A 115343-nucleotide genomic window follows, 5' to 3' on the forward strand; every position below is an offset into this window, starting at 1 on the left:
GGGCCTGATCGACAAATCCGGTGCCTGGTACGCCTACCAGGGCGATAAGATCGGCCAGGGCAAGAAAAATGTGGCCATTTATCTTGAGGAGAACCCCACGCTTGCCAAGGACCTTGAAGAGCAGATTCGTTCTCAGTTACTGGGCGGCGCCGCGGCTGATGGTGCCGGTTCGACTGAAGATACCACCAGTACGGCTGATGTGGATTAAGTGGCGGCCGCGACAGGAAACACAGAGTTATTGTGAAAAACGAAGATCAGCTCAGCGAAAAAGAACTGATCACGGCGTTGCGACGACGTGCCATGGATTACCTGGCACGTCGCGAACACAGTCGGTATGAGTTGCAATGCAAGTTGCGCGAAAAGTTTGAGATTCCCGACGATGCCATGATCAGTGCGGTGCTTGATAAACTCGAGACCGACAACCTGTTAAGCGATACCCGGTTTGCAGAGTCATACGTACGCTCGCGCATCAGTCGCGGCTACGGTCCACTGTATATTCGTCATCAGCTACGGCAACGGCACGTGGATACTGCGCTGATTGATCAGGTGGCAGAGTTTGATGAACAGGAATGGGCGGATGTGTTAGTGGATGCGCTAGCAAGAAAGGTGTCAGCGGTGCCCGAGCGCGGCAGCAAGCAGTGGTTTAAGCTGCAGCGCTTCAGTCAGTCGCGGGGTTTTACCTTGTCGCAATTTGTCGAAGCGACCGGGCGTGGTCTGCAGTCTGGCTAGTGGAAGGGGCCAACAGCGGAGGTGTCATAAGAAACTAGATTTCGATTATCTCCGGGCGCAACCCCGCCAGTCTTTCCAGTAAACGGTTCTGGGCACTGAGCGGAGTGCCAGCTTTGTCCATGGCTTCCATCATATTTTCAACCACAGCGTTAAATTCCGCTGAATTAATGTCCATGCCGCGGTGCACCAGCACCATGCTGTCGCCGGTATATTCGCAGGGGCCGTCCGATACCATACACAAATGTTCAATCATTTTTTCGCGGAATCGCTGAACATTTGAATCCGCGAAGCGATCAAAAATGCGCTCGTCGTAAGCAATTTCCATAATGAAATTTTCAGCGATCTGCTCAATACCCTGTTCCGCGCCGAGCGCCTGATAGAGACTGTCGTCAGCGTCGGTAGCCGGCTGAGTGGCGCATGCGCCCAGGCTCAGAACCAGAGCGGCGCCGAAAAAGAGAGAGGTCCTTAACGTGTTTGCTGCCATGTTATGTATCTCACTGATCACAGGTTTGCCTGCAGGGAAAAATAGACGCCACGTTGATCAGGGGCACCGGCGATTTCGCCGAGATCGACCCATGCCGCGGTGAATGACAGGCGTTTGTTGGGGAAATAGGCGACAAACAGATCATGCGCATTTTCCTCTTTCAGCGCCGACAGGTTGTCCGGTTTTTGCCGCCATTCAAAACCGACGGCTACGCTGCGGTTGAGGAACATGGCGCCAGCCACTTCAACGTTGACGCGGGTGTCGGCATCGTCTCCGCCGTAACCCAGAATGCCAAACTGATTGGAGTCGCCGTAACGCAGGTTTACGTTAAGCAGGGTAGTGCGATGGCCAATGCCATTGATCCAGGCCCGGGCCATGCTGATGGTGTAGTCAGTCCCGCGTGTCTCGCGTGCGCCTACTGACAGGGCAACGGCTTCATCCCGCAGCTCTCCGTGTTCAACACCAACGGTAATTTGCGGCAGTCGGTCGTATATGACGTCGCCGGCAACTTTGTAGCGAAGTCCGATTTTGTCCTGGCGAATGTTCAGGTCAGCGGCTTCGATAAGAAAATCCTGCCTGACGTAAGACACTTCCACTTTGTCGTGAAAATTGAATGAGCCGCCGTATATGTCGAGCTGGTAATCGTCGACACGCGCCTGACTGGCAAAAACAGTGCCGCCCAACTGTCCTGCTTCGGCATATGAGCTGAGTGTTGCCCAGGGTGTAAGTCCTCCTCCACCGACGCCGCTGATGCTGGATACACCGCCGGTGCCTTTGATTTTACCAAAGCGAGGATTTTGCTCTTCATCTGCCACCGTCAGACCCGGCAGCGCAGTCATCATTGCGACCGCCATACACAGTGAGACTGTTTTTGTGTCGATCCGGAACCCTGCTGCGCTCAAGGTCTGTTTCATTGTGTACCTCCCGGCAGCAGCGCACGGAAGCCGAATTGCTGATCGGGGTTAACAATAGGCAAGGTCAGCTCGATACGTTCCCCGGAGGTATTGTTGCTGACATCCAGCTCGTAGAAATTATCGGGACTCTGTAGCCAGGGATGCCAGATATGCAGCGTCTGTGGCTGCTGTTCCAAACCGGTCAGCGCAACGTCGCCATTGCTATCGCTTAGCGCTGTGTCCTGCCAGGCGCTGACATAAACATAGGCCACCATGCTGTCGTGAATATTGCAGCCAAGCACGGCGATGCCGGGTGTTTCAAAGCGTATCGGTTCGACATTTTCATCGGCGTATAGCGGTGTCGAAAACTGTTTGATATCAGAGAAGGAATACACATGATGGCGCACATTGTCGCTGTTGGGGAATGAGACCTGCTGTCCGGGCACAACCAGTTGCACCATGGGTACAAATCTGCGATCGACCTGGTCGATTGCCACCACGGGTGCGTTGTTTTGTGTTTCCATTGCTGTGAGCCGGGCTTCAACAACGGCCATTGTCACTGCATTACCATCTTCGTCCTGCAGGCTCAGAGTTAGCTCGGCAGCGCTCAGCGGCATGGCAAACAAAGCTGCAATGGCGCAGGCAAGTACCCGATTGAGGCCGTTGGTCCGGCGTGGTGAGCCGGGTTCGCTGATGCCAGGGATGTGGCTATCACTGACGGATGACGGATTGCTGGGATGATTCAGAGCAGGATTTTTAGCGTCAGAATAATTCATTAAAAACATCGCTAGTTGTTGTCATTGTTGAGGATTGTGCCTATCTTAGCGTCTGCGCACAAGCCTTCAGCTGCTGTTGCCATGGGGTAATGACTGTCAGCTCGAAAAAACGGTTTCCGGACGTTTATGACCGCAAAATCTTCAAAATTCAAATCCTCGAGCATCCGCGCACGGCTGATTGTGTTTCTGCTGCTGATGCTAGTGCCGGTGCTGGGTGCCATCTACTGGTTTGTTGATAGTGAGAATACGCGCTATACCGACGAAACGATCAACTCGTATCTTAATATCGGCGCAGATGTTTTTGACTTTAGCCGTGAGGAGCACAAGGACACGCTCCTGACCATCAGTAATGCATTGACCCGGGACTGGGGATTTCGCAATGCTTTTGGCGCGGCCGACGCACAAACCATTACTGATGCCACCCAAACGCTGCTAATGCGGTCTTTTGGCGCCGCTGACAGCATGATTATCACAGACATGTCGGGGAAGATTATTGTCGATTCCACTGACCCGGGGCTGGAATCGCTGCCGCCATCGTGGATAGACATGATCAACACCGCGGCGGGTACCGGTGACGGTGTTGCCGACGACATTCTCATGCTCAATGATGTTCCCTACCAGATGACAGTGATACCCCTGTTTTTGCCGACGCCTGTGGCATGGATCATTGCCGGGTTTGCGCTGGATGACAGTTTTGCCAGAGATATTAAATCCAGCACTGCCTCGGAAGTATCCATCGTGCGGTATATGCATCAGGGGGTGGGTCAGCCGACGCAGAAGCAGGTGATTGCGTCGACGCTGCCAGCGGCCGATCATGCCTTGCTGGCTTATCGCCTTGACGCCAGTATCTATAGTGAGACCCAGCGGATAGCGATGAGTGACGCTGACTATGGCACGCTGGTGCGCTCACTGACTGGCAGAACGAACGAAGGTGAGGAAATTGTCGCCGTTATCCAGCGCTCCTACCGGGAGAACCAGGCCAATCTGGCCGCGCTTCGCGATCGCCTGTTTGATTTCTCGCTGGTGGTGATTGTGCTGAGTCTGTTGGCTGTTGTTATTCTGGCGCGGGGCTTCACCCGGCCTGTATTGCAACTGGCGAGCCGGGTACAGCGCATTGAACGTGGCGATTACAGCGCCGCGAAACCGCATGAACGGGTTGCGGGGCGCGACGAAGTGGCCGGGCTGGCAGAGTCGATTGACAATATGGCGACCGGGCTGGCGGAGAAGGAAAAGGTCCGTGATCTACTGGGCAAAGTGGTCTCCCGGGAGATCGCCGATGAATTGCTGAATAACCGCATTGAACTGGGCGGTGAAGAGAAAGTGGTGTCGGTGCTCTTCGCTGACATTCGCGGATTTACTGCGCTTAGTGAGCAGCAGTCGCCGTCGCAGACCCTGGCCATGCTCAACGCCTGCCTGGAACTTATCTGCTCGGCAATCGAGGCTCATGGTGGTGTTGTCGACAAATTTACCGGCGATGCAGTGATGGCGCTGTTCGGCGCGCCAGTCGGGCACCCGGATGATGCGCTGAGGGCATCACGGGCGTTGCTGGCGGTACAGCAGGCGATGATCGAAGTGAACCGGGAGTTTATGACGATTGCGGATAATAAGGGCCCGAAGCTGCAATTGCGGCTCGGCGCCGGTCTGCATACCGGTCTGGTCGTGGCCGGGAACATGGGTTCGCGCAATCGCATGAACTATACCGTAATCGGCGATGCCGTTAATCTGGCGTCTCGTCTGGAAGGGCTGACCCGTTATTACGATGTCGATAATGTCATCAGCGAGGCCAGTCGTGAGGCGCTGGGTGAACAGGCGCAGGCGTTTGCCTGGCGCGAGCTTGACCTGGTCCGGGTTAAAGGCAAGCAGGCACCGGTGCGAATCTATGAGCTGGTGGGATTGCGTTCGGAACTTGATGCGCAGACTGAAGCGGAACTGGCGCAGTTTGCCCAGGCGCTGTCTTATTATCGGGATCAGCAATGGGACGCGGCGCTTGATATACTGCGCGCTTTGTCGAATGCCAATGGTCTGACGCTGTACCAGCTTTACAGCGACCGGATTGTCGAGCTTAGAAATGCCGACTGCACAGAGTGGGATGGGGTGTATGCCTTCAGCACCAAGTAAACCTGAATCCGCATTGCCCAAACGTATCGCACTGATCAACCCAACCAAATTTCTGGGCAATCTACTGCTCGCCGGTGGCCTGATGCAGGCCTTGTGCCAGGCCTGTCAGCAACAGGGCGTGGCGCTGCTGGTGGTCTTGGATGCTTCATTTAAGGAGTTATTGGCTGATGCCTTGCCGGGGGCGCAGATAGTGTATTATCCGCGCCGAGAACTGAGTCGTGGCGTCACTTTCAACAGCGCACGCCTGTGGCTGGACTGTGTACGGCAGATTCGTGCGTTTGCACCCGAACTGGCGTTTACCATAGAAGAAGATTCGGTATGTCATCGGTTGACGCACTTTTCGGGCGCAAAGCACAAGGTCAGCAGCACCGTGCACCGGTATCAATGGGGTTTTGATCAGGTGTTGGATATTCCGCGCAGCGGTCGCCAGATGGGTGAGGAAGGCATCTGGTACAGCTTTCGGGATGTCTTCAGCGCCCTGGATCTGCCAGTAGCCCCGTCTCTGAAGCCTGACGGGCATGTGGTGCCGGCCTATGTCAGATTGACACCGCCGCCCCCGGGGCCAGTGCTGACGGAGCGCCTGACGGCAGCGGGGGTTGAGCTGAATGCACCGATTGCTGTGCTGCATGCTGGTGCCAGTAAGCATTACAAGCAGTGGCCTGTGAATCTGTTTGCAGAACTGGCGACGCAATTGGTCGGGCAGGGCTACCAACTGCTGCTGATTGGCGCGGGTAAACGCGATGCGGCGGTGAATGAGGCAATAACACAGGCATTGTCGGCGGTGGCAGTGTCGGGTATTAATCTGTGCAATGAATTGTCACTGGCCGAACTTGCGTCATTGTTGACCTGTGTTGATGTGATGGTTGGCAATGACAGCGGCCCCTCTCATCTGGCGTCGGCTCTGGGTGTTCGCGGCGTAGTGATTTTCGGGCCCACTGACCTCGCTATCTGGCGCCCGCTGGGCGGCCAGACGACGGCACTCCAGCAAAAACAGGTATGCGCACACAATTGCACGCGTCACCGCTGTGACCAACAGTATGCCTGTCTGCAGGCGATTACCCCTGATCAGGTAATGACAGTACTGACAACGAATTCGCTCTAACATGAAGGCAGAAGCAAATGCAGAACAAAAGGACACGAACATGAATGCAGATACGGCCGCGGCCGCAGGTGGCGCAAAGCTGACGCAGGACAGCATTCGCATTCTGGTGACAGGTGGTGCCGGGTTTATCGGCTCCGCTGTGGTGCGTCATATTATCCAGCATACCGGCGATAGCGTGCTTAATCTGGATAAACTGACTTACGCTGGCAATCTGGACTCGCTGGCTGATGTTAGTGAAGATGCCCGCTACGAGTTTGCACAGGTCGACATCTGCGACCGCGCAGCGCTGGATGCGCTGTTGGCGCGCTACCAGCCGGCAGCGGTCATGCATTTGGCGGCTGAAAGTCATGTAGATCGCTCCATTGACGGTCCGGCAGCATTCATCGAAACCAATATTGTGGGTACGTATACCTTGCTGGAGGCTGTTCGCGCCTACTGGTCAGCGCTGCCCGCAGTCGATCGCTCGGCGTTTCGCTTTCATCATATTTCCACTGACGAAGTATATGGCGACCTGGATGGCCCGGAAGACCTGTTTACCGAGACTACGGCCTATGCTCCGAGTTCACCGTATTCAGCCAGCAAGGCCAGCTCGGATCATCTGGTGCGGGCATGGCGGCGAACTTACGGTCTGCCGGTACTGGTGACCAACTGCTCCAATAACTACGGCCCCTATCATTTTCCGGAGAAGCTGATTCCTCATGTCATTCTGAAAGCGATGCAGGGCGAGCCATTGCCGGTTTACGGCGACGGCTCCCAGGTGCGCGACTGGCTGCACGTGGAGGACCATGCCCGTGCACTGCATACCGTGCTGAGGCGGGGCGAGGTTGGCGAGACCTACAATATTGGTGGCCATAACGAGAAACGCAATATCGACGTGGTCAAGGCAATCTGCACGCTTCTTGATGAACTGCACCCGCAGTCGCCGGTGACGCCGCATGAGCAATTGATCACCTTCGTCAAGGACAGACCGGGCCATGACCTGCGTTATGCCATCGACGCCGGCAAGATTGCCCGTGAGCTGGGCTGGACGCCAGACGAGACCTTTGACACTGGCTTGCGTAAAACGGTGCAATGGTATCTGGAGAATCCGCGCTGGTGGCAGCGGGTACTGAGTGGCGACTATCAATTGCAGCGCCTGGGTTCCTGAGCCAGCCCGACAAGCAAGCAACGTAGAAGTGACGTATAATTCGCGTCTTCGAACGAATCAATATCTGACAACCAACCTGTGTTCACACGCGGGACCGCGGCAAGGCCCCGGCTTTAAACGATGTGATGGGAGAAACCATGAGTATGATATATCAAGGCAAGGCAATTACCGTGGAACAACTGGCGTCCGGCATAGCCCGCCTTTGTTTCGATATGCCCCAGTCTCCCGTCAATGTGTTTAATCGTCTGATGCTGGATGATCTGCGCGATGCCATCTCGGCGGTGGCCGCCAGTGAGGCGAGGGGGCTGTTGTGTTGCAGTGCCAAACAGACTTTTCTGGTCGGTGCCGATATCAAGGAGTTCACTGAATATTTTAAGCAGAGCGAGGCGGAGCTGCTGGACTGGTGCGAGCGAACCAACGCAGTGTTCAACGCGGTCGAGGACCTGTCGATTCCCAGCGTGACCGCCATCAATGGCATGGCGTTGGGCGGTGGTCTGGAGATGTGTCTGGCCACGGATTTCCGGGTGGCTGCCGAGTCGGCTGTACTGGGTTTCCCTGAAGTCAATCTGGGCATATGCCCTGGCTTTGGCGGCACCGTGCGGGCGCCGCGCCTGATGGACGCAGATACTGCCATTGACTGGGTACGCAGCGGCAAACCGGTGAAGGCACACCAGGCGTTGACGGATGGCGCCGTCGACTCAGTGGTCAGCGATGACATGCTGGAGGATGCTGCGCTGGAAATGCTGGAACAGGCCATCAGCGGTGAACTGGATGTGGCTGATCGACGCGCCCAGAAAACAGGCGAACTGCCGTTGACTGCCGGAGAGATCAAAAAAGTCTTTACCGAAGGTCTGGCGCGAACCAGAAAAGATGCCGGAGACAACTATCCAGCCGCCGCCACCGCGGTTGAAGCGATGTGGAAAGCCGCTGACAAAAACCGCGCTCTCGCATTGATGCATGAGCACCAGGCGTTTGTGACGCTGGCTCGTGGCACTGTTGCCGGGAACCTGGTGCAGCTTTTCCTGAATGAGCAATTTCTCAAGGGGCGTGCCAAAAAACAGGCGGCCAGCGCACAACCGGTCAGACAGGCAGCCGTCATGGGTGCGGGCATTATGGGGGGTGGCATTGCCTATCAGTCGGCCTTGCGTGGCACGCCCATTATCATGAAAGACATCGCCCAGGAAGGGCTTGATCTGGGGTTGGGGGAAGCCGACAAACTGTTGAACAAACAGGTTGAGCGTGGGCGCATGCAGCGCAGCAAAGCAGACAAGGTGATGAGTGCGATCACGCCTGCGCTTGATTACAGTGGTTTTGACAAAGTCGATATCATCGTGGAAGCGGTCGTAGAAAACCCAAAGGTCAAAAAAATGGTGCTGGCCGAGGTTGAACAACTTGTGCCGGAATCAACGGTACTGACCTCCAATACGTCCACGATCTCGATCAGTCTGCTGGCGCAGGCACTGGCGCGGCCAGAAAATTTCTGTGGCATGCACTTTTTTAACCCTGTGCCGCTGATGCCGTTAGTGGAAGTCATACGCGGCGAAAAAACCGGTGACCTGGCGGTGGCACAGACAGTCGCTTATGCCCTGTCGCTGGGTAAATCGCCGATTGTGGTTAATGACTGCCCCGGGTTCCTGGTCAATCGAATCCTGTTTCCCTATTTTGGCGCGTTTTGTCAATTGCTTCATGATGGTGTTGATTTCCGCATTATCGACAAGGTCATGGAAAACTTCGGTTGGCCCATGGGGCCTGCCTATCTGCTGGATGTGGTGGGGATCGATACCGCATCACATTGTATGGCAGTGATGGCGGAAGGTTTCCCCGATCGCATGACATATGATTTCACCACTGCCATTGATCATCTGTATGAGGCGGGCAGTTATGGTCAGAAAAATGGTAAAGGCTTCTATCAGTATGAGCAGAGCAGCAGCGGACGGCCGGTCAAAGTATTTGATGAGGCCATCCTGACCACGCTTAAGCCATTGCAGCGTGAGAATGCTGGCGCGGTCAGTGAGCAGGCCATCTGTGAACGCATGATGGTTGCTCTGTGCCTGGAGGCGGTGCGTTGCCTTGAGGATGGCATTGTCAGCTCTGCTGCCGAAGTCGACATGGGGCTGCTAATGGGGCTGGGTTATCCGCGCTTCCGTGGCGGTGCCTTGCGCTATATCGATAACATGGGCGTCGCAGCGTTCTGCGAGATGGCGGATCAATATGCCGACCTGGGCCCGCTGTATCAACCGACCCCTGCGCTGCGCGAAATGGCGTCACAGAACAAAACGTTTTACTGATTTTTTATTGCCTGGAGTTGTTACGTTGTTAAGTCAAATAGAGCAAGAGCAAGTGGTGCAGGCGCGCACGGACGAACAGCGGCTGAATCGCAGTCGCAAAAATCTTCGCCGTGATGTGGGTCGGGCCATTGCCGATTTCAACATGATTGAGGACGGTGATCTGGTCATGGTTTGTCTGTCTGGTGGCAAGGACTCCTACACCATGCTCGATATTCTGTTGCACCTGCAGAAACATGCACCGATTCATTTTGACATAAAGGCCGTCAACCTCGACCAGAAGCAGCCTGATTTTCCCGAGCATGTGCTGCCAGAGTACCTGGATAAGCTCGGTGTTGATTACCATATTCTGGAGCAGGACACGTTTTCGATTGTTAAGGAAAAAACGCCGGAAGGAAAAACCTTCTGCGGTTTGTGTTCACGTCTGCGACGAGGCAGTCTTTATACCTATGCGCGCCAGATAGGCGCCAACAAGATTGCTCTGGGGCACCACCGTGATGACATCGTGGAAACCCTGTTTCTGAATATGTTTTTTGGTGGCAAGCTTAAGGCCATGCCGCCCAAGCTGCTGAGTGATGACAAGCAGAATGTGGTGATCAGGCCGCTCGCGTACTGCAGCGAAAAGGAAGTGGCAAAATACGCCCGGTTGAGCGGGTTTCCAATTATTCCGTGTAATCTGTGCGGTACTCAGGACAACATGCAACGGCAGGAAATGAAAGCAATGCTGCAGACCTGGGAGAAACAGTACCCGGGTCGCATTGATAATATTTTTCGCAGCATTGCTCACATTGAGCCGTCACAGTTGGCTGACACGCGCCTGTTTCCGTTTCGTGACCTGCGCCGCGATGACGACACCTTGCAGCGTATCAATGCTGTGAACGTGGCTTGAACGAGTCGCTGAGGATTTCATGGAAATACCCTGGCAGCGATTGTCGGATGACGTACTTGACAGTGTGATTGAAGAGTTTGTCAGCCGTGAAGGCACCGAGTACGGCGCCGAAGACTATACACTGGCAGAGAAGGTTGCGCAGGTGCGTCTGCAATTGCGACGCGGCGAGGCAGTGATTGATTTTGATCCGGATACCGAGACCTGCCACCTGATCGCACGCCCCTGAGCATTTGTATTGATCATCAATACTCCAGACCGGGGGCATTGAGTTATGAATAATGTGAGTTTTATGAGTAACAACGATTCTGACAGCCACACGTTCGATAACACGCATGCGGATATCAGCGTTGATGCCTGTGGCCTGTTTTGCCCCGAACCCGTCATGCTGCTGCACAATAAATTTCGTGATATGCAGGCCGGTGATACCTTGTTGATGACGGCGACCGACCCTTCAACAACGCGAGACGTGCCAAAATTCTGCCTGTTTCTGGGCCACGATCTGGTTGCCAGGGACGAGCAGGATGGCGTTTATCGTTATCTGCTGCGCAAGAGCTGACCTTGACGGCGCCGGTCTATCTGGTGGATGCGTCCATCTATATTTTTCAGGCGCATTTCTCGCCACACCAGCAGGTCTGGTCCCGACGGTCTGAGGATCGCAGTGCCTTTACCGGGTTTGCCCGCTTCCTGTTGCGCTTTCTACAGACCACAAAACCGGAAAAACTGGCGCTGGCATTTGATGAGAGCCTGTTCACCGGTTTTCGTCACCAGCTTTATGCCGACTACAAATCAAACCGGGTGCTGCCGGACGAAAATCTGGCGTTGCAACTGTCAGCCTGTGCCCGTTTATGCGGGGTATTGGGACTTGCTGCTTATGGCAGTCACCACTATGAAGCCGACGATATTATTGGCACCTTGAGCACCTGTGTCGCGCGGGAGCAAAACGCGCCCGTGGTCATCGTGACGCGCGACAAAGACCTGTCGCAATTACTGCAGCGTGACGAGGATTACCTGTGGGACTTTACCGGTGGGCTTCGCCGTTATCGCCAGGACATTTTTCAGCAGTACGGAATCTGGCCGGAACAGTTTCCGTGCTTTCTTGGTTTGACCGGCGACAGCATTGACTGCATCCCCGGTGTCCCGGGCATTGGCCCGGTGGCAGCACGGCATCTGTTGCAGCATTTTAATGATCTGGATGGTCTGTTTCCGCAACTTGACGCTGTGCCTGCACTGGGTTTTCGCGGTGCCAGACGCTGCCGTGATCTGTTGGCATTACATCAGGAGCAGGCGCTGCTGAGCCGGAAGCTCGCGACCATCGTCAGTTGCGATGATGCGTCTGAACGCTTTGTTGTCGCTGACAGTGATGCCTTGCGTGCAGGTAGCATTGACGGGTCAGCGTTTGCCGCGTTGCTGGATGAGATGGCACTGGCTGACGGCGACGTGCAGCGTCTGCAGACCATGCTGCATGCATTGTTGAAAAAGCAGGCCGCATAGAACAGCAGGCCGTAGAAAATAGCAGGCTGCATGCAAAAAACAGGTGGCCCTTATGACAAAGGAGGCTGCATGAAAATTGTTGCCGATGAAAATATTCTGGCGCTGGACGGCTGGTTTGGCAAAAAGGTGACCCTGCAGTTAGTGCCGGGCCGTGAGATCAACGCTGACCACGTCAAAGATGCTGATGCCTTGCTGGTGCGCTCCATCACCCGGGTTAATGCTGCCTTGCTGGAAGGGTCGGCAGTGCAGTTTGTGGGCACGGCGACCAGTGGTACCGACCACCTTGATCTGGACTGGCTGGCACAACAGGGCATCAGTGTCGCCGATGCCGCCGGTGCCAACGCCAATGCCGTCGTTGAGTATGTGCTTGCGTCGCTGGCAACACTGATCAGGGACGACGCGTTTGATCCGTGGCAATGCCGTGTGGCTGTCATCGGGGTCGGTCATGTCGGTGGTGCGCTTATCCGGCGCCTGCAGGGTCTGGGTATCGACTGTGTGGCATGTGACCCGCTACAGCAGATTGTTGTCAATGTGGATTACGTACCCCTGGACGAAGCGCTGCAGGCTGATGTGGTCTGCCTACATACGCCGCTGACCCATGATGGCAAGCATGCGACCTGGCACATGCTGGATAGGGAGCGTCTGTCAGCATTGCGACCGGAAACCGTGCTGATCAATGCCGGGCGCGGCGAAGTGATAGCCACTGATGCCTTGCTTGAGTTGCTGCAGCGAGTGCCCGAACAAAACGTGTTTCTGGATGTCTGGGAAAATGAACCGTCGCCGTCGTTGGCGCTGTTACGACAGGTCACCGCGGGTACGCCACATATCGCCGGTTACAGCGTGGAAGCAAAGCTGGCCGCCAGTCGTTGTGTGTTGACAGGTCTCTGTCGGCATTTCAACAAAAAGATACCGGCGGTGATGCCGCCTGTGAATTTACCGTTGATCGTGCACGACGAGCGTTTCAGCATTGAACCACGCGTTGCAGGCGACGCTGGCAGGACTGACCAGCAACTGTTTGCCGACATGGTGCTGGCATCGTTTTCACCGGCCCGAGTGTCGCAGCGCTTTACCGGTCTTTACCAGCGGGCCGCTGCTGATAATAATGGCGCCCAGGTATTCGACAGCTTGCGCCGTGAGCTGGCCGAACGTCGGGAGTTTTCCGCCTGTCATTTACATGCGGCCGCGTACAGTCCGCAATTGGCGGGATGGTTGCACGCGGCCGGCTTCGTCCTGCAGGCATGACCGCGCTCAGAGTACGGACTGTGCCCACTTGCCAAGGAAGCGTTCCACTTTGCTGATGGCCTGCTGCAGCACGTCGGTGGAGGGCAGGAAAACAATACGCAAGTGCTGTGTGTCAGTAATGTTAAACGCGCTGCCCTGAACCAGCAGGATTTTTTCGCGCTCAAGCAGGTCCTGAATAAAACGTTGATCATCGGCGATGGGGTAGATGTCCGGATCAAGCCGGGGGAACATGTAGATGGCACCTTTGGGTTTGACACAACTGACGCCGGGAATCTGGCTCAGCATTTCCCAGGCGGTGTCGCGTTGCTCGCGCAGCCGGCCACCCGGCAAAATCAGTTCATTGATACTTTGATAGCCGCCCAGTGCTGTCTGCACGGCGAACTGGGCCGGCACATTGGCACACAGGCGCATATTGGACAGTATTTCCAGACCTTCGATGTAGTTGGTGGCTTTTTCCCGGGCGCCGCTAAGAATCATCCAGCCGGCACGGAACCCCGCCAGCCGATAGGATTTAGACAATCCATTGAAGGTCACTATAAACAGGTCGTCGCACAGGGAAGCAATCGGCGTGTGCACGGCGCCATCGTAGAGAATCTTGCTGTAGATCTCATCGGCAAATACAATCAGGTTGTGATTGCGGGCTACCCGAATAATGTCCAGCAGCAGTTCCGGGCTGTAGACCGAACCGGTTGGATTGTTGGGGTTGATGATGACAATGGCACGCGTTTTGGGCGTGATTTTGCTTTCAATATCGTTGATGTCAGGAAACCAGTCGGCCTGCTCATCACAGACATAATGGATTGGGTTGCCGCCGCCGAGACTGACAGCGGCGGTCCACAGGGGGTAGTCGGGCGCCGGCACCAGTACTTCATCGCCATTGTTGAGCAACGCCTGCATGGCCATGACAATCAGTTCACTGACGCCGTTGCCCAGATAAATATCATCAATATCGACGCCATCAATGCCAATTTGCTGGCACTCCTGCATAATGGCCTTACGCGCGGAAAACAGCCCCTTGGAGTCGCTGTAGCCCTGCGCATTGGGCAGGTTGCGAATCACGTCCTGGATGATTTCTTCAGGCGCTTCAAAACCGAATGCAGCGGGGTTGCCAATATTAAGCTTGAGAATGCGATTGCCTTCTTCTTCAAGACGTTTGGCTTCCTCCAGCACAGGGCCACGTATGTCGTAACAGACTTTTGCCAGTTTGTCCGACTGCCTGATTTTTTTCATAGTGCGAGTTCCGAGATGTGCGCGTTGGGGCGATATTGTAAACTGACGACAGAAAAATGATAGAGGAGAGGACTGTGGTAGACGACAGTAAAAATCAATGCAGCGTGCCTTCGGGCAATACTCACAAGATCAGTGAAGAGGATCGTAACCGCTTGCGCGCGGAACTGGATCCGGAGACCTATCATATTGTCTGTGAAGCCGGCACCGAGCGGGCATTCAGCGGTAAATACTGGGACTGCAAGGTGCCTGGAATGTACCTGTGTGTTGTATGCAGGGAGCCGCTGTTTGATTCGGAGACCAAATATGATTCCGGGTCCGGCTGGCCCAGTTATTATCAACCAGTGGCCGACGATGCGGTCATCGAGGTCAAGGACACCAGTCACGGCATGGTGCGTACAGAAGTGGTGTGTGGCAATTGCGATGCCCATCTGGGGCATGTGTTTGAAGACGGGCCGCCCCCGACGGGCCTGCGTTACTGTATCAATTCAGCCTCTGTCGACCTGCTTGAGAGGTGAATGATGCCAGCGTTACAGCTGGGATGAATCCGGCCCTGACGCGGCGCGCGCGAATGGCTGCATTGGGACTCCTGTGTCTGGCCAGTGCCAACAATGCGATCGCGCAGAACCCTCCTGCGTCAGCGCCCGCGACAACAGCACATACCAGCGCACTGGGGTTTTATTACAGTCGTGGCAGTTACGGTGAAAGCCGTGACACCCGTATCCGTTATATGCCGGTATCACATGAAATTGCCAGGGGTAGCTGGCGTTACAAGGCAACGGTGCCGGTGCTGGAAATTACCGGGCCGGCCAATGTGCTGGTCAATGTGGGCAGTGTCGGTGGGGTTGCAGACGAGCGCTCCGGGCAGGTGTCTGCGGGCGGGGCAGGTGATGTCAGCTTCAACCTGACCTATGAAGTGCCGGCATGGTCTGCCAATGCACCGTTCATTGACATCAGCGCTGAGCTCAAGCTGCCGACAGCCGACGCGCAGCGCAGCCTGGGGACCGGGCGCATGGATGCCGGGGTACAGGTCGACCTGTACCAGCTTGCAGGTCCGGTGACGCTGTTTGCCACAGCCGGCTTTCGATATCGGCGGCAATCACCTTTTTATCCCGGTCTGCAGAATTCGGTGTATGCGTCACTGGGGGGCAGTGCAAACCTGACCGAAGTCCTGCAATACGGCCTGATTTACGATTTCCGTCAGGCAGCCTCGGTATTTACCGGTGAAACGCATGAGTTGCTGCCCTATTTGTCCTGGACCGTTTCGCCGGCGTGGAGTGTCATGTTGTACACCGTGACCGGCTTTACTGAAGACAGTGCCGATTTTGCCGCCGGCATGCAGCTGAGTCGGCGCTGGTAACGCGCCGGTCAGGGAAGGGAGCTACTTCGACACGTGCTACCCGGGCAGACTCAGGAGCTCCGGGTCCGTACGTTTAGATCTGCATCGGGCGCGGGCGTGGCGCGACGATGGACGCTCGGTCCACAGCCGGGCGCATGCGCTGGAAAGGTGGCAGTTCAGGGCGCTGAATGCGCTCCGGAATCAAGGACCGGTCGGAGTCAAAGTCGCTGTTCTCCGGCAACGGTTCATCCAGTTCAGCATCGTTATCAGCAATCTCTTCTGATTTAAGTTGCTGCAGAATAAAGAGTGAGTCGTCAGATTCACTGGCGGTGGCTGGTTCAGGCTCTACGTCAGGCGTAGTCTGTGCTGGCACTACAGGTTCCGCCACCTCCAGTCGAAAGCGTTCAATGTCATCCGTGCTCGTGGCTTCGGGTATCTGAAGTTGAATCTCCAGAGCTGGCTGTTCCACCATGTCATTAGCGCTGGCATCTGCCATATCCAGCAGGCGCCGTGCGTGAGGTGGCAGTTCCTGGCTATCGTCGTCCAGCATATCGAGAGACGGCGTGTCGTTCTGGAATGTCGGCGTCGCGGGCGTGCTGCGCTGCAGCTCGATCAGGGGACGCATGACTTCAGGAATACGGGCAGTTTCAGTTTGCTGTTGCTGCAGGAAGGGTTCGATCAGGCTGTCCGCAGGACCCTCGCCAGGGCTGTTTTGCTGTTCGGTATCGGACTCGTTACTGCCCAGAAAGGGTGATGGACCGCCGGTGCCGCCAAAGCCGCTGTCTCCGTTCAGGCCGCCGGTGCGGCCGGTGCCGCCCATGCCACTGCCCTGATCGTCACCGCCGCCACTTCCGATCGTCCCGATGCTGCTGGTGGCGATGATAAAGCTGCACACAAACAGCACCAGAGCCATCAAAATGGCCAGCGGATAGCTGCGAAGTGCAAGTATGGCTTTAGGCATTATCCTGATCCTGCTGCGTCTGGGCGCCGTCCTGGGTGTTTGCCTGCGTTTCGTGTCCACTATTGTAATGGAATATACCGAAATTCATACGAAAACGATTGGGGTTTATTGACGTTTTTGTCGAATTTGTGACGGCAGCCGCAGCAGACTCGTCCGCTCGCTGCAGCGCCAACGCTTCATTGTTGAGTGCGCGTAACGCCTGCATGCCCAATTCTTCCGCCATGTCATTCAATTTCAGGATTGAATTTTCGCTCAACCGGTCATAGTACACGCTGCGATCAAAGAACGCGGGCTTGTTGCCCAGCAGGTTATGCGTGCCCGCGCTGATATGGTCGTGCAGGTTTTTGCCAAAAAAGAACACCTTTTCATCAAAGCCCTGATCGGGTGTGAAAGCGCCGGTGTTGAGCACGACACGTCCCTGATCATCCTGATGTGCCACGCCGAGGTGTATCCATTCGTCGAGAATCACTCTGGGGCGGATATCCTGCCGGCAGACCATTTCCACCAGGTCGTCAAAACTCGCCAACTGGTCGTTTGCGTTACTGGACTGGGCTGAGCGTAGTGGCAGTGGCAAGGGTTCGCCGGCCTCGTTTTTGAACTGCGTCGAACCCAGCCAGTTGGCGATAAGCTGGGCGCCAACGGAGATATTGTTCGGCAGCGTGGCGGCGTCAATGTGTTCGTCGCGGAGACGTTTGACGTCCTTGCGGTGCACGCCTGTCAACAGGGTAATGCGGCTATCGGACTGCCGCTTGCCATCAACGGAAAACTCCTGATCGGCGACATCCACATAAATAGACTTGAGCAGCGTGCTCAGAAAGGGGTAACTGACCTGAAATGACAATAGTAAACGCACCAGCGGGCGCAGGAGCTTGCGCAGCGCTGTGACCAGGGTGGCGGGGGGCTGCCCCGGAGTTTGGCTGACGTTATTGTCACTCATATGTGAGCAGTATAACGACAGGTGGGAAATAATCCCACAAATAATTTGTTACATGTATTGACGTGGGAATAATTCCCACCTACTATTCACTCTACATAATCAATGGCATACCGCGTCTGTTAACGATTGCGTGTTAAAGCGTGTTAACGAAAGGCCGGATATAAGGATGCCGCAAGGCGAGCTATGTTTGCACGTTTTAGGGATGACAGTTTTTATTCGCCCGGGTCGGTGGTAACGCCTGGTGTTGATGCGCCCCTGAATCAGTCCCCCTCCCGCACTCTGACGTTGAGCGATGGCCGGCTGCTGAGCTGGTGTGAAACGGGTCATCGACACGGTTTTCCCCTGATCTATTTTCATAGCCAGACGGGCTCCCGACTGGAAGCGGAATTGCTGCATGATGCGGCGCTTGCCGCTGACATTCGTGTGATTGCCGTGGATCGTCCCGGCATAGGGGCTTCCAGTTTCAAAAAAATGCGCGGCCACAGTGATTTTGCGCCGGACATTGTCGAGTTGCTGGGCTTTCTGGATATTGACCGTGCCGGCCTGATGGGGTGGGACGGCGGTGCTGCGTTTGCACTGGCGTTCAGTCATGCTCACCCTCAACAGGTCGCTTTTGTCACCTTGCTGGCCCCGGTCGCGGGGCGTCAACGCAAGAACAGACGCTCGGGCCTGGGGGTGTTGGCGGCTGCGGTGAAATTGTTTGTGCAGGCGCGGCACCGGTTACGTGGGGCGCGCATCGAACAATGCATGTCGCGTCTGCGCGAAAGTCTGTGTTACGCAGACCGCAAACAGTTCGACAACCCGTTGGTGTATCGGTTGCTGGTCAGAGATGCAGCCGAGGCCGTCCGGCAGGGTGGCCGCGGCGTGGCGCAGGACAGCATGCTGAGTCTGGATGACTGGGACTTTGATGCGGCCAGCATAACTGTGCCGGTTGATGTCTGGCGGGGCGGCGCTGATACCCTGAGTGCAGTCTGTCATGCGCGGTTGCTGCAGAACACATTACCCAATGTTGCGTTGCATTCCATTGCGGGGCAGGGACATTTCTTTTTTGCCGGTTCGTCTGCGGGATCCTGTCATGGTTCAGGGGCGGACATCTTTCGTCATGCGCGCAGTGCACTCAGAGCATTCTGAACGCACTGCTGGCAAGTCGCGACATTAGCTTGCCTGTCGGCTGCCAATAACACCGCATGTGCGAAAATGCAGTTTGTGCGGCATCATGCTGCTTTGCAATTGACGGCTGGTTTCATCGATAAAGCGGGACAACATGGACTCCGCTTCGCAACGATAGCGGAAAGGCCCAACGTCTTTGCCTTCACGAGTCCGGAAATACCATAACCCGGACAGGCTGAACAGTCGATCAGAACGCTCGTGGCTATGCATGCTGGCGTCGGTCAGGCGAGTATCAGTGGTGCGGTTTACCTCAGGGCGGGTGCTGGTGCTGGCATTTTGCATGGCAGGAGTCTCGGCTAAGGGTTGTTTTTATTTTGATTGCTACTATTAGGGTCAGGCTTTTTTAACAACTGCTTCAATACTAGACCACTCTTCATGGGAATAATATCCCTGCGTCAGAGAAAATTGTGATCTGTCACAAAATCCGCGATAAAACGGGCGTTGCGATTAATTATTGAATAAAACCGGTGCCTGTGGGACAATCGCGCTCTTCAAAATACCCTGATTTCCACTTAACTTGTTGAAATGGTTGATGGAAATTATTTTGGCTGACTTATAATAACTGTTTACACTGACCGTGCGTGATGGGCACGCCGGTTCGCGAGGAATTTTCATGCAAGTTTCGATTGAAACCACCACTGGATTAGAGCGCCGTATGACTATTGGCGTGCCTGCTGCAGAAGTAGAAAATGCTGTTGCCGCCCGTCTTAACGAAGCCGCCAAAACCGTCAAGATAAACGGTTTCCGTAAAGGCAAGATTCCTCTGAAAGTCATCAAGAACCGATTTGGTAAAGGCGTCCGCCAGGAAGTGCTTGGCGAGATCATGAGCCGCAGCTACTACGCGGCCGTAACTGAGCAGAAGCTCAAGCCCGCCGGCCAGCCAAAAATTGAACCCAAGTCGCTGGACGAAGGCAAGGACATCGAGTTTATTGCCACCTTTGAGGTTTACCCAGAGGTCAGCCTGTCGGATTTCTCCAACGTGAAGGCGGAGAAGCTGGTTGCGGAAGTGACGGACAAAGACATCGACACCATGATCGAGAATCTGCGTCAGCAACGCCAGGAATGGGAGCCGGTTAAACGTCAGGCAAAAAATGACGATATGGTTAATATCGATTACGAAGGCACCATAGAGGGTGAGGCTTTTGCCGGTGGCAGTGGCAGCGACACCAATCTGGTGCTGGGTTCCGGACGTATGATAGAAGGCTTTGAAGCCGGCCTGGTGAAATCCAAGGCGGGTGACGAGGTTACTCTGGAGCTGACGTTCCCGGAAGAGTATCGCAATAAGGACCTGGCCGGTAAACCGGTCGTGTTCAACATCAAGGTTAATTCGGTGTCGGCACCTAAATTGCCAGCGCTGGATGATGAGTTTTTTGCAGCCTTTGGTGTGACTGAAGGTGGCGAGGCAGGCTTCCGTAAGGAAGTGGCAGCCAACATGGAACGCGAGTTGAAAAAGGCGAGCAAGAACCGCCTGAGGACCAACGTGATGGATGTGCTGCTGGAACAGAATGAAGTGGACGTGCCGTCAGCGCTGGTAGCAGCAGAAATCGACGTGCTGCGACAGCAGGCGCTGCAACAGTTTGGCGCAGGTGCACAAAATCTGGATCCGAGCCTGTTGCCTGATGATCTGTTCCGGGAGCAGGCAGAAAAACGCGTCAAGCTGGGCCTGATTCTGGGCGAAGTGATCAAGCAGAAAGGTCTGCGCGCCGATGCGGCCAAGGTACGAGAGGCGATTGAAGACATCGCTGCTACCTATGAAACGCCGGAAGAGGTGATCAATTATTATTACAGCAACAAAGATCAGCTTGATACAGTTGAGTCTGCCGTGCTGGAGGATCAGGTGTTTGACCTGATCGCGGAAGAGGCCCAGATCAAGGAGCGTAAAGTCAGTTACCAGGAGCTGACCAATCCGAAGCAGGCCGCTGAGGAAGACGCCGACAAAGAAGCCGGCAAGAGCAAAACCAGCAAGACTGCAGCCAAAAAGCCAGCCGCAAAAAAACCGGCAGCAAAAAAGGCCGCTGACGCCGAGAAAGCGCCTGCAGCCAAGAAACCCGCGGCAAAGAAACCAGCCGCCAAGAAGCCGGCTAAAAAAGCTGATTGAGATAGTACACAAAGACTGACTATCAAAACTGGTAAAGAGACAGATAAAAAGGCCTGATCATATGTCGAGTGAATCGATGCTTTCGATGATAGAAGCCAACCTGGTCCCGATGGTTGTTGAGCAGAATGCCCGCGGTGAGCGTGCTTATGACATTTATTCGCGTCTGCTCAAAGAACGAGTCATTTTCCTGATTGGCCCGGTCGAAGACCATATGGCAAATCTGGTGGTGGCACAGCTGCTGTTCCTTGAATCGGAGAACCCGGACAAGGATATCCATCTGTACATCAACTCGCCGGGTGGCGCGGTGACTGCAGGGCTGTCAATTTACGACACCATGCAGTTCATCAAGCCGGATGTCAGCACCATGTGTATTGGCCAGGCCGCCAGCATGGGAGCGTTTCTGCTGACCGGTGGTGCCAAAGGCAAACGCCACGCATTGCCGAATTCGCGGATGATGATCCATCAGCCCAGTGGTGGTGCCCAGGGTCAGGCGTCGGATATTGAGATTCAGGCAACTGAGATTCTCAAGATGCGGCGCCAGCTCAATGAAATCATGGCGCACCATACGGGGCGTTCGATAGAAGAGATTGAGCGCGAAACCGAACGCGACCATTTCATGAATGCCGAAGAGGCAGTATCATACGGTCTGATTGATAAGGTTATTTCACGCAGAGCCGTGTAATGCCGGACAACAAGGCACTGGCAACAGGGTGGTTGCCGGCTTCGGATGCCAGACCGGCTGCGGTTACACGTTAGAGGAAATTGAATGTCAGATGATGGCTACAACAAGGGTGATGACAACGGCAAACTGCTGTACTGCTCGTTTTGCGGTAAAAGCCAGCACGAAGTCCGTAAGCTGATCGCAGGCCCTTCTGTATTTGTTTGCGATGAATGTGTGGATCTTTGCAACGATATCATCCGCGAAGAAATTCAGGAAAAGGAAGCGGAGTCCGGCAGCAAGAAATTGCCAACGCCCGCTGAAATCAAGCAGACACTGGATGACTACGTCATCGGCCAGGAAAATGCCAAGAAGGTGTTGGCAGTAGCGGTTTATAACCATTACAAGCGACTGGGCTATGAGCGCAGAAACGACGATGTCGAGCTTGGTAAAAGCAATATTCTGATGATCGGTCCAACCGGTACCGGTAAAACCCTGCTCGCGGAAACACTGGCCAGGTTGCTTGATGTGCCGTTCACCATCGCTGATGCCACCACCCTGACTGAAGCAGGGTATGTTGGTGAAGATGTCGAGAACATCATCCAGAAGTTGTTGCAGAAATGCGACTATGATGTTGAAAAGGCTCAGATTGGCATTGTTTATATCGATGAAATCGACAAGATTTCGCGCAAGTCCGACAATCCGTCCATCACTCGCGATGTGTCAGGCGAGGGTGTGCAGCAGGCGCTATTGAAGCTGATCGAAGGCACCGTGGCGTCGGTTCCGCCACAGGGCGGGCGCAAGCATCCGCAGCAGGAGTTTTTGCAGGTCGATACCGCCAATATCCTGTTTATCTGTGGCGGCGCCTTTGCCGGCCTCGACAAGATCATCCGGGACCGTTCCGAGAAAAGTGGTATCGGTTTCAGTGCCGAAGTGCGCAGCAAGGATGTTGACAAAATGATCGGCGAATCTCTGCGCAATGTTGAACCTGAGGATCTGGTCAAGTTTGGGCTGATTCCCGAGTTTGTTGGTCGTCTGCCGATGGTGGCAACACTGGAAGAGCTGGACCTTGATGCGCTGGTACGCATTCTGAAGGAACCCCGGAATTCCCTGGTCAGGCAGTATCAGAAGCTGTTTGAAATGGAAGAAGTGGAGATTCAGTTCCGCGACGATGCCTTGCAGGCAGTGGCCAGTAAGGCCAAAGAGCGCAAAACCGGTGCCCGGGGCCTGCGTTCTATCATGGAAAATGTGCTGCTCGAGAGTATGTACAAGATCCCGTCAATGAAAAATGTCTCAAAAGTTGTGATTGATGCGGCCGTTATCAATGGTGAATCCGAACCACTGTTGATGTACGAGAACGAGCAGCAAGCCTCCAAAACCGCTGAGTAATCTCTACCCCGGCGGGCCTTCGGCCCGCCGGTGATTTCACGTCATTCAGCACGTGCATGTCAGGTTCCCCTTGAAATCCCTCGCGACAGGCCTCACATTAAGAGGCAATAGCCACTACGACTACGATGAGTATTATTATGGGCGATGCTTCTGATACCCCGACCGACGTCAGGTCAAGTCTTCCTTTATTGCCGCTGCGTGATGTTGTTGTTTACCCGCAGATTGTGCAGCCGCTGTTTGTAGGTCGTCCTCGGTCCATCAGGGCGCTAGAGCTTGCCATGCAAAGTCACAAACAGGTGCTGCTGGTGGCTCAGAAAAATGCCTCAGAAGATGACCCGGGCCTGAAAGACATTTTTTCTGTTGGCACCATCGCCACCATTCTGCAGCTGATCCGTCTGCCTGACGGCACCGTCAAAGTGCTGGTCGAAGGCGTTACGCGGGCGCGTATCCAGTCTGTCGAGCTTGAGGAAGATTACTTTCAGAGCCAGGTTATGCCTTTGCATTCTGACCCGCTGCCAGACAAACAATCGCAGTTATTGTTACGTTCGCTGTTGTCGCAGTTTGATCAGTATGTGCAGCTGAGCCGTAAAATTCCGCCTGAAGTGATGAGTTCGATATCGGGTATTGATGAACCGGGTCGTATGGTCGATACCATTGCCTCGCACATGTCGCTGCAGTTGCAGGAAAAACAGAATCTGCTCGAACTGGTTGGACTGCAGGCGCGAATTGAGCACCTGATGGGGCTTATTGAAGCGGAAATCGACCTGTTTCAGGTGGAGAAACGCATCCGTGGTCGTGTCAAAAAGCAGATGGAAAAGAGCCAGCGCGAGTACTATCTGAATGAGCAGATGAAAGCCATCCAGAAAGAAATGGGCGAGATGGAAGACGGTCCCAATGAGGCCGAAGAGCTCAAGAATAAAATTGAAAAAGCCGGCATGACCAAGGAAGCCAAGGACAAGTCACTGGCTGAGTGGAACAAGCTCAAAATGATGTCGCCGATGTCTTCCGAAGCATCGGTGGTGCGCACCTACCTTGACTGGATGGTGAGTATCCCCTGGAAAAAGCGCAGCAAGGTCAGCCTGGAGCTGAACAAGGCTGAAGATATTCTGAACGCCGATCATTACGGTCTGGAAGAGGTGAAGGAGCGCATTCTAGAGTACCTGGCGGTGCAGAAGCGGGTGAAAAAATTGAAAGGGCCAATTCTGTGCCTGGTCGGACCTCCCGGTGTTGGTAAAACCTCGCTGGGCGAATCCATTGCCCGATCGACCAATCGAAAATTCATTCGCATGGCGGTCGGTGGTGTCCGGGACGAGGCCGAGATACGCGGTCACCGTCGCACCTATATTGGCTCATTACCCGGCAAACTGATGCAGAAGCTGTCTAAATCCGGTGTCAAAAATCCACTGTTCCTGCTTGATGAAATCGACAAAATGGGTATGGATCATCGCGGCGATCCGGCATCAGCATTGCTGGAGGTGCTGGACCCGGAGCAGAACAAGGCGTTCAGCGATCACTATCTGGAAGTCGACTATGATCTGTCTGAAGTGATGTTTGTGTGTACCTCCAATACCATGAACATCCCGGGCCCGTTACTGGACCGGATGGAGGTTATTCGCCTGCCGGGTTACACCGAAGCCGAAAAAACCAATATCGCAGCCAAGTATCTGCTGCCTAAGCAGCTGAAGGCCAATGGGCTTGAAAAGGATGAGTTGGAAGTACCGGAAGAAAGCATTCGCGACCTTATTCGTTACTACACCCGTGAAGCGGGTGTGCGCGGACTGGAACGTGAAATCGCCAAACTGTGCCGTAAAGTGGTCAAGGAAGCAGCCCTGCGTGACGACAAGGTGAAAGGCAAAGCCAAGGCAGCGATTCAGGAGGTCAAACTGACGCCGGACCTGCTCGAGCATTATTCCGGTGTACGCAAGTTTGACTATGGTCGTGCCGAAGAAAGCAACCGGGTAGGGCAAGTCAACGGTCTGGCCTGGACTCAGGTGGGCGGCGAATTACTGACCATCGAGTCGGTTGCTGTTGAGGGCAAAGGCAAAACAGTCAAAACCGGGTCGCTGGGCGATGTCATGCAGGAATCCATTCAGGCCGCGCTGACGGTTGTGCGCAGCCGGGCTGCGATGTTGGGTCTGAAGTCCAGTTTCCATGAAAATATTGACCTGCATATTCACGTGCCTGAGGGTGCCACACCCAAAGACGGTCCCAGTGCGGGCGTTGGTATGTGCACGGCCATTGTTTCGGTATTGACCAACATTCCGGTCAAAGCGGATGTTGCGATGACGGGTGAAATTACCCTGCGCGGACAGGTTCTTCGCATAGGGGGACTGAAAGAAAAACTGCTGGCTGCGCACCGGGGTAATATCAAAACGGTGATCATTCCGGCTGACAATGAACGCGACCTGAAAGAAATTCCGGACAACATCAAGGCGGACCTGGACATTCATCCGGTCAAGTGGATTGATCAGGTGTTGGAGCTGGCACTTGAGCGTATGCCGCAACCATTGCCTGAGGGTGACGGCCCGATTGGCAAAAAAGAGCCTACAAAAGACGAAAATGCTGTCAGCACCCACTGATTACGGCGGTTTGTGTTGACATCGCTTTCAGGCGCTTGGTATAAAGTCACGGTTGTTTTTGGCTTAATGCCGCGCGCTGTCTGGATCCTGGCGACGTAGTATTAGGCGCCATCTGGTGGGAAGTAAACCAGATTGAAACCTACACTCGGATACACCATTAACAGGTATAGAAAAACAAGGGGATACTGTGAATAAATCAGAATTGATCGAAGCCGTTGCCGCCAGTGCCGATTTACCTAAAGCAGCTGCTGCGCGCGTAATCGATGCCATGATCGACACGATTACAGACTCGCTGCAGAAAAGTGAGCCGGTTGTACTCGTTGGCTTTGGTACGTTTGGCACAAAAGACCGTGCAGCGCGCACTGGCCGTAACCCGCAAACGGGTGCCACGATTGAAATCAAAGCGGCCAAAGTGCCCAATTTCAAGCCCGGCAAAGCACTGAAAGATGCGGTAAACAGCTAAGACAGTCTGATAGCGCCGGCGCAGTCTGTGCCGGGTTGCTGTCGGAACCGGAATCTGACGGGCTTGTTTATTGCTAATGATCACACGATCAATTCTGTAGATAGCAGGCAGCCAGGGCCGGGAAAAGGGCGCATCATTGATGCGCCCTTTTAGTTTCGGCTCAGATTTTTAAAAATTCCAGGTTTCAGGTTTTCAGGTTTTCAGGTTTTTACGTTTTTAGGAAATAGTATGCTGCAGACGATTAGAGACAACTCTCAGGGTGTCATCGCCAAAGTCATCATCGGTTTTATCATCGGTGTGTTCGCCCTGTTTGGCGCGGAGTCCATTATTGGCGGTTTTCTCGGTGGTAATAACGTTGCCAGTGTTAATGGCGAGGAAATCACCGAGCAGGAGCTGGCGCAGAGTCTGCAGAGCGTGATGACACAAATGGGCGCCAATGTGCAGGATTTTGATGAAGAATTGCTACGCGAGATAGCGCTGGGGCAATTGATTGAGGATCGTTTGCTGATGCAGGCCGCCCAGGACACAGGCATGACGATCTCGGCGGATTCGCTGGATCGACAGATTGTGCGGACTCCCCAGTTTCAGGTGGGTGGCAGGTTTGACTCCGAAATGGCGCGCCGCACCATGGCTGCGCAGGGCATGACGCCACAGACCTACCGCGCATCATTGGCCCAGCAGATGATGATGAGTCAGCTGGCCAACGCCTATGCCAGCAGTGGTTTTGTCACCAATCAGGAGATACAGCGTCTGGCGGCCCTGGAGCTGCAGTCGCGTGATTTTCGTTATCTGTCTGTCCCCCTGGCCAACCGAAGCCTGGGCGAAGCCATACCAGCCGAAGATATTCGCGCCTATTATGATAACAATCCGGCAGAATTTACCGCACCCGAGCAGGTGTCAGTAAATTACGTGGTGCTGGACAAAAATCAGATTTTTAACGAAGTCGACGTTGATGAAACCCGGGTTCGTGAGCAATATGAAGAAGAACGCGACGCTGCGGTTGCCAACATTGAGCGCCGGGCATCCCATATTCTGTGGGAGCTCGGCGGCGACGCATCCGAGCAGGAACTGTTGACGGTGGCCGCTGATGTCAAGGCACGACTTGACGCTGGCGAAGACTTTGGTGAACTGGCGCGCGAATTTTCCGATGACGTTGTGTCAGCGGAAGATGACGGCGATATCGGTTATACCGATGGCAGTGTGTTTCCGGCGGCACTGGAACAGGCGCTGCTGAATCTTGAAGTGGACCAGGTGTCAGAGCCGGTGGTATCCGAGTTCGGTGTCCACCTGGTGAAACTGACCGAATATGATGCGCAGACCTATCCCGAATTTGAAGAAGTGGCTGAGCGGATTGAACGAGACCTGAATTCGACGGAAGTTGACGAGCTTTATTTCAGTCGTCTGGAAACGCTGGCCAACCTGGCGTTTGAGAATTTTGATCTGCAGGGAATCAACGACGAGTTGGGACTTGAAATTCAGCAAAGTGAATTTTTTGGACGATCCGGTGGCAGCACCAACATCACTTCGGACGAACGTGTTGCTGACGCCGCATTTTCTGATGATGTCCTGATGGAGGAGTTGAACAGCGAGCTCATCGAATTGAGTGACACCCGCGCCGTTGTGGTGCATTTGCGTGAACACCGACCGGAGTCCATGATTCCGTTTGAAGAGGTTCGTGCCGAAATTGCTGTCACCTTGCGGGGCCAGCGCGAGCGCGAAATGGCGCGGGAATTGGGCGAAGAACTGCTGGCGGCACTGGAGGCGGGCGATGATATCAGTGCCCGGCTGCAGAGCGAATCGCTGAGCTGGATTGAGCGAGAAGACGTGCGTCGCAACCAGGCTGACGTGAATACCGAGATAGTGCGCAATGTCTTCCAGATGCCGGCGCCAGAGGGAGCGGAGCCGCTGCGCCAGGGGTTCAGTCTGAACAACGGTGCCTACGTGCTTGTCGAGCTGCAGGCGGTCGAAGACGGCGATGCTGCGAATATGCCTGAGCAACAACGTCAACAGCTGACAGCGGCGCTGATAGAGAATCAGGGGCGCATGAGTTTTGATGCGCTGCTGCGAAATCTTCAGGCCGAAGCTGATATCAGTGGCCTGGCAATGGGTGCGAACGCGCCGTAGGGGCTTTGCCTTTGAGGCCTGCAATGGCCTGAGTGGCTGAGCGCAAACGTGCGAATGGGAGCCGGAGGAAACCTGTGTTTTCTCCGGCTTTTTTATGGGCAATGTAAACGTAAAGCCATTCTGGCAGGTCGGTTTCGGCTTTCACGGGTGCGGATTTTCTTGCCAATATTGCCCCGTTTTGCTAGTTTTCACCTTCGATATTTCTGGCTGTCGCACCCTGATTATAAAAAATTGACAGCATGCTGACATTTTTGTCACAAACGTGCTCTGCCGTCACAAGTTGATGCAAATTGACACGAAAACCGGCGTTTACGCCCCGGGGCTATCCCCCGGAATAACAATCAGTCGACGCTGACAGGATCCGACATCTGTCGTCAGCATTGAGGCAAAACAAAAAATGAAACACATGACAGGTCTGTTGTTTTTTCTCGCCCTCCTTTGGTGGGTGCTGTCGGGATACACCAAACCACTGCTGATCTCCCTGGGTATTGTTTCGGTTCTGTTTACTGCATTCGTTGCGCATCGCATGAATGTCGTGGATGACGAGAGTCATCCCTTGCATCTGAGTCTGAAATTGATTCGCTACTGGTTGTATCTGTTATGGCAGATCGTGCTTTCCAACGTCAAGATGGTGCAGATTATTCTCAGCCCCAGGCCCGATATCGATCCCCGTATTATCAATGTTCAAATCAACCAGCGTAGTCAGCTTGGCAAGGTTGTTTTGGGCAACTCGATTACCCTGACGCCTGGCACAGTGACGCTTCAGGTTGAAGGCAGCATGATGGAAGTACATGCTCTGAATGCTGCCAGCGCGGAAGATGTGGAACAAGGCACCTTTGATGAACGGGTGCCGGTTGGTATCGAGGAGCAATCATGATTCTGACGGCAGCCGCTCTGGCTATACTGGTAACCATGACGCTCGCCATTACGCGCGCATTGCTGGGCCCCACAATCTATGACCGCATCCTCGCGGTTAATATGTTTGGCACCAAGACTGTGTTGCTTATCGCTGTCATCGCGGCCATTGCGGGTCGTGGAGACTATCTTGATATTGCTCTGGTTTACGCCATGATCAACTTCATTGCCATTATTGCGGTCATGAAATATTTTGAATACGGCAGCCTGGGGAGCTCAGGTGACGAGGTTGCGCCCGACTCCGCAGGCAACCGTCGGGAGGGTAAATGACCATGGATATCCTACAAATTCTGTCTGCTGTCCTGCTCGCTCTTGGCGCGATACTGGGCGTCGTCGGTGCCATTGGCATTCTGCGTTTTCCCGATTTTTACACGCGCATGCATGCGGCCGGGATAACCGACACGCTGTGTACCGGTTTTTTTATTGGTGGACTGATGTTGCAGTTCGGCATGACGCTGGCCAGCGTCAAGCTACTGCTGATCTTCATGTTCATGCTGTTTACCTGTCCTACCGCAACACACGCACTGGCCAAGGCAGCCCGGCATGGTGGCCTGAAGCCCTGGGTCAAGACTGACGCAAGCGCGGCACTGAATAAAGAAGGACGGGCTACCTGATGTTCGAACAACTCATTGATGTATTCCTGCTGGTGTTTCTCGCGATCATCTCAATCGCGATTGTACGTATCCGCAATGTCTTTACGGCAGTTATGCTGTTTGGCATTTACAGTCTGGTGTCGGCCTCACTGTTCATGGTGCTGGCTGCTGCCGATGTAGCGTTTACCGAAGCCGCTGTGGGTGCCGGCATTTCCACCATTCTGATGCTGGCGACCTTGAGTCAGGTTGGCCGTGATAAGGAAAAGCCGCTGGTGAAAAAGAAAATCAGTTTTCTGCCACTGATCATCGTACTGGTGACCGGAGCAACGCTGGTGTACGGCATTGTCGATCTGCCGCCGTTCGGCGCGGCCGACAATCCGGTGCATACGCATGTGGCGCCACGATACATTTTTCAGTCCATGTCGGAAATTGACGTGCCCAACCTGGTAACAGCAGTTCTGGCCAGCTACCGTGGCTTCGATACGCTGGGCGAAGTGGTGGTGATCTTTACCGCTGGCATCGGGGTGTTGCTGTTGATTGGTGGTCGTCGACGCAGGGAGGAAGGCGCTGATGAATGATCATGTGATTTTGCGGGTTGTTGGTAAATTTCTGATCCCCTACATCATGCTGTTTGGACTTTATGTTCAATTTCACGGTGATTTCGGGCCCGGTGGCGGCTTTCAGGCAGGCGTTATTTTTGCGTCGGCATTCGTTATTCATACTTTGTTATTTGGTGTGCATGCGAGCCAGAAAATTGCACCTGAATGGATTCTTCGACTGGTGGCCTCTGCTGGTGTGCTGGTTTACGCCGGTGTCGGTGTTGTCACCTTGCTGCTGGGCGCCAACTTTCTTGATTACGACGTACTGGGAGCCTACCCGGTGGCGGGCCAGCATCTGGGCATTATTCTGGTTGAAGCAGGCGTCGGCTTAACGGTAGCGTCGGTGATCATGTTGATGTTCTTCACCTTTGCCGCCCGTGGCGAACCAGAAGGAGATGCACAATGAGCGGATTAGGCGTCTGGAATTACCTGATCATCGTTTTCCTGATGATGACCGGATTGTATATGGTTATCTCCAGCAGCAATCTGGTGAAAAAACTGATTGGCCTGAACGTTTTTCAGACCTCCGTGTTTTTTATGTATATCAGTTTTGGTTACGTTACCGGCGGCGATGGCCCGTTGTTCAATGAAACCACGGAACTGTATTCAAACCCCTTGCCACATGTGCTGATCCTGACCGCGATTGTGGTCGGTGTTGCAACCACAGCTGTAGGGCTGGCACTGTCTATCCGAATCAAAGAGTCGTTTGGCACCATTGAAGAAGACGACCTGCACAAAATGGACTCCTCACTCTAATGTTAATGCATCTTCCTGTTCTTGTAGTGCTTGCGCCCTTGTTGGCGGCACCTGTTGTGGCGCTCATGCGAGGTGCCACGTGGCCCTGGCTGCTGTCGACTCTGGTCTCCTGGTTCTCGCTGCTGTGTACAGTATTGTTGCTGGTACAGGTGCAGGCGCAGGGAGAAATTATTTACACCATGGGAGGCTGGGAAGCGCCGTGGGGTATCGAGTACCGGATAGATTTTGCCAATGCTTTGCTGCTGGTACTGATTACCGGTCTGGCCAGTGTGGTCATGCCATACGCACGCCTGAGCGTTGAGCAGGAAGTTGGTGCTGAGCGCGCGCCCATGTTTTATGCAGCGCTGTTGTTGCTTAGCCTTGGCCTGTGCGGCATGGCCGCGACCGGTGATGCGTTTAACGTGTTTGTGTTTCTGGAAATTTCCTCGCTGGCAACCTATACCCTGATTGCCATGGGGCGCGACCGGCGAGCATTAACTGCCTCTTTCTCCTATCTGGTGATGGGCACCATTGGTGGTACATTTTATCTGATAGGCGTTGGTCTTTTGTATGTGATGACCGGCACACTGAACATGGCTGACCTGGCGGAGCGTCTGCCGGCGATCAGTGACAGCAGCACAGTGCGCACCGGCTTTGCCTTTATTGTTACCGGTATCTGCCTGAAGCTGGCACTGTTTCCGCTGCACCTCTGGTTGCCGAATGCTTACACCTACTCACCGTCAGCAGTGACGGCGTTGTTGGGGGCGACAGCGACCAAGGTAGCTGTTTATATCCTGATCCGGTTTGTATTTACCATCTTTGGACCTGAATTCAGCTTTGGCGCAGAGCCGTTGGCAGAAGTGTTGATTCCGCTGGCGGTAATCGGCTTGTTGAGTGCATCCACGGTGAGTATCGGGCAGCCCAATATCAAGCGTATGCTGGCGTACTCCAGTGTCGCCCAGATTGGATATATTGTGCTGGGCATCGCCATGGGCACAGCGATGGGGCTGACGGCCGCATTGCTGCATGTGTTCAACCATGGCCTGATGAAAGGTGCTCTGTTCATGACCCTGGGTGCAGTCATGTACCGAATGGGCGGCACCTCTCTGTCAGACATGCAGGGCCTGGCCAAAACCATGCCGTTAACATTCTGGGCCTTTGTCATTGGTGGACTGAGCCTGATCGGGGTGCCGTTGACGGTCGGTTTTGTCAGCAAGTGGCACCTGATACTGGCTGCAGTTGAGCTAGGCTGGTGGCCTATCGTGGTGGTCATTCTGGCGGGCTCTATGCTGGCGGTAGTCTATGTCGGCCGCGTCGTGGAGGCGGGCTATTTTGGCGAAGCCAAAGATCCGACCCGCCGCGAAGCCCCTGCAAGTTTGTTGATTCCGGTGTGGATACTGATTTTTGCCAATATCTATTTTGGCATTGATACCCGTTTGACTGTTGATATCGCCGAAGCGGCTGCTGCGCAGTTGATGGCAGGAGGTGTTTCCCTGTGACTGCAAATACCGCTTTGATACTGACTTTGCTGACCCCGTTGTTCGGGTCGATCCTGATCGGGTTGACCGGCCGCTGGCCCAACCTGCGCGAAACCATCACCATGGTCACAGCATTAAGCCTGTTCGGCCTGGTTATTCGCGTGCTGATTGGCCTGAATGCAGGCGAACAGATTGGTATAGAACTGTTTACTGTGATGTCAGGCGTTGGCATTGCCTTTAATACCGAACCGCTGTCGATTCTGTTTGCCATGATTGCCAGTGGGCTGTGGGTGGTGACGTCAATTTATGCCTTCGGCTACATGCGTGGCACCAACGAAATCAACCAGACCCGGTTCTATGTCTGTTTTGCCATCGCGTTGTTTGGTGCCATGGGTGTGGCGTTCTCGGCAAACCTGCTAACCTTGTTTATCTTTTATGAAGTGCTGACAATTTCCACCTATCCGCTGGTCACCCACAAAGGTGATGCCAAGGCAAAGGCGGGCGGTCGTGTTTATCTCGGCATCCTGATGACCACGTCGATTGTCTTCCTGTTGCCAGCCGTGATCTGGGTGTATGCCGCTGCCGGCACGCTGGACTTTGTGCCCGGCGGTATTCTTGACGGCAATCTGGCAGCCGGCTCGGCAACGCTATTGCTGATGCTGTTCCTGTTTGGTGTAGCCAAAGCCGCTGTCATGCCGGTACATAAATGGTTGCCGGCAGCCATGGTGGCACCGACACCGGTGTCAGCCTTGCTGCACGCGGTGGCGGTAGTAAAAGCGGGTGTGTTTACCCTGATTAAGGTGGTCATCTACATTTTTGGCACTGACTACCTGGCAGAGGTTCCCTACGAAAGTATCGCGGTCTATCTGGCCGGTTTCACGGTGGTGGCAGCCTCCTGCGTTGCGTTACGGCAGACCAATATCAAACGGCTGCTGGCGTATTCCACCATTGGCCAGCTCAGTTATATTGTCATGGCGACCATGGCGCTGGCACCGTTTTCGGAAATTGGTGCTGCCATTCATATTGCCGCGCACGCCTTTGCCAAGATCACACTGTTCTTCACCGCGGGCGCGATCTATGTCGCCTCAAAGAAAACCGAGATCAACCAGTTGAACGGTATCGGCTGGCGAATGCCCTTTACCATGGGGGCCTTTGCCATCGGCGCGTTATCGATGATCGGGGTGCCACCCACGGCGGGTTTTGTATCCAAGTGGTTCATCATCGCCGGTGCCTTCCAGCTTGATAACTATTTTGTGCTGGTGGTGCTGATTCTGTCGACGGCGCTGAATGCCGGCTACTTCCTGCCCATCATCTTTAATGCATTCTTCAAACCGGAAGATGTGAAGCTGAAAGACCATGGTGAGGCACCTTTCAGCATGGTTGTGGCGCTGTGCGTAACGGCGTCGCTGACGCTGCTGTTCTTCTTCTTTAATGGTCCGGTTCTGGATCTTGAAACCCAGCTGGTAGGAGGTATGCCGTAATGAGCGAGCAACCTTATGACAAGACACTTGCCGACAATCCGCTGTATGCCGGACTTAAGCCTGTCACCTATGGTGAGGACTGTCCCCGGGTGGATGTGCCTGATCTCAAGGATGGGGAGCCACACTGGCTGGTAAGGCCGAAGACCATACGCCTGTTATGGATTGGTTTTATCGCCATTCTGGCGTTGACGGTGGTGGCTCAGCTGTTTATCGAAGTGCATGACTATTTTGGTGTGGATGGCTGGTTTGCCTTTTACGCGATTTTTGGATTTGTTAGCTGCCTGGGCATGGTGATCTTCGCCAAGCTGCTGGGTTTGTTCCTGAAGCGTCCGGATACGTATTATGACGATCTCTGATTTAATGTTCCCACCCGCGTTCATCATGATTCTGGGCGCGTTGCTGATTCCGCTGGTGCGGCCCGGCATTCGGCCGCTGGTGTTGATATTGGTGCCGCTGCTGACGCTGTTGATGATCTGGAATCTGGATGATGGCGTGCTGATGACAGCACGGTTCCTGGGTTATGAGGTGGAACTGGTCGAAGCCAGTAATGTTCGACGACTGTTCGCTACAATCTTTGCATTAATGGCCATGATCGGCGGCTTGTTTGCTTTTCAGCACGCCCGTGTGGTGGAGATGTCGGCCTCGATGGCCTACGCCGCCGGGGCTGTCGGGGTGTCGTTTGCCGGTGACCTGATCACGCTGTTCCTGTTCTGGGAATTCATGGCGCTGTTTTCCACGGTGGTGGTCTGGTGTGGCGGTACTGAAGCGGCTCGTCGTGCCGGTATTCGTTACGGCATCATGCACCTGATTGGTGGTATTTTGTTAAAAATTGGCATCGAAGGTGTTGCTGTGCAAACCGGTTCGATTGCCATTCAACCGCTGATGCTGGATAGCTTTGCGACCTGGATGATGTTGATCGGTGTGCTGATCAATGCCGCTGCACCACCGGTCAGTGCCTGGCTCTCTGATGCTTACCCGGAGGCCAGCCCGACCGGTTCGGTGATTCTGTCAGCATTTACCACCAAAACCGCAGTACTGACTCTGTTATTGTTGTTTCCGGGACAGCAGGTATTGATCTGGGTCGGCCTGTACATGATTTTCTACGGCATCATCTATGCCTTGATGGAGAACGACATGCGCCGGATTCTGGCGTACTCGATCGTTAACCAGGTGGGTTTCATGGTGGTGGGTGTGGGTATCGGCACCGAACTCGCGCTGAATGGCGTGGCAGCGCACGCGTTTGCTCACATCATCTACAAGGCACTGTTGCTGATGAGTGCCGGCGCCGTGATTGTGCAGACTGGCAAGCGTAAATGTACTGATCTGGGCGGGCTGTATCGTACCATGCCGGTGACGACGATCTGCGGCACCATCGGCGCCCTGGCGATTTCCTCGTTCCCGTATACCTCAGGCTTCATTTCCAAATCCATGATCAGCCAGAGTGCGGCCTATGGTGACCTTGCCTTTGTCTGGTACGGGCTGGTCGCGGCATCAGCCGGTGTTTTCCTGCATGCGGGTATCAAGTTTCCATGGTTTGTGTTTTTCCAGAAAGATTCCGGCCTGAGGCCCAAGGATCCTTCCTGGAATATGCAGGCGGCGATGATCATTTTTGCCGTGGCCTGTGTACTGCTGGGTGTGTTCCCGTCACTGCTGTATCAGTTCCTGCCTTACGAAGTGAGCTATGTACCCTATACGGCAGAACACCTGGTGACACAATTGCAGTTGTTGCTGTTCGCCGGACTGGCATTTTTTGTCACGTTGCCGCTGATGAAGCGCACGCTGACCATCAGCCTGGATGTGGATTTCTTCTACCGTCGTGTCGGCCCGATGATCTGGCGCAGTTTTATGCACCTGCTGGTGGTGCTCAATGGCCTGTTTCAGTCGCTGGTGGTAGAGAAGGGTAAGCGATTGCCACAACTGTGGATCCGTTATCACGGTCCGGAAGGTCCGCTGGCGAGAACCTGGCCGACTGGCAGCATGCTGTTGTGGGTTGCCGTTATGCTGGTGGTGATCCTGATCGGTGCCCGGTTGCTGTAACCGGACCTCGATCAGGCGGACGCGTCCACTCAGTCGATATACAACACCAATTCCTGGCCCGGATGGATCAGGCTGCGGCGACCAATCTGATTCCAGCGGGTAATATCTTCAATGCTGACGCCATGCTCTCTGGCGATGCGCGCCAGAGAGTCTCCCTGTCTGACTTCGTATTGCAACGCCGAAGGGTTGTTGCTGGTGCCATTGGCATCAGCGGTGGCCAGGGTGTCAGGTTCCAGCCGCAGGCGCTGACCGGGCCGCAACACTGAATCGGTGGCGATATCATTCCATGTCGCAATCTCGTTAACTGTCAGCTGATACCGGTTGGCAATACGCCACAGGCTGTCACCGGAGCGCACGGTATATTGACCTGCCGGTACGGTAGGTGTGTTGGCGACAGCCAAAAGCCCTGATGCCGACAAAGGTGTTTCTCCGGGGTGGTATGCACGCGGAATCAGCAGCGAGTCACCGGCGACAATGCGCGAGCCAGTCAGGTTGTTGGTTTGCTGGAGCACGTTTATCTGAGTTCCAAAGCGGGCGGCAATACCGCTGAGCGTATCCCCGGACTGAATGGTATAACGGTCCCAGGTAATGTGACTGTCTCCGAGTTCTGCCAGATTCTGCTCAAAGGCGGGAACACTGCCGACCGGCAACAGAACTGTGTGAGGACCATCGGGATGAGTTGCCCACTGCAGGTAGCCGGGGTTAAGTTGATAAATGAGTTCAGGTTCCAGCTCTGCCAGGGTTGCCACCAGGCCCAGATCGATCTGGGCACCCACATCATAAGCATGCACGTAAGGTTGGTCCGGCACCACGCTCAGCGTTAATTCAAAATGATCAGGATCCGCCATGACATGCGCCAGTCCCAGCAGTCTCGGCACGTGACGGACGGTTTCTGCCGGCAGCGGCAGTGACCAGAAGTCAGTGGCCAGACCGTCATCCCGGTTGCTGCGAATTGCGCGTTGCAGGTTGCCCTGGCCGGCGTTGTAAGCGGCCAGAGCCAGCAGCCAGTCTTCATCAAACTGCGCGTGCAGTGCCTGCAGATAATCCAGGGCAGCAGACGTTGCCGCCATGGGGTCGTGTCTGCCATCGTACCACCAGTCCCGTTTCAGACCCAGGCTGGCAGCCGTTGGCGCCATAAATTGCCACAGACCCGCCGCACTCTGGCTTGAGCGTGCCATCGGATTGAACGCGCTTTCAACGATAGGTAGCAGTGCCAGTTCCAGTGGCAATCCGCGCCGTTCCACTTCCTGTACAATTTCGTAAATAAACGGGGTGGCGCGCTCGGTCACTTCAGCAATGTAGCCGGGGTTGTCGCGGAACCATTCAATCTCGTCTTCAATCTGTTCGTTATGGTAGTCAAGCGCAAACTGAAGGCCGTTGCTGACGCGATACCAGACCGTGTCAGCGTGACTGGGCAGGGCTTCGGGCTGCGGAGACAGCTCGACCGTGCCAGGATTGATAACAACACCGCGTTGGCGGTTGTTACGGGTGTTGCCCGCTGTGCGTTCGATTCGGTTGCCAGTGCTGGCGTTGTCTTCATCCACCTGTGTCGATGACGGCAGACTGCTGCAAGCCTGTAAAAAAATGCCCGATGCGATCAACAGGCTTAGTGGTTTAAGGCGAAATCTGGTGCCGGGCGTTGTTGTTCTGCGCGAGATGTCGGGGGGTCGCGTGGCCGGAGTTAAACGTGGATCTGCATTCATGTTTTTGAAAATTCCATTAGCGAACATCCTGCAATCAATGTGGACAGATACAAGGATAAAGGTACTGTCTGTTGTCAGGCCTGGTCTTTGAGACGACGCAGCGCGGTAAAAAGTTCTAATCCTGACGTCAGTTTGTGTGACACCTGTTGTTCGACAGTTGCTTGTAAACTGGGACTGTGACAACGCAAAAAAGGATTGGTTCGTTGCTCCAGACAAATAGTCGACGGTAAGGTCGGGTGTTGTTTGTCGCGTTTGTTGCGTTCATCCACCTGTCGCTGCTTCAGGTCACCGTTGTCAGGGTCGGCACTGGCGGCAAATGCCAGATTGGCCAGTGTGTATTCATGCGCGCAGTATACCTGTGTTGCCGCGGGTAGTGATGCCAGTTTCTGTAGCGACCCGTACATCATCGCCGGGTTGCCCTCAAAAATACGACCACAGCCTCCTGCGAACAGGGTGTCGCCACAGAACAGCCAGGGCGGGTTGCCCAGGTCCGCAGTATCGCCATCATCAGGGGCGCTTGTGTCTGACGCACCGGGATGAAAATACACAATATGGTCCAGGGTGTGTCCTGGCGTTTCCAGTACCTCAAAGTCGTGGTCCAGAATGCTGAGCTGGTCGCCTTCCTTTACTGTGTGGTTAATTTGTCGAATGTGGCCACCGGCAGGGCCGTATACCGGTACCGGCGACGTCATCGCCAGCAGCGCGTCCAGGCCGCCGGTGTGATCAGGGTGGTGATGGGTGATCAGAATGCCAGCCAGGGTCGCTCCGTTGGCGCTCAGCCAGGCTTTAACGGGCTCCGCATCGCCCGGGTCGACTACAACGGTCTGACCGTCGGCCTGATGCAGGGCCCAGATATAGTTGTCATTAAAGGCGGGTATGGGTGTTATGGTTAACGCCATTGGCAAACTCCGCGAGTGTGGCAGTGTGTGTACGTCATGCTGGTCAACAATGATAGCAGATCCTGTTTGTTGCGTTTGCGTGGCAGGTGCTAGAATCTGCTCAGGGGTAACTTATATGGTTAAGCTGTTCGCTCGACGTCGTGCCATACCGGATCCGGTATCACTGGCGCCGGTGCTTGATAACTGGATGCAAAGTCCGCTGGGCAACGCGCTGCTGGAGGCGGAAAGGGCACAACTGGCGCCCGTGCTCAGTCGCGTGTTTGGTTATCACATGTTGCAGCTGTCGTGTTCTCCGGGGATTTCCATGGTGGATGATTGTCCGGTCGGACATAAATTCCGCTTTGCGCCGGGCTGGGATGCAGAGCGCCAGGTCCCGGTAGCCAATAATGAGGCGCTGCCACTGGGCACGGACAGTATTGATGCCGTACTTTTGCACCACGCTCTGGACTTCACCCCGGACAGTCATCGCTTGCTGCGGGAGGCGACCCGCGTATTGATGCCTGGTGGCCGGCTATTGATTGTGGGGTTTAATCCGGTCAGTTTGTGGGGCGCCAGCGGGTTGCTACGCTGGCGTCGATCGACGCCCTGGAATGCCCGTTTCATCTCGCGCAGACGCCTGACAGACTGGTTAAGTCTGCTGGACTTTCATGTCGAGCGGGTTACTTATGGCGGCTTTCTGCCACCCATCAGGCATCCACGCATTCTGTCGCATGCGGACAGGTTTGAGCATTGGTTCGATCGGCTGGGCAATCCAACAGGTGCCTTTTACCTGATTGTTGCCAGTAAACAGCGCATGCCTCTGACACCGGTGGTGTCACGCTGGCCGAAGCTGAGGGCGCCGGCGCTGGGTTCACCACTGGCTGAAACCGGGCGTGTGGCATCGGGACGGGGTACCGTGATACCGATGCCGCCGCGCAAGAACCTGCATCGTAAAAAAACAGATGATTAAGCAGTTTAGCTTTTAGTAAAGGATTAATAATTTGCAGGATGTAGTTGAAATATATACAGATGGGGCTTGCAAAGGTAACCCCGGTAAAGGCGGTTGGGGGGTTGTTCTCAGCTTCCGGGGTACAGAAAAGACGCTACATGGCGGCGAGATCATGACCACCAATAATCGTATGGAGCTGACAGCCGTGATCAGGGCACTGGAAGCCCTGAAAAAGCCGGGCTGCAAGGTGGTATTACACAGCGACTCAAAATATGTGCTAAACGGGATAGAGCAGTGGCTTGCCGGCTGGAAGCAGCGAGGCTGGAAAACCTCGGCGAAAAAGCCGGTGTTGAATCAGGACTTGTGGCAACAACTGGACATTCTGAGCCAGGCTCATGACATCGACTGGCGCTGGGTCAAAGGACACAGCGGCGATGTCGGTAACGAGCGCGCCGATGAGCTGGCCAATCTGGGAATAACAGAGCTATAGCCGCAGCGCTTGGTGGAGAATTATGCGTCAGATAGTACTGGATACTGAAACCACCGGCCTGGATCCGGTCAGTCACCGAATCATTGAAATCGGCTGTGTCGAGCTGGAGCGACGGCGCCTCACCGGCCGCCACTACCATCAATATACCAACCCCATGCGGGACGTCGACGAGGCCGCGCAGGAAGTGCATGGCATCAGCAATGAGTTTCTGCAGGACAAGCCGGAATTTTCCGCGGTCGTGGATGAGTTCCTGGCGTTTGTCACCGGTGCTGAACTGCTGATTCATAATGCTCCTTTTGACATTGGTTTTCTTGACGCGGAGCTGGCTCGCCTGGGCGACACCTATGGGCGTATGGCTGATTACTGCACGGTAACCGATACACTGGGCATGGCCCGTCGTAAACACCCGGGGCAACGCAATAGTCTGGACGCGCTGTGCAAGCGCTACGGTGTTGATAATTCACAACGTGATCTGCACGGCGCCTTGCTGGATGCTGAAATTCTGGCAGACGTTTATCTGATGCTCAGTGGTGGTCAGACCGACCTGTCGCTGGCGGCAGAGGAGTCGGCCGGGAGTGACGAACATAAGCCCGGACACGGGCGCGTGCGTGAAGACCTGGTGTTGGCAGTGGTTCAGCCCACCTCCGAAGAGCTGGGTGCACATGATGCGTTTCTGACGCATATCAACAAAATCAGTGGTGAGCGATGCCTGTGGTTGCAGAGTGATCGCGAGGTACCAGCACCCGAGAGTGTTGCTGTCAGCACGGTGGCACTGGCTGAAGGTCTTGATGACGACGACCTGGATGATGATCAGGAAGATGAGCTGGCCGGGGAGCACGTTTGACCGCTGACGACCATCAGAACCATACACAGCATGACCTGATTCTGTTCTATCAAGGCAGACTCCTGTTAAACGGAGATAGTCCGGTGTGGCCGTCTGCCCGCTTTACAGGCTTGGAGGCGTTTGTCATGTGTCGCGTGCATGTGACAGCGCTGGCGTCAGACCAGCTTCCTTATGATGCCCTGCAGCTGTCCCACTTGCCACCAGAGCTCGACGATATCGAACCCACGCCGGTGCGCGAATTTCTCGTGCATCAGGGCTTTGATGCCTTCATTCTGGCGGGGCGTGCCAGTCAGCTGCTGAACTGGTTTGACAGCCATCGTTATTGTGGCCGCTGTGGTTCGCCTACCCACCTGGTTAACCCGCAGCGCGTATTAAGTTGTCCGCAATGCGAGGTGGATTATTACCCAAGAATCAACCCCTGCGTCATTGTCCTGATTACCCGGGGTGATCAGATCCTGCTGGCCAGGAGTGTCAGGCCAGGAGCCACTTTTTTCAGTTGCCTGGCTGGTTTCATAGAGCCGGGTGAAAGTGCGGAACAGGCGGTAGCGCGTGAAGTATTGGAAGAGGTCGGTGTCGAAGTAGACAATATTCGTTATGTCAAAAGCCAGCCCTGGCCGTTTCCTTCGCAGTTGATGTTGGGGTTTTATGCGGACTATGTCAGTGGTGACATCGTGCCGGAAGCGGCCGAAATCGCTGAAGCGCACTGGTATGACGTCGATAAGCTGCCGCAGATACCATCACCGGCGATCAGTGTCGCCGGGCAACTGATACAGGAATATTGTGATGCTGTGATAGCATCGACAGATTGATAAAGGAGTAGGACTTTGGAATACGTTATTGAGTATGTGGTTTTTCTGGCCAAGACGGCAACAATTGTTATTGCCGTGTTTGCCATTCTCAGCATGATGATTGCTGCTGGTCAGCGTAACCGGCGGCATCTGCAGCGCGGGCATCTGAGTGTGACTCACGTCAACAAGGAACTGGAGTCGATGCAGCAGGGTCTGCAACGCTCTGTTCTGGACAAGTTTTCCCTCAAACGCTTCCATAAAGCGGAAAAAAAGCGTCTGAAAGATGAAGAGAAAAAGCTGAAAACCGACAGTGGTGAAACACGTCGGCGGCGTGTTTACATTCTGGGGTTTGACGGTGACATGGAAGCCTCCGGGCTGGAATCATTGCGTCAGGAAATCACGGCCGTATTGACCATGGCAGAGCCGCAGGATGAAGTCATGCTGCGCCTGGAGAGCCCGGGCGGTATGGTTCACGCCTACGGCCTGGCGTCTTCGCAATTGCTGCGCTTTCGCCAACAGAAGATACCGTTAACAATCTGTGTGGACAAAGTCGCGGCCAGTGGTGGTTATATGATGGCCTGCGTGGCAGACCGCATTATTGCCGCGCCGTTTGCCATTCTTGGCTCCATCGGGGTGTTGGTACAACTGCCTAATATACACAGGCTGTTGAAAAAAAATGACGTTGACTTCGAAATGATTACTGCCGGTGAGTACAAACGCACACTGACACCGTTCAGCGAAATCACCGAGAAAGGGCGGGAAAAAACCAAACAGGATGTTGAAGAAATGCATGTCCTGTTCAAACAGTGGGTCAAGCAATACCGCCCGGTGGTGGACATTGATGTTATTTCCACAGGCGAAACCTGGGTCGGCACACAGGCGCAGGAGCGTAAAATGGTGGACACGATCAGCACCAGCGACGACTACATTGTTGATGCCTGTAAAGAGTCGGATGTCTACGAAGTCAATTATGAAATCCGTGTGCCGCTGGGTGAAAAACTGGGCGGTGTTCTGCAGAAGGCGATGGACAAAACGTTGTTGACCTGGTGGCAGCGGCTGCGAGAGCAACGCCAGTTCTGACATCGGGCCGGTCGTGTTAGCGGTACTGACGCCAGTGTCATATCCAGTACCAGAGCAACGGCCAGAAAGCCCAGCCGTCACTGCTACGGCACAGATTGTCATTCACTAAACCACAGGAAATTTTATGAAACTGGATCAGGAAACCTTTAACGCTTTCGTCGTGCAGGAGCAGGTACAGGAGGGCGCCAAACCTGTGTATCAGGGCGCCGTCACGCAGCGCAAAGTCGCCGATTTGCCGGCAGGCGATGTGCTGATTCGTGTTGCCTACTCCTCGCTAAACTTCAAGGATGCGCTGTCGTCTGTTGGCAACAAGGGCGTGACTCGGCAATACCCGCATACGCCGGGCATTGATGCTGCCGGTGTTGTCGCGGAATCCAGCAGTGACGAGTTTATCGAAGGTGACGACGTCATTGTCATTGGCTACGATCTGGGCATGAATACGGCTGGCGGTTTCGGTCAGTATATTCGGGTACCGGCAGGCTGGGTCGTGAAACGGCCGGCGGGACTGAGCCTGCAAGAGAGTATGATCATCGGTACTGCCGGGTTCACGGCGGCACTGTGTGTCGATAAGCTGTTGCAGAACGGACTGCAGCCCGAGCAGGGGCCGGTGCTGGTGACCGGGGCCAGTGGTGGCGTTGGCAGTTTCGCTGTGGCCTTGCTGGCACAGTTGGGGTACCAGGTTACTGCCATGACGGGTTCGACCGGATCGCATGATTTCCTGCGCAGTCTGGGCGCCAGTGACATAATCGGGCGTGATGATTATATGGAAGTATCCGCCAAACCAATGAGCAAAGAATTGTGGGCGGGTGCTGTTGATGTGGTGGGCGGCGATATTCTGTTTAACGTGGTTAAATCGTTGCAGTACGGTGGCAGTGTTGCCTGTTGTGGATTGGTGGCGTCGCCGCAGTTTCAGGCCAGTGTGTTTCCTTTTATTCTGCGCGGGGTCAATTTGCTTGGCGTGGATTCAGTGAACCTGCCGCTGACGCACAAGCGCCAGGTGTGGCAGAAACTGGCCGAGCAATGGAAGTTGCAGCATCTGGCTGAGCTGGAAACACGGGTGGGTATGGATGGGTTGGGCGATGCCCTGACCAGCGTACTGCGTGGTGACAGCACCGGTCGGCTGGTGCTGGACCTTTCGTCCTGAACTGACCTGTCCGCCTGTCCGGGCCTGCCGACTTCAGGCCCGGACGCATGCGGATCAGGCCCGGCGGCGAAACAGTGGTTCAGGCCGGTCGACGCTGGCCTGGTAGGCGTCCCTGAAATCAGTCAGGGCGCCCAGCGCGGCGTCGGCGTTCTGGTCGTCGCGCAAGGCAAAGGCATTAAATCCACAGCGTGCCATGTAGAACAGTTGATCACGCAGGACATCCCCGATGGCGCGCAGTTCCCCGGTATAACCCATATTCTGGCGTAATTCGCGCGCACTGCTATAGGCTCGGCCGTCACTGAATGCAGGGAAATTGAGTGCAATCAATGGCAGGCGCGATAGATCCTCGGCCAGCGCAAGCGGAGTTTCATTGCTTTGCAGCCAGACCCCGGTTTTTCCCGGGCGTGCCAGCAGTTGCTCCCGTATCTCCAGCCAGCAGTTCAACGGCACAATAATATCGTCGCCGTCATGCTGCGCCAGTTTATCCGCCTGTGTATCGCCCAGTGTATCGGCTGCGAGCAGGACCCAGTTGTCAGTGCTGATGCTGCCGTCTTTGATCAATGTCTGGCTCATGAGGCGGCTCCCTGTGCGCTGCGCGATTTGTCTTTGCTGCCGTAGAGCGCATCCTTGAAGGGCTCCATGCCGATACGGTTATAGGTGTTCAGAAAAGCCTCTTGTGGCTCGCGGCTTTTTTTGTAGACTGCCACGATTTTTTCTATCACCACCGGGATTTCATCCTGGGAGAATGCCGGGCCAACGATTTTACCGAGCGCGGTGTTGTTGTCGGCAGAACCGCCCAGTGACACCTGATAATACTCTTCGCCTTTCTTGTCGACGCCCAGAATGCCGATGTTGCCGACATGGTGGTGGCCGCAGGCGTTCATGCAGCCGGAAATGTTCAGCGACACGCTGCCGATATCACGTAGCTCTTCATGACTGAAGCGACGCTGTATGGATTCGGCAATGGGAATTGATTTGGCATTTGCAAGCGCGCAGAAATCGCCGCCAGGGCAGCAGATCATGTCGTTAAGCAGACCCAGGTTGTCAGCTTCCAGACTCTGGGTTTTCAGGTTTTGCCACAGTTGATAAAGCTGATCCTGCTCGACATCAGCGAATACGATGTTCTGGGTGTGGGCAATACGCATTTCCCCGAAGCTGTAGGTGTCCGCCATATCAGCAACAAAACGCATCTGAGCCGAATCCAGGTCACCCGGGGCAAACCCGGTTTTTTTGACGCAGATGGTGACAATGGCATAACCCTGTTTTTTGTGTGCCGCAACGTTCTGCTGGTACCAGGCGGCAAACATGACGTCGCTGCTCAGCGCCTGCTTCAGGGTGTCGCTCTGCGCCGGCAGGTCTTTGTAGGCGGGGTCATGGAAAAAAGCACGGCAGCGCTCGACTTCATCCTGGGTCAGCGTCATCGGGCCATCCTTGATGGCTTGCCATTCTGCCTCGACCTTGTCTCGGAAGTTGTCGACGCCGCTTTCCTTGACCAGAATCTTGATGCGCGCCTTGTATTTGTTGTCGCGCCGGCCTTCGCGGTTGTAGACCCGCAAGATGGCATCCAGATAAGACAGCAGGTGTTGTTGCGGCAGAAACTCGCAAATCTCACTGCCAATGACTGGCGTCCGACCCAGACCGCCACCGACCAGCACACGAAAACCTATGTCGCCGGCGTCATTGCGCACAATATACAGGCCGATATCGTGTACCTGAGTGGCAGCCTGGTCGCGGCGAGTACCACAGACAGCAATCTTGAATTTGCGGGGCAGGTAGGCAAATTCGGGGTGGAAGGTTGACCACTGGCGGATGATTTCGCAATAGGCACGGGCGTCTTCGACCTCGTCCGCGGACACGCCGGCAAACTGATCGGTGGTGGTATTGCGGATGCAGTTTCCGCTGGTCTGAATGGCGTGCATTTCCACTTCTGCCAGATGCGCAAGAATGTCAGGCACTTCGGCCAGTGCAGGCCAGTTGAACTGAATGTTTTGCCGCGTGGTCAGGTGGGCATAACCCTTGTCGTAGTAATCTGCAATGTGCGCCAGTTTGCGCAATTGCGTCGAGGAGAGCATGCCGTAGGGGATGGCAATGCGCAGCATGGGTGCGAGCCGCTGGACATAAAGACCATTTTGCAGACGTAGCGGAAGAAACTCAGAATCGCTGAGCTGGCCAGCCAGGTAGCGACTGGTCTGGTCCCGGAATTGTGCGACACGATCCGCCAGCATCTGGTGGTCGTAATTATCATATCGATACATAGTTTTGCCTTGCTGCCTGCTGATTTTGTCAAATGTATTTAGCTGATTTTCTTGATTCTGTGCCGGAAGTCATTAAAATGCGCCTCCGAAAGTCCTGGTATCTGGTGCCGTTAGACACTGTTGGCATCCAATTTAGTAACCGTCTTGAGAGAGAAACTATGAGCGATCACAGCGCAGAGAGCAGCTACACCGAAGAAGAAATTCAGGCCAATAGCCGGGCCGATGCCCTGGCCATTTTCTCCCTGGTGGTCATTGCCGTGGGAATGCTGGTGTTTTACGTCGCTAGCTGAGGGTTGCCTGATCAGCCCAGCACCACGTTGACAACAACAACCAGCACCAGCACAAAAACGACCGTGAATATCAGTGCGGCGGCGACAAAGCCCTTGATAGAGCCTTGTTCAAAGTCGCGCTCTTTGTTCTTCTTGTTCTGCACGCCAAAACTGGCCTGACCAACACTGGCCAGTGTCTGCCAGAAGGACAGCTTGCCAGATTCGGCATTCCGCTCCTTTTTCTGATCCTGCTTCTGATCTTCCTGCCGTGGCGTTTCTGACTCGTACATACTGCCAACCTCCCGGCCTTTGGCGCGCAATAGCTTGCGTCCGCCAAAGGCTTTGATTAACCTATTGTATCAATAAGTTTAACTAGTTTTAACTCAATATATCGATAAGCTAATCCAGCAGATTGGGTCGGAGCAGACGCCGGGCGTCCTCATCACTCAATTGCCTGCGTGCTGCAAAATCGTCAACCTGGTCATCGTTGATTTTGCCTACTGAAAAGTAGCGTGATTCAGGGTGGGCGAAGTAAAAACCGCTGACGGCGGCCGCCGGCAACATGGCAAAACTTTCCGTCAACTCCATGTCAATGGCGTTCTCCACGTCCAGCAAGTCAAAAATGGCGACTTTATCTGAATGTTCAGGGCATGCAGGATATCCGGGCGCAGGACGGATGCCCCGGTACTTTTCTTTGATCAGCGCTTCACCATCCAGTTTTTCAGCGGGCGCATAGCCCCAGTATTCGGTGCGCACACGCTCGTGCAGGTGCTCGGCGAAAGCCTCGGCGAGTCGGTCCGCCAGCGCCTTGACCATTAATGAGTTGTAATCATTGTTTTCAGCCGCGTAGCGTTCTGCCAGCTCCTGAGCACCGATGCCTGCAGTGACGGCGAACGCCCCAATGTAGTCGCTGTCCTTGTGCTCTGCCGGGGCAACAAAATCAGCCAGTGACAGATTGGGAATGTTGTCAGCTTTGGCGGCCTGTTGACGCAGGAAACTGAAGGTGTGCAGCTTGTTCTGGTGGTCTTTGTCAGCATACAGAGTGACATCATTAAGCCCGGTTCGTGCAGCCGGCCAGAAGCCAAAAACGCCCTGTGCACGCAGCAGTTTTTCGTCAATCAGTTTTTTCAGCATGGCCTGGGCATCAGCAAACAGGTCGCGGGCTGCCTGCCCAACTACGTCGTCCTGCAGAATCGCCGGATACTTGCCAGCCAGGCTCCAGGTGATAAAGAACGGTGTCCAGTCGATGTAGGGCACCAGTTTTTCCAGAGGGTAATCGTCCAGCACCCGGGCGCCGGTGAAGGAGGGCGGTGTGATACTTTGTTCGTTCCAGCTGAAATCACCTGCGTTAGCATTGGCTTCGTCAAAGGGCAGCAGACTCTTGCGCTGATCACGACCGGCGGTTCGTGCTCGCACGGTATCGTACTCGGCTTTGACACCGGCGACGAAACTGTCGCGGCTTTCATCGCTCAGCAGGTTGCTGACCACGGTGACACTGCGTGACGCGTCGGGCACGTAGACGGTTGCGTTGTTGGTGTAGTTCTGCTCGATCTTGACGGCGGTGTGGGCTTTTGAAGTGGTTGCGCCGCCAATCAGTAAAGGCACATTGAAATCAAGGCGCTGCATCTCTCTTGCAACGTGAACCATTTCATCCAGCGACGGTGTAATGAGGCCGCTAAGGCCAATGATGTCGACCTTGTGCTCTTTGGCAGCCTGCAGGATTTTTTCGCACGGTACCATGACGCCCAGATCAATAATGTCGTAGTTGTTGCAGCCCAGCACGACACCCACAATATTCTTGCCGATGTCATGGACATCGCCTTTGACAGTGGCCAGCAACACTTTGCCCTTGGCTTTGCTCTCGCCACCGGCCTGTTCATGTTTGAGTTTTTCCGCTTCAATAAAGGGCAACAGAAACGCTACTGCCTGTTTCATGACACGGGCACTCTTGACCACCTGGGGCAGGAACATTTTGCCACTGCCAAACAGGTCGCCGACAACATTCATGCCGTCCATCAGTGGCCCTTCGATGACCTGTATTGGTCGCTCGAATTGCTGGCGTGCCTCCTCGGTATCGTCATCGATATACCGGGTGATGCCTTTCACCAGTGCATGCGTGATGCGTTCACCAACCGGCGCATCGCGCCAGGCAATATCTTCGCTGGACTCATTGCTACTGGTGCCACTGTACTTGGCGGCAATTTCCATCAACCGATCAGTGCCGTCGGCGCGGCGGTTGAGCACGATATCTTCGACGCGTTCTTTCAGCTCGGCCGGAATCTCATCGTAAACCGTGAGCTGACCGGCATTGACGATACCCATGTTGAGGCCGGCTTTGATGGCGTAAAACAGAAATACCGAGTGAATGGCTTCGCGCACCGGATCATTGCCACGGAAGGAGAAGGAAACATTGCTGACGCCACCTGAAATGAGGGCGTGAGGCAGGTTCTGACGAATGTATTTGCAGCTTTCGATAAAGTCGACGGCGTAGTTGTTATGCTCGTCGATACCCGTGGCAATGGCAAAAATGTTGGGGTCGAAAATGATGTCTTCAGGCGGAAAATCGACCGCGCTGACCAATAACTCGTAGCTGCGTTTACAGATGGCGCATTTTTTCTCGAGCGTATCCGCCTGGCCATTCTCATCAAACGCCATGACTACGACGGCGGCGCCATAGCGACGGCACAGGCGCGCTTTGGCGAGGAAGTCTTCCTCACCTTCCTTGAGGCTGATGGAATTGACAATACCTTTGCCCTGAATATTTTTCAGACCGGTTTCAATTACTTCCCACTTGGATGAATCGATCATCACCGGAACCCGACTGATATCGGGTTCGGCAGCGATCAGGCGCAGGAATTTTTCCATTGCTGCGCGTGAATCCAGCATGCCTTCGTCCATGTTGATATCGATCACCTGGGCGCCAGACTCTACCTGTTGCAGCGCCACATCAAGGGCCTCGTCATACAGTCCTTCCAGGATGAGGCGGGCAAACTTGCGTGAGCCGGTGATATTGGTGCGTTCCCCCACGTTTACGAACAGGCTGTCGGAGGAAATGTTGAATGCTTCCAGGCCGCTGAGTCGGCATTTGACTTCGATTTTCGGTAGGGCGCGGGGTGGATATTTGGCGACCGCGTCAGCGATGGCACGGATATGCTGGGGTGACGACCCGCAGCACCCGCCGATAATATTAAGGAATCCGCTGGCGGCAAATTCTTCAACAATAACAGCCATTTCGCGTGCACTTTGATCGTATTCTCCGAACTCGTTAGGCAGGCCGGCATTGGGGTGGGCAGAGACGTAGGTGTCGGCCAGACGCGAGATTTCCTCGATGTGAGGGCGCAGCTGCTCGGCGCCCAGCGCACAGTTAAATCCGATTGACAGCGGGCGGGCATGGGACAGCGCATTCCAGAAGGCTTCAACCGTTTGCCCGGACAGGGTGCGGCCGCTGGCATCGGTGATGGTACCGGAGATCATGATGGGCAATTCAATACCCAGTTTTTCCATGGTCAGGTGCGCGGCAAACGCAGCCGCCTTGGCATTCAAGGTATCAAAAATGGTTTCGATCAGAAGCAGGTCAGCGCCACCGGCGATCAGGCCCTCAACTGCCACTTCATAGTCGGCAACCAGCGCATCGAAGTCTGTCGCACGATAGCCGGGGTCGTTGACATCGGGCGACAGTGACGCGGTGCGGCTGGTGGGGCCGACCACACCCGCTACAAAGCGTGGTCGTGACGGATCCTGTTTCGTGACCTCGTCGCAGCACTCGCGCGCGAGCCGGGCGGCCTCAACGTTGAGTTCACGCACGATGGCCTGCAGGCCGTAATCAGATTGCGATACCGCCGTTGAGTTGAAGGTGTTGGTTTCAACGATGTCGGCGCCCGCATCAAGATAGGCGTGATGAATTTTTCGGATCACATCCGGTCGGGTTAGCGTCAGCAGATCATTGTTGCCGGCCAGGTCGCTGGGGTGGTCGAGGAAACGTTCACCCCGGAAATCCTTTTCCTGTAGCTTCTCCGCCTGAATCATGGTTCCCGTCGCGCCGTCCAGAACCAGGATGCGTTGACTGAGGGCCTGACGAAGGGTGGCGAAAGCGGGATGCTGTTTCATGATCTGTTCCATGGTTCCAGTAATCAGCCATTCTGTATTATCGACGGCTGGTTTGACTGTTTTGGCGAATTTCAGAGAGGCGCAATTCTACCAGAAGCCGAGCCTTACCGGATAAATTTGTGCCTTTTCGGTGGCGGGAGCTGCAAAATCCATAATAACCTAGTAAAATAGTCGAGTATTCGATGGCTGACGAATGTGCAGCCCGATTCATGATGTCGACGTGCATGATGTCGACGTGATGGTTAGACAAGTTAGTTAGACAAGTTAATTGAACAAGTTAATCAAGAGGCGCACCGTACTTATGGTCACGATCACAGAGCCCGCACAGGAATACCTGGCAGAACTGTTGAAAAAGCAGGATTGCGAGGGCATTGGTATCCGCGTGTTCATTCTGGATCCGGGCACGCCAAAGGCAGAAACCTGTATTTCTTTTTGCCGGCCTGGTGAAGAGAAGGAAGAGGACGAGCAAAAAGCTTACGAGCACTTCGACGCCTGGGTGGAAAAGCGAAGCATCCCGTTTCTGGAAGATGCAGTGGTGGATTACGCCAAAGACAGCATGGGTGGGCAATTGACCATCAAGGCGCCGAATTCGCGCTTGCCCAAGATTCGTGACGACAGCCCGCTGGAAGATCGTATCAATTACGTTTTATATAACGAAATAAACCCGTCTCTGGCTTCGCATGGTGGTGTCGTGAGCCTGGAAGAAATCGTTGATGACTCCATCGCCGTGCTCAAATTTGGCGGTGGTTGCCAGGGCTGTGGCATGGTTGACGTAACCCTGAAAGAGGGTGTGGAGAAAACGCTGGTGGAAAACGTTCCCGGCCTGACCGGTGTGCGAGATGTGACTGATCACAGCAATCGAGAGAACGCGTACTTCCAATAACGCCTGGCGCGCGCACTGTTCGCCCGAACCGTGCGCGACCGGTCAAACCGTATCAGGCAGGATAGCGTTGCTTCAGCGCCTGGTACAATTCGGTTGGGTAAGTCTCAGATGTCGCTGACAGTGTTGCCATGACTTCCACCAGGTGTTCGTTATCTTCCTTGCCGTGCCAGACCTTCTGGTAACTGCCGTCTTTATAGCCATGATCCTGGCGGAAGAAATTTAATACATTCTTGCTGACATACTGGGCAAACAGCTCATCCCAGCTCATGTCACAATCTTTCATGATGCTGGCAAATACGCTGATTTCGATGCGGCGTGCGGCAGCCAGGGCGGTCAGCAGTTCGAGTTTGTCCAGTAAGGTCATGGCCGCCATGCTGTAGGGTCTGTTATCAAAATCTATGGCGCCGCCACTGATGTCGCCGCAGTCTGCCAACAGCTTGACGCAGGCCGCTGTTTCATCACCTTTCTGGCGCAGCAGCACTTCGGACAGAATGAAGTGCCAGATGTCGATCACTTCCATCTGCAGTTGAGCCAGATCCAGTTCCTGTTTTTTCCACCACTTCCAGCCGTGGTGCTCTATGGCTTCAGCTGCCTCCACCACAACAGCGCGCAAATAAGGATAGGCGGCCGCGATCCAGTCCGGATCAACTTTGCGGTTCATGGCAGATTGCAGGGACAGCATGGTGTTGAGCTGCTGCTGCGTGGGCATCAGTGGTGAGGAGTCGGTCATGGTGGGGTCCTGATTGATCGAAACGCATTGTCTGGCAGTACCGGGAGTACTCAGATCTATGCGGTGGGCGTCTGCTTCGATGGTGGTGTCAGTTCTGCTTTTTGCATTTCAAGAGCGCGAAGCATCTCCTTGCGGCTTTGTAACATATCCTTGTACGAGATTTGCTGTTCCGCTTCGCTGTTATCGAGGTTGCGCAGCCAGTCACTCAGGATCTGAATTTCCATTTTAAGCTGGGCGATGCCCTGATCCAACAGGTCCGGCTCTATGGCGGGCTCCCTTGACCGTTTGCGCTTGTCAGTAAAGGTCATTCCGGTGGTCCTTGATCTTGGTGCCAGCGATTAAGTCCTATATACGAATATCGACCCCTGCTCTGATTGCATTAGGCAATCCGAGTAGCGGCGTACGACGCTGGCATTCGGGACACGGATCACCTGAATATCAAGTGATAATCGCTTAGGTTCTCATATAGGGCGCAAACAGGTCAAGAGCTGGATGTCAACCATTGATTGGCGTGGAAATGTCGGGCGCTTTGATGCGTGTCGGGTTCGCCCCACAATTGCACCAGTTGTTTTCGATCTGACTTGGTCAGCAGTCGCAGCTGCTCATAACCCAGCTCTGCCCATGGCATGTCAAGTACATCGATCTGTACGGGTGTAAATCGTTTTGCCAGGCTGTGGCGACTCGGGTCGGGTAGGCCGGCGACCTTGTCATGCAGAAAGCTGGCCTGCGCTGCGAGCCGATAGAGTTGCTGGAGCCAATGATTTCGCTGTGCTGCGTCGCCGGAATGACGGCGAATGGCGGCCCGCATGACCCGAGCGGCCTGGTCAAAGCTCTGCCATTGTGGCCAGGCCTGTTGACAGGCCAGCAATGCTTCATCGAATCGCCCCTGATCTCGCAGTGTCTGGCAGCTCTGGCGCCAGTCGGTGGTCTGGCAGCTGACAGCATCTGGCAGGTTGTTGTTCGATATAATGCTCTCGCCTGGTGCTTCGGCAGCCGGGGTTGCACCTGCCTGCGGTGGGCTGTTGTCGTCAGCCGGAGGGGCGCTGGCTGCTGGTGCCGTGTTGTTCGCCAGAGGTGGTAATGGTTGTTCGCGTGCTATTGCATTTTCCCGGGTGCGTTCGTTGTGAGTGCGCAGGGCATAGATAATGCCCACCAGTAGCACCAGTGCCAAAATGAGGCTGAAGATGACCGTCATGCGTAGCGTCTCCGTTTTCAGCGGTCCAGACAACCGAGTGTGGCGAAAAATACATTAATGAGAAAACCAATGAGGAAGCTACTATAACATTTAGCCGAAGTCTGTCGGCAAAAGTAGCTGCACAAAAAGCTATCACCCCTCAGATAGATTTGTTATTATGCGCGCGCTGTCCGATTACTGCATTCGCCCTGGACGGCAGTACTGCAAAAAATCGCAGATGGGCAAAAAATATCTTGACTGCGATGTCGAAGCTAACTAAAATTCGCGCCGCTTTCTGCAATAAGGCAGGAAAATTTTTTCTGTCCCCTTCGTCTAGAGGCCTAGGACACCGGGTTTTCATCCCGGCAACAGGGGTTCGAAACCCCTAGGGGACGCCATTTTTTAAGCCTGGCTTTTGCCAGGCTTTTTTTTTGGAATTTGAGAAGCGACCATGTCACATGCCGATTCACAAAATGCCATCTCCATTCGTAATCTCCGCAAGACTTATGCTAACGGCCACGTTGCCCTGAAAGGCGTTGATCTGGATGTCAAAGAAAATGACTTCTTTGCCTTGCTGGGTCCCAATGGCGCTGGTAAATCCACCATCATTGGCATTATCTCAACGCTGGTTAACGCCAGCGACGGCAGCATAAAAATATTTGGCAAAGACGCCGCCAGTCACCTCCATGAAGCCAAGCAGTCTTTAGGTGTTGTGCCACAGGAAATCAATTTCAGTCAATTTGAAAAAGTCGCCGATATCGTCATGACCCAGGCGGGTTATTATGGTCTGAAAGGGTCACTGGCACGCGAGCGTACCGAGAAATATCTGAAGAAGCTGGACCTGTGGGATAAACGCGACAATCGCTCGCGTATGTTGTCGGGCGGCATGAAACGTCGTCTGATGATTGCCAGGGCGCTTGTGCATGAGCCACGCCTGCTGATTCTGGATGAGCCCACTGCGGGCGTAGACATCGAGTTGCGCCGATCAATGTGGGAGTTCCTGCAGGAAATCAATCGTAATGGCACCACCATCGTTCTGACCACGCATTATCTGGAAGAGGCAGAAAGCCTGTGCCGTAATATCGCCATCATTGATCACGGTCAGATTGTGGAAAATACCAGCATGCGAGCGTTGCTCGGGAAGCTGGCGATGCAGACGCTGGTGTTTGATACGGTCAATGAAATTTCCGCGGCGCCCGCGTTCGGTGATCCGGGCGTGACGTGTCAATGGATCGACTCGCACAGCTTTGAAGTTACCATGAGCACGGACAGAGATATCAATGCATTGTTCACACGTCTGAACGAACAGGGCGTGTTGATTAAAAGTATGAGAAACAAGACCAATCGGCTGGAAGAGTTATTCCTGTCCCGTCTTGTAAATAAGTAACTGTTGTCACTAGACCATTTGCCATAATCACATCTGTCGGAAGTACATCCATCAACAGAACGATACGGGTATGCGCATGTTTGCCAATCAGAAATACATCGCCTTTGAAACCATTGTTGTAAAAGAGGTTCGCCGTTTCACTCGTATCTGGTTGCAGACGCTGGTGCCACCGGCAATAACAATTGGTCTGTATTACCTGATCTTTGGCAATCTGATCGGTCGTCGCATTGGTGATATGGGCGGGTACAATTATATTGATTTTATTGTGCCTGGCCTGATCATGATGGCTGTCATTCAAAATGCTTACTCGAATGTTTCTTCATCTTTTTTCAGTAACAAATTTCAGCGTTGTATCGAGGAAATTCTGGTGTCACCGGTCCCGAATTACATCATTCTGATGGGGTTTGTCGCCGGCGGTATGGTGCGTGGCCTTGCCGTGGGTGTGATCGTGACATTGATGTCGTTTATGTTTACATCGCTGAGTATTGAGCATGTCTGGTTAACGGTTCTGGTGGTTCTGTTAACCGCGCTGGTGTTTTCCCTGGCAGGTTTCATCAATGCGCTGTTCGCCAATACCTTTGATGATATTTCGATTATTCCCACCTTTGTACTGACACCGCTTATCTATCTGGGCGGTGTGTTTTATTCAATCGAGCTGCTACCGACAGCCGGGCAGTGGATCTCTGCACTCAACCCGGTGCTGTATATGGTCAATACGTTTCGCTTTGGTATTCTGGGCAGTAGTGATGTCAATATTTACTGGGCCTTGTTCATGCTGGTTGCATTCAGCACAGTCCTGTTTGCGGTAGCACTGTACTTGCTGCGCCGCGGCACCGGCTTGCGGCATTGATTGCAGGGTTTGCTGATGTGCCGGTGACTGGCTCAAGGCTGTTGCTTAGCTCAAGGCTGCTTTAAATTTACAGAAAATGGATGAAGGTTAACGCTACCATGGCTGACAATCCGCTAGGCAAACAGACTGCCTATCCAACGGCTTATGATCCAGGTTTGTTGTTCCCGGTCGCGCGCGCGAACAATCGCAGTCAGCTGGGGGTGAAAGAGGGCAGTGAGCTGCCTTTTGGCGGATTTGATCACTGGCGTGCGTATGAACTTTCCTGGTTGTTGCCCACGGGCCAGCCGGTGGTGGCGCTTGCCGATATTCTGGTGCCGTGTGATTCACCCTGTCTGATTGAATCGAAGTCGATGAAGCTCTATTTTAATTCCCTGAATCAGGCCGTGTTCAGTGAGCCGGAAGTGGCGCGGGTGCAGATTGAGCAGGATCTGTCGCAGGCGGCAGGGGCGCCCGTGCAGGTCGCGCTGCACAATCATGAGTCGGCGGTGATGCACAGCGTTGATGTTTCCAACGGGCTTCTGCTCGACAATCTGCTGGTAACAACAACAAGCTATCAGCCGGCACCGGATTTTCTGGTGTCTCATACGGGAGCGCAGGTTACTGAAACGCTCTACAGTCATCTGTTTCGATCCAATTGCCCGATAACAGCTCAACCAGACTGGGGCAGCGTGGTGATTCAATACCAGGGCGAGCAGATTGATCATGAGGGCCTGTTGTCCTATCTGATCTCCTATCGTTCACACGAAGGCTTTCACGAACATTGTGTGGAACAGATATTCCATGACCTGTCGGTTAAGTGTAAACCTCAAAAACTTCAGGTGAGCATCAACTTTCTGCGACGCGGGGGACTGGAAATCAATCCGCTTCGCAGCAGTGATTTGACGATCGCCGCCTATCCGTTGCCCAGGCTTTTGCGCCAATAGGGTAGCGGTGACACGCTGTCGCTGCATTGACCGAGCGCCAGCAGGCCAGCTGGGGTGGAATGGCCTGTCAACGCCTGACAAAAGCCGATCAATTTGCCTTGGCACCGCTTATCTGCTTGTATTTGCCATGACCCTGATATAAAGTTACGCGCCTTGAAACGGTGAGGTGTCCGAGAGGCTGAAGGAGCACGCCTGGAAAGTGTGTATACGGAAACGTATCGAGGGTTCGAATCCCTCCCTCACCGCCAAATTTAATAACGCAGGTGCACAATCGGCCTGCTGTCCCCGCAAAGAATGATCCAGCCAGCCCGGGAGGGAGGCGAACCCGATAGAGGGTCGAAAAGTTGCGCAGCAACTTAAAACGAGCGCGTGAGCGCGAAGCCCAACGGGTCAAACAGCCCCGAAGGCTGTTTGATTAATCCCTCCCTCACCGCCAAATTTAATAACGCAGGTGCACAATCGGCCTGCTGTCCCCGCAAAGAATGATCCAGCCAGCCCGGGAGGGAGGCGAACCCGATAGAGGGTCGAAAAGTTGCGCAGCAACTTAAAACGAGCGCGTGAGCGCGAAGCCCAACGGGTCAAACAGCCCCGAAGGCTGTTTGATTAATCCCTCCCTCACCGCCAAATTTAATAACGCAGGTGCACAAGCGGCCTTTGGCAATTTGCCGATATTGGTCTCTTCAGTGAGTGCTGCTTCCCTCTCAGTGGTCAAAAAGTATCCCCTCCGTCCCCATAAAATACCCACACAAGCGACAATTCCTATATGGCTGATGTTGTTGTAGTATCGGCTGGTCCGTCAATTAAAATTATAAAGAGAACAGACCATGTATTTACCCAAGACCCTGACCCTGGCAGTGTCCGCGCTGGCGCTTGGTTTTAGCGTTAACAGCGGCGCTCAGGACTGGACCCATTACGGATCCGACCTGTCTTCCACTAAATATGCCCCTTTTGATCAGATTGATCACAACAATGTCGCCGACCTTGAGTTGGCCTGGCAGTGGCAGTCTCCCGACAACGCGACCGTAACCGCCAATCATGCGGCCGAGAATTACGCGGCGACACCGGGTGCTTTTAAGGCCACCCCCATTGCTGTGAACGGAGTACTTTATATCAATACCTCCTTCGGCCGGGTGTCTGCTATTGATGGCGTCACTGGGGAAGAGCTGTGGATGTTTGATACCCGCGGGTGGGAGATGGGGCGTCCAGCCAATCTCGGCTACAACAGCCGGGGGGTGGGGTATTGGAGCGAGGGCGATGAGGAGCGAATCCTGGTTTATTCCAATGATGCCTATATGTGGTCCCTGGACGCCGAAACCGGGGAGCTTGACCGGGAATTTGGTGATCAGGGCAAAGTGGATCTGGCCGTTGGCCTGGGTCGGGAGATTGATAGAGTTGCCTATACCATGATGGGCGTACCGCTGATATTTCACGACCTGGTTGTCGTCGGTTCGTCGATTCATGACGGGCCCGCATTCCAGTCGGCACCGCCGGGCCACGTGCGTGCCTACAATATCAAAACCGGGGAGCAGGAGTGGATTTTCCACACCATTCCCCAGACCGGTGAGTTTGGCAATGAAACCTGGGAAAACCAGTCCTGGGAAGTGGTCGGCAATACCAATGTCTGGACACAGATGAGCGCAGATCTGGAGCTGGACCTGGTCTACCTGCCCGTGGGTACACCCACCAATGACTGGTATGGCGGTCACCGGCTGGGCGACAACCTGTTTTCCGAGTCACTGGTTGCGGTCAATGGCTACACAGGCGAGCGTGTCTGGCATTTTCAGGCGGTTGAGCACGGCTTGTGGGACTATGACCTGCCGGCGGCGCCAACGCTGATTGACATCACTGTCGATGGCGAGGACATCAAGGCGCTCGCGCAGATCTCCAAGCAGGGGTTTGTGTATGTGCTGGACCGGGAAACCGGCGAGCCGGTCTGGCCGATAGAACACCGCCCGGTGCCTGCATCGACAGTGCCCGGCGAACGTGCCGCGCCCACACAACCGCATCCAACGCGGCCGGCGCCATTTGAATTGCAGGGTATTTCTGACGCAACCCTGATCGATTTCACCCCGGAGCTGCGAGCGGAAGCGTTGGCCAATATTGAAAGTTTTGACTACGGTCCTTTGTTTACGCCTCCGTCGCAGCGAGGCACCATCAATCTGCCGGGTTGGGCCGGCGGTGGCGGCTGGCAGGGATCTGCAGTCGATCCTGAGACCGGCATGCTTTACATTCCATCGGGAACGGCGCCCATTGTGGTGCAACTGGTAGAGCCGGAAGCAGGGCAATCGGATTTCGATTTCGCTCGTGGTGGCGTTACTTCCGTCAATGGCCCGCAGGGCTTGCCGCTGACCAAACCACCTTACGGCCGTATCACGGCAATCGACCTGAATACGGGCGACCACGTCTGGATGGTGCCGCACGGAGAAGGCCCCCGGCAACGCATCATTGATCTGGGCATTGTTGACCCGGGTCCGGTCGGTTCGAATTCGCGGACAGGACCCGTGTTGACCAAAACCCTGCTGTTTATAGCGCAGCAGGACGGTGGTCGATCAGTGCTGCGAGCGTTCGATAAAGCCACAGGCGACGTGGTGCATGAACTCGACCTGCCTTCCGTACCCAGCGCTACCCCGATGACCTACATGGTCGATGGCAAGCAATACATCAGTATTGCCCTGGGCGGCGGCACCGAGGCATCGGTGGTGAGTTATGCCGTGCCCTGAGCGATGCCGACCGGGTCTGTACGCTGTCCTGTTGGGCGCTGTGATATGTTCCTGGGCCAATGCGCAGGGCATGCCAGAGCGCCAGCAGGACTGGCGCTTTTATGGCAGCGATGCGGCGTCCAGCAAATACGTGCCGTTAGCTCAGATCAACGCTGGCAATGTTTCTGAACTGGAGATCGCGTGGCAATGGGATACACCCGATAATGCTATTTTTGCGCAAGATGACCGTGCCAGTGCCGGCGAATACAAGTCCACGCCCATCATGGTTAACGGTACGCTGTATGTCAGTACCTCGCTGGGGCAGGTAGCTGCCGTTGATGCGGTGTCGGGTGATCAGCGCTGGGTGTTTGACACCGGCTCCTGGCAACGGGGCCGGCATCCCAATTTCAACAATAATCATCGCGGTGTGTCCTGGTGGGATGATGGCGATGATGGCCGAATCTTTATGGCGGCCAATGATGGGCTGCTGTGGTCGTTGAATGCGCGCACCGGGCAGCCGGATGCGGATTTTGGCGACGACGGTGTTGTTGATCTGAAACAGGGGCTGGGGCGAGAAACCCGAATCGGTCAGTATGGCTCGATTTCACCGCCCATCGTGATAAACAATACTGTTGTTGTGGGTTCGTCGATAAACGACGTGCCGCTGTTCAAGACGCAATTGCCGCCGGGACATGTGCGCGGCTTTGATGCAGGCACGGGTGAACAGCGCTGGATTTTCCATACCATTCCGCAAGCCGGGGAGGTCGGCAACGACACCTGGGAAAACGACGCATGGCGCACCGCTGGTGCCACCAATGTATGGACAACCATGAGTGCGGACCCTGACACCGGTTACGTGTATCTGCCTACCAGTACACCCAATAACGACTGGTACGGCGGCCATCGTCTGGGCGATAACCAGCACGCGGAAAGCCTGATCGCAGTGGATTCGGCGACGGGAGACATGGTCTGGCAGTTCCAGGCAGTCAGACATGGTCTGTGGGATTATGATCTGCCTGCTGCCCCCAATCTGATCGATATCAATGTTGATGGCCGCGACATTAAAGCCGTGGCGCAGGTCACCAAACAGGGGTTTGTGTTTGTGCTGGATCGATTGACCGGCGAACCGGTGTGGCCCATCGAGGAGCGACCGGTACCACAATCGCGTGTCCCGGGTGAGCGTACCTCACCGACGCAGCCTTTCCCCAGCAAACCGGCGCCGTTCGAACCGCAGGGTATCTCTGATGCCACCTTGATCGACTTCACGCCCGAGCTGCGCTCGCAGGCCGTGGATCTGATTGCCGACGTCGACTATGGGCCACTTTATACGCCCCCCAGCGAACGCGGCGTCATCATTTTTCCTGGCTACAGTGGCGGCGCCACCTGGACGGGAGCAGCCACGGATCCCGAAACGGGAATGATGTATATCCCTTCGTTATCGGCGCCGCGCTTTGTCAGGCTGCGCAAACCCGAACCGGGGGAATCGGATTTTGCCTATATTCGCGATCGCAGCTTCAGTATTGAAGGGCCGCAGGGCCTGCCTCTGGTCAAGCCGCCCTATGCGCGCATCACCGCCATTGATCTGAATACCGGTGAGCATCGCTGGATGGTGCCTCATGGAGAAGGTATTCGGCAGCGGATCATCGATATGGGTATCGAAGATCCCGGTCCGGTGGGCAGTTTTGGGCGCCATGGCCCGCTGCTGACGCGCTCGCTGCTGTTCGTCGCTCAATTGGACGGCAGTCGTCCAGTGCTGCGCAGCTATGACAAGGCGACCGGTGAGGTTCTCAGCGAGCTGGATCTGCCCTTACCACCCATGGGCACGCCCATGAGCTACATGGCAGACGGCAAACAGTATATTGTGCTGGCGGTGGGGGCAGGGCCTGTGACCCGCCTGATGGCCATCAGCCTGCCCTGAGTCTGGCAGCGATTGTTTTGTCGCGGGCTGCATGGTGCACTTGAGTTGCGGGCTGCACTTGATTAGTCGGCGCAATTTATTGATAATGCCGCCCCTGATTTGATGATTCCTCATTGCATCAGGCTTTATGGTATCTCTTGTCGGTCCCCGCGCAATGATACGCTGTAAACCCCGCCAGGCCCGGAAGGGAGCAACGGTAGCAGCAGACTCATGTGCCGTGGTGTGGCTGACAGGAGGTGCCACCTTAAAGTGGCTCTGGAAAGTGGTTCTGCCAAGGGCCTCCCGCGTCCAGTCGCAAAACCCGATTTCACGCCCCGGCCGCCTGTCACTCCCGCTCTGTTTGCAATACAATAGCTCTCCATCAGTCACCAGACATTGACCGCGACACATGAGCTACCAGGTACTTGCCAGAAAATGGCGCCCCCAGAACTTCTCTGAAATGGCCGGACAGGTGCATGTTCTGCAAACGCTGACGCATGCGCTTGAGCAGCAGCGTCTGCATCATGCCTATCTGTTTACAGGCACGCGGGGCGTTGGAAAAACCACAGTGGCGCGTATACTGGCCCGCTGCCTGAATTGTGAGCAGGGCATTACCGCGACACCCTGTGGGGAGTGCAACGCCTGCCGTGAAATCAGTGAGGGCCGGTTCATCGATCTGATTGAGGTTGATGCTGCGTCGCGCACCAGAGTCGAGGACACCCGTGACCTGTTGGACAATGTGCAATATGCGCCAGCGCGCGGGCGATTCAAAGTCTACCTGATCGACGAAGTTCACATGTTGTCCAGCCACAGTTTTAACGCCTTGCTTAAAACGCTGGAAGAGCCGCCCGAGCACGTGAAATTTCTGCTGGCGACAACGGATCCGCAGAAATTGCCGGTTACGGTGCTGTCACGTTGCCTCCAGTTTCATCTGAAAAACCTGGCCCCGGCGCAGATCGTCAATTACCTGCAGTCGGTGTTGGCGGCAGAGCAGATCGATTATGAAGAAGATGCCCTGTGGCAACTGGGTCGCGCCGCGGCTGGCAGTATGCGTGATGCGTTAACGCTGCTCGACCAGAGTATTTCATTTGGCGGTGGCAGTGTGCAGGTGGCATCGGTGACCTCATTGTTGGGTACGCCTGACCATGCCGCTGTGTTTGCTTTTCTGGAGGCGCTGGCGCAACGTGACGCAAACAGCCTGATGTCTGCGGTCGCTGCCTGCGCCGAAAATAACCCGGATTACAGCCGCCTGCTGGAACAACTGCTAAGCGTGTGCCATCGTCTGGCAATGGCACAGGTCATGCCGGATGCCATCGATAACAGCGAAGGAGACCGGGAACAGATACGAGCGCTTGCCGGCGCTTTCGCAGCGGAAGATGTGCAATTGTATTATCAGGTATGCATGCAGACCTTGCAGGATATGCCACATTCGCCGGATGCCAGAATCTGTTTTGAAATGGGCCTGCTGCGAATGCTGGCGTTCAGTCCTGATGTGTTTGCGGGTGCACAATCGTTGTCAGGTCACGAAAAAAAAAAGCCTGAACCCGCCGCAACAATCACTCAGCCCAGCGCCGGCCTGAGTCCGGAGCCGGCGGCAGACACCGATGAAACGCCAGCAGCCCGACCGGAAGCCGAGCGACAGCCGGCAAGAGAGCCTCAGTCTCCACAAGAGCCTCAGCCCCCACAAGAGCCTCAGCGTGACAAAGAGCCTCAGCTTGAAAAAGGGCCTCAGCGCGAAGTACCGCCTCAACCAAACACGAACCTTCAGCCGAAAGAAGAACCCCGGCAGGAAGAAGAGCCTCAGCGCAAACAAGAGCCTCAGCCCAAACAAGAGCCTCAGCCCAAACAAGCGCCTCAGCCGGTAGCAGAGTCTCAACCGGTAGCAGAGTCTCAACCGGCAGAAAAGCCTAACACACAAGAAAAGCCTGTCTCCGCCGAGCCGGCATCGCCGACGTTGGCGGCCGGGGCAGACTGGTTCACCCTGGTGCAGCGATGTCAGTTGTCCGGTATCAGCGGCAATATCCTGGCCAATTGTGTTCCGGAATCTGTTGTGGGTGACGCCTACGCGCTGATACTGGATGAGCAGCAGAGCGCCTTGTATTCAGAAGACCAACAACCCAAAATTGCGCAGGCGCTGAGTGAATTGTTGCAGCGTCCGGTCACAGTAATGATTCAGGTAGGCAGTTTGCCTTCGGAATCTCCGGCTCAACGGCGACGGCGGGAAAAGCAGCAGGCCATAGACGAGCTGCATCATCGATTTAATACTGATCCGGGCGTGCTGGCGCTGATTAGCGAATTTGATGCCAGAGTGGACCAGGAATCATTGCAGATCACCGGCACTACAACCTGAGCGAAGATATGAAACAGCCTGAACGCCAGGACTGAATTACCCTGAACCCTAAACGACGAGGTTACTGTATGACTGACATGAACCAATTGCTCAAACAGGCAAAACAAATGCAGGAGCAGATGCAAAAGGCACAGGAAGAGGCCGCCAAAAAAATCGTCATCGGTGAGTCCGGCGCCGGCCTGGTCAAAGTGCACCTTGGCGGACACTACGATGCTCGTAATGTAGAGCTGAGTGCCGAGCTGATGCAGGAAGACAAAGAAATTATAGAAGACCTGATCGCGGCAGCCATTAACGATGCGGTCAAAAAGCTGGAAGACGACAAGCGCGAAACCATGGGCGCAATGACGTCCGGCATGAATCTTCCTGAAGGCTTCAAGTTCCCCTTCTGAATGTTTTCTCCACCAGGTGTGTGTGAATTATGCATAGCCCGTTATTAGAGCAGTTGATTCAATCCCTGCGGTGTCTGCCGGGTGTGGGTCCGAAGTCAGCTCAACGCATGGCGATTTACCTGCTTGAGCGGAATCGCTCGGGCGCCGCCAGGCTGAGCGATACGCTGGCGCTGGCGCTGGATAACATTGGCCGCTGCGAGCAGTGTCGGGCGTTGACCGAAGAAGTGCGTTGCCGTATCTGCAGCAACCCGGCACGTAACAAATCCATCCTGTGTGTGGTGGGTTCACCCGCCGACCTGTATGCCATTGAGCAGGCGGGTAGCTACCAGGGGCTGTACTTTGTGTTATCGGGACACCTGTCGCCGATAGACGGCATCGGTCCGGACGACATTGGCATTAATGAGCTGATGACATTGCTGCAGCAAAATCCGGTTGAAGAGGTGATTCTTGCCAATAACCCAAATGTCGAGGGCGATGCCACCGCCTATTACATCGCAGGCTTGCTGAAGGATCAGAACCTGGTGATCAGCCGCATTGCTCATGGTGTGCCGGTGGGCGGGGAACTGGAATACGTTGACGGAGGCACATTAAGCCATGCCTTTAATGGACGTCAATTGCTACGTTGAAGCCAGGTGATCGCGAATGCTAAAAAATGAGAGCTGTTTATGATTGACTTCCCCGCGCCGGAACTCGTGGTTGACGACGCCCGACTGGCACAATTGTGTCAGCACTGGCGGACATTACCCATGCTCGCGCTGGACACCGAATTTATCCGTGTCAGTACATTTTATCCTCGCGCAGGTTTGATTCAGGTTGGCGACGGGCAGAGCAGTTATCTGCTGGATCCCCTCTTTATCAAGGTCTGGCAGCCTTTCATGGAAATTCTGACGGAGCCTGGCATTACCAAAGTCATGCATTCCTGCTCGGAAGACCTGGTGGTGTTCAATTATCTGTATGGTTGTATGCCTGGTCCATTGTTTGATACGCAGAAAGCAGCCGGCTTTCTGGGGCACGGTTACAGCATCAGCTATCTTAATCTGGTTCTGCATATAACCGGCGTTGAACTCAGCAAAGGTGAGACCCGTTCCGACTGGCTGAAACGACCGCTGTCGGATAACCAGGTCAAATACGCAGCATTGGACGTAGCGTATCTTCCCCGATTGCACCAGGAACTTGAGAGCGCATTGGCACAGGATTGCAAACTGGACTACCTGCGGGAAGAATGCGAGCGTATGCGGCAGATTTCACTGGCGAGCGAAGACCAGGACAGATGGGCGGATCTGTACCTGTCAATGGGCGCGGCCTGGCGTTTGAACGCCAGACAGTTGGGTGCATTAAAGGAACTCTGCATCTGGCGCGAGCAGGTGTCACGGCAGCGCGACAAACCGCGAGCCTGGATTGCTCGCGACGCTGACCTGATCGCGCTGGCTCAGGCCATGCCCTCGGATCAACAGGGGCTGAACCAGTTATCGGACCTGAATCGGAATATTTATCAGCAGGACGCGGAGACGTTGCTGGCGCTTATTGCCGAGAGTGAGGCGGTAGCACCGGCAATCGCTGATAACCTGGAAGGTGCCCCCATGTCGCAAACCCAGCGCGCGACATTAAAACGCTGCCAGCAGGCGGTGCGTGCAGTGGCGGCAGAGACTGGCATAGCGGAAGAACTGCTGGCGCGCAAGAAACAGCTGATCACATTGATGCACATGAACCGACGGGCAGCCATGGGCAATGATGGCAAACTGGCGTGGCCCGAGGATCTGTCCGGCTGGCAGCAGTCATTGCTGGTCGAGCCACTGACCCGTATTCTTGGCGGCAGCGGCAGCGGTGGAGAGGCAGACGCGAGATGACTGATCAGCCTGTGCGTGATCGCTTCTGGGAGTTACCTCTGGCTGATTTGAATCGCCGTGAGTGGGAACTGCTATGTGATGGCTGCGCGCGCTGCTGCCTGAAGAAATTACAGGATGACGATACGAGCGGGAAAGGCGCTCCCAGTCTGGCCTATACCCGGGTTGTATGTCGGTATCTGGATCAGCAGAAGTGCAGTTGCCAGGCTTATGGACGACGCAATGAACTGGTTCCCGATTGCCTGGTGCTTGATATGTCTGTGCTGCAGGCATCAGTTGACTGGATTCCGGACACCTGCGCCTATAAACTCAGGTATCAGAACAGGCCGTTGCCAGACTGGCATCCGTTGCTGACCGGTTCACGCGAACAAATGCAGACACAGGGCATTGCTGTTACCGGCCGGGTAATCTCTGAGGAATATGTCCATGATGACGGGCTGGAAGAGCACGTTATCCGCTGGGTTCGTGCCTGATAACGGGATCAGGATGATGCTGACATGACGATGGAGCGCTGAATGCTGGGTATATATGGTTACATTACAAGTTGGGCGGTTTATCTGACCGCTGGCACCCTGTGTTACATCCTGTTTTACAAAGCGACCGGGGCTATCGGTTTTAAGCCACTGGCCAATGTACTGCGCGGTATCATGATAGCGCTGATCTATACACCCTGGTATGTGGCCGCTGATCAGGACCTGATGGCGCCAGCTGTCATCGTTATATTGCTGGATATGATAACCATTGGCGGCGACGCCTTTATCAGGGCGCTGGTGCCACTGGTGCTGGCGCTGATTGCGTGCATTGTCATCGCCCTGATGGCAGGGCTGCTGCGCTCGCTGTTGACACGCTCAGCCAGACGTTAAGGCAGTAAACTAATTCCAATAAAAGGCAAGAGGACACTATGCAATTTAAGGGTACCAAGGCATACGTTGCAACGGACGAGTTGCAAATGGCGGTCAATGCGGCAATCAGTCTGCAAAAACCGCTGCTGATCAAGGGTGAGCCAGGCACAGGCAAAACCATGCTGGCTGAACAGATTGCAGAATCACTTGGACTGGAGCTGATCCAGTGGCATATCAAATCAACAACTCGTGCCCAACAGGGGTTGTACGAATACGACGCGGTGTCACGCCTGCGTGATTCCCAGTTGGGCGATCCCAAAGTGCACGACATTGCCAATTACATCGTGAAAGGCAAACTCTGGAAGGCGTTTGATTCCGAGAAACAGGTGGTGCTGCTGATTGATGAAATCGACAAAGCAGATATTGAGTTCCCCAACGACCTGTTGTTAGAGCTGGACAAGATGGAGTTTCATGTTTACGAAACCCAGCAGCGTGTGCAGGCGCGACACCGCCCAATTGTCATCATTACCAGCAATAATGAAAAAGAATTGCCGGATGCGTTTTTGCGCCGATGTTTTTTCCACTTCATCAAATTTCCTGATGCCGTAACCATGGAAAAAATCGTCGCGGTACATTACCCGAACATCAAGAAAGATCTGCTGGCTCAGGCAATGGACATTTTCTTTGATATCAGGAAAGTGCCGGGGCTGAAGAAAAAACCTTCCACATCGGAGCTGATTGACTGGCTGAAACTGTTGCTGGCAGATGATATTCCGGAAGAAATCCTGAAGAACCAGGATATGAAAAGTGCGATCCCGCCGTTGTACGGTGCATTGCTGAAAAATGAACAGGATGTTCATCTGTTGGAGAAGATCGCGTTCATGCATCGGGCAAAGCGGTAACGGCGGCGCTATGTTGATACGATTCTTTAATGCCTTGCGTCGGGAGAAAATTCCGGTCAGCCTGGACGAATTGTTTACTCTGCTTGAGTGTCTGAAACAGAATTTTGCTTTTGCCGACATGGAGCAGTTCTATTTGCTGGCACGGTTGTGCATGGTCAAGGATGAGAAATATTACGATCGCTTTGACCGCGCATTCTCGCGCTATTTTAAGGAATTGTCGGTGCTGGATGACCTGCTTCGCGACGCAATTCCGGATGAATGGTTGCGTCGCCAGTTTGAAGCCAGCTTGAGCGAAGAGGAGCGAGCCATGGTTGAAGCCATGGGTGGACTTGACAAGCTGATGGAGGAATTCCGCAAGCGGCTGGAAGAACAGAAAGAGCGCCATGAAGGTGGCAACAAATGGATCGGTACAGGCGGCACATCCCCCTACGGTGCTTATGGTTTTAATCCGCAGGGTATTCGAATTGGCCAGAACGAGGGTCGTGAAGGCCGGGCTGCGAAAGTGTGGGATCGGCGTGACTACAGAGATCTGGATGACACCCTGGAAATCGGTACGCGCAACATCAAGATGGCCTTGCGCCGCCTGCGCAAATTTGCCCGGGTCGGGGCGCAGGATGAGCTCGACATCGATGACACGATTTCGTCAACGGCGAGAAAGGGTGGGCTGCTGGATATCAAGATGGTGCCGGAACGGCATAACTCGGTCAAAGTGCTGCTTTTCTTTGACGTGGGTGGCTCCATGGACCCTTATGTCCAGCTTTGTGAGGAGCTGTTTTCCGCGGCAAGGACCGAGTTCAAGCACCTGGAATATTTTTATTTCCATAACTTTGTTTATGAGTCGGTCTGGAAACAGAGTCGACGCCGGCAGGCAGAAACCACGTCGTTGTTCGACATACTGCACAAATATGGCAAGGATTATAAAGTCATTTTTGTTGGTGATGCGACCATGGCACCTTACGAGATTACCCATGCCGGTGGCAGTATCGAGCATTACAATGAAGAGGCCGGTGCAGTCTGGATGCAGCGGCTGACGGAGAATTTTGACCACGTTGCCTGGATAAACCCCGTGCCCAGACAACACTGGGAGCATGGTTACTCCATTGCCGTGGTGCGCGAGTTACTGGAAGACAGAATGTACCCGTTGTCAGTAAAAGGACTGGAAGAGGCGATGTCGTCTCTCAGCAAATAATACAATAATCAGCGCAGTGTCCGAGGAGACCCGCATTATGTTTGCAGCAACCCAGATGTCAACTGAGCCGGATCTTGATCCTGGTCAGTTCAGCAAGATAGTCGATATCTTTGAATACGCTTTCAAAAACTATGCTGACATGCCTGCTTTCAGTTGTCTGAGTCACACCATCAGCTACGCCGAGCTTGATGAGCACAGTGCACGCTTTGCCAACTGGTTACGCGAAAGCAGCGGCCTCAAGCCTGGTGATCGTATCGCCATACAGTTGCCTAATTTGTTGCAGTTTCCGGTTGCCGTGGTGGCCGCAGCGCGCGCCGGTCTGGTGATGGTTAATACCAACCCGTTGTATACCGCGCGGGAAATGAAGCATCAGTTCCGCGACTCCGGCGTCAAGGGTGTGGTTATTCTGGAGAATTTCTGCGACAAACTTGAATCCATCATCAAAGAAACAGATATTGAATGTGTGGTGGTGACTCAACTCGCTGACATGTTACCGCAGCCAAAACGCCTGCTGATGAATCTGGCGGTTAAATACCTGAAGCGCATGGTGCCGTCATGGTCCATTGCCGGCGCCGTCAACTGGTCTGATGCATTGAGTAGTTCTCCGGCACGGCAACCAGCACCGGACAGCGGCACCGATGTCGCCATTGTACTGTATACCGGAGGCACCACCGGGCTGGCAAAAGGCGCAATGCTGACGCACAGTAATCTTGTGCACAACATGATGCAGCTGCGCGAAGTGAGCAAGCCCCTGATCCGCGATGGTAGCGATATCATTGTTGCGCCGTTGCCGCTCTACCATACCTATGCCTTCATGTTTCATTGCCTGGCGGCTGTTTACGCGGGCAACCATAGTGTATTGATTCCGAATCCACGCGACCTTGATGGTTTGTTAAAAACCTTGAAGTCATTGCCCCGGATAAACGGTTTTGTTGGTATCAATACCCTGTTTCTGGCCATGAGTCGCCACAAGGATATCGGCCAGATTGATTTCAGCCAGATGCGCTTTACCGGCGCCGGTGGTATGGCCCTGACCATCAGTGTGGCCGAGGAATGGCAGCGCGTGACCGGGTGTCAGGTATACGAGGGATATGGTCTGACTGAATGCTCACCTGTGGTCAGTGTTAATCCCCACCACAAAGTCAAGATAGGCACGGTGGGCCCCCCCGTGCCGGGCACCGAGGTCAAAACGGTCGATGATGACGGCAAGGACCTCGGCCTGAATGAGAAGGGCGAGTTATGGGTTCGTGGGCCACAGGTGATGAAAGGCTACTGGCTTAATGAATCGGCGACTGCAGACTCCATTACCGAAGATGGCTGGTTCAAGACCGGTGACTTCGCCATGATCGACGAAGAAGGTTTCATCAAGATTGTTGATCGCAAAAAGGATCTCATCATCGTTTCCGGCTTCAATGTTTATCCCAGCGAAGTGGAAGAGGTGGTCAATTCCCATCCGGGTGTTGCTGAAAGTGCCGCGATCGGCGTGCCCAGTGAGAAGAGTGGCGAGGGCATCAAGCTGTTTGTTGTGCGCCGTGACAATGTGCTGACCATTGCTGATGTCACAGCTCACTGCCGGGAAAATCTGACCGCGTATAAAGTACCCAAGGAGATCGTTTTTGTTGACGACCTGCCCAAGTCCAACGTTGGCAAGATCCTGCGGCGTGAAATTCGGGAGCAGGAGCTGAAGCAGCATTAACAAGCAGTCGCTATGAACAAAGATTTGCGGAGCCGGATCAAGCAGTGCCTGAGTGCGGATCAATTTTCGCTACAACAGGCCTTGTCCCGCCTGAACCGCCGGGCTGCAGAAGGTCGGGTTGACGCTGGCTACCAACAGGCACTGGCAACACTGCAAGCGCGTATCGAGAAATCGATGGCCAGCGTGCAGTCGCGGCTGGCAAAAATACCGGTTATCAACTATCCAGCCGAATTGCCGGTATCAGAGAAGCGCCAGGACATAGCTGATGCGCTGGAACGGCATCAGATTGTTGTCGTGGCAGGCGAAACCGGTTCCGGCAAAACCACACAAATCCCGAAAATATGTCTGGAGCTGGGTTACGGTGTGAAGGGCCTGATTGGCCACACCCAGCCGCGCCGTCTGGCTGCGCGCGCTGTCGCGTCACGCATTGCCGAAGAGCTGGGCGAGACCCTGGGGCAGGGCGTCGGCTATCAGGTCAGATTCAGTGACAACACCACGGAGCATACCTTCATCAAGTTGATGACTGACGGCATTCTGCTGGCTGAAATTCAGCAGGATCGTTTTCTCAACAAGTATGAAGTTCTGATTATTGATGAGGCTCACGAGCGCAGCCTGAATATCGATTTTCTACTGGGTTATCTCAAGCGTCTGAGCCGCCAGCGTCCCGACCTGAAGATCATTATTACCTCGGCCACCATTGATGTCGAAAAGTTCTCACGGCATTTTTCTGATGCACCCATCATCAGTGTGTCTGGACGGACCTATCCAGTAGAGATTCTGTACCAGGATCCGGCTGAACTGGATGGCGACGACAAGGACGATGAGATACTGCTCGCTGGCGTGATGCAAGCGTTACGGCGGCTGGAGAGTCTTGAACGCCAGCGTCGGCAGAGGCCGGGTGATGTGCTCATTTTTCTTAGCGGTGAACGTGAAATTCGTGATCTGGCGATGGCACTACGCAAACAGGAATTGCGACAGACCGAGATCCTGCCGTTGTATGCACGGCTGACCCAGAACGAGCAGCAACGTATTTTTGCGCCACATCAGGGACGACGAATTATTCTGTCCACCAACGTGGCCGAAACCTCACTAACGGTCCCGGGAATCAGGTATGTCATCGACAGCGGGCTGGTGCGAATCAGCCGCTACAGTGTGCAGAGCAAAGTGCAACGGTTGCCGATAGAACCGGTGTCGCAGGCCAGTGCGAATCAGCGTGCCGGTCGCTGCGGCCGGGTTGCCAGCGGCATCTGTATACGCCTGTATAGTGAGAGCGATTTTCTGGGTCGACCTCAGTACACGGATCCGGAGATCCAGCGCACCAATCTCAGTGCTGTGATCCTGCAGATGCTGTTACTCAAACTGGGCGACATCAGTCAGTTTCCCTTTGTTGAAGCGCCTGACCGTCGTGCAATCAACGATGGTTTTAAACTGCTGGATGAGCTGGGTGCCATCGACAATGAGCGCAAATTGACCGAAACCGGAAGAGCGATGGCGCGACTACCCGTTGATCCGCGGTTGGGTCGAATACTGCTTGAAGCCGCACAGCGGCATTCACTGTATGAGCTGTTGATCATTGTCAGCGCGCTGAGTGTTCAGGATCCGCGCGACACGCCGGCGGACAAACGTCAGGCAGCAAGACAGAAACATCAACAGTTTGCCAATGCAGAATCTGACTTTCTGTCGTGGGTGGTGCTGTGGGAAGAGGTAGAGAAACAACGTCAAGCATTGACGCAGGGTCAGTTTCGCAAATACTGTAAAGAAAACTTTCTGTCCTGGCTGCGCTTGCGTGAGTGGCGCGAAACCCATCGTCAGCTGAGTCTGTCGTGCCAATCCCTTGGTTTCAAGGCGCCTGGGCGCACAGAAAATCAGGACATCGATTACGAATCGGTTCACAGAGCGATGCTGCCAGGGTCGCTGAATCAACTTGGCCAGAAAACCCAGGATGGGTTTTACCTGGGCAGTCGTGGACGAAAATTTTCGCTCTTCCCCAGCTCGGCACTGTATAAAAAAATGCCGCGCTGGATTGTCAGTGCGGAACTGATCGAAACCAGTCGTCTGTTTGCTACCATGGCGGCACGTATCGAGCCCGACTGGGCGGTGGACGCCGCACCGCACCTGTTGCGTCGTGATCATTTTGAAGCGCACTGGGAGAAGAAGCGTGGTGAAGTGATCGCCTACGAGAAAATCAGTCTGTTCGGGCTGACCCTGATTGAAAAGCGCGCGGTGTCCTACGGTGCAATCGATCCGGTGCTGAGCCGGGACATCTTCATCCGTGAAGGCCTGGTGGCTGAGCAACTGGAGACAGGTCTTGCGTTCTATCACGCTAATTCGGACTTACTGGCCACGGTTCGGCGCCAGGAAGAGAAAGAGCGGCGTCCGGATATTCTGGTCAGCGATGATCAGCTGGCGGCATTTTATGATGAGCGACTGCCCAAATCGATCAACAATGTGGCTGCGCTGGAACACTGGTATCGTGAAGCGCAACAACAGTCTGATCCTTTGCGTATGCAGCGTGAGGATGTTGTCGCGCGTGACGTTGATCAGGGCAGTGAAGTCGCTTTTCCCGACAGTACGGCAGTTCACCATAACGAGTTATCCATCAACTACCGGTTTGAACCGGGTAGCGCCGAAGACGGTATCAGCATTGATGTACCGGCTCCATTGGTCAGCAGTCTGACCCAACTCGACCTTGACTGGGCTGTGCCCGGTCTGGTTCAGGAGCGTGCTGTGGCGTTGATGAAGAGCCTGCCCAAGGCCCTGCGAAAACAATTTGTGCCAGTGCCCGATTTTGCGTCGCGGGCACTGGAAAACGCCGGTCAGTCAAAGGAGGGCAGGCCTACCCAGACGCTGGTTGAATTATTGACCGAACAGGCCTGGTCTATGAAGCGTATTCGCCTGGCGCCCGATGACTGGGATCCGGCCGCGCTGCCTTTGCATCTGCAGCCCAGAGTTCGTGTGCTTGACGCCAGGCAGCGGGTGCTGGCGGTGGAACAGGATCTGTCCCGGCTGCAGCAACAATTCAGCGGCAGTGCGGCGGCCGCGACACGAGTGTCAACGCATCCGCTTGAGCGTTCCGGGATCACAGATTGGGATTTTGGTGATTTGCCGCCGATGGTGGAAACCAATGAGGGCATTCGCTTGCTGCGCTACCCGGCGCTCAGAGACGAAGGTGACAGCGTTGCCATTGTGTTGTGCGAGTCCGAACTCGGTGCCGGCCAGGTGTCTCAACGTGGTCTGGCGCGCCTGTTGATGCTGCGGACAGCACAGCAGAAGAACATGATCCTGAAACAGCTTGGCCGCGTACAAAACACGCTGGGGCTCAAATTGATTACACAGGACAAGGCCTGGCTGGAACATGCAGTGTCTGCTGTTTATCGGCTCTGCTTTCGCCTGAATGAGCGCAGGATCCTCACCCAGGCCGGGTTTGAGGCGTTGCTGGTGGAGGGCAGGGCTGAGCTGGTGGAACAGGCAGGGCGGCTGTGCCGCTTGCTGACAGAAAGTTATGACCTGTTGTTCACGATCAGGCGACAACTGGCTTCTTTGCCTGCCAGCTACACGGCCTTGAGCAGGGACATTGAAGGCCAGCTGAGCTTCCTGTTTCCCGATGATTTTCCGCTTTCGGTGGCGGATGCCTGGCTTTGGGAGTACCCCAGGTACCTGAAGGCCCTGCAGCAGCGCCTTGACAAATTGCCGGCCAATCTTAAGCGGGATCAGGACTCGCAGGCGGTGATCGCTGAGCTGCAGGCGATGTATGGTCAAGCGCATGTGCAGGCCAGGAGCGCTGAAGATCGGAATTTAGCAGAATTCCTCTGGTGGCTGCAGGAGCTGCGGGTTTCGCTGTTTGCCCAGACCCTGGGCACCCGGGGCCCGGTATCGGAGAAGCGCCTGCGCAAGCTGTTGGCGCCCCCCCGATAGGGCTATATCAAGCAACCGGCTAATCTGGGATAATGTGCGGTCCTTGTGATTGATGCACGCTTGGCGTTATCTGAATTGTTATGTTGTGGAGTGTTAAAACTAATGCAGTATCGGTGTAGCAAGATATCAGCGCTGGCCATGAGCCTGGGCTTGAGCCTTAGCGTGGCGACCAGTAGCGTTTCTGCACAACAGGCACCCGATTATGATCCCTGGCAGCCCGTTAACGTCAAAGTGCACGCGTTTAACGACTATGTCGACAGCAAGGTCCTGCGTCCGGTTGCCAACGGCTACACGCGTTACGTGCCATTACTGGCGCGCCGGGGCGTGAGCAATTTCTTCGCCAATATCAATAACATTTCAGTACTGGCCAACAACCTGTTGCAGTTCAAGCTGCAGGCGGCGGCTAATGACACTGGGCGCTTGATGCTCAACACCACATTCGGCCTCGGCGGTGTTCTCGATCTGGCTACCTGGGCGGGTTTTGACAAAAACGAGGAAGACTTTGGTCAGACCCTGGGCTACTGGGGCGTGCCGCCCGGCCCCTACGTGGTGATTCCTCTGTTCGGGCCCAGCACTGTGCGCGACGGGCTGGGCTTTGGTGTCGATAACTACACCAATCCTCTGAACCATCGCGAGGACGATCTGATGCGAAATGCCGCCTTTGTGCTGCAGCAGGTTGATCGTCGGGTTGAGGCGATGGCAGTAGATTCGCTGATGTCCGGCGATCCCTACATTTTCACCCGGGAAGCGTATCTGCAACAGCGCGAATACCTGGTCAAGGATGGCGAAGTGGCCAGCCAGCAGAGTGACTGGGGCAACTGGGATTAACCCTGTTCGTCACGCACACGCAATTTGGTTTTGATGAAATCACTGTGTGACACGTAAAGCAGGTCCGCTGTTTTGCGAATCATCTGCTCTTCGTACTTGTCCAGATGATCATCCGCCAGTGCCAGTCGCCACAGATTTTCTACCAGCAGCACCTTGTCTTCATAGTCATAGGTCTCGTTCATCAGGCTGGTAAACTCATAGAGCGACACAGCCTGCGCCGCTTCTTCTTCTGCCAGTTTGATAACGTCATCAAGCTGTTGCTCATCCATTGCAAAGGTCCTGGCCAGCACCTGACGCAACATCCGGGTTTCACGATCATCAATATGACGGTCGGTCTTGAGTAGCTCAAACATCAGTGCGGCACTGGCCAGCCGCAAGCGCTCCACCTTGTGTTCTGAGGTCTCCTGTTCAGGGCTGGCGAGCTGGTTGTCAAAGAATTGTCTGATCGCTGCTATCATGGGGGCTCCTTCGCTAAGTCCCGGTGGCTCTCAGCACGTTCTCAACACGTGCTTTTAATGCTGGCGTCGGCCAACGCAAGGGCATCCGTCAGGACATTGATTCCTGCGTTCTTGCGGTATGCGTTTTCACTCAGGTGACGGCGAAACAGGCGTCCGCCATTCTGTCCTTTAAACAGCCCCAGGATGTGTCGTGTCATGTGCTGCAGTGGCGTGCCCTGTGCCAGTTCGGTTTCAACGTAGGGCAGGTAGGCCGACATGATATCGCCTCTGGAGGGCACTGGCGTTTCGTCTTTAAACAACTGCTGGTCAACCTGTGCCAGAACATAGGGGTTGTGGTAGGCCTCGCGCCCCATCATGACGCCATCCAGAGCGCTGCCATGGGCGCCGTCGAGTAACTGGCGGCTCTGCTCCAGACCGGTGATGCCACCGTTGATGATGATGTCCAGCTCCGGGTAACGTTGTTTGATGCCGCGAACCCGCGGATAGTTGAGCGGCGGCACATCCCGGTTCTGTTTGGGACTTAGTCCCTGCAGGACCGCAATTCGTGCGTGAATGATGAAGGTTCGGCAACCGGCGCTGGCAACGCTGTCTACAAAGCGTTGCAGAAATTCATCAGAATCCTTGTCGTCAATGCCAATGCGGGATTTTACCGTGACCGGCAGCGTGGTGGCCGCCTGCATGGCGGTGACGCAGGCAGCAACCAGGTCCGGCTCCGCCATCAGGCAGGCGCCAAACTTGCCTGACTGCACGCGATCGCTGGGACAGCCAATGTTGAGATTGACTTCATCATAGCCCCATTGTTCAGCCAGTTCAGCGCAGTGGGCGAGTGCCGCCGGGTCACTGCCGCCCAGCTGCAGCGCCAGTGGATGTTCGGCCTGATCGAACTGCAGGTGCCGTTTTATGTCGCCATGCATCAGGGCGCCGGTGGTTACCATTTCGGTGTAGAGCCGTGCGTGGCGACTGAGCAGACGCAGGAAATACCGCTCATGGCGATCTGTCCAGTCGAGCATCGGGGCCACGCAGAAACGGTGCGGGCTGACCCCGCTTGCGTGTTGCTGACGGGCAATACTCCGGGTGTTATCAACAGTGTTGTTGTGTGTCAGGTTCAAAACGACGGCTCATTGGCTAAACAGGTTGTTAAGTATAACAAAGACCGGGCAATGGGAGGTCGAGCGTGGTGGACTTTCTCAACGCACTCAAAGCACTCAACGCACTTATCGTGCGTGTGGTCGGCTTTTTAATCGCACTTATCGTGCGCGTGGTGGACACCGCCACCATCACGTATAATCCGGGGGGGTTCAGGCCAAAGGCCTGAACCCGCCAAATTCTAGCGATGACAGCAGGAGTCCCATGTCAAATACGCCAACTTCCCAGGTACGAACCCGGATTGCACCATCACCCACTGGCGATCCGCACGTAGGCACCGCTTATATTGCGTTGTTCAATCGGTGTTTTGCGCGCCAGCATGGCGGCGAGTTTATCCTTCGCATTGAGGACACCGATCAGACACGAAGCACCGCACGTTCGGAACAGGACATTCTGCAAGCGTTGCGCTGGCTGGGTCTGGACTGGGCCGAGGGCCCGGATAATGGTGGTCCTCATGGCCCTTATCGGCAAAGCCAGCGCAGTGATATTTACCGCGAGCATATTCAGATACTGCTGGATAAAGGTCATGCCTTCCGTTGTTTCTGCACCGCTGAGCGCCTGGATGCCGTGCGCGCTGAACAGATGGCAAACAAACAGACCGCTGGTTATGACGGGCACTGCCTGTCGCTGAGTGACAAAGAGATTGCCAACAAGCTTGAGGCTCGCGAGTCGCACGTCATTCGCATGAAAGTGCCGCAGGAAGGGGAGTGTGTATTTCATGACCGCCTGCGCGGTGAGATTCGCATCAACTGGCAGCAAATCGACATGCAGGTGTTGATGAAGTCAGATCATTTGCCGACCTATCATTTTGCCAATGTCGTTGATGACCACCTGATGGAGATCACGCATGTAATACGCGGTGAAGAGTGGATCAATTCCACGCCCAAACACATTCTGCTGTATCAGCACTTTGGCTGGCAGGAACCACAGTTTTGTCATATGCCCCTGTTGCGTAACCCGGACAAAAGCAAGCTGAGTAAGCGCAAGAACCCGACCAGTATTTCCTACTATCAGGACATGGGCTATCTGTCCGATGCCATGGTGAACTATCTGGGTATGATGGGCTGGACAATGCCAGACGGTCGCGAGAAGTTCACGCTGGCAGAAATGGAGTCTGCCTTTGATATTGATCGCGTGTCGCTGGGGGGGCCGGTATTTGATGTTGAGAAACTGAACTGGCTGAACGGTAAGTACATCCGGGAGAATCTGGATACCGACACCTTCGCTGAAGCGTACAGTCAGTGGGCACTGGCCGATGGCAAAATGACGCAGATCATTCCGCTGATTAAAGATCGGGTGGAGCGTTTCAGCGACGTTGTGCCGCTTGCCGGATTTTTCCTGAGTGGCCTGCTGCCGGTGCATGAACAGGACTTTGCCCACAAACAGCTAAGCGCAGAGCAGTGCAAGCATATTTTGCAGTTGTATGTGTGGCAGCTGGAACAACTGACGGACTGGACGCGTGATGACGTTGAGCGCAGTGCTCAGCAGCTGGCTGCGTTCATGGGCATCAAGATACGTGAAACCCTGTTCCCGCTTTTTGTTGCCATTACCGGTAAGGCGGTGTCGGTGTCGGTGATTGATGCCATCACCATTCTGGGGCTGGATGTGAGCCGGGCGCGCATACGACATGCCGTTGATGTACTCGGCGGTGTTTCCAAGAAGGAAGCGAAAGTACTGGAAAAAACTTTCCGTGAGTTGCAATCCGGAGTGGAAAAAGCAATTTAAGGCATTGACAGCAGGAGGGTCGATGCCTAAAATGCGCGATCTCTGCAATACGCAGGGAATGAAGGGGCTATAGCTCAGCTGGGAGAGCGCAACGCTGGCAGCGTTGAGGTCATCGGTTCGATCCCGATTAGCTCCACCAAATATTCGTGCAAACCCAGACACAACAAACAGGCACAACAAAAAAGGGGTCAAGCAAAAGCTTGACCCCTTTTTTGTTGGCTACAATCCGGTTTTGCGCCTATCGAAGGGCCGGGGACGGAGACCCGGCTCCGTCCCCCCGAGGTTGTTACACCGGGTAGTCGCGTTTGGCCGCGCCTTTATACAACTGGCGTGGCCGACCGATTTTATAGGCACTGCTGATCATCTCATTCCAGTGTGCAATCCAGCCCGGTGTGCGGCCCAGTGCAAATATTACGGTGAACATGCTGGTGGGGATGCCAATAGCCTTAAGGATAATGCCGGAGTAAAAATCAACATTGGGGTACAGTTTACGCTCAATGAAATATTCATCTTCCAGAGCGATTTTTTCCAGACGTCGTGCGATTTTGAACAATGGATCGTTTTCAACACCGAGATCCGCCAGCACTTCATCACAAATTTTACGCATGACTTTCGAGCGTGGGTCAAAGTTTTTGTAAACCCGGTGACCGAAGCCCATCAGGCGGAAAGGGTCGTCCTTATCTTTGGCTTTGGCAATGAATTCTTCGATACGGGACTCGTCGCCAATTTCATTCAGCATATTCAGCACTGCTTCATTGGCACCACCGTGAGCCGGCCCCCAAAGCGCTGCAATGCCGGAGGCAATGCAGGCATAAGGATTGGCACCAGTGGAGCCGGCCAGGCGAACAGTGGACGTCGATGCGTTCTGTTCGTGATCAGCATGCAGCAGGAAAATGACATCCATGGCCTTGGCCAGTACGGGGCTGACGTTAGGCGCCTCGGCCGGAACGCCGAACATCATGTGGAGGAAATTTTCTGAATAGCTGAGGGTGTTGAGCGGGGACATGGCAGGCTGGCCGATTGAATTTTTGTAGGTCATTGCCGCCAGCGTGGGCATTTTTGCAATCAGGCGAATAGCTGCCAGCTTGCGATGCTCGGCGTCATCAATGTCCAGCCCGTCGTGATACAGGGCTGCCAGCGCGCCGGTTAGTGAGATCAGGACGGCCATTGGATGCGAGTTGCGCTGAAAGCCGTTAAGCAATTGCGCGATCTGCGCATCGACCATGGTGTGCCGTGTAACTTCTTCAATAAAAGCCGCTTTGGCAGCGTCATCGGGCAGTTCGCCATTCAGCAGCAGGTAGCAGGTCTCCAGATAGTCGGAATTATCTGCCAGCTGATCAATGGGATAGCCTCTGTGCAGCAGAACGCCGGCGTCGCCATCAATATAGGTAATTGATGACTCCGTGGAAGCTGTCGACATGAACCCGGGATCATAGGTGAACACACCTTGTGAGACCAGTTTGCGAACATCAATGACGTCCGGGCCGATGGTGCCTTCCAGTACGGGAAGTTCAATCACTTCCTGGCTGCCGGCCAGGCTCAAGCGGGCTTTTTTTTTGTTCACTCATAGTGTACTCCTGACTGATAAACTTCCAGCTGCCAGCGATTGCGTTTCATTGGAAACGACAAGCAGTCTGCTCTCGGTATGTTATCCCTCAATATATGTCGGTAACGGCCACTGACCTGTTACGCTGCGTCACGCGTTGTGTCTCATATATGTCATGCTGGGGGAGGCAGGGCCAGCGGCAAAACCGGTACTTTACCATAAACCGGCGCCGGGTCACTCCCCGAATACGTATAAATTATTACAGTTGACAAAACGTTGTCATTTATTGGCGTAAAGCCATCCCTTCGCCTTGTGTTTTATTGTATTCCGATCCCTATAAGTCTATACTCAGCGGCCGAACTCCCGGTCCCGTAACACGCCGGTGAAGTTAACGAAGCGCCTGAATGAACACAGAAAATTGTCCTCCCTGAGGGTCCTGCCTGAGGGGCATGAACAAGGGGGCACTGGTTCGGTTCAGACTCTCCGGAGGTTGATCAGCGCGTTGCGACTGGTCTTTTCGCTAACCGCGTCATGTAATGACGCTTCACTAAGTGGCTGCCAGTGAAAGACAACAGACCCAAGAATCTCGAACTCCAAACCATTAAATTTCCGCTACCGGCGATTACGTCGATCCTGCATCGAATTTCCGGTGTGATCGTATTTGTAGGTATCGCCATTTTGCTGTTCCTGCTGGCAGAGTCACTGAGCTCGGAGCAGGGCTTCAATAATGTCCAGCAGTGGCTGACTGCGCCACTGGTCAAATTTGTGGTGTGGGGCGTGTTGGCAGGATTGCTTTATCACCTGATCGCAGGCATCAAGCACCTGGTCATGGATACGGGCACAGGCGAAAGCCTGCAGGGCGGTATTAACGCTGCCAGGCTTGTTGTCATCGTATCTGCAATCGCAATTATCGCCGCGGGGGTGTGGATATGGTGAAGAATGTGATGAGTTTTGGCCGTAGTGGCCTGTCGGACTGGGTTATCCAGCGCGTCAGCGCGGTTATCCTGGCTGTCTATTTTGTTGGTCTGCTTGCTTTCATGCTGCTGACCCCGGATCTGGGTTTTGCCGAATGGCAGGCGCTGTTCAGCAGTACCTGGATGCGAATCGCCAGTCTGGCGGCATTGCTTGCCCTGTGCGCACACGCATGGATCGGGATGTGGACCATCGCCACGGATTACCTGAACAATTACATGATTGGCAATAAAGGCACTGTGATCAGGTTTCTGTTTCAGGCAGCCTGCGTGCTGTTGATATTCATCTACCTCGTCTGGGGTGTTCAGATTTTGTGGGGACTATAAATGAGCGGTATTCGTACAATCACTTTTGATGCGGTCATTGTTGGCGGCGGCGGCGCGGGTATGCGTGCCTCCCTGCAACTGTCGCAGTCCGGTTACAAGACCGCCGTAATCAGCAAGGTGTTCCCCACACGTTCGCACACGGTGTCAGCCCAGGGTGGCATAACCTGCGCCATTGCCAGTGATGATCCGAATGATGACTGGCGCTGGCATATGTATGACACCGTCAAGGGTTCTGACTATATTGGTGATCAGGACGCTATTGAATACATGTGTAGCGAAGGCCCCAAGACCGTGTTCGAACTGGAACATATGGGCCTGCCGTTTTCCCGAACCGAGAACGGCCGGATTTATCAGCGTCCTTTCGGTGGTCAGTCCAAAGATTTTGGCAAAGGTGGTCAGGCCGCGCGTACGTGCGCCGCTGCAGACCGGACCGGCCATGCCCTGTTGCATACGCTGTATCAGGGCAATGTGAAAAATGAGACGGTTTTCTTTAATGAATGGTATGCCGTGGACCTCGTTCGCAATGAGGACGGCGTCGTTGTCGGTGTTATTGCCATCTGCATCGAAACCGGTGAAACCGTTTTTGTTGAATCCAAAGCGACCGTGCTGGCCACCGGTGGCGCCGGTCGTATTTTTGCCTCTACCACCAACGCCCTGATCAACACCGGCGATGGTATCGGTATGGCGCTGCGCGCCGGTTATCCGATGCAGGATATGGAAATGTGGCAGTTCCACCCCACCGGTATTCATGGCGCGGGTACGCTGGTCACGGAAGGCTGTCGTGGCGAAGGTGGCTACCTGATCAACAAGGATGGCGAGCGCTTCATGGAACGTTACGCCCCCAATGCGAAAGACCTGGCGGGCCGCGATGTAGTAGCACGCTCCATGGTTCAGGAAATTCTGGCCGGCAAGGGCTGTGGCCCCAAAGGTGATCACGTACTGCTGAAGCTGGATCACCTGGGCGAAAAAGTATTGAACGAGAAACTGCCGGGCATTCTTGAGCTGTCGCGTACCTTTGCCCATGTGGATCCGGTTAAAGAGCCGATTCCGGTCATCCCGACCTGTCACTACATGATGGGTGGTATCCCGACCAACGTGAATGGTCAGGCGATCTCACAAAATGCAGACGGCGAAGACGAGCTCATTCACGGTCTGTTTGCGGTCGGTGAGGCTGCCTGTGTATCAGTTCACGGTGCCAATCGACTGGGTGGTAACTCATTGCTGGATCTGGTGGTATTTGGCCGGGCCGCGGGCAAACATATCGAAAGCATGCTGGGTCAGGGCGTTGAGTACCGGGCCGCCTCGGAAGCGGATATCGAGAAGGCCATGGCGCGCCTGAATCGACTTAACAACTCTACCGAAGGTGAGGATGTTGCCGACCTGCGCGAAGAGCTGCAGAGCATCATGCAGAACCACTTTGGTGTGTTCCGTACCGGTGACTTCATGCGTGAAGGCATCAAGAAGCTGGAAGCACTTCGCCCCCGTATTGCAAACGTGAAGCTGGGTGACAAGAGCAACGCATTCAATACGGCGCGCATCGAAGCACTGGAATTGGAGAATCTGTTCGAAGTGGCGGAAGCCACCGCATTGTCGGCGGAAGCACGCACCGAAAGTCGCGGCGCGCATGCGCGCGAAGACTACCAGGAGCGTGACGATGAAAACTGGCTGTGCCACTCGGTTTATCATCCGACCTCGCGCCAGTTGACCAAGCGTGCTGTTAATTTTGCACCCAAAACAGTCGACAAGTTCGAGCCCAAGATTCGTACCTATTAATAAACAAAGGTGAACTAACGTGTTAGTCAGTGTTTATCGTTACAACCCGGAAACAGACAGCAAGCCATTCATGCAGGATTACGAGATTGAACTGCCGGAAGGTCGTGATCTGATGGTGCTGGATGTTCTGGCCCTGATCAAGAAGCAGGATCAGACTGTTGCCTACCGTCGCTCCTGCCGGGAAGGTGTTTGTGGCTCTGATGGTATGAACATGAACGGTACCAATGGTCTGGCGTGTATCACGCCGGTATCGGTCGCCACCAAGGGCGGTAATAAACTGGTACTGCGCCCACTGCCGGGTCTGCCGGTTGTCCGCGACCTGGTGGTTGACATGAGCATCTTCTACGAGCAGTTCGAAAAGGTTAAACCTTTCCTGCTTAATGACACACCGGCGCCCGCCATTGAGCGCCTGCAGTCGCCTGAGGATCGCGCCAAGCTCGACGGTCTGTACGAGTGCATTCTGTGCGCATGCTGCAGCACCAGTTGCCCGTCATTCTGGTGGAACCCGGACAAGTTCATTGGTCCTGCCGGTCTGCTGCAGGCATACCGCTTCCTGGCAGATAGCCGGGACCTGGCGACCGAAGAACGTCTTGAGGGCCTGGAAGATCCGTTCAGCGTGTTCCGCTGCCGGGGCGTCATGAACTGTGTCGCGGTGTGCCCCAAGGGCCTGAATCCGACCAAGGCTATTGGTCATATACGCCACATGCTATTGCAGCGCGGCGCCTGAGGAACCAGTATTTTTTATAGAGGCGTTTCCGGTGCCGCTCACAAGGTGGTTATCGAGAAACCGCCTCTGTTGACCGGGAATTATTGAAATGCATAACAGCATCATGGAGTTAATGTGGAGCACCGGACACCTGTCTGGTGGCAACGCGGAGTACGTTGAGCAGTTGTATGATCAGTATCTGACTGATCCTGACAATGTGGCTGAGGAATGGCGCCGCTATTTTGACGAGTTGCCCAAAATCGCCGAGCAGAATCAGGGCGATGTCTCTCACAAGGAGATACAGGAGTATTTTCGTCGTATTGGCAAAACCAGCCGGTTTATGCCTGTGCTCAGTAATGACGTTGTTGTCAATTCCGAGCATGAAAACAAGCAGGTTCAGGTTCTCCACCTGATAAGCTCATACCGCGTTCGTGGCCATCAAAAGGCGACACTGGATCCATTGTCCCTGATGCATCGTGAACGGGTGCCGGATCTCGAGCTGGATTTCCATAACCTTTCTCCTGCCGACAATTCCACAGTATTCCAGACGGGTTCACTGCATATCAATCGCGACACCGCAACGCTGCGCGAGCTGGTTGACGTTCTGGAAAAAATCTATTGCGGATCGATTGGTTATGAATTCATGCACATTGTGGATCTGGCCGAGAAGCAGTGGATACAAAAGCGAATAGAGCCCAAACATGGTAATCCGGGTTTTGAGCCTGAAGTACAGCGACACCTTCTGGAGCGTCTGGCTGCCGCCGAGGGTCTGGAAAAACACCTGGACTCCAAATACCCGGGTACCAAGCGCTTTGGTCTTGAAGGTGGCGAGAGCCTGATCCCGCTGGTGGATGAACTGATCCAGCGTGCCGGCAGTTATGGTGTAAAGGAAGTTGTGATGGGCATGGCCCACCGCGGAAGACTTAACATGCTGGTCAATATTCTGGGTAAGAACCCGGCGGACCTGTTCAGCGAGTTTGAAGGCCGAACCGAATACAAAAGTTCTGGTGACGTTAAGTACCATCAGGGCTTTTCATCCAACATCATGACGCCCGGTGGTGAAGTGCACCTGGCGATGGCGTTTAACCCGTCACACCTGGAAATTGTCTCCCCCGTGGTAGAAGGTTCGGTGCGGGCACGCCAGGATCGTCGCAAGGACAACCTGGGTCATGCCGTTGTGCCTATCAGCATTCATGGTGATGCCGCTTTCGCGGGGCAGGGCGTGGTCATGGAAACATTCCAGATGTCGCAGACCCGTGCCTATGCCACCGGCGGCACCGTCCATATCATCATCAACAACCAGGTTGGCTTTACCACCAGCCGTCAGGACGATGCGCGTTCGACAGAGTATTGTACTGATGTGGCAAAAATGGTCCAGGCTCCGATTTTTCATGTCAATGCGGATGATCCGGAAGCCGTGCTGTTTGTCACTCAACTTGCGCTTGATTTCAGGTACGAGTTCAAAAAAGACGTGGTGATTGACCTCGTCTGTTATCGCCGCCGTGGTCACAACGAGACCGACGAGCCGGCGTCGACGCAGCCGACCATGTACCAGACCATTCGCCAACACCCGACCACGCGCGCGCTGTATGCGGAACGCATGATCAGCGAAGGTGTTGTCAGCAGCGAAGAAGTGGACGAAATGAATTCGTCTTATCGTAGCGCGCTGGACACAGGCTCTCACGTGGTCAAGAGTCTGATTAAAGAACCCAATGTTGAAATGTTTGTCGACTGGAATCCTTATCTGGGGCACACCTGGAGTCCGCATTACAATACCTCGATAAAACTGGAAACGCTGCAGGCGCTGGCGAAAAAAGTGACTTCGGTGCCCAAGAATCTGACCTTGCACCGTCAGGTGCAGAAGATTGCCGATGACCGTCAGAAGATGGCTGATGGCGAGTTGCCGGTTGACTGGGGTTTTGCTGAAACCCTGGCTTATGCCAGTGTGCTGACCAGCGGCAATCGAATCCGTATCACGGGCCAGGATGTGGGGCGGGGTACATTCTCGCACCGGCATGCTGTGCTGCGCGACCAGAACTCCGAGGAGGAATATATTCCACTGCGGACACTGGTGGCGGATCCGAAAATGTTCTGCATTTACGATTCACTGTTGTCGGAAGAGGCGGTACTGGCGTTTGAGTACGGTTACGCGACGACAGCGCCCAATGCACTGGTGATCTGGGAAGCCCAGTTCGGTGATTTTGCCAACTCGGCACAGGTTGTGATTGACCAGTTTATTACCAGCGGCGAACACAAGTGGCAGCGCCTGTGTGGGTTGACCATGTTGTTGCCGCACGGTTATGAAGGTCAGGGGCCGGAACATTCGTCAGCACGCCTGGAGCGTTTCCTGCAGATGTGCGCTGAACACAATATTCAGGTCTGTCTGCCGACAACGTCAGCGCAGGTGTTCCATATGCTGCGCAAACAGGTGCTGTGTCCATTGCGCAAGCCACTGATCGTGATGTCACCAAAAAGTTTGTTGAGGCACAAGGAAACCACAGCGACGCTGGAGGAGCTGGCCGAAGGTTCATTCCAGGTGGTGATAGACGAAACTGATGACAATATCGTCAAGAAGAAGGTTGATCGGGTCATTCTGTGTTCGGGTAAGGTCTATTACGACCTGCGCGCCGAGCGCCGTAGCCGGGAAATCGAAAACATTGCCATTATTCGCCTGGAGCAACTGTATCCGTTCCCGGAAGCGGATCTGACTGAGGCAATGAAACAGTACTCAAACGTCAGCGACGTGGTCTGGTGCCAGGAAGAACCCATGAACCAGGGTGCCTGGTATTCAAGTCAGCATCATATGCGAAACGTGCTCCAAAATCTTGGCTCCAGTGTCAATCTGCGTTATGCCGGCCGTGAAGCATCTGCATCACCTGCAGCAGGTTACCCGGCGTTGCATTTGAAGCAGCTGAAAGCGTTTCTTGAGCAGGCGCTGGGCGATAAGGAGTGAATGCCAGGGGTTTGCCTGCAAATCAGTTTGGATGGTAATTGAATTTTAAAATTAAGGTTTGATGAATAAAAATCAGACACACATGAGTGTAAGGAACAGACATGTCTATTGAGATCAAAGCACCAACACTGCCGGAATCAGTGCCAGATGGCACTATCGCAAGCTGGCACAAGAAGGCTGGTGATGCAGTCAAGCGCGATGAACTCCTTGTTGATATCGAAACCGACAAGGTTGTCATTGAAGTGGTATCGCCTGCAGACGGTGTTCTGGAGAAGATTGTTAAGGATTCTGGTGACACCATCGTCAGCAACGAACTGATTGCTCTGGTCAAAGAGGGTGCTGCCGCATCCGGCGGCGACAAATCTTCTGCGTCAGATGATGACAAGGGCGATAACAAGTCGGAGAGCAAGTCCGACAGCCAGTCAGACAAAAAGAGTGGTTCAGGCACTGACAAAAAATCCGAATCAGCATCAGATGACGCACCGTTGCTGAGCCCTGCTGCCAAGAAACTGGCAGAAGAGCATGGCCTCAAGGCTGACCAGATCAGTGGCAGCGGTAAAGATGGCCGTGTCACCAAAGAAGATGTGATGAGTGCCATTGAAGGCGGCTCTAAATCCGCTTCCAGCTCCTCCAGCAAGCGCGAGCATCCAGTGGCCGACATGTCATCCGGGCGCGTTGAGGAACGTGTGCCAATGAGCCGCCTGCGTGCCAAGGTGGCGGAGCGACTGCTGCAGGCGTCGCAGACGACTGCCATGCTCACGACCTTCAATGAAGTGAATATGGAGCCGGTGATGTCACTGCGCTCGCGCTATAAGGACCAGTTCGAAAAAGCGCATGATGGTGTGCGTCTGGGCTTCATGTCCTTCTTTGTCCGTGCCTGTGTTGAAGCGCTGAAACGTTACCCTGCGGTCAATGCGTCAATTGACGGCAGTGACATTGTCTACCATGGCTATCAGGATATCGGTGTTGCGGTATCGTCGCCTCGCGGCCTGGTTGTGCCCGTGCTGCGCAATGCCGACCACATGAGTCTGGCGCAGGTAGAAGGCAAGATTCGTGAATATGGCCTGAAAGCAAAAGACGGCAAATTGTCCATGGATGAGATGACAGGCGGCACATTTACCATCTCCAATGGCGGTGTGTTTGGGTCTCTGTTGTCTACGCCCATTCTTAACCCGCCACAAACCGCGATTCTGGGAATGCACAAAATCCAGGAGCGCCCGATGGCAGTTAACGGCAAAGTCGAAATATTGCCAATGATGTACCTCGCGCTGTCGTATGACCACCGCATTATAGATGGCAAAGAGGCCGTACAGTTCCTGGTTACAATCAAAGATCTGTTGGAAGATCCTGCGAGAATCCTGCTGGAGATCTGATGGTCGGCGCTGCGGCGCTGGATCAGAGCCAGCACTTTTCTCGCCTCGCATGAGCCACAGCAACACAAGCGCTGTGGCTCATGTGTTTCACGGATCAGTAACTGAAAGATAAACGGACAGGAAAAAATTATGACTAAAAAATACGATGTAGTAGTGATTGGTGCCGGCCCGGCCGGTTATGTTGCGGCAATTCGCTGTGCGCAGCTTGGCCTGAAAACCATCTGTGTTGAAAAATGGCATGACGACAAGAAAGAAGCCGTGTTTGGCGGCACTTGCCTGAATGTGGGTTGCATACCGTCGAAAGCTTTGCTTGACTCGTCGCACAAGTTTGCCGAAGCCCAGAAAGGCTTTGACGTACACGGCATTTCCCTGGAAAAACTGGCCATTGATGTGCCGGCGATGATTGACCGCAAGGCCAAAATCGTCAAGCAACTGACGCAGGGCGTGAAGGGGTTGTTTACGCATAACAAAGTGGAAAGCATTCAAGGCACGGGCAAATTGTTGAAAGACAAAAAAGTTGAAGTGACCGATGCTGATGGCAAGACGCAGACCATTGAAGGCGAAAACATCATTCTGGCTGCTGGCTCTGAACCGATCAGTATTCCGCCAGCACCCGTTGATCAGGAAACCATCGTTGATTCCACTGGCGCACTGGAGTTCTCCGCTGTGCCCAAGCGCGTAGGCGTGATTGGCGCCGGTGTTATTGGTCTGGAACTTGGCAGTGTCTGGGCTCGACTGGGGTCAGAAGTAACTGTACTGGAAGCGCTTGAAGACTTCCTGCCAGCAGTGGATCAGCAAGTGGCCAAGGAAGCCAAAAAGGTACTTGAAAAGCAGGGCCTGGATATCAAGCTGGGCAGCAAGGTTTCTGGCACCAAGCTCGGCGGCAAAGGCAAAAACAAAACCGTTACGGTCAGCTACACCGACAAAGACGGCGATCAGGAAATCGTCTTCGACAAGTTGATTGTAGCCGTTGGGCGTCGCCCCGTTTCCAAAGACCTGCTGTCTGATGATTGCGGCGTCGAGATCGACAAGCGCGGCTTTGTTGTTGTAGACGAGCAGTGTGCCACCAAGGTTCCGGGTGTTTACGCTGCGGGCGACCTGGTACGAGGCCCGATGCTGGCACATAAAGGTTCCGAAGAAGGCGTCATGGTTGCTGAGCGGATCGCTGGCAAGAAAACCCAGGTAAACTATGATCTGGTGCCATTTGTCATTTATACCCACCCGGAAATTGCCTGGGTCGGTAAGAACGAGCAACAGCTCAAAGAAGAAGGCGTTGAGTATAGCGTCGGCACTTTCCCGTTCAGTATCAATGGTCGCGCCATGGCCGCCAATGATACTGCCGGCCTGGTAAAACTGATTGCGCATGCCAAAACCGATCGTGTGCTGGGCGCTCATATCATTGGGCCAAGTGCTGCCGATCTGGTACAGCAGGTTGCAATCGCCATGGAGTTCAGTGCCAGTGCCGAAGATCTGGGGCTGACCATGTTCTCACACCCGACCTTGTCGGAAGCAGTGCACGAAGCAGCATTGGCCGTTGGCGGTCATGCCATCCATGCTGCCAACAAACGTAAGCGCAATTGATTCATGCGCTTTTATAACAGAGGAATTACAGAATGAATCTACACGAATATCAAGGCAAGCAGTTGTTCGCTGAATACGGATTGCCTGTTTCCAAAGGTTTTGCTGTTGATACGCCCGAAGCCGCAGCAGAAGCCTGCGATAAAATCGGCGGTGACATGTGGGTTGTGAAAGCACAGGTTCACGCCGGCGGACGTGGTAAGGCGGGTGGCGTTAAACTCATCAAGAGTCGTGATGATGCCAAAGCCTTCGCAGCTCAGTGGCTGGGCAAGCGCCTGGTTACCTATCAGACTGATGCCGACGGGCAACCCGTCAGCAAGATCCTGGTTGAGTCCTGCACGGACATCGCACAAGAACTTTACCTGGGAGCGGTTGTTGATCGCTCCACGCGTCGTGTTGTCTTCATGGCGTCCACCGAAGGCGGTGTCGAAATCGAGAAAGTGGCACATGACACGCCTGAAAAAATTCTGAAAGCTACCGTTGATCCGCTGGTGGGTGCACAGCCCTATCAGGGTCGCGATCTGGCGTTCCAGTTGGGCCTGAAGGGTGATCAGATCAAACAGTTCACCAAGATCTTTATGGGTCTGGCCAAACTGTTTGTTGACTACGATCTGGCACTGCTGGAAATCAATCCGCTGGTTATCAAGGAAGATGGCAATCTGCATTGCCTGGACGCGAAACTTGGCATTGATGGCAATGCGCTGTATCGCCAGCCCAAATTGCGGGAAATGCACGATCCGTCACAGGATGATCCGCGTGAAGCCCACGCCGCCAGTTTTGAGCTGAACTATGTGGCTCTGGATGGCAATATCGGTTGTATGGTTAATGGTGCTGGTCTGGCCATGGGTACCATGGACATCGTCAACCTGCACGGCGGTGAGCCCGCCAACTTCCTGGATGTGGGCGGTGGCGCTACCAAAGAGCGTGTCACCGAAGCATTCAAGATCATTCTGTCGGACGATAACGTGAAGGCAGTTCTGGTCAACATTTTTGGTGGTATTGTCCGTTGTGACATGATCGCTGAAGGTATCATCGGCGCAGTTAAGGAAGTCGGTGTGAAAGTGCCGGTTGTGGTCCGCCTGGAAGGCAACAATGCTGACCTGGGTGCCAAGGCACTGGCCGACAGTGGGCTGAACATCATCGCTGCAACCAGTCTGACCGACGCTGCCCAGCAAGTCGTCAAGGCCGCGGAGGGTAAATAATGAGCATTCTGATAAACAAAGACACCAAGGTTATCTGCCAGGGTTTTACTGGTTCACAAGGTACGTTCCACTCCGAACAGGCGATTGCTTACGGCACCAAAATGGTGGGTGGCGTTACGCCAGGCAAGGGTGGTACGACTCACCTGGGCCTGCCCGTGTTCAATACGGTGCGCGAAGCCGTTGATGCAACCGGTGCCGAAGCCAGCGTCATTTATGTGCCAGCACCGTTCTGCAAGGACTCCATACTGGAAGCAGCCAACAGCGGCATTAAATTGATTGTCTGCATCACCGAAGGCATTGCCACGCTGGATATGCTTGATGCCAAAGTAAAATGCGACGAGCTGGGTGTGCGCCTGATTGGGCCAAACTGCCCCGGTGTGATTACACCGGGCGAGTGCAAGATCGGTATCATGCCGGGCCATATTCACAAGCCTGGCAAAGTGGGTATCGTGTCCCGGTCCGGCACGCTGACCTATGAAGCTGTCAAACAGACGACTGACCATGGTTTTGGCCAGTCCTCCTGTGTCGGTATTGGTGGTGATCCGATCCCGGGTTCCAACTTTATTGATATTCTGGCCATGTTTGAAAAAGACCCGGCGACTGAAGCAATTGTCATGATTGGCGAGATCGGGGGTAGCGCTGAAGAAGAGGCCGCTGCCTACATTAAAGCCAATGTCACAAAGCCTGTGGTATCGTATATCGCTGGTGTTACAGCGCCGGCAGGCAAGCGTATGGGCCACGCCGGGGCGATCATCTCGGGCGGTAAAGGTACCGCTGATGAGAAATTTGCCGCCCTGCAGGATGCGGGCGTCAAAACTGTTCGCAGCCTGGCTGATATCGGTGATGCCCTGAAGGAAGTCACTGGCTGGTAACAGAGCTCCGGCGCACCCTCTCCGGGCACGGCAATAGTCGTTGACCCGGATCGGTGCGCCGGCTACCAGAGTCGTATGCAGAGGCTGAAAATTTCTGCTTGCGGAGGTTCAAAAAAACAAACAGGTTGTGTTAGTCTTTACGACATAATTCGGCAGGGAGTACTGAATTTACGCCAAATAGCATGATTTTGGCGATATTTGTTACCAAAGTTCTCATGATTTATTTCGTCGTGTAAAACGGTAACTGAATGGCCTGATTTGTGCAGTACTGGTCACAAGCCAGTATGACGTTTGCAGACCGATGGATCGCAGTAATTTGGGTTTTTGCAACCCGGGTCAATTTTCCGGGGATAGATTTATCAGTATGGGCTCCGCAGTTTCATGCCGGTAACGAAGAAAAGATGTCACGTCTGATGCTTGCATCAGAGTGTTTAATACAATAACAGGATGGCACATGAATAACCGTCGATTATATTCCAAGGTTCTGGTACCACTCGCATCTCTGCTAGTGATCGGAACAGCCAAGGCGCAAGACGTTGATACAAGCACGATTGACAGAGCCTTGAATGTTGTAGACGAGACTAACGCGGCAGCAGCCCAGTCTCAGGAGACCATCAACCGTCTCTCCAACTCTTCAAGCGCTTTGTTCGAAGATTTCAAACTGGAAAGTGACAACCTTGAAGCGCTGATGGTGTTGAACGCCAACTGGCGCCGACAGATTGCCATTCAGGAACAGGATCTTGCGACAATTGCTGAGTCGGTTGCGGAAGTTCGCAACGTGACACAGGAGCTGCCGCTGCTGATGAACAAAATGATCTCCAGTATGGAGCAGTTTGTTGCGCTGGACATGCCGTTTCACCTGGATGCGCGTCAGGCTCGTATAGAGTTTGCAAAGTCCGCCATCGATAACCCCAATGTTTCTACAGCAGAGCGGTTCCGCCAGATTCTGGTTCTGTACCAGACTGAAAACGCTTATGGCCGAACCCGCGAGACCTACCCGACAACCCTGACCATCGACGGCGTCGAGCGGGATGTGGACATGTTGCGTGTAGGCCGTATCGCGCTGACGTTCCAGACCAAGGACCGTTCCATGACCGGTGCCTGGGACCCAGAAGCCCGTCAATGGGTGACCCTTGATGACGGTGTATACCGTGACGCCATTCGTACCGGTATCAGCGTTGCCAGCGGCACCATTGCACCAGAAATTATTAACGCACCAATCGTTGCGCCGGAGTTAGCACAGTGAAGAATAATATAATCAAATTAGCAGGTATTACCGTCACGGGGCTTATGCTCGCCGTATCCACTCAGGTGTTTGCGCAACAGCCGGCCGCCAGCCTTGAAGAACTTCTGCGTAGCGTTGAAGAAAACAGCGTTGCGGAATCTGAAGAAGCGCGTGAGCGCGAGCAGCGCTTCCAGCAGAATGTGAATCAGCAGGAACAGATCCTTGAGCAGACACGTTCGCGTATTGCTGAGGAAGAAGCTGAAAACGCCCGCCTGGAAGGCGTTTTTGACGAAAACCGCACCGAACTGGCTGCAGCACGTGCACAACTGCGTGAAGTGCGAGCTAACCTGAACGAGCTGCTGGGTACTATCCAGGGCGTTGCAGGTGACTTCCAGAGCATTTTTGATGACTCGCTGATCAGTGCCCAGTACCCGGGCCGCAACGAGTTCCTGGACTCGTTCATCTCTCGTGTAGCATCGGATACAGAGCAGGTGCGCGTCGATGAGATCGAGCGCTTCTGGTTCTACATGCAACAGGAAATGACCGAATCTGGTCGCGTTGTGCAGTATCAGGACACTGTTGGCCTGGCATCAGGCGAGCAGGAAGAGCGCATGATCACGCGTATCGGTACTTTCAATGCGATTGGCGATGGCGAATACCTGTCGTACACCGGTGACGTTGGTCACCTGCAGGTTCTGCCACGTCAGCCGAACAGCGACATTCTGGCCCGAGCTGAAGAGCTTGAGAATGCAGAAAGTGGCTTCACTAAAGTCGGTATCGACCCGACAGGTGCAGTTGGTGGTAGCCTGATGGCCAACCTGATCAACTTCCCGACGCCGCTTGAGCAGGTTGAGCAGAACGCTGGTGAAATCGGCTTCATGATCATCGGTCTGGGTATCATTGGTGTGCTGGTCGGTATTATCCGCTCCTTCATGCTGACGCTGGTAGCTGCTAAAGTTAACGCGCAGGTCAAATCAGACAAAGCCAACAGCAACAACCCGCTGGGCCGCGTACTGCTGGTGGCAGAGTCCAACCCGAACGTGGACACTGAAACACTTGAACTGAAACTGGGCGAAGCGATTCTGCAGGAAACGCCGCGTCTCGAACGCTTCCTGATCCTGATCAAGATCATTGCCACCATCGCCCCGTTGATGGGTCTGTTGGGTACGGTGACTGGTATGATTCAGGTGTTCCAGCAAATTACAGTTTACGGTGCGGGTGACCCGACTATCATGGCCGGTGGTATCTCCATGGCTCTGATGACAACTGTACTGGGTATCGTTGCTGCGATTCCGTGTATCCTTATGCACACTTGGGTTAAGAGCAAGAGTGACCGCATCATCCATATCCTGGAAGAGCAGGCCACTGGTCTTATCGCCCGGAAAGCAGAAGCCTCCGGTAACAAGGCTCAGGCTTAAGGGGGCACCATGTATTTCGCGCTGCTCGATTTTACTGATGCGATCATGGATTTCATGAACAAGGGCGGGCCAGTCCTCTGGATTATTGGCGGTCTGCTCCTGGTAATGTGGTCGCTGATATTCGAGCGGGTCTGGTATCTGCACTCCACTCATGCCAAGAGGGTCAAACAGACCCTCGCGACATGGGCGGATCGTAGTGACACCCGTTCCTGGCGCGCTCAGCAGATCCGCAACCTGATGATCTCTGAAGTGTCGCTGGATCTGAAGTCTTCTTTGCCCATGATTGAGACCCTGGTAGTGGTATGTCCGCTGCTGGGTCTGATGGGCACGGTGACAGGCATGATTGAAGTATTCTACGTTATGGCATTTACCGGCGGTGGTGATGCCCAGTCCATGGCAGGTGGTGTTTCCAAAGCCACGATCCCGACAATGGCGGGCATGGTGGGTGCGCTTTCCGGTATTTTTGCCAGCAACTGGTTAAAGCACCGAGTTGATCGTGACCTGGAACTTCTTGAAGATCATATGTCCTAATAATTTATAAGATACGATAAAGGCATAATAATGAAATCAGGTTTAATGAAGAAACGCGATGATGACGAAAACACCGGGGAGATTCATCTGACCCCGATGCTTGATGTCGTTTTCATCCTGCTGATCTTCTTTATCGTGACCTCGGTGTTTGTCACCGAAGCCGGTATTGATGTCAACAAACCGGATGCTTCCACAGCTCTGCCGCGCTCTCAGGATCTTATCCTGATCGCGGTCAGCGGCGATGGTCAGATCTGGATAGATGGTGAGCAGATTGATGGTCGGTTCGTAAGGAGCAGGTTCGAACGCCGTTTGGCAGAAACACCTAACGCTTCTGTGGTCATTCAGGGTGACGAAGCGGCTGAGAACCAGCATGTCTTGAGAATCCTGGAAGCTGCACGCGATGCAAATATCACTTCAGTGTCCATTTCAACGGAGAATTAAACAATGATTGCAATTCGATGGTTGATTTCTCTGGTGTTGGCGGTGGGTATTACGCTTGGCCTGTTCTATTTCATGCAGGCGCTGATAGCGACCGGCAGCCAACTGGAACAGCGTGCAAACGTAGTCAGAATCGTTGACGCAACCATGCCCGAAATCGAAATGGAAGTGATTCGTGAGGTTGAGCGTCCCGAGGAGATAGAACAGGTAGAGGAAACACCACCTCCGCCGGAAAACCGGAACGTCGATATGGACAATATGGCGAACCTGAACATCGACAGAAGCGGTGGTGACATTGATATGGGGCTGGATATCGGTGCCGCCGGCCTCAATGCAACGGACGGTGACATGTTGCCGCTGGTTAACATTCAGCCAACCTATCCGACGCGCGCAGCGCAACGCGGAATCGAAGGCTGGTGTCAGGTTGCGTTCACAGTAACGGCCTCTGGCGGTGTGCGTGATGTCGAAGTCATTGATGCAGAACCGCGCGGCATGTTCGACTCGGCGTCGATACGGGCTGCAGAGCGATTCCGTTTTCAGCCACGCGTCGTGAATGGTGAGGCCGTTGATGTGCCCAACGTTCAGTACGTGTTCCGTTATCAGCTGGAGGAGTAATTTATGTTGAAGTCGAAGTTCAAATATAAATCGCTTCTGATGGCGATGACGTTTACTGCGTCTACGCTGCTGGGCCAGGCTGCTTTCATGGCAACTGCCTCGGCCCAGGACGACGAGGACGATGGTCCACGGCAGCCGCCGCCCACGCGCTCTTCGGAAGTATTGAGCGACCGTGTGTTCCGCGTCATTTCCGAAATCAATGAGATGATGAACCCGCCGGAAGAGGGTGACCAACCCGATCTGCCGGGTGCCAAGGAAGAGCTGGACGAGTTGAACGAGCGTTATGACTCTCTCAATAATTTTGAGAAATCAACGCTGCTCAACTTTTACACCAACTATTACCTGGCGGTGGACGATATTGATAATGCGCTGCTCACATTTGAGCGTATTCTTACTATTGAAGAATTGCGTCCGGAAGCGCGTTTACGGGCATTGCGGTCTCTGGGCCAGCTGTATGCCAGTGAAGAACGTTTTCAGGAAGCAATTACCACGCTTAATACCTGGCGCGATCTGTCCGAAACGGAAGATGCCACGATCTACCTGATTCTGGCGACGTCACATTACAACCTGGAAAACTTTGAGCAGGCCATTCCCTTGTTGATCAATCACATGGATATGGTCATAGCGGAAGGCGGTGAACTGCGCAAGAACATCTATGGTCTGCTTAATTTGATGTATATCGAACAGGAAGACTATCGTAATGCGCTGGACGTGACTCGCACCATGATCGCCCTGTTTGATGAAGCACCTGAGTATCGTAACCTGGCTGCCATTTATGGTTACCTGGAAGAAGATGCCAAGCGTTTGCAGACGCTGGAACTGACTTATGTTCGTGGTTTCATGGACAGTGAGGCGCAGTTTCTTAACCTGGCGCAGTCTCTGGCCGGTATCGACGCACCGTATCGCGGTATAAAGATTCTGGAAGACGGTATCTCACAGGGTATTGTGGAAGAGAATGAGGCCAATTTGCGCCGCCTGACCCAGATGTACATCATGGCATCGGAGTTCGAGGGCGCAGTGGAACCTGCTGAACGACTGACAGAGCTGGCCAATGACGGCGAATCCTGGGATTACCTGGGCTACATCCACCTGATGAACCGTGACTACGAAGGTGCGGTTGAGGCAATGCAGACAGCACTTGAACGTGGTGGCCTGGAGAATCAGGGTGATGTGCAACTGTCCCTGGCACGTGCACTGGTCGAACTGGAACGTTTCGACGAAGCAACAACAGCGGCTCGTGCGGCACAGAATCTGGGTGTTGATAACGCGCAGCAGTTCCTGACCTACATCGAGAACTCCAAGAACCGGTTTGAAACGCTGCAGGAGCGTAAAGAACAGTCTATCGATTATTATCGCGAGGCTTGACCTTTTAACTGCCAATGGCAGGCTTGAAAAAACGGTTTAGCGACCCAATAAAAGAACCCGGTATCCGAAAAGGCTACCGGGTTTTTTTATTTAACCAGGATTGATGCAGCAGGGGTAACAATGGCTACGGAAATTAACAAGGAAACACGCGGATTTGAGACGGAAGCCAAGCAGCTTCTGAAATTGATGATTCACTCCCTCTATAGCAATAAAGAGGTATTTCTGCGTGAACTGATTTCAAACGCATCAGATGCGGCAGACAAACTGCGCTTTGAAGCGTTGTCCCGGCCTGATATATATGAAGATGACACGGATCTGAAAGTGGTCATCGATTTTGATGCAGAAGCAGGCACTGTCAGCATTTCTGACAACGGCATTGGTATGTCGCGCGAAGACGTTATCAGTAATCTGGGCACAATCGCGCGCTCCGGGACTGCACAGTTTCTGGAAGCACTGAGTGGCGACCAGAAAAAAGACTCGCAACTGATCGGCCAGTTCGGTGTTGGTTTCTATTCGGCCTTTATCGTCGCCGACAGTGTTGAAGTACTGACACGTAAGGCCGGTGCTTCGGTATCCGAAGGTGTGCACTGGGCTTCCTCGGGCGAATCAGACTACACCATCGAAAGCACCGAAAAAACAACGCGCGGTACAACCGTGATTCTGCACCTGCGTGAAGACTCGCGTGAATTTGCCGACAGCTTCCGCCTGAAGCAAATCGTTAAAAAATACGCAGATCATATTGCGATTCCTGTAATGATGCCGAAGCCGGCTGAAAAGGACGCGGAAGATGCGGAAAGCACCGAGCAGAAACCTGAGTTTGAAGCCGTCAACGATGCCAAGGCGTTGTGGACCCGACCGCGCAGTGATGTCAAGCCGGACGAGTATGAAGAGTTTTATAAACACATTTCTCATGATTACGAAAAACCACTGGGCTGGAGCCACAACAAGGTCGAAGGCAAACTCGAGTACACCAGCCTGTTATATGTGCCGACCCGTGCGCCATTTGACCTGTGGAACCGCGACGGTGTTCGCGGTCTGAAGCTGTATGTCCAGCGTGTGTTCATCATGGATCAGGCTGAGCAGTTTCTGCCGCTGTATTTGCGCTTCATCAAGGGCGTGGTTGATTCAAATGACATTTCGCTCAACGTTTCCCGTGAAATCCTGCAGAAAGACCCGGCCGTTGATTCAATGCGCAGTGCATTGACCAAGCGCGCGCTGGACATGCTGAGCAAGCTAAAGAAGGATGACAAAGACAAGTACGCAACATTCTGGCGCGAATTTGGCCAGGTTCTGAAAGAGGGCCCGGGCGAGGATTTCTCTAATCGTGAGAACATCTCAAAACTGTTGATGTTTAACAGCACCCATGCCGAATCCAAAGGCCAGGATCAGAGTCTGGAAGACTATATTGCGCGCATGAAGCCGGATCAGGAAAAAATCTATTACCTGATTGCCGATTCTGAAAAGGCTGCCAAAAACAGTCCGCACCTGGAAATCTTCCGCAAAAAAGGTATCGAAGTTCTGCTGATGACGGATCGCATTGATGAATGGCTGATGAGTCACCTCAATGAATTCGATGGCAAGAGCCTGCAGGATGTTACCCGCGGTGAACTGGATCTGGGCAAGCTGGATGACGAGGCCGAAAAGGCTGAGCAGGAAAAGCGGGAAGAGACGTTCAAACCTCTGCTGGAGCGCGTTAAAACTGCTCTGGGTGAGCGCATCAAGGAGTCACGTGTCAGCCATCGTCTGACCGATTCACCGGCCTGTCTGGCACTGGATGATGATGACATGGGGGCGCAGATGCGTCGCATCATGGAAGCCTCCGGTCAGCCGGTACCGGAAACCAAGCCGATCTTTGAATTGAATCCGGATCACCCGTTGATAGGGAAGCTGGAACAGGAGCAGGATGAGGAACGGTTTGCTGACCTCATCTCGTTGTTATTTGATCAGGCCAGTCTGGCAGATGGCAATGAGCTGGAGGATCCGGCGCGCTTCAGCCGGCAGTTGAACAAGTTGCTGCTTGAGCTCTGCGATTGATTCAAGTCTGTGACTATCCAGAATCGGTAGGAATATTTTCTGCAAGATAGGCTCCGATGTGGAGCGCCTGCCGTGACTGGGTAGCACCTTCAGGGGACGCCGTGGATCCGTCCATGGAGGCTCTTGTGCGGCGTCCCTGCCGCACAAGCCCCTTCAGGTGCAACCCAGTCCCGACAGGCTTGTGCCAGTCGGCATCGCTACTGGCTTTGATCCACTAGTCGTGTGTTGCTGTCAGTGATGCATCATTGGTGCATACTGATATTCAGATGTTCGTGATCATCACGAGAATCGTGAATGTCCGCATTGTAGGTGTGAGCCCCACGTACCCATCCACTGTCAGATTGATTCTGCCGTACTGCTCGGACCTGTGTCTTGAACGGAGCATGTGTGCCTGACTTTTGCACAAGCCGCGCGGGGCTGGTTGGCACCTGAAGGGGCTTATGCGGCAGGGAAGCCGCATAAGAGCCCCCACGGATGGGTTCACGGCGTCCCCTGAAGGTGCCAACCCAGTCACGCGAGGCGGTCTCGAAACTTCAACATCACATCCTGTTCAGCGGTTCTATGCCCAGCAGGTTGAGGCCGCGTTTCAGGGTCTGAGCGGTCAGCGCTGCCAGAGCCAGGCGTGATTGTCGCAGGTCGGCCTCGGCTTTCAGGATAGGGCAGGTCTCATAGAATTTCATGAAGATGCCTGACAGTTCATACAGGTACAGGCACAGCTGGTTCGGGAACCCATCCTGGCCCGTTTGTCGAACCACATCAGACAGCTGCAGAATTTTCATCGCCAGTGCGCGCTCCTCTGGTGCCTGCAGCATGATGTTTTCGCCCGGTGTTACATTCTCTTCCTCAAGGCGACGCAGCACACTCTGAATACGTGCATAAGCGTATAGCAGATAAGGCGCGGTGTTGCCTTCAAATGACAGCATGCTCGACCAGTCAAAAATGTAATCGCTGGTCCGGTTTTTTGACAGTTCTGAATATTTGACGGCAGCAATGCCAACGGTATCGGCTATTTGCTGACGATCGGATTCAGGCAGGTCCGCATTCTTGTCACTCACCAGTGCAAAGGCGCGGCGTATGGACTCGTCCAGTAAGTCTCGCAGTTTAACGGTATCGCCGCTGCGGGTTTTGAATGGCTTACCATCTTCACCCATCATGGTGCCATAGGCGATATGCTCCAGATGGCTCTCACTGCGCGCAAATCCGGCCAGTTTGGCGGCCGCAAAGACCTGTTTGAAATGCAGGCTTTGCCGAGCGTCAACAACATAGAGCACACGATCGGCGCCAAGGTTATGACAACGATACCTGACGGCAGCAAGGTCCGTGGTGGCATACAGGTAACCGCCATCGCTTTTTTGTACGATCACAGGCAGCGGATTGCCATCCTTGCCGGTAAATTCTTCCAGGAACACGCAATTGGCACCTTCGGATCGCGTCAGCAGTTCTTTGCTGTCCAGGGTTTTGACAATGTCAGCCAGGTCATCATTGTAAAAACTCTCCGCGCACAAATCGCTGCGCTTAAGGCTGACGCCGAGTAATTCGTAGACCTCTTCACAATGGCGCAGAGATTCGCCAATGAAGCGTTGCCAGGCTGCCAGACATTCCGGGTCACCCTGTTGCAGGCGGACCACATAGCTGCGCGCCAGTTCAGCGAATTCCGGGTCGGCATCAAAACGCTGTTTGGCCTCACGGTAGAATACTTCCAGGTCAGAAAGGTTGTTCGACTGAGCTTTGTTGTCTTCGCTGAGGCTGGCCAGATGGGCGATCAACATGCCGAACTGGGTGCCCCAGTCGCCAACGTGATTTTGCCGGATCACACAATGGCCCAGTGCCTCCAGGATACGGACGATGGCATCGCCAATAATGGTGCCGCGCAGATGGCCAACGTGCATCTCCTTGGCCAGGTTGGGGCTGGAGTAGTCCACCACGATGGTCTGTGCTTTGCTGACAGGCAGAATCAATTCAGCTGAACCCTGCAGACATTCACTGGCCCTTCGTGCCAGCGCCTCAGTGCTGAGAAACAGATTGATAAACCCTGGACCGGCAACTTCAGCTTTGGCCAGCAGCTCGCCACAATTGATGTCCGCCACCACTTTGGCTGCCAGCTCGCGTGGGTTGGTGCGCAACTGTTTGGCGACCGACATGACACCGTTGGCCTGATAATCGCCAAATTCAGGTCGGGTTGCGTAGATGACCTGCGCTTTGGCATCGCCCAGGCCGGTCACATTGACCAGTGCCTCGGTGATACCGGCCTCCAGTGTTTCTTTAATGGTAAGCATTACTCTGTCCTGTGCTGGTGAACTGACCCATGCCGGCCGTCGTGAGCTCCGAAACGCCTGGCGGTCCGGACTGGCGGGCTGGCTGGTTGTCTGGCTGTTTAGTTCTTTAATTGTCTAATGAAAAATTCTTCAATAAAGAGTCAGCTAAAATCAGGCGCGATTTTACACCATTCGTCGTCCGCGTGCCGGGTAAAGCAGGATGTCGGGTGTTATAATCGCCGACTTTGCGCGAATTCGCGCGCAGTCGAGCCATCGGTACGCCAGTATGACCCAAACTCAGCCAGAAGGCGTCAGGACCGGAGTGCAACTGATCGAGGTATCAGAGCATGCCGATGGGCAGCGTCTGGATAACTTCCTGCTCAGTCGTCTGAAAGGGCTGCCGAAATCTCACCTGTATCGCCTTATTCGCAAGGCCGAGGTGCGCATCAACAAAAAGCGCTGCAAGCCCGACTCCCGACTGAGCACGGGTGATATTGTGCGTGTGGCGCCTCTGCGTTTGAGCGAGGAAACACCGGCGGTGGCTCCCGGGGCGAGCCTGGTGCAACTACTCAACAACAGCGTGTTGTTTGAAGACGAACATCTGCTGATCATCAATAAACCGGCAGGGTTGGCGGTGCATGCGGGGTCGGGGCAGCGTATCGGTCTGATTGAGTCGCTCAGGTTCATGGCCGGGGAGAGTGGTTATCGTGAGCTTGTGCATCGGCTTGATAAAGACACCTCTGGGTGCATATTGATTGCCAAAAATGGTAAAAGTCTTAAGGTGTTGCAAAGTAATCTTAAACAGAAAGTAATGGAAAAAACCTACCAGGCTCTGGTGCATGGGCAGTGGCCAACGGCACTTGATCAGATCAAGGCACCACTGCAGAAGCATCAACCCCATGCCGGGGAGCGCATTGTCACCGTGCAGGCTGATGGCAAAGCGGCCCTGACACGGTTCCGGGTGTTGCAGACATTTGCCCGTGCCAGTCTGATTGAAGCCATGCCGGTTACCGGTCGTACCCATCAGATTCGTGTGCATTGCCAGTATGCTGGCCATCCCATAATCGGTGACCCGAAATATACCTTTGACCGGCGCCATGACTTTGGTGCGGTCCGTCACCTGAACCTGCATGCGGCTCGTTTGGGCTTCAGGCATCCGGTATCTGGAGAGCCGATGACAGTGCTTGCACCCCTGCGTGACGAGATGAATTCGCTCATCAATCAGCTGAATCAGGAAAAACGCCGGTAACAGGCGGTAAAATATGCGAAAATGAGCAGAATTTTTTGACAGAAACCGTTTGTGCCCCTATCATTGCGCGCCTATGGTTGAGACCCTCGAATTTGCATCCCCAATGCTACCGTTTGTAGACGCCCGCAAGGCGTTTCGACATGAGCAGAGGATTGCCGGTTATTTGCCCCTGGCGTCCCTGAAGAACCTGTCGGCGATGCTGACAGATAACGAAGGGAAGATAGAGGCGGTGCTGACGTTCCGCTTCGATCAGGATCGTCGTCGACGCATCGATGGCGAGCTGTGGGCTACGGTCAATGTGCAGTGTCAGCGCTGCCTGGAGCCCGTACAGATCAGTCTTGGCGAGCAATTTGAGCTGGCCGTTGTCAGCACGGAGGCGATGGCGAAGAATTTGCCGGCGTCGCTGGACCCCTGGCTCAGCGATGCAGAGACGTTGATCCCGGCCGATATCATAGAAGAACAATTGATACTGTGCATGCCGATCGTCAGCACGCACAGCGAATGCAACGCCGCAATCGTGCACGATGTGCTGGAAAAAGGTGTTGGCATTGAACACAGTGAGCAAATCGAGAAGAAGCAGGAGAAAAATCCGTTCTCGGTGCTGGCAACGCTAAAAAACAAGCCTGACACCCACTAGGGCGTCAGATTTTCACGTAACAGCAGGTTTTAGATAGCAGTTTAAGACATCAGGAGTATTCATCATGGCCGTTCAACAAAACAAGAAATCCCGCGCACGTCGCGATCAGCGTCGCAGTCACGATGCACTGACAGGCCCAACCCTGTCCGTGGATAAGACCACTGGCGAAATTCACCGTCGTCACCACATGACTGCCGATGGTTTCTACAAAGGCAAGAAAGTACTGAACCTCGGTGACGAATAAGTTTGACTGAAGTCAGGCGCATCGCAATCGATGTCATGGGGGGGGATTCTGGCCCCCCGGTGACAGTGCCGGCTGCGCTGGCTGCACTGAAAAAACACCCGCTTCTGCAGATAACGCTGGTGGGTGACGAACAACAGATTACCCCCTTGTTGACTTCGCTCTCCCCCAATGACGCTACCCGCGTCGATATCGTTCATACCAGCGTCGCTATCAGTGCGCACGCGCGTCCGGATAAAGTCCTGCGCGGCAGCCGCGACTCCTCCATGTTTATCGCTGTCGATCGTGTCCGCCAGGGCCTCGCTGATGCCTGCGTCAGTGCCGGTAATACGGGCGCCCTGTTGATGGCCGGACGACACCTGCTTGATGCCATCCCGGGCATTGATAAACCCGCGATCATGGCGACCCTGCCTGCGACCCGCTCTGGCGGCTACAGCTATTTGCTCGATGTCGGCGCCAACGTCAGTAACAATGCGGCTGAACTTTACCAGTTTGCCCTGATGGGGTCAGTGCTGGCGTCCAGTCTCTCTGAGCGTCCGCATGCGCGTGTGGCATTGCTGAATATAGGTGCTGAGGCCAATAAAGGCACGCCGGAAATACAGCAGGCGGCAAGCCTGCTGGCGGATAGCCCGGAGCTGAACTATATTGGATTCATCGAGGGTAATCAGCTTTATGACGGGGTTGCCGACGTCATTGTCTGTGATGGCTTTACCGGCAATATCACCATCAAGACCAGTGCCGGTGCGGTCAAGGTCATACAGGGTCTGTTAACCAAAACCATCAGGGCTGGCTGGTACTTCCGGTTGCTCAGCCTGTTTGCCCGGCCCCTGTTGCTGGGCATTCAGAAAGAGCTGAATCCGGCACGGTATAATGGCGCCACCCTGGTGGGTCTGAGCGGCATTATCGTGAAGAGTCATGGTCATGCCTCGCAGGATGGCTTTGAGCATGCGATCAGACATGCAATAAAACAGGTAGAAGACGATGTGCCGGCACTGATTGCCGGTAAAATGAATCACGCTAGCGAATAGAGAACGAGTGCACAACATGCAAAAATTTGGATTTGTTTTTCCGGGACAGGGTTCACAGAAAGCAGGCATGCTCAGTGAGCTGGCAGAGGTCCATCCTGTTGTAGTCGACACGTTTGCACTGGCTTCAGAGGTGCTGGGTAAGGATTTGTGGCAGATTGCACAGGACAACCCTGATGGTTTGCTGGATCAGACCCATTTCACGCAGCCGGTCCTGCTGGCGGCATCCGTTGCGATCTGGCGGGCGTGGATGGCCAAGCAGGCGCCGTTGCCGGATATGCTTGCCGGTCATAGCCTGGGTGAATACTCCGCGCTGGTCTGTGCGGGTGTGCTGAGTTTTGAGGATGCCATCGCGCTGGTACACAAGCGTGGCCAATACATGCAAAGTGCGGTGCCCGCCGGTACCGGCGGCATGGCTGCCATCATTGGCATGGACGACAGCCGTATCGATGCGCTGTGTCGCAGTGCTGCCGGTGACGGCGTGGTCGCGCCTGCCAACTTCAATTCTCCGGGACAGACCGTGATTGCGGGTGACAGGGACGCGGTTGAGCGCGTCATGGCCGCCTGCAAGGAAGCCGGCGCCAAACGCGCGCTGCCGCTGAACGTCAGTGTGCCGTCGCATTGTGCCTTGATGAAGTCTGCGGCAGAGGCACTGGCTGCTGATCTGGCGGCGATTGATTTTAAAAAGCCCGAACTGCCAGTGGTGCAGAATATCAATGGCCGGGCCAGCAAAGAGCTGAGTGAAATACGCGATAATCTGCTTAAACAGTTGTACATGCCGGTACAATGGGTTGATACCATTTACTGTATGCGCGACTTTGGCATTGGCAAAGTAGTAGAATGCGGCCCTGGGAAAGTACTGGGCGGGTTGATCAAACGGATTCAGCCGGAAATCAGTTGTTTTAATACTGATACACCGGATGCATTGACTGAGGCCGTTGATGGACTGAGCCGCTAGTGAAAACGTTTAACAATGGAGTGACGTAATAAATGAGCATGTCAGGAAAAGTAGCCCTGGTCACGGGTGCCAGTCGTGGAATCGGGCGGGCAATTGCCGCCGAGCTTGGTAGTCAGGGCGCCATCGTTGCCGGGACTGCTACAACAGACGAAGGCGCTCAGGCGATTACGGAATTTTTTGCCAGTCAGGGTGTCAAAGGGGCTGGGTTCCGTCTTGACGTGTCTTCAACCGAGGCCGTTGAGACCGTGATGGCAACAATTGCAGCCGATCTCGGAGGCGCACCCCTGATCCTGGTTAACAATGCCGGCATCACCCGTGACAACCTGCTGATGCGAATGAAAGAGGATGAATGGGGTAGCGTCATCAATACCAACCTCAATTCGCTGTACCGCGTGTGCCGGGTGGCGCTTAAATCCATGACCAAGGCGCGCTGGGGTCGCATCATCAATATCAGCTCTGTGGTCGCCTCCAGTGGCAATCCGGGGCAGACCAATTACGCCGCATCAAAAGCGGCAGTCGAAGGGTTTTCGCGTTCATTGGCCCGGGAGATTGGGTCACGGGGCATTACCGTCAATTCGATTGCACCGGGTTTTATTGATACCGACATGACCCGGGCATTGACAGAAAAACAGATCGAGACACTGTTGGTACAAATTCCATTGGCGCGCTTCGGCAAGCCGGAAGAAATTGCATCGGTGGCCAGCTTTCTGGCATCAGATGCCGGCGCCTATATTACCGGTGAAACCATTCAGGTAAATGGCGGCATGTACATGGCGTAAAAGGCATGAAGGGGGCGCGTTTATTGATTATGTGATAGTTTAATTTATAATAATAAATCATTGATAATTAATTAAATTAATCTGATCAAGTGAATTATTTTACAGTTTAAGATTACAAGCACTATAAAATACATGTAAACTTGCGTTTTAGATTATTTCAGTTGGTCAATTTTTAACCAATTTAATCGGAATGCATGACAAACCTTGGTACTAGGAGCTAATAAGAGTTATGAGCAGCATTGAAGAACGCGTGAAAAAAATTGTCTGCGAGCAGCTTGGCGTTAAGGAAGAAGACGTAAAGGCTTCCTCTTCATTCGTAGAAGATCTCGGCGCTGATTCTTTGGATACCGTGGAATTGGTTATGGCTCTCGAAGAAGAGTTTGAAACTGAGATTCCGGACGAAGAAGCCGAAAAGATCACCACTGTTCAGCTGGCCATTGATTATATCAATTCGCACCTGTAACAGCATTCCGCTTATCGGATAGATACAAACAAAAGCTACTCTGGGTTCCGACTTAGAGTAGCTTTTGTTTATCTGGATGTTGGGATGATTGGATGTTTGGTCCGGCAAATGCCGTAAAATATCTGCGACCGGATTAACACGGTCAGATACGTGGAGATAAAGCGTGTTTAATGGCAGAAGAGTAGTGGTGACAGGCCTGGGCATGGTGACCCCATTGGGAAACGATGTTGCGTCTACCTGGCAAGCACTGAAAGACGGTCAGAGCGGTATCAATGTATTAGAGCATTTTGATACGTCAGCGTTCAGCACCCGCTTTGGTGGCTCCATCAAAAATTTTGACAACGAACCGTACATGTCGGCAAAAGATGCCAAACGCATGGACGTGTTTATCCTGTATGGCGTGGCGGCCGGTGTGCAGGCCATGTCCGATGCCGGACTGGAAGAGGGCGGTTTTGACCCGACCCGATTTGGCGCCGCCATTGGTTCCGGTATCGGCGGTATCACCGCGATTGAAAACAACGCCGAGTTGATTCGCGGTGCCGGCCCTCGCAAGATCTCCCCGTTTTTTGTGCCGGGCTCAATCATCAATATGCTGGGCGGCACACTGTCCATTCGTTATAACCTGCAGGGCCCCAATATCGCGGTCACCACCGCCTGTACCACGGGCACCCACAATATCGGGTTGGCCGCGCAGATGATTGCGTCCGGGCAGGCTGACCTGATGATTGCCGGTGGCGCTGAAATGGCGACATCGCCAGTCGGCCTGGGTGGCTTCTGCGCTGCCCGCGCACTATCCACGCGCAATGATGACCCGCAGGCCGCCAGCCGGCCCTGGGACAAGGATCGCGACGGATTTGTACTGAGCGACGGGGCTGGCATCATGATTCTGGAAGAATATGAGCATGCCCGTCAGCGTGGTGCCAAAATTTATGCCGAGATTTCCGGCTTTGGCATGAGCGCCGATGCGTTTCACATGACGTCGCCATCAGAAAATGGCCGAGGTGCGGCCGCCTGCATGCAGAATGCCCTGAACAGTGCCGGGCTTAATGCGGGTGATATCGACTATGTGAATGCCCATGGAACCTCGACTACCGCCGGCGATATCGCGGAGACCCAGGCGGTGAAAACCGTTTTTGGCGATTACGCCTACAAGCTGCCGGTCAGTTCCAGCAAATCCATGATCGGCCACTTGTTGGGAGCTGCAGGCGCAGTGGAGTCAATCATCTGTGTGCTATCCCTTGATGAGCAGGTCATCACACCCACCATCAACCTGGACGAGGCAGATGCAGCCTGTGATCTTGATTATGTGCCGGGTAGCAGTCGGGACGCTAAACTCAATGCTGTGCTCAACAACTCCTTCGGATTCGGGGGAACTAACGGCTCTCTGATTTTTGCACGCCGGCCCTGATGGCGGTGTTGACGCTGGTCGATGGTGAGCTTGCTGACAATGTCCCGGTCAGTGACCGCGGCCTGCTTTATGGCGATGGTGTGTTTGAAACCATGCACTATCGTCAGCATCAATTGATGCGACTGCCCGCCCATATGCTGCGGCTGCAGCGTAGCTGCGAACAGCTGGGCATCCCGCTTCTAATGACAGACATCCAGCAGCATATCGATAGCCTGCTTTCCCGAGTGTCATCCTTGGCTGATACGCCGACAGACGGTATCGTCAAAATCATTGTTACCCGCGGCGATGGCGGTCGAGGTTACATGCCTGCAGCAACCTCACAGTCCCGTGTGGTGGTGCAATTTCACCTGATGCCGACGCCCTATGCTGAATGTTACCGCCGCGGGATTTCCTGCATGCTGTGCCGGCACCCGGTGTCCATCAATCCTGCGCTGGCCGGGTTGAAACATCTGAATCGCCTGGATCAGGTCATGGCCAGCCGCGAACTGGCGGCAGCACAGAACAATGCTGCAAACACTGACCCCATGTTGCAGGAAGGCTTGATGCTGGACAGCCTGGGTGACCTGACGGAAGGCACCAGGAGTAATGTTTTTCTGGTTATCAACGACCAGCTTTGCACACCTGATTTAACTCAGGCGGGTGTGTGTGGCCTCATGCGCAATTTAATTCTGGACTGGTTTGAAGGGCAGGGTATACCGGTCACGGTGAGAGCAATCACCGGCCAGGAGCTGATGCTTGCCAGCGAAGTTTTTATTTGCAACAGTGTCATCGGTATCTGGCCGGTGAACAGTGTTTATGACTTCAGCTCGGGAACCTGCATTCATCTGTCCAGCCAGACCATGGCGCGTAGCGCACAACAGGGATTGTTGAGTCATTAAATGTTGCGTCTATTGATCAAAGCACCTGACCACTCCGCAGACCACGAAACCCGACTGCCATGGTTTTAATGTCCGTTCGCAGATTGCTGTTAATTGTACTGGCACTGTGCCTGATTGCGGTGCTTGTGGTGGCTGCTACGTTGCTGACAGTAAGGCAGTACCTGGATTCGCCCCTGTCCTTGCCAGACGACGCTGTTGTTGTTGATATCGAACCCGGTATGCCACTGCAGTTGATTGCCTCCCGACTGGCAGACAATGGTTACCTGTCGTGGCCGCGTGCCATGGTGTTATGGGCACGGTGGCAGGGCTTTGATCGTCGTATTCGCAGTGGCGAGTATGCGCTTGAGGCAGGCCAGACGCCGCGGACACTGATGGCGCTGTTAATGTCAGGCCGCGTTGTGCAGTATCCTGTTACCTTCGTGGAAGGCTGGACGGTCCGGCAGGCGCTGGAACACTTGTGGCGGCTCGACAATATCAACCCACAACTGCAGGGCATGTCCAATGACGATATTCATTCGGCGCTGCAGATCTCGCTGCCGGCGCTGGAGGGCAGTCTTTTCCCGGATACCTATTTTTATACCAAAGGCACAAGCGATGTCGCCATTCTGCAACGCGCCAACCAGCGCCTGCAGCAGGTCCTGACAGAGGAATGGCAGCAGCGTGCGGACGGCCTGCCCTATGAATCTCCGTGGCAGGCATTGATTATGGCGTCAATTATCGAGCGGGAGTCTGGTTACAAGGCAGAAAAGCGTGACATAGCCGGTGTTTTTGTCAGACGGCTACAGTCAGGCATGAGACTGCAGTCGGATCCCACCGTGATCTATGGCATGGGTAGCAGCTATGATGGTGTGATCTATCGTAGTGATCTCAACACCACCACCGCGTACAATACCTATCGCATCAATGGTCTGCCGCCGACGCCGATTGCATTGGCAGGGCGAGACTCCATTCATGCGAGCATGCAGCCGAAAAAGGGCACCGCGTTGTATTTTGTGTCACGCGGCGATGGCAGCCATCAGTTCTCCGATACACTGGAGCAGCATAATTCGGCCGTGCAGCGCTATCTGCGCGGCGGCGCTGAAAACGAAAATAATTGAGGCTCAGCATCCTGTCAGATGTCATGTCGGGTGCCAAGTCAGGTAGTCAGTCAGGTGCAGTTAAATTGTAGATAGAGGATTAATGTGTCGGGTTGTCTGTTAACGGTTGAAGGCATTGAAGGTGTTGGTAAAACTACCAATATCAAATGGATATGCGAATGTCTTGAGAAGCAGGGTATCCCCTATGTGCAGAGTCGGGAGCCCGGTGGCACGGCGCTTGCCGAGGAAATTCGACAGTTGCTGCTGACGCCGCGTGATGAGTCCATGTCGGAACTGACCGAGTTGCTACTGGTGTTTTCGGCTCGCGCACAACACCTGCATCAACTGATTCAGCCGGCACTTGCACGCGGCGAATGGGTTGTCTGTGACCGTTTTACCGACGCCACCTATGCCTATCAGGGCGGAGGTCGTGGCCTGGATTCGACGATAATAGCGGCGCTGGAAACCCTGGTGCAGGGTGAGCTGCGGCCCGATCTTACCCTGATTCTTGACATCGAACCGGCGCAGGGACTGGCGCGTGCCTATCAACGTGGTGCACCGGACCGATTTGAGCAGGAAGCAATCGGATTCTTCAGCCGGGTCAGGCAGGCCTACCTTGATCGTGCTCTGATCTCGCCTGAGCGTTACCTGATTGTGGATGCCGGCAAAGAACTGGTCAATGTTCAGCAGCAGATCAAGACCGGTCTTGAACAATTCTGCCAACGTCATGCGGCCGCTGCTTCGCCAACAGGGGATCTGACGCATGGCGATTGATGCAGTTCTGCCCTGGCACACCGACGCCTGGACGCAGGTCATGAACCAGCAGCGCAATCAGCGACTGGCGCACGCCTATTTGATCAGTGGTCTGCCCGGCAGTGGGCGTTACCTGTTTGCCCGTGCGCTGGCTGCCACGCTGCTATGCACTGAGTTGGCCTCAGATGAAGCCAACAGCACCGCCTGTGGTCATTGCCGTCAGTGTCTTCTGTTTGATACCGGTCATCATCCGGATGTGCTGGATATTACGCCGGAAGAAGGCAAAAAAAGCATCAAAATCGATCAGATACGAACCATTTCCAATCTGGTTAATCAGACCAGTAACCAGACTGGTGCGATCAAGGTCATCATCATTCAGCCGGCAGAGGCGCTGGGTACCGCTGCTGCCAATGCCTTGCTGAAGAACCTGGAAGAGCCGCCTGGCAGGACGCTGTTTTTGTTGATATGTGAGCCTGGCGCACAAATGCTGCCGACCATCCGCAGTCGCTGTCAGCCTTTGCCGTTGTCACCGGCAACATCAGAACAGGGGCTGGCCTGGTTGTCTCAACAGTCGGCGGCAGCGCAGGATGAACTGGCGGCGGCGCTGACGCTGGCGTCCGGGGCGCCCCTGCGAGCGTTGTCACTGCTGGAGGCTGGGATTCCGGCATGGCGTGGCATCGTGCAGGAGCAGCTTGCCGAATTGGCTGATGGTTTGATGACGCCATTACAACTGGCGAAATACTGCAACACACAGCCACCGGCATATGCTATAGAACTGATGCAGGCGCTGACATTGCAGCAAGTCCGTGAGGCATTGCAGTCACAGAAGTCCCGACGCGCGAAAAGGTTTTTGCAGCTTGGGCGTGAACTTGTTGTGATTAGCAGGCAGCTAAGCAGTGGCGCCAACCCGAATACGTTGATGGCGTTGGAGTATGTCTTCAGTACCTGGCAGACCATCTCAGGAGACAAGGATGTCGTCCAGCAAGGCCGAGAATTACAGTTCACCGGCAGCGCAGGCTGACGCCGAAGCCCATCACCAACACCCGTTGCTGATGTCTGTCAGTATCACCGACCCCCTGGTTCTGCAGCGCTGTTACATGCCCTTTTTCCTGCGGGGCGGTCTGTTTGTGCCCAGTGCACGTCGTTTCAGCTTGCGACAGCGACTGTTTCTGGTGCTGACGCTACCGGCCCTGCCAGATGCACCCGATAAGCACACCATCTGCGCACTCAACACCACGGTTGCATGGTTGTCGCCCGCGCCATGGGGGGCCGGCCAGATAACAAATGATCAACTGGGCAGGGGAGGGGTTAACGCAAGAGTGCAAGGAGTAGGGTTGCATTTTGATAACGCCGAGCCGGATCTGAAACCGTTTATAGAATCGCTGCTGAAAGCTCTGTTATGATCGGGTCAGTCAACCTCGGAGGTAATCCCATGCAGTCCATCCTCAAGCTCAGACAGAACCCTGCTTACAATCGCTCAATTTTTAGTCAGTTTGCGCGCACCTTTGGCCGCACCTTTGTCAGACTGAGATTGTACGCACTGACTGCGTTGTGTCTGTCTGTGCTGGCCTGTTCTCCGCAGAATGGCCAGGACGTTGCGGCGGCCGCAGTTGACGCTACCGTGCTGGATGTTTATAAAAGTCCGACCTGTGGTTGCTGCAGCCTGTGGATAGAACATGCCGAGGAACGTGGCTTTCAGGTGATGGCACACGATCTGGACAATAACGCGTTGGCGCTGGCAAAACTTGAGCGTGGTGTGACGCCGCGTTATCAGTCATGCCACACCACAGTGGCTGAAGATGGCAGCGTTTTTGAAGGACACATTCCGGCGTACCTGATACACCAGTATCTGGCTGACAAACCGGCCGGTTCGATTGGTCTGGCGGTACCGGGCATGCCCATGGGCAGTCCGGGCATGGAAGTCGGAGACCGAATGGATGCCTACGATGTGTTGTTATTGAAAGCGGATGGCAGCACAGAAGTTTACGCACATATCAGCGACCAGCAGTCGCAGTATCAGTGACAGGCGATTATAACGGCGCCTGATCCTGCAGTTTCAGGGTCACCAGTTCTGCCAGCGCGAGACTCGCAGTCAGGCCTGGTGACTCAATGCCAAACAGCTGAATCAGTCCCGGGCAGCCATGCACGTATTCATCCTGAATCATGAAGTCAGCATAACCCGGACCCAGGCGCGGCCTGATACCAGCGTATGACGGGTTCAATCGTGTGGCATCCAGTGCCGGGAAATACCGTTTGATGGCCAGGGCGAACGCTTCACGGCGAGATTCGTCGACGACATAGTCAACGCTGCTGATCGCCTCAATGTCCGGGCCAAAGCGACACTGGCCTGCCATGTCCAGCGTTGCATGAATGCCAAGACCACGTTGCTGGGGATCAGGCACCGGATAGATCAAATGCCGGAATGGTGAGCGTCCGGACAACGCAAAATAATGGCCTTTTACCAGATTCAGCTCGGGGTTCAGAGTCTGGTCCATGCCGGCTATTGAGGCCGCCACCCGGGTGGCAGACAGGCCTGCGCAGTTGATCAGTATGCGGCTGCGTATCTTGAAAGGATCCTGTGCTTCCGCTGCGTTCCCGTCCGGGTAGTTATGGCTGGCATGGCTGCCAACACCAGCATCCGTATCAACATCGATATCAAAGATCCCCGGCCCCTGACAGGCAGCACGTAGAAAGCGACTGTGTGTTGCGATCAACGTGCCCTGACTCTCTGCCTCCTGCTGCAGGCGCTGCATCAGGGCATGACTGTCGACGATGCCGGTATCCGGCGACCACAGAGCGGCGCTTGCGTGCAGCTGTGGTTCCAGCCTGGCGAACGCCTGTTGTGATTGCCACCTGAGCGAGTCAACACCGCAGGTTTGCGCGGAGGACCGTAATAATTCAAGTGCCGATTCTTCTCCTGCCTGCGCGACAATCAACTTGCCCAGACGTTGATGCGGTACGTCATGCTTGGCGCAATATTCGTAGAGCAGGGCGCTGCCGCGGATACACAGCCGTGCTTTCAGGCTGCCGGGTGGATAATACAGACCCGCGTGAATGACCTCGCTGTTTCGGCTACTGATTTCCTGGCCAATGTCGCTGTTCTGTTCAAGCACCAGTATGGATGCTTTGGGCCAGCGCAGCGACAATGCCCGGGCCAGCGCCAGGCCGACAACGCCCGCGCCAACAATACAGACATCAAACGGTTGTCGGGGTGCGGTGTTAATAAGCGGTTGCGCCCCCGTCATTACGGGGGTCGGACGCAGCGTTCATGACCCCGTCTCTGACCAGTATCGAGTTGGCGTCGCCGATGCCGTAACCACCGGGGCGCAATTCGGTGTGACCCATGCTTTCCAGTTTTTCCTGCGCACCGTCGACAAAGGCGTTGGGTTCATAGCGCACAATATCAGGCTGCCACTGATGATGAATACGAGGACTGGCGACGGCCTCCTCGATGCCCATGCCGTGATCCAGTGTGTTCAGAATGACCTGAAATACGGTGTTTATAATGGTCGAGCCACCCGGTGAGCCGGTAACCAGCACGGTTTCCCCATCACGAGTAACGATGGTCGGTGTCATGGAGCTGAGCATGCGTTTGCCCGGCTCAATTTTATTGGCCTCATCGCCCAGCAGACCATAGGCATTGGGTGCACCGGGTTTGGCGGAGAAATCGTCCATTTCATTATTGAGCAGGAAGCCGGCACCGGGCACCACAATGCGATTGCCGTAACCCAGGTTCAGCGTAGTCGTCACAGACACGGCGATACCGTTTTTGTCCATCACGGAATAGTGGGTGGTTTCGGTGCTCTCTGCAGGCCAGTTGCCGGCACCAACATCTTCGCTACGCGACGCCTGTTCCGGATTCATGTCGCTGAAACGCTCACGTGCGTACGCTTTGTCTGTCAGCATTGCCAATGGCACCGGATAAAAATCCGGATCACCCATGTGTTCAGCGCGATCGGCATAGGCTCGGCGTTGTGCTTCCACCATCAAGTGAATAGTGTCGGCGGTGCCCCAGCCAAGGCTGCCCAGATCATGAGGTTCCAGCATATTGAGCATCTGCACTACCAGAGCACCGCCAGAGGAGGGCGGGGGCATGGACCAGATGTCATAACCGCGGTAGCTGCCACTGATGGGTTGGCGCCATTCCACGTTATAGGACTGCAGATCGTCATGAGAAATCATGCCGCCCAGGCGCTGCATTTCGGCGACCAGCAGATCTGCTGTAGTGCCTCGGTAGAATCCGTCACGACCCTGATCGGAAATGCGTTTGAGAGATTCAGCCAGATCGCTCTGTACCCACAGCTCGCCGGCTCGCCATGCCTGACCATTGTTGGTGAAGATGGCTGTGGATGCCGGGTATGCGCTCATGCTGTCAGAGACGCGGGCAAAATCACTGGCCATGTCTTCGGTCAGAGGGAAAC

At 54.5% G+C, this 115343-nt stretch carries 106 protein-coding genes, 3 tRNA genes, 1 other RNA gene and 1 pseudogene (2 of these 111 cut by a window edge); 89 read left to right on the forward strand and 22 right to left on the reverse strand.

Annotated elements, in window-relative coordinates; all coding sequences use genetic code 11:
- A protein-coding gene (recA, locus tag PHACT_RS00465) for a recombinase RecA (protein WP_070115437.1) crosses the window boundary here: on the forward strand, window positions 1-208 show its end. Its footprint begins 857 nt before the window's first position; 208 of the gene's 1065 nt are visible here — the last part of the coding sequence; its start codon lies beyond the left edge, outside the window; it ends in the stop codon at window positions 206-208.
- A gap of 32 nt (window positions 209-240) precedes the next feature.
- Entirely contained in the window at window positions 241-729 is a 489-nt protein-coding gene (locus PHACT_RS00470; RefSeq protein WP_083264224.1) for a regulatory protein RecX, read from the forward strand.
- A gap of 34 nt (window positions 730-763) precedes the next feature.
- On the opposite strand, the gene PHACT_RS00475 is transcribed toward PHACT_RS00470, so the two are convergent.
- Genes PHACT_RS00475 through PHACT_RS00485 form a run of 3 tightly spaced genes read right to left on the reverse strand, consistent with a single transcriptional unit; the run spans window position 764 to window position 2882 of the window.
- Window positions 764-1213 carry a group I truncated hemoglobin gene (locus PHACT_RS00475; RefSeq protein WP_070118036.1) on the reverse strand — a complete coding sequence of 150 codons (450 nt, stop codon included), beginning with the start codon at window positions 1211-1213 and terminating at the stop codon, window positions 764-766.
- A gap of 17 nt (window positions 1214-1230) precedes the next feature.
- On the reverse strand, window positions 1231-2127 hold the full coding sequence (locus tag PHACT_RS00480; protein ID WP_083264225.1) for a DUF3034 family protein: 897 nt from the start codon (window positions 2125-2127) through the stop codon (window positions 1231-1233).
- Complete coding sequence (locus PHACT_RS00485; protein ID WP_139141393.1) at window positions 2124-2882, reverse strand: methylamine utilization protein; 759 nt, start codon at window positions 2880-2882, stop codon at window positions 2124-2126. The genes PHACT_RS00480 and PHACT_RS00485 overlap by 4 nt, the downstream gene beginning before the upstream one ends.
- Before the next feature lie 126 nt (window positions 2883-3008).
- Here PHACT_RS00485 and PHACT_RS00490 point away from each other — a divergent pair, with 126 nt between their 5' ends.
- From PHACT_RS00490 to PHACT_RS00530, 9 genes are all read left to right on the forward strand, one after another.
- A complete protein-coding gene (locus PHACT_RS00490; RefSeq protein WP_070115439.1) occupies window positions 3009-5000 on the forward strand; it encodes an adenylate/guanylate cyclase domain-containing protein in 1992 nt (663 codons plus the stop codon).
- Window positions 4981-6102, forward strand: coding sequence for a glycosyltransferase family 9 protein (locus tag PHACT_RS00495; protein ID WP_169819358.1), 1122 nt, complete (start codon window positions 4981-4983; stop codon window positions 6100-6102). The genes PHACT_RS00490 and PHACT_RS00495 overlap by 20 nt, the downstream gene beginning before the upstream one ends.
- 94 nt (window positions 6103-6196) lie before the next feature.
- Window positions 6197-7249, forward strand: coding sequence for a dTDP-glucose 4,6-dehydratase (gene rfbB / locus PHACT_RS00500; RefSeq protein ID WP_070118038.1), 1053 nt, complete (start codon window positions 6197-6199; stop codon window positions 7247-7249).
- Window positions 7250-7392: 143 nt separating this feature from the next.
- A complete protein-coding gene (fadB, locus tag PHACT_RS00505) occupies window positions 7393-9537 on the forward strand; it encodes a fatty acid oxidation complex subunit alpha FadB (RefSeq protein ID WP_070118039.1) in 2145 nt (714 codons plus the stop codon).
- 55 nt (window positions 9538-9592) lie between these two features.
- Window positions 9593-10423, forward strand: coding sequence for a tRNA 2-thiocytidine(32) synthetase TtcA (ttcA, locus tag PHACT_RS00510; RefSeq protein WP_317622268.1), 831 nt, complete (start codon window positions 9593-9595; stop codon window positions 10421-10423).
- Between the two features lie 19 nt (window positions 10424-10442).
- Window positions 10443-10649, forward strand: coding sequence for a YheU family protein (locus PHACT_RS00515; RefSeq protein ID WP_070115441.1), 207 nt, complete (start codon window positions 10443-10445; stop codon window positions 10647-10649).
- 63 nt (window positions 10650-10712) lie between these two features.
- Complete coding sequence (gene tusA, locus PHACT_RS00520; RefSeq protein ID WP_070118041.1) at window positions 10713-10979, forward strand: sulfurtransferase TusA; 267 nt, start codon at window positions 10713-10715, stop codon at window positions 10977-10979.
- Between the two features lie 2 nt (window positions 10980-10981).
- On the forward strand, window positions 10982-11914 hold the full coding sequence (locus PHACT_RS00525) for a 5'-3' exonuclease (protein ID WP_070115442.1): 933 nt from the start codon (window positions 10982-10984) through the stop codon (window positions 11912-11914).
- Window positions 11915-11983: 69 nt separating this feature from the next.
- On the forward strand, window positions 11984-13156 hold the full coding sequence (locus PHACT_RS00530) for a 4-phosphoerythronate dehydrogenase (protein ID WP_070115443.1): 1173 nt from the start codon (window positions 11984-11986) through the stop codon (window positions 13154-13156).
- Window positions 13157-13162: 6 nt separating this feature from the next.
- On the opposite strand, the gene PHACT_RS00535 is transcribed toward PHACT_RS00530, so the two are convergent.
- A complete protein-coding gene (locus tag PHACT_RS00535; protein ID WP_070115444.1) occupies window positions 13163-14386 on the reverse strand; it encodes a pyridoxal phosphate-dependent aminotransferase in 1224 nt (407 codons plus the stop codon).
- Between the two features lie 128 nt (window positions 14387-14514).
- On the opposite strand from PHACT_RS00535, the gene msrB reads away from it, so the two are divergent.
- Complete coding sequence (msrB, locus tag PHACT_RS00540) at window positions 14515-14901, forward strand: peptide-methionine (R)-S-oxide reductase MsrB (protein ID WP_245730731.1); 387 nt, start codon at window positions 14515-14517, stop codon at window positions 14899-14901.
- 53 nt (window positions 14902-14954) lie between these two features.
- Window positions 14955-15743: a hypothetical protein gene (locus tag PHACT_RS00545; RefSeq protein ID WP_139141394.1), complete on the forward strand. Its 789-nt coding sequence runs from the start codon at window positions 14955-14957 to the stop codon at window positions 15741-15743.
- Window positions 15744-15816: 73 nt separating this feature from the next.
- On the opposite strand, the gene PHACT_RS00550 is transcribed toward PHACT_RS00545, so the two are convergent.
- Complete coding sequence (locus PHACT_RS00550) at window positions 15817-16683, reverse strand: hypothetical protein (protein ID WP_070115446.1); 867 nt, start codon at window positions 16681-16683, stop codon at window positions 15817-15819.
- On the reverse strand, window positions 16676-17620 hold the full coding sequence (locus tag PHACT_RS00555) for a DUF6502 family protein (RefSeq protein WP_070115447.1): 945 nt from the start codon (window positions 17618-17620) through the stop codon (window positions 16676-16678). Before PHACT_RS00555 ends, PHACT_RS00550 begins: the two co-directional genes overlap by 8 nt.
- 183 nt (window positions 17621-17803) lie before the next feature.
- Here PHACT_RS00555 and PHACT_RS00560 point away from each other — a divergent pair, with 183 nt between their 5' ends.
- Window positions 17804-18751 carry an alpha/beta fold hydrolase gene (locus PHACT_RS00560; RefSeq protein WP_070115448.1) on the forward strand — a complete coding sequence of 316 codons (948 nt, stop codon included), beginning with the start codon at window positions 17804-17806 and terminating at the stop codon, window positions 18749-18751.
- 24 nt (window positions 18752-18775) lie between these two features.
- On the opposite strand, the gene PHACT_RS16410 is transcribed toward PHACT_RS00560, so the two are convergent.
- A complete protein-coding gene (locus PHACT_RS16410; RefSeq protein ID WP_070115449.1) occupies window positions 18776-19072 on the reverse strand; it encodes a DUF6316 family protein in 297 nt (98 codons plus the stop codon).
- 331 nt (window positions 19073-19403) lie between these two features.
- Between PHACT_RS16410 and tig the strand changes: the two are divergent.
- The 16 genes and pseudogenes from tig to PHACT_RS00645 all read left to right on the forward strand — a co-directional run.
- Window positions 19404-20720 (forward strand): annotated as a pseudogene (tig, locus tag PHACT_RS00570) (trigger factor); the annotation flags it as partial.
- Window positions 20721-20949: 229 nt separating this feature from the next.
- Window positions 20950-21570, forward strand: coding sequence for an ATP-dependent Clp endopeptidase proteolytic subunit ClpP (gene clpP / locus PHACT_RS00575; RefSeq protein WP_070115451.1), 621 nt, complete (start codon window positions 20950-20952; stop codon window positions 21568-21570).
- Window positions 21571-21654: 84 nt separating this feature from the next.
- On the forward strand, window positions 21655-22935 hold the full coding sequence (gene clpX, locus PHACT_RS00580) for an ATP-dependent Clp protease ATP-binding subunit ClpX (protein WP_070115452.1): 1281 nt from the start codon (window positions 21655-21657) through the stop codon (window positions 22933-22935).
- A gap of 137 nt (window positions 22936-23072) precedes the next feature.
- Entirely contained in the window at window positions 23073-25514 is a 2442-nt protein-coding gene (gene lon, locus PHACT_RS00585; protein WP_070118043.1) for an endopeptidase La, read from the forward strand.
- Between the two features lie 187 nt (window positions 25515-25701).
- Entirely contained in the window at window positions 25702-25977 is a 276-nt protein-coding gene (locus tag PHACT_RS00590) for an HU family DNA-binding protein (protein ID WP_070115453.1), read from the forward strand.
- A gap of 228 nt (window positions 25978-26205) precedes the next feature.
- Window positions 26206-28101, forward strand: coding sequence for a SurA N-terminal domain-containing protein (locus PHACT_RS00595; RefSeq protein WP_070115454.1), 1896 nt, complete (start codon window positions 26206-26208; stop codon window positions 28099-28101).
- 397 nt (window positions 28102-28498) lie between these two features.
- Complete coding sequence (locus PHACT_RS00600; RefSeq protein WP_070115455.1) at window positions 28499-28978, forward strand: Na+/H+ antiporter subunit E; 480 nt, start codon at window positions 28499-28501, stop codon at window positions 28976-28978.
- Entirely contained in the window at window positions 28975-29286 is a 312-nt protein-coding gene (locus tag PHACT_RS00605; RefSeq protein WP_070115456.1) for a monovalent cation/H+ antiporter complex subunit F, read from the forward strand. The genes PHACT_RS00600 and PHACT_RS00605 overlap by 4 nt, the downstream gene beginning before the upstream one ends.
- Before the next feature lie 2 nt (window positions 29287-29288).
- Window positions 29289-29630 carry a monovalent cation/H(+) antiporter subunit G gene (mnhG, locus tag PHACT_RS00610; protein WP_070118044.1) on the forward strand — a complete coding sequence of 114 codons (342 nt, stop codon included), beginning with the start codon at window positions 29289-29291 and terminating at the stop codon, window positions 29628-29630.
- The gene (locus PHACT_RS00615) at window positions 29630-30187 is read left to right on the forward strand and encodes a DUF4040 domain-containing protein (RefSeq protein ID WP_070115457.1); all 558 of its coding nucleotides are present in this window, start codon (window positions 29630-29632) and stop codon (window positions 30185-30187) included. Before mnhG ends, PHACT_RS00615 begins: the two co-directional genes overlap by 1 nt.
- On the forward strand, window positions 30180-30614 hold the full coding sequence (locus PHACT_RS00620) for a Na(+)/H(+) antiporter subunit B (protein ID WP_070115458.1): 435 nt from the start codon (window positions 30180-30182) through the stop codon (window positions 30612-30614). Before PHACT_RS00615 ends, PHACT_RS00620 begins: the two co-directional genes overlap by 8 nt.
- Window positions 30611-30964 (forward strand): cation:proton antiporter subunit C, encoded by a 354-nt coding sequence (locus PHACT_RS00625; RefSeq protein WP_070115459.1) that lies wholly within the window; start codon window positions 30611-30613, stop codon window positions 30962-30964. The genes PHACT_RS00620 and PHACT_RS00625 overlap by 4 nt, the downstream gene beginning before the upstream one ends.
- 65 nt (window positions 30965-31029) lie before the next feature.
- Window positions 31030-32442 carry a monovalent cation/H+ antiporter subunit D family protein gene (locus tag PHACT_RS00630; protein ID WP_317622232.1) on the forward strand — a complete coding sequence of 471 codons (1413 nt, stop codon included), beginning with the start codon at window positions 31030-31032 and terminating at the stop codon, window positions 32440-32442.
- Entirely contained in the window at window positions 32439-33902 is a 1464-nt protein-coding gene (locus PHACT_RS00635; RefSeq protein ID WP_070115461.1) for a proton-conducting transporter transmembrane domain-containing protein, read from the forward strand. Before PHACT_RS00630 ends, PHACT_RS00635 begins: the two co-directional genes overlap by 4 nt.
- Complete coding sequence (locus PHACT_RS15930; protein ID WP_083264230.1) at window positions 33902-34258, forward strand: hypothetical protein; 357 nt, start codon at window positions 33902-33904, stop codon at window positions 34256-34258. Before PHACT_RS00635 ends, PHACT_RS15930 begins: the two co-directional genes overlap by 1 nt.
- Entirely contained in the window at window positions 34245-35939 is a 1695-nt protein-coding gene (locus tag PHACT_RS00645; RefSeq protein ID WP_070115462.1) for a Na(+)/H(+) antiporter subunit D, read from the forward strand. Before PHACT_RS15930 ends, PHACT_RS00645 begins: the two co-directional genes overlap by 14 nt.
- 29 nt (window positions 35940-35968) lie before the next feature.
- Here the strand turns inward: PHACT_RS00645 and PHACT_RS00650 are convergent, their stop codons facing one another.
- Complete coding sequence (locus tag PHACT_RS00650; protein WP_169819360.1) at window positions 35969-37642, reverse strand: LysM peptidoglycan-binding domain-containing protein; 1674 nt, start codon at window positions 37640-37642, stop codon at window positions 35969-35971.
- Window positions 37643-37716: 74 nt separating this feature from the next.
- Window positions 37717-38541 (reverse strand): hydroxyacylglutathione hydrolase, encoded by an 825-nt coding sequence (gloB, locus tag PHACT_RS00655; protein WP_070115463.1) that lies wholly within the window; start codon window positions 38539-38541, stop codon window positions 37717-37719.
- Between the two features lie 115 nt (window positions 38542-38656).
- Here gloB and PHACT_RS00660 point away from each other — a divergent pair, with 115 nt between their 5' ends.
- The 6 genes from PHACT_RS00660 (at window position 38657) to PHACT_RS00685 (ending at window position 43815) form a co-directional block, all read left to right on the forward strand.
- A complete protein-coding gene (locus tag PHACT_RS00660; protein WP_070115464.1) occupies window positions 38657-39490 on the forward strand; it encodes a class I SAM-dependent methyltransferase in 834 nt (277 codons plus the stop codon).
- A 31-nt stretch (window positions 39491-39521) separates the two neighbouring features.
- A complete protein-coding gene (rnhA, locus tag PHACT_RS00665; protein WP_070115465.1) occupies window positions 39522-39959 on the forward strand; it encodes a ribonuclease HI in 438 nt (145 codons plus the stop codon).
- A 22-nt stretch (window positions 39960-39981) separates the two neighbouring features.
- On the forward strand, window positions 39982-40803 hold the full coding sequence (dnaQ, locus tag PHACT_RS00670; RefSeq protein WP_070115466.1) for a DNA polymerase III subunit epsilon: 822 nt from the start codon (window positions 39982-39984) through the stop codon (window positions 40801-40803).
- Between the two features lie 125 nt (window positions 40804-40928).
- Entirely contained in the window at window positions 40929-41612 is a 684-nt protein-coding gene (gene nudC / locus PHACT_RS00675) for an NAD(+) diphosphatase (RefSeq protein ID WP_211284376.1), read from the forward strand.
- A 15-nt stretch (window positions 41613-41627) separates the two neighbouring features.
- Window positions 41628-42671, forward strand: a complete 1044-nt coding sequence (gene sohB / locus PHACT_RS00680) for a protease SohB (protein WP_070115468.1) — start codon at window positions 41628-41630, stop codon at window positions 42669-42671.
- Window positions 42672-42795: 124 nt separating this feature from the next.
- Window positions 42796-43815, forward strand: coding sequence for a YhdH/YhfP family quinone oxidoreductase (locus tag PHACT_RS00685; protein WP_070115469.1), 1020 nt, complete (start codon window positions 42796-42798; stop codon window positions 43813-43815).
- 54 nt (window positions 43816-43869) lie between these two features.
- Here the strand turns inward: PHACT_RS00685 and PHACT_RS00690 are convergent, their stop codons facing one another.
- A complete protein-coding gene (locus PHACT_RS00690) occupies window positions 43870-44388 on the reverse strand; it encodes a DUF934 domain-containing protein (protein WP_070115470.1) in 519 nt (172 codons plus the stop codon).
- A complete protein-coding gene (locus PHACT_RS00695) occupies window positions 44385-46070 on the reverse strand; it encodes a nitrite/sulfite reductase (protein WP_070115471.1) in 1686 nt (561 codons plus the stop codon). Before PHACT_RS00695 ends, PHACT_RS00690 begins: the two co-directional genes overlap by 4 nt.
- Window positions 46071-46228: 158 nt before the next feature.
- Between PHACT_RS00695 and PHACT_RS16580 the strand changes: the two genes are divergently transcribed.
- Window positions 46229-46360: a hypothetical protein gene (locus PHACT_RS16580; RefSeq protein ID WP_281201703.1), complete on the forward strand. Its 132-nt coding sequence runs from the start codon at window positions 46229-46231 to the stop codon at window positions 46358-46360.
- Between the two features lie 11 nt (window positions 46361-46371).
- Here PHACT_RS16580 and PHACT_RS00700 read toward each other — a convergent pair whose 3' ends face one another.
- Window positions 46372-46629: a DUF2970 domain-containing protein gene (locus tag PHACT_RS00700; protein WP_083264232.1), complete on the reverse strand. Its 258-nt coding sequence runs from the start codon at window positions 46627-46629 to the stop codon at window positions 46372-46374.
- A gap of 109 nt (window positions 46630-46738) precedes the next feature.
- Window positions 46739-50446: a methionine synthase gene (gene metH / locus PHACT_RS00705; RefSeq protein WP_070118048.1), complete on the reverse strand. Its 3708-nt coding sequence runs from the start codon at window positions 50444-50446 to the stop codon at window positions 46739-46741.
- Window positions 50447-50747: 301 nt separating this feature from the next.
- Between metH and nfuA the strand changes: the two genes are divergently transcribed.
- A complete protein-coding gene (gene nfuA / locus PHACT_RS00710; RefSeq protein WP_070115472.1) occupies window positions 50748-51329 on the forward strand; it encodes a Fe-S biogenesis protein NfuA in 582 nt (193 codons plus the stop codon).
- 52 nt (window positions 51330-51381) lie between these two features.
- On the opposite strand, the gene PHACT_RS00715 is transcribed toward nfuA, so the two are convergent.
- From PHACT_RS00715 to PHACT_RS00725, 3 genes are all read right to left on the reverse strand, one after another.
- Window positions 51382-52059 (reverse strand): dUTP diphosphatase, encoded by a 678-nt coding sequence (locus PHACT_RS00715; RefSeq protein ID WP_317622233.1) that lies wholly within the window; start codon window positions 52057-52059, stop codon window positions 51382-51384.
- Window positions 52060-52115: 56 nt separating this feature from the next.
- On the reverse strand, window positions 52116-52367 hold the full coding sequence (locus PHACT_RS00720; protein ID WP_070115473.1) for a hypothetical protein: 252 nt from the start codon (window positions 52365-52367) through the stop codon (window positions 52116-52118).
- A 173-nt stretch (window positions 52368-52540) separates the two neighbouring features.
- On the reverse strand, window positions 52541-53254 hold the full coding sequence (locus PHACT_RS00725) for a hypothetical protein (RefSeq protein WP_070115474.1): 714 nt from the start codon (window positions 53252-53254) through the stop codon (window positions 52541-52543).
- 301 nt (window positions 53255-53555) lie between these two features.
- On the opposite strand from PHACT_RS00725, the gene PHACT_RS00730 reads away from it, so the two are divergent.
- From PHACT_RS00730 to PHACT_RS00820, 19 genes are all read left to right on the forward strand, one after another.
- Window positions 53556-53631, forward strand: a tRNA-Glu gene (locus PHACT_RS00730).
- A gap of 53 nt (window positions 53632-53684) precedes the next feature.
- The gene (locus PHACT_RS00735; RefSeq protein WP_070115475.1) at window positions 53685-54620 is read left to right on the forward strand and encodes an ABC transporter ATP-binding protein; all 936 of its coding nucleotides are present in this window, start codon (window positions 53685-53687) and stop codon (window positions 54618-54620) included.
- Between the two features lie 76 nt (window positions 54621-54696).
- Window positions 54697-55470 (forward strand): ABC transporter permease, encoded by a 774-nt coding sequence (locus PHACT_RS00740; protein WP_070118050.1) that lies wholly within the window; start codon window positions 54697-54699, stop codon window positions 55468-55470.
- Window positions 55471-55550: 80 nt separating this feature from the next.
- Window positions 55551-56393 (forward strand): NADPH-dependent 7-cyano-7-deazaguanine reductase QueF, encoded by an 843-nt coding sequence (queF, locus tag PHACT_RS00745; RefSeq protein WP_083264233.1) that lies wholly within the window; start codon window positions 55551-55553, stop codon window positions 56391-56393.
- Between the two features lie 160 nt (window positions 56394-56553).
- A tRNA-Ser gene (locus PHACT_RS00750) sits at window positions 56554-56641 on the forward strand.
- 576 nt (window positions 56642-57217) lie between these two features.
- Complete coding sequence (locus tag PHACT_RS00755; RefSeq protein ID WP_070115477.1) at window positions 57218-59113, forward strand: pyrroloquinoline quinone-dependent dehydrogenase; 1896 nt, start codon at window positions 57218-57220, stop codon at window positions 59111-59113.
- On the forward strand, window positions 59100-61010 hold the full coding sequence (locus PHACT_RS00760; protein WP_070115478.1) for a pyrroloquinoline quinone-dependent dehydrogenase: 1911 nt from the start codon (window positions 59100-59102) through the stop codon (window positions 61008-61010). The genes PHACT_RS00755 and PHACT_RS00760 overlap by 14 nt, the downstream gene beginning before the upstream one ends.
- 138 nt (window positions 61011-61148) lie before the next feature.
- Window positions 61149-61245: signal recognition particle sRNA small type (ffs, locus tag PHACT_RS00765), an RNA gene on the forward strand.
- 153 nt (window positions 61246-61398) lie between these two features.
- Window positions 61399-63339: a DNA polymerase III subunit gamma/tau gene (gene dnaX / locus PHACT_RS00770; RefSeq protein ID WP_083264234.1), complete on the forward strand. Its 1941-nt coding sequence runs from the start codon at window positions 61399-61401 to the stop codon at window positions 63337-63339.
- A 68-nt stretch (window positions 63340-63407) separates the two neighbouring features.
- A complete protein-coding gene (locus PHACT_RS00775; RefSeq protein ID WP_070115480.1) occupies window positions 63408-63728 on the forward strand; it encodes a YbaB/EbfC family nucleoid-associated protein in 321 nt (106 codons plus the stop codon).
- Between the two features lie 26 nt (window positions 63729-63754).
- On the forward strand, window positions 63755-64354 hold the full coding sequence (gene recR / locus PHACT_RS00780) for a recombination mediator RecR (RefSeq protein WP_317622269.1): 600 nt from the start codon (window positions 63755-63757) through the stop codon (window positions 64352-64354).
- Between the two features lie 39 nt (window positions 64355-64393).
- Window positions 64394-65575 (forward strand): ribonuclease D, encoded by a 1182-nt coding sequence (gene rnd / locus PHACT_RS00785; RefSeq protein ID WP_070115482.1) that lies wholly within the window; start codon window positions 64394-64396, stop codon window positions 65573-65575.
- Window positions 65572-66045 carry a YcgN family cysteine cluster protein gene (locus PHACT_RS00790; RefSeq protein ID WP_070115483.1) on the forward strand — a complete coding sequence of 158 codons (474 nt, stop codon included), beginning with the start codon at window positions 65572-65574 and terminating at the stop codon, window positions 66043-66045. The genes rnd and PHACT_RS00790 overlap by 4 nt, the downstream gene beginning before the upstream one ends.
- 42 nt (window positions 66046-66087) lie before the next feature.
- A complete protein-coding gene (locus tag PHACT_RS00795) occupies window positions 66088-66435 on the forward strand; it encodes a hypothetical protein (RefSeq protein ID WP_070115484.1) in 348 nt (115 codons plus the stop codon).
- Between the two features lie 38 nt (window positions 66436-66473).
- Window positions 66474-67316 (forward strand): AAA family ATPase, encoded by an 843-nt coding sequence (locus PHACT_RS00800; RefSeq protein WP_070115485.1) that lies wholly within the window; start codon window positions 66474-66476, stop codon window positions 67314-67316.
- A gap of 10 nt (window positions 67317-67326) precedes the next feature.
- On the forward strand, window positions 67327-68505 hold the full coding sequence (locus PHACT_RS00805) for a vWA domain-containing protein (protein ID WP_070115486.1): 1179 nt from the start codon (window positions 67327-67329) through the stop codon (window positions 68503-68505).
- A 37-nt stretch (window positions 68506-68542) separates the two neighbouring features.
- The gene (locus PHACT_RS00810) at window positions 68543-70201 is read left to right on the forward strand and encodes an AMP-binding protein (protein ID WP_070115487.1); all 1659 of its coding nucleotides are present in this window, start codon (window positions 68543-68545) and stop codon (window positions 70199-70201) included.
- A 12-nt stretch (window positions 70202-70213) separates the two neighbouring features.
- Entirely contained in the window at window positions 70214-74116 is a 3903-nt protein-coding gene (gene hrpA, locus PHACT_RS00815; protein WP_070115488.1) for an ATP-dependent RNA helicase HrpA, read from the forward strand.
- 102 nt (window positions 74117-74218) lie between these two features.
- On the forward strand, window positions 74219-74944 hold the full coding sequence (locus PHACT_RS00820; RefSeq protein ID WP_070115489.1) for an MlaA family lipoprotein: 726 nt from the start codon (window positions 74219-74221) through the stop codon (window positions 74942-74944).
- On the opposite strand, the gene PHACT_RS00825 is transcribed toward PHACT_RS00820, so the two are convergent.
- Both PHACT_RS00825 and dusA read right to left on the reverse strand, forming a co-directional pair.
- Entirely contained in the window at window positions 74941-75402 is a 462-nt protein-coding gene (locus PHACT_RS00825; protein ID WP_070115490.1) for a tellurite resistance TerB family protein, read from the reverse strand. The genes PHACT_RS00820 and PHACT_RS00825 overlap by 4 nt on opposite strands.
- 41 nt (window positions 75403-75443) lie before the next feature.
- The gene (dusA, locus tag PHACT_RS00830; RefSeq protein ID WP_397389508.1) at window positions 75444-76505 is read right to left on the reverse strand and encodes a tRNA dihydrouridine(20/20a) synthase DusA; all 1062 of its coding nucleotides are present in this window, start codon (window positions 76503-76505) and stop codon (window positions 75444-75446) included.
- A 247-nt stretch (window positions 76506-76752) separates the two neighbouring features.
- Here dusA and gltX point away from each other — a divergent pair, with 247 nt between their 5' ends.
- Together gltX and PHACT_RS00840 are read left to right on the forward strand one after the other, a co-directional pair.
- Window positions 76753-78273, forward strand: coding sequence for a glutamate--tRNA ligase (gltX, locus tag PHACT_RS00835; RefSeq protein WP_070115491.1), 1521 nt, complete (start codon window positions 76753-76755; stop codon window positions 78271-78273).
- A 63-nt stretch (window positions 78274-78336) separates the two neighbouring features.
- Window positions 78337-78412, forward strand: a tRNA-Ala gene (locus PHACT_RS00840).
- 147 nt (window positions 78413-78559) lie between these two features.
- On the opposite strand, the gene gltA is transcribed toward PHACT_RS00840, so the two are convergent.
- Window positions 78560-79837, reverse strand: coding sequence for a citrate synthase (gene gltA / locus PHACT_RS00845; protein ID WP_070115492.1), 1278 nt, complete (start codon window positions 79835-79837; stop codon window positions 78560-78562).
- Between the two features lie 543 nt (window positions 79838-80380).
- Between gltA and sdhC the strand changes: the two genes are divergently transcribed.
- The 16 genes from sdhC to htpG all read left to right on the forward strand — a co-directional run bounded on the left by sdhC (window position 80381) and on the right by htpG (window position 99200).
- Complete coding sequence (gene sdhC / locus PHACT_RS00850) at window positions 80381-80755, forward strand: succinate dehydrogenase, cytochrome b556 subunit (RefSeq protein WP_070115493.1); 375 nt, start codon at window positions 80381-80383, stop codon at window positions 80753-80755.
- Window positions 80749-81117 carry a succinate dehydrogenase, hydrophobic membrane anchor protein gene (sdhD, locus tag PHACT_RS00855; protein ID WP_070115494.1) on the forward strand — a complete coding sequence of 123 codons (369 nt, stop codon included), beginning with the start codon at window positions 80749-80751 and terminating at the stop codon, window positions 81115-81117. The genes sdhC and sdhD overlap by 7 nt, the downstream gene beginning before the upstream one ends.
- Window positions 81118-82890 carry a succinate dehydrogenase flavoprotein subunit gene (sdhA, locus tag PHACT_RS00860; protein WP_070115495.1) on the forward strand — a complete coding sequence of 591 codons (1773 nt, stop codon included), beginning with the start codon at window positions 81118-81120 and terminating at the stop codon, window positions 82888-82890.
- Between the two features lie 19 nt (window positions 82891-82909).
- Window positions 82910-83617 (forward strand): succinate dehydrogenase iron-sulfur subunit, encoded by a 708-nt coding sequence (locus PHACT_RS00865; protein ID WP_070115496.1) that lies wholly within the window; start codon window positions 82910-82912, stop codon window positions 83615-83617.
- Window positions 83618-83705: 88 nt separating this feature from the next.
- On the forward strand, window positions 83706-86549 hold the full coding sequence (locus tag PHACT_RS00870) for a 2-oxoglutarate dehydrogenase E1 component (RefSeq protein WP_070115497.1): 2844 nt from the start codon (window positions 83706-83708) through the stop codon (window positions 86547-86549).
- Window positions 86550-86650: 101 nt separating this feature from the next.
- Window positions 86651-87922 (forward strand): 2-oxoglutarate dehydrogenase complex dihydrolipoyllysine-residue succinyltransferase, encoded by a 1272-nt coding sequence (odhB, locus tag PHACT_RS00875; protein WP_070115498.1) that lies wholly within the window; start codon window positions 86651-86653, stop codon window positions 87920-87922.
- 129 nt (window positions 87923-88051) lie between these two features.
- A complete protein-coding gene (lpdA, locus tag PHACT_RS00880) occupies window positions 88052-89503 on the forward strand; it encodes a dihydrolipoyl dehydrogenase (RefSeq protein WP_070115499.1) in 1452 nt (483 codons plus the stop codon).
- A 32-nt stretch (window positions 89504-89535) separates the two neighbouring features.
- A complete protein-coding gene (sucC, locus tag PHACT_RS00885; protein ID WP_070115500.1) occupies window positions 89536-90702 on the forward strand; it encodes an ADP-forming succinate--CoA ligase subunit beta in 1167 nt (388 codons plus the stop codon).
- Window positions 90702-91574 carry a succinate--CoA ligase subunit alpha gene (sucD, locus tag PHACT_RS00890; protein ID WP_070115501.1) on the forward strand — a complete coding sequence of 291 codons (873 nt, stop codon included), beginning with the start codon at window positions 90702-90704 and terminating at the stop codon, window positions 91572-91574. Before sucC ends, sucD begins: the two co-directional genes overlap by 1 nt.
- 454 nt (window positions 91575-92028) lie before the next feature.
- Complete coding sequence (locus PHACT_RS00895) at window positions 92029-92820, forward strand: DUF3450 domain-containing protein (protein WP_070115502.1); 792 nt, start codon at window positions 92029-92031, stop codon at window positions 92818-92820.
- Window positions 92817-94217, forward strand: coding sequence for a MotA/TolQ/ExbB proton channel family protein (locus PHACT_RS00900; protein ID WP_083264235.1), 1401 nt, complete (start codon window positions 92817-92819; stop codon window positions 94215-94217). Before PHACT_RS00895 ends, PHACT_RS00900 begins: the two co-directional genes overlap by 4 nt.
- A 9-nt stretch (window positions 94218-94226) precedes the next feature.
- Window positions 94227-94748, forward strand: coding sequence for a MotA/TolQ/ExbB proton channel family protein (locus PHACT_RS00905; protein WP_070115503.1), 522 nt, complete (start codon window positions 94227-94229; stop codon window positions 94746-94748).
- A gap of 45 nt (window positions 94749-94793) precedes the next feature.
- Window positions 94794-95189 carry an ExbD/TolR family protein gene (locus tag PHACT_RS00910; RefSeq protein WP_245730528.1) on the forward strand — a complete coding sequence of 132 codons (396 nt, stop codon included), beginning with the start codon at window positions 94794-94796 and terminating at the stop codon, window positions 95187-95189.
- Between the two features lie 3 nt (window positions 95190-95192).
- Window positions 95193-95801, forward strand: a complete 609-nt coding sequence (locus PHACT_RS00915; protein WP_070115505.1) for an energy transducer TonB — start codon at window positions 95193-95195, stop codon at window positions 95799-95801.
- 3 nt (window positions 95802-95804) lie between these two features.
- Window positions 95805-97166 (forward strand): tetratricopeptide repeat protein, encoded by a 1362-nt coding sequence (locus tag PHACT_RS00920; RefSeq protein WP_070115506.1) that lies wholly within the window; start codon window positions 95805-95807, stop codon window positions 97164-97166.
- A gap of 120 nt (window positions 97167-97286) precedes the next feature.
- Window positions 97287-99200 carry a molecular chaperone HtpG gene (gene htpG, locus PHACT_RS00925; RefSeq protein ID WP_070115507.1) on the forward strand — a complete coding sequence of 638 codons (1914 nt, stop codon included), beginning with the start codon at window positions 97287-97289 and terminating at the stop codon, window positions 99198-99200.
- 539 nt (window positions 99201-99739) lie between these two features.
- Here htpG and argS read toward each other — a convergent pair.
- Window positions 99740-101476: an arginine--tRNA ligase gene (gene argS, locus PHACT_RS00930; RefSeq protein ID WP_070115508.1), complete on the reverse strand. Its 1737-nt coding sequence runs from the start codon at window positions 101474-101476 to the stop codon at window positions 99740-99742.
- Window positions 101477-101675: 199 nt separating this feature from the next.
- Between argS and PHACT_RS00935 the strand changes: the two genes are divergently transcribed.
- From PHACT_RS00935 to PHACT_RS01000, 14 genes are all read left to right on the forward strand, one after another.
- Window positions 101676-102704, forward strand: a complete 1029-nt coding sequence (locus tag PHACT_RS00935; protein ID WP_070115509.1) for an RluA family pseudouridine synthase — start codon at window positions 101676-101678, stop codon at window positions 102702-102704.
- A 73-nt stretch (window positions 102705-102777) separates the two neighbouring features.
- Entirely contained in the window at window positions 102778-103341 is a 564-nt protein-coding gene (locus tag PHACT_RS00940; RefSeq protein WP_070115510.1) for a YceD family protein, read from the forward strand.
- A gap of 64 nt (window positions 103342-103405) precedes the next feature.
- Window positions 103406-103585: a 50S ribosomal protein L32 gene (rpmF, locus tag PHACT_RS00945; RefSeq protein ID WP_070115511.1), complete on the forward strand. Its 180-nt coding sequence runs from the start codon at window positions 103406-103408 to the stop codon at window positions 103583-103585.
- A gap of 2 nt (window positions 103586-103587) precedes the next feature.
- Complete coding sequence (gene plsX / locus PHACT_RS00950) at window positions 103588-104610, forward strand: phosphate acyltransferase PlsX (RefSeq protein ID WP_083264236.1); 1023 nt, start codon at window positions 103588-103590, stop codon at window positions 104608-104610.
- A gap of 16 nt (window positions 104611-104626) precedes the next feature.
- On the forward strand, window positions 104627-105565 hold the full coding sequence (fabD, locus tag PHACT_RS00955; protein ID WP_070115512.1) for an ACP S-malonyltransferase: 939 nt from the start codon (window positions 104627-104629) through the stop codon (window positions 105563-105565).
- Between the two features lie 32 nt (window positions 105566-105597).
- On the forward strand, window positions 105598-106344 hold the full coding sequence (fabG, locus tag PHACT_RS00960) for a 3-oxoacyl-ACP reductase FabG (RefSeq protein ID WP_070115513.1): 747 nt from the start codon (window positions 105598-105600) through the stop codon (window positions 106342-106344).
- Between the two features lie 229 nt (window positions 106345-106573).
- Window positions 106574-106807, forward strand: a complete 234-nt coding sequence (acpP, locus tag PHACT_RS00965) for an acyl carrier protein (RefSeq protein WP_070115514.1) — start codon at window positions 106574-106576, stop codon at window positions 106805-106807.
- 163 nt (window positions 106808-106970) lie between these two features.
- Window positions 106971-108215 (forward strand): beta-ketoacyl-ACP synthase II, encoded by a 1245-nt coding sequence (fabF, locus tag PHACT_RS00970; protein WP_281201704.1) that lies wholly within the window; start codon window positions 106971-106973, stop codon window positions 108213-108215.
- Window positions 108215-109093, forward strand: coding sequence for an aminodeoxychorismate lyase (gene pabC, locus PHACT_RS00975; protein ID WP_070115516.1), 879 nt, complete (start codon window positions 108215-108217; stop codon window positions 109091-109093). Before fabF ends, pabC begins: the two co-directional genes overlap by 1 nt.
- A gap of 68 nt (window positions 109094-109161) precedes the next feature.
- Window positions 109162-110190, forward strand: coding sequence for an endolytic transglycosylase MltG (gene mltG / locus PHACT_RS00980; protein ID WP_070115517.1), 1029 nt, complete (start codon window positions 109162-109164; stop codon window positions 110188-110190).
- An 84-nt stretch (window positions 110191-110274) separates the two neighbouring features.
- Window positions 110275-110943: a dTMP kinase gene (gene tmk, locus PHACT_RS00985; RefSeq protein WP_070115518.1), complete on the forward strand. Its 669-nt coding sequence runs from the start codon at window positions 110275-110277 to the stop codon at window positions 110941-110943.
- Entirely contained in the window at window positions 110933-111943 is a 1011-nt protein-coding gene (gene holB / locus PHACT_RS00990; RefSeq protein WP_070115519.1) for a DNA polymerase III subunit delta', read from the forward strand. The genes tmk and holB overlap by 11 nt, the downstream gene beginning before the upstream one ends.
- Window positions 111894-112325 (forward strand): PilZ domain-containing protein, encoded by a 432-nt coding sequence (locus PHACT_RS00995; RefSeq protein ID WP_070115520.1) that lies wholly within the window; start codon window positions 111894-111896, stop codon window positions 112323-112325. Before holB ends, PHACT_RS00995 begins: the two co-directional genes overlap by 50 nt.
- A 29-nt stretch (window positions 112326-112354) precedes the next feature.
- A complete protein-coding gene (locus PHACT_RS01000; protein WP_083264238.1) occupies window positions 112355-112945 on the forward strand; it encodes a DUF411 domain-containing protein in 591 nt (196 codons plus the stop codon).
- A gap of 7 nt (window positions 112946-112952) precedes the next feature.
- Here PHACT_RS01000 and PHACT_RS01005 read toward each other — a convergent pair whose 3' ends face one another.
- On the reverse strand, window positions 112953-114167 hold the full coding sequence (locus PHACT_RS01005; RefSeq protein ID WP_070115521.1) for an NAD(P)/FAD-dependent oxidoreductase: 1215 nt from the start codon (window positions 114165-114167) through the stop codon (window positions 112953-112955).
- Window positions 114142-115343, reverse strand: the 3' portion of a protein-coding gene (ggt, locus tag PHACT_RS01010) for a gamma-glutamyltransferase (protein WP_070115522.1). Its footprint extends 484 nt past the window's final position; only the last 1202 of its 1686 coding nucleotides appear in the window; the start codon falls outside the window, past its right edge — the gene reads right to left on this strand; the stop codon is at window positions 114142-114144. Before ggt ends, PHACT_RS01005 begins: the two co-directional genes overlap by 26 nt.

The sequence above is a fragment of the Pseudohongiella acticola genome (genome assembly GCF_001758195.1).
GTDB lineage: Bacteria > Pseudomonadota > Gammaproteobacteria > Pseudomonadales > Pseudohongiellaceae > Pseudohongiella > Pseudohongiella acticola.

Bases quoted from the DNA above. Each gene is read 5' to 3' on its own strand.
- PHACT_RS16580 (WP_281201703.1), top strand. From the start codon at position 46,229: ATGAGCGATCACAGCGCAGAGAGCAGCTACACCGAAGAAGAAATTCAG.
- PHACT_RS00715 (WP_317622233.1), bottom strand. From the start codon at position 52,059: ATGACCGACTCCTCACCACTGATGCCCACGCAGCAGCAGCTCAACACC.
- PHACT_RS00620 (WP_070115458.1), top strand. From the start codon at position 30,180: ATGAATGATCATGTGATTTTGCGGGTTGTTGGTAAATTTCTGATCCCC.
- PHACT_RS00895 (WP_070115502.1), top strand. From the start codon at position 92,029: ATGAATAACCGTCGATTATATTCCAAGGTTCTGGTACCACTCGCATCT.
- clpX (WP_070115452.1), top strand. From the start codon at position 21,655: ATGTCAGATGATGGCTACAACAAGGGTGATGACAACGGCAAACTGCTG.
- PHACT_RS00740 (WP_070118050.1), top strand. From the start codon at position 54,697: ATGTTTGCCAATCAGAAATACATCGCCTTTGAAACCATTGTTGTAAAA.
- lpdA (WP_070115499.1), top strand. From the start codon at position 88,052: ATGACTAAAAAATACGATGTAGTAGTGATTGGTGCCGGCCCGGCCGGT.
- PHACT_RS00605 (WP_070115456.1), top strand. From the start codon at position 28,975: ATGATTCTGACGGCAGCCGCTCTGGCTATACTGGTAACCATGACGCTC.
- PHACT_RS00725 (WP_070115474.1), bottom strand. From the start codon at position 53,254: ATGACGGTCATCTTCAGCCTCATTTTGGCACTGGTGCTACTGGTGGGC.
- PHACT_RS00485 (WP_139141393.1), bottom strand. From the start codon at position 2,882: ATGAATTATTCTGACGCTAAAAATCCTGCTCTGAATCATCCCAGCAAT.
- PHACT_RS00935 (WP_070115509.1), top strand. From the start codon at position 101,676: ATGTCGGGTGTTATAATCGCCGACTTTGCGCGAATTCGCGCGCAGTCG.
- nudC (WP_211284376.1), top strand. From the start codon at position 40,929: ATGTGTCGCGTGCATGTGACAGCGCTGGCGTCAGACCAGCTTCCTTAT.
- hrpA (WP_070115488.1), top strand. From the start codon at position 70,214: ATGAACAAAGATTTGCGGAGCCGGATCAAGCAGTGCCTGAGTGCGGAT.
- queF (WP_083264233.1), top strand. From the start codon at position 55,551: ATGAAGGTTAACGCTACCATGGCTGACAATCCGCTAGGCAAACAGACT.
- PHACT_RS00810 (WP_070115487.1), top strand. From the start codon at position 68,543: ATGTTTGCAGCAACCCAGATGTCAACTGAGCCGGATCTTGATCCTGGT.
- PHACT_RS00920 (WP_070115506.1), top strand. From the start codon at position 95,805: ATGTTGAAGTCGAAGTTCAAATATAAATCGCTTCTGATGGCGATGACG.
- mnhG (WP_070118044.1), top strand. From the start codon at position 29,289: ATGGATATCCTACAAATTCTGTCTGCTGTCCTGCTCGCTCTTGGCGCG.
- nfuA (WP_070115472.1), top strand. From the start codon at position 50,748: ATGGTCACGATCACAGAGCCCGCACAGGAATACCTGGCAGAACTGTTG.
- PHACT_RS00600 (WP_070115455.1), top strand. From the start codon at position 28,499: ATGAAACACATGACAGGTCTGTTGTTTTTTCTCGCCCTCCTTTGGTGG.
- gltX (WP_070115491.1), top strand. From the start codon at position 76,753: ATGTCAAATACGCCAACTTCCCAGGTACGAACCCGGATTGCACCATCA.
- PHACT_RS00685 (WP_070115469.1), top strand. From the start codon at position 42,796: ATGAAACTGGATCAGGAAACCTTTAACGCTTTCGTCGTGCAGGAGCAG.
- PHACT_RS00760 (WP_070115478.1), top strand. From the start codon at position 59,100: ATGCCGTGCCCTGAGCGATGCCGACCGGGTCTGTACGCTGTCCTGTTG.
- sdhA (WP_070115495.1), top strand. From the start codon at position 81,118: ATGAGCGGTATTCGTACAATCACTTTTGATGCGGTCATTGTTGGCGGC.
- PHACT_RS00795 (WP_070115484.1), top strand. From the start codon at position 66,088: ATGCTGGGTATATATGGTTACATTACAAGTTGGGCGGTTTATCTGACC.
- PHACT_RS01005 (WP_070115521.1), bottom strand. From the start codon at position 114,167: ATGACGGGGGCGCAACCGCTTATTAACACCGCACCCCGACAACCGTTT.
- sucD (WP_070115501.1), top strand. From the start codon at position 90,702: ATGAGCATTCTGATAAACAAAGACACCAAGGTTATCTGCCAGGGTTTT.
- gloB (WP_070115463.1), bottom strand. From the start codon at position 38,541: ATGGCGTTAACCATAACACCCATACCCGCCTTTAATGACAACTATATC.
- PHACT_RS00495 (WP_169819358.1), top strand. From the start codon at position 4,981: ATGCCTTCAGCACCAAGTAAACCTGAATCCGCATTGCCCAAACGTATC.
- acpP (WP_070115514.1), top strand. From the start codon at position 106,574: ATGAGCAGCATTGAAGAACGCGTGAAAAAAATTGTCTGCGAGCAGCTT.
- PHACT_RS00690 (WP_070115470.1), bottom strand. From the start codon at position 44,388: ATGAGCCAGACATTGATCAAAGACGGCAGCATCAGCACTGACAACTGG.
- PHACT_RS15930 (WP_083264230.1), top strand. From the start codon at position 33,902: ATGAGCGAGCAACCTTATGACAAGACACTTGCCGACAATCCGCTGTAT.
- PHACT_RS00735 (WP_070115475.1), top strand. From the start codon at position 53,685: ATGTCACATGCCGATTCACAAAATGCCATCTCCATTCGTAATCTCCGC.
- PHACT_RS00515 (WP_070115441.1), top strand. From the start codon at position 10,443: ATGGAAATACCCTGGCAGCGATTGTCGGATGACGTACTTGACAGTGTG.
- rnd (WP_070115482.1), top strand. From the start codon at position 64,394: ATGATTGACTTCCCCGCGCCGGAACTCGTGGTTGACGACGCCCGACTG.
- PHACT_RS00905 (WP_070115503.1), top strand. From the start codon at position 94,227: ATGTATTTCGCGCTGCTCGATTTTACTGATGCGATCATGGATTTCATG.
- PHACT_RS00530 (WP_070115443.1), top strand. From the start codon at position 11,984: ATGAAAATTGTTGCCGATGAAAATATTCTGGCGCTGGACGGCTGGTTT.
- PHACT_RS00660 (WP_070115464.1), top strand. From the start codon at position 38,657: ATGGTTAAGCTGTTCGCTCGACGTCGTGCCATACCGGATCCGGTATCA.
- argS (WP_070115508.1), bottom strand. From the start codon at position 101,476: ATGCTTACCATTAAAGAAACACTGGAGGCCGGTATCACCGAGGCACTG.
- PHACT_RS16410 (WP_070115449.1), bottom strand. From the start codon at position 19,072: ATGCAAAATGCCAGCACCAGCACCCGCCCTGAGGTAAACCGCACCACT.
- PHACT_RS00940 (WP_070115510.1), top strand. From the start codon at position 102,778: ATGGTTGAGACCCTCGAATTTGCATCCCCAATGCTACCGTTTGTAGAC.
- PHACT_RS00775 (WP_070115480.1), top strand. From the start codon at position 63,408: ATGACTGACATGAACCAATTGCTCAAACAGGCAAAACAAATGCAGGAG.
- lon (WP_070118043.1), top strand. From the start codon at position 23,073: ATGGGCGATGCTTCTGATACCCCGACCGACGTCAGGTCAAGTCTTCCT.
- fabD (WP_070115512.1), top strand. From the start codon at position 104,627: ATGCAAAAATTTGGATTTGTTTTTCCGGGACAGGGTTCACAGAAAGCA.
- PHACT_RS00650 (WP_169819360.1), bottom strand. From the start codon at position 37,642: ATGAATGCAGATCCACGTTTAACTCCGGCCACGCGACCCCCCGACATC.
- PHACT_RS00630 (WP_317622232.1), top strand. From the start codon at position 31,030: ATGCGAGGTGCCACGTGGCCCTGGCTGCTGTCGACTCTGGTCTCCTGG.
- PHACT_RS00480 (WP_083264225.1), bottom strand. From the start codon at position 2,127: ATGAAACAGACCTTGAGCGCAGCAGGGTTCCGGATCGACACAAAAACA.
- PHACT_RS00490 (WP_070115439.1), top strand. From the start codon at position 3,009: ATGACCGCAAAATCTTCAAAATTCAAATCCTCGAGCATCCGCGCACGG.
- PHACT_RS01000 (WP_083264238.1), top strand. From the start codon at position 112,355: ATGCAGTCCATCCTCAAGCTCAGACAGAACCCTGCTTACAATCGCTCA.
- sdhD (WP_070115494.1), top strand. From the start codon at position 80,749: ATGGTGAAGAATGTGATGAGTTTTGGCCGTAGTGGCCTGTCGGACTGG.
- PHACT_RS00475 (WP_070118036.1), bottom strand. From the start codon at position 1,213: ATGGCAGCAAACACGTTAAGGACCTCTCTCTTTTTCGGCGCCGCTCTG.
- PHACT_RS00700 (WP_083264232.1), bottom strand. From the start codon at position 46,629: ATGTACGAGTCAGAAACGCCACGGCAGGAAGATCAGAAGCAGGATCAG.
- PHACT_RS00755 (WP_070115477.1), top strand. From the start codon at position 57,218: ATGTATTTACCCAAGACCCTGACCCTGGCAGTGTCCGCGCTGGCGCTT.
- PHACT_RS00915 (WP_070115505.1), top strand. From the start codon at position 95,193: ATGATTGCAATTCGATGGTTGATTTCTCTGGTGTTGGCGGTGGGTATT.
- PHACT_RS00995 (WP_070115520.1), top strand. From the start codon at position 111,894: ATGTCGTCCAGCAAGGCCGAGAATTACAGTTCACCGGCAGCGCAGGCT.
- PHACT_RS00545 (WP_139141394.1), top strand. From the start codon at position 14,955: ATGGCTGCATTGGGACTCCTGTGTCTGGCCAGTGCCAACAATGCGATC.
- PHACT_RS00535 (WP_070115444.1), bottom strand. From the start codon at position 14,386: ATGAAAAAAATCAGGCAGTCGGACAAACTGGCAAAAGTCTGTTACGAC.
- PHACT_RS00790 (WP_070115483.1), top strand. From the start codon at position 65,572: ATGACTGATCAGCCTGTGCGTGATCGCTTCTGGGAGTTACCTCTGGCT.
- PHACT_RS00870 (WP_070115497.1), top strand. From the start codon at position 83,706: ATGCATAACAGCATCATGGAGTTAATGTGGAGCACCGGACACCTGTCT.
- fabG (WP_070115513.1), top strand. From the start codon at position 105,598: ATGAGCATGTCAGGAAAAGTAGCCCTGGTCACGGGTGCCAGTCGTGGA.
- PHACT_RS00625 (WP_070115459.1), top strand. From the start codon at position 30,611: ATGAGCGGATTAGGCGTCTGGAATTACCTGATCATCGTTTTCCTGATG.
- fadB (WP_070118039.1), top strand. From the start codon at position 7,393: ATGATATATCAAGGCAAGGCAATTACCGTGGAACAACTGGCGTCCGGC.
- PHACT_RS00820 (WP_070115489.1), top strand. From the start codon at position 74,219: ATGCAGTATCGGTGTAGCAAGATATCAGCGCTGGCCATGAGCCTGGGC.
- htpG (WP_070115507.1), top strand. From the start codon at position 97,287: ATGGCTACGGAAATTAACAAGGAAACACGCGGATTTGAGACGGAAGCC.
- PHACT_RS00720 (WP_070115473.1), bottom strand. From the start codon at position 52,367: ATGACCTTTACTGACAAGCGCAAACGGTCAAGGGAGCCCGCCATAGAG.
- PHACT_RS00615 (WP_070115457.1), top strand. From the start codon at position 29,630: ATGTTCGAACAACTCATTGATGTATTCCTGCTGGTGTTTCTCGCGATC.
- rpmF (WP_070115511.1), top strand. From the start codon at position 103,406: ATGGCCGTTCAACAAAACAAGAAATCCCGCGCACGTCGCGATCAGCGT.
- PHACT_RS00825 (WP_070115490.1), bottom strand. From the start codon at position 75,402: ATGATAGCAGCGATCAGACAATTCTTTGACAACCAGCTCGCCAGCCCT.
- PHACT_RS00800 (WP_070115485.1), top strand. From the start codon at position 66,474: ATGCAATTTAAGGGTACCAAGGCATACGTTGCAACGGACGAGTTGCAA.
- PHACT_RS00695 (WP_070115471.1), bottom strand. From the start codon at position 46,070: ATGTATCGATATGATAATTACGACCACCAGATGCTGGCGGATCGTGTC.
- clpP (WP_070115451.1), top strand. From the start codon at position 20,950: ATGTCGAGTGAATCGATGCTTTCGATGATAGAAGCCAACCTGGTCCCG.
- PHACT_RS00595 (WP_070115454.1), top strand. From the start codon at position 26,206: ATGCTGCAGACGATTAGAGACAACTCTCAGGGTGTCATCGCCAAAGTC.
- sucC (WP_070115500.1), top strand. From the start codon at position 89,536: ATGAATCTACACGAATATCAAGGCAAGCAGTTGTTCGCTGAATACGGA.
- PHACT_RS00550 (WP_070115446.1), bottom strand. From the start codon at position 16,683: ATGCCTAAAGCCATACTTGCACTTCGCAGCTATCCGCTGGCCATTTTG.
- mltG (WP_070115517.1), top strand. From the start codon at position 109,162: ATGTCCGTTCGCAGATTGCTGTTAATTGTACTGGCACTGTGCCTGATT.
- PHACT_RS00805 (WP_070115486.1), top strand. From the start codon at position 67,327: ATGTTGATACGATTCTTTAATGCCTTGCGTCGGGAGAAAATTCCGGTC.
- metH (WP_070118048.1), bottom strand. From the start codon at position 50,446: ATGAAACAGCATCCCGCTTTCGCCACCCTTCGTCAGGCCCTCAGTCAA.
- PHACT_RS00910 (WP_245730528.1), top strand. From the start codon at position 94,794: ATGAAGAAACGCGATGATGACGAAAACACCGGGGAGATTCATCTGACC.
- dnaX (WP_083264234.1), top strand. From the start codon at position 61,399: ATGAGCTACCAGGTACTTGCCAGAAAATGGCGCCCCCAGAACTTCTCT.
- PHACT_RS00560 (WP_070115448.1), top strand. From the start codon at position 17,804: ATGTTTGCACGTTTTAGGGATGACAGTTTTTATTCGCCCGGGTCGGTG.
- PHACT_RS00555 (WP_070115447.1), bottom strand. From the start codon at position 17,620: ATGAGTGACAATAACGTCAGCCAAACTCCGGGGCAGCCCCCCGCCACC.
- holB (WP_070115519.1), top strand. From the start codon at position 110,933: ATGGCGATTGATGCAGTTCTGCCCTGGCACACCGACGCCTGGACGCAG.
- pabC (WP_070115516.1), top strand. From the start codon at position 108,215: ATGGCGGTGTTGACGCTGGTCGATGGTGAGCTTGCTGACAATGTCCCG.
- dnaQ (WP_070115466.1), top strand. From the start codon at position 39,982: ATGCGTCAGATAGTACTGGATACTGAAACCACCGGCCTGGATCCGGTC.
- tusA (WP_070118041.1), top strand. From the start codon at position 10,713: ATGAGTAACAACGATTCTGACAGCCACACGTTCGATAACACGCATGCG.
- PHACT_RS00645 (WP_070115462.1), top strand. From the start codon at position 34,245: ATGACGATCTCTGATTTAATGTTCCCACCCGCGTTCATCATGATTCTG.
- odhB (WP_070115498.1), top strand. From the start codon at position 86,651: ATGTCTATTGAGATCAAAGCACCAACACTGCCGGAATCAGTGCCAGAT.